General features: G+C 70.7%; 99 protein-coding genes, 6 pseudogenes and 1 riboswitch (2 of these 106 running past the window's edge). Of the genes and pseudogenes, 52 read left to right on the top strand and 53 right to left on the bottom strand.

Going from position 1 to position 112,275, the window contains the following annotated elements; all coding sequences use genetic code 11:
• On the bottom strand, positions 1 to 698 hold the 5' portion of the coding sequence (locus Sfulv_RS19985; protein WP_173315961.1) for an enoyl-CoA hydratase/isomerase family protein. Its footprint begins 121 nt before the window's first position; only the first 698 of its 819 coding nucleotides appear in the window; the start codon lies at positions 696 to 698; the stop codon falls past the left edge of the window.
• Positions 699 to 1,017: 319 nt separating this feature from the next.
• On the opposite strand from Sfulv_RS19985, the gene Sfulv_RS19980 reads away from it, so the two are divergent.
• Both Sfulv_RS19980 and Sfulv_RS30595 read left to right on the top strand, forming a co-directional pair.
• Complete coding sequence (locus tag Sfulv_RS19980; protein ID WP_256669015.1) at positions 1,018 to 1,815, top strand: sulfotransferase; 798 nt, start codon at positions 1,018 to 1,020, stop codon at positions 1,813 to 1,815.
• Entirely contained in the window at positions 1,815 to 2,057 is a 243-nt protein-coding gene (locus tag Sfulv_RS30595) for a hypothetical protein (RefSeq protein WP_256669014.1), read from the top strand. The genes Sfulv_RS19980 and Sfulv_RS30595 overlap by 1 nt, the downstream gene beginning before the upstream one ends.
• Positions 2,058 to 2,065: 8 nt before the next feature.
• Here Sfulv_RS30595 and Sfulv_RS19975 read toward each other — a convergent pair whose 3' ends face one another.
• From Sfulv_RS19975 to Sfulv_RS19965, 3 genes are all read right to left on the bottom strand, one after another.
• Entirely contained in the window at positions 2,066 to 2,605 is a 540-nt protein-coding gene (locus Sfulv_RS19975; RefSeq protein WP_173315960.1) for a DUF1697 domain-containing protein, read from the bottom strand.
• A gap of 148 nt (positions 2,606 to 2,753) precedes the next feature.
• A complete protein-coding gene (locus tag Sfulv_RS19970; RefSeq protein ID WP_173315959.1) occupies positions 2,754 to 3,128 on the bottom strand; it encodes a type II toxin-antitoxin system VapC family toxin in 375 nt (124 codons plus the stop codon).
• 264 nt (positions 3,129 to 3,392) lie between these two features.
• Positions 3,393 to 4,034: an ATP-binding protein gene (locus Sfulv_RS19965; protein ID WP_173315958.1), complete on the bottom strand. Its 642-nt coding sequence runs from the start codon at positions 4,032 to 4,034 to the stop codon at positions 3,393 to 3,395.
• A 188-nt stretch (positions 4,035 to 4,222) separates the two neighbouring features.
• Between Sfulv_RS19965 and Sfulv_RS19960 the strand changes: the two genes are divergently transcribed.
• From Sfulv_RS19960 to Sfulv_RS19935, 6 genes are all read left to right on the top strand, one after another.
• Entirely contained in the window at positions 4,223 to 5,095 is an 873-nt protein-coding gene (locus tag Sfulv_RS19960; RefSeq protein WP_173315957.1) for a helix-turn-helix domain-containing protein, read from the top strand.
• Positions 5,092 to 5,295 carry a DUF397 domain-containing protein gene (locus Sfulv_RS19955; RefSeq protein ID WP_218578054.1) on the top strand — a complete coding sequence of 68 codons (204 nt, stop codon included), beginning with the start codon at positions 5,092 to 5,094 and terminating at the stop codon, positions 5,293 to 5,295. Before Sfulv_RS19960 ends, Sfulv_RS19955 begins: the two co-directional genes overlap by 4 nt.
• A gap of 99 nt (positions 5,296 to 5,394) precedes the next feature.
• Positions 5,395 to 5,901 carry an SseB family protein gene (locus Sfulv_RS19950; RefSeq protein WP_173315956.1) on the top strand — a complete coding sequence of 169 codons (507 nt, stop codon included), beginning with the start codon at positions 5,395 to 5,397 and terminating at the stop codon, positions 5,899 to 5,901.
• Positions 5,898 to 6,545: a hypothetical protein gene (locus Sfulv_RS19945; RefSeq protein WP_173315955.1), complete on the top strand. Its 648-nt coding sequence runs from the start codon at positions 5,898 to 5,900 to the stop codon at positions 6,543 to 6,545. The genes Sfulv_RS19950 and Sfulv_RS19945 overlap by 4 nt, the downstream gene beginning before the upstream one ends.
• Positions 6,545 to 11,164 (top strand): putative T7SS-secreted protein, encoded by a 4,620-nt coding sequence (locus tag Sfulv_RS19940; protein ID WP_173315953.1) that lies wholly within the window; start codon positions 6,545 to 6,547, stop codon positions 11,162 to 11,164. The genes Sfulv_RS19945 and Sfulv_RS19940 overlap by 1 nt, the downstream gene beginning before the upstream one ends.
• A gap of 536 nt (positions 11,165 to 11,700) precedes the next feature.
• Entirely contained in the window at positions 11,701 to 12,096 is a 396-nt protein-coding gene (locus Sfulv_RS19935; protein WP_173315951.1) for an Imm7 family immunity protein, read from the top strand.
• A 1,175-nt stretch (positions 12,097 to 13,271) separates the two neighbouring features.
• On the opposite strand, the gene glyA is transcribed toward Sfulv_RS19935, so the two are convergent.
• Entirely contained in the window at positions 13,272 to 14,546 is a 1,275-nt protein-coding gene (gene glyA, locus Sfulv_RS19930) for a serine hydroxymethyltransferase (RefSeq protein ID WP_173315949.1), read from the bottom strand.
• A 474-nt stretch (positions 14,547 to 15,020) separates the two neighbouring features.
• Between glyA and Sfulv_RS19925 the strand changes: the two genes are divergently transcribed.
• From Sfulv_RS19925 to Sfulv_RS19885, 9 genes are all read left to right on the top strand, one after another.
• The gene (locus tag Sfulv_RS19925) at positions 15,021 to 16,550 is read left to right on the top strand and encodes a hypothetical protein (protein WP_173315947.1); all 1,530 of its coding nucleotides are present in this window, start codon (positions 15,021 to 15,023) and stop codon (positions 16,548 to 16,550) included.
• Positions 16,551 to 16,771: 221 nt separating this feature from the next.
• The gene (gene ku, locus Sfulv_RS19920) at positions 16,772 to 17,821 is read left to right on the top strand and encodes a non-homologous end joining protein Ku (protein WP_173315945.1); all 1,050 of its coding nucleotides are present in this window, start codon (positions 16,772 to 16,774) and stop codon (positions 17,819 to 17,821) included.
• Positions 17,822 to 17,952: 131 nt separating this feature from the next.
• Positions 17,953 to 18,843, top strand: coding sequence for a non-homologous end-joining DNA ligase (gene ligD / locus Sfulv_RS19915; RefSeq protein ID WP_173315943.1), 891 nt, complete (start codon positions 17,953 to 17,955; stop codon positions 18,841 to 18,843).
• 178 nt (positions 18,844 to 19,021) lie between these two features.
• Complete coding sequence (locus tag Sfulv_RS19910; RefSeq protein WP_173315941.1) at positions 19,022 to 21,136, top strand: HEAT repeat domain-containing protein; 2,115 nt, start codon at positions 19,022 to 19,024, stop codon at positions 21,134 to 21,136.
• Positions 21,133 to 21,456, top strand: a complete 324-nt coding sequence (locus tag Sfulv_RS19905) for a zinc ribbon domain-containing protein (RefSeq protein ID WP_173315939.1) — start codon at positions 21,133 to 21,135, stop codon at positions 21,454 to 21,456. The genes Sfulv_RS19910 and Sfulv_RS19905 overlap by 4 nt, the downstream gene beginning before the upstream one ends.
• Positions 21,457 to 21,726: 270 nt before the next feature.
• Positions 21,727 to 22,170, top strand: a complete 444-nt coding sequence (locus tag Sfulv_RS19900; RefSeq protein ID WP_173315937.1) for an SH3 domain-containing protein — start codon at positions 21,727 to 21,729, stop codon at positions 22,168 to 22,170.
• Positions 22,171 to 22,271: 101 nt separating this feature from the next.
• Entirely contained in the window at positions 22,272 to 23,645 is a 1,374-nt protein-coding gene (locus tag Sfulv_RS19895; protein ID WP_173315935.1) for an FtsW/RodA/SpoVE family cell cycle protein, read from the top strand.
• Positions 23,642 to 25,099: a peptidoglycan D,D-transpeptidase FtsI family protein gene (locus tag Sfulv_RS19890; RefSeq protein WP_173315934.1), complete on the top strand. Its 1,458-nt coding sequence runs from the start codon at positions 23,642 to 23,644 to the stop codon at positions 25,097 to 25,099. Before Sfulv_RS19895 ends, Sfulv_RS19890 begins: the two co-directional genes overlap by 4 nt.
• Positions 25,100 to 25,139: 40 nt before the next feature.
• Positions 25,140 to 26,333: an amidase family protein gene (locus Sfulv_RS19885; RefSeq protein ID WP_173315932.1), complete on the top strand. Its 1,194-nt coding sequence runs from the start codon at positions 25,140 to 25,142 to the stop codon at positions 26,331 to 26,333.
• On the opposite strand, the gene Sfulv_RS31240 is transcribed toward Sfulv_RS19885, so the two are convergent.
• The 3 genes from Sfulv_RS31240 to Sfulv_RS19875 form a co-directional block, all read right to left on the bottom strand.
• The gene (locus Sfulv_RS31240) at positions 26,334 to 26,501 is read right to left on the bottom strand and encodes a hypothetical protein (protein ID WP_305961378.1); all 168 of its coding nucleotides are present in this window, start codon (positions 26,499 to 26,501) and stop codon (positions 26,334 to 26,336) included.
• Positions 26,498 to 27,172 carry a hypothetical protein gene (locus tag Sfulv_RS19880; protein WP_305961377.1) on the bottom strand — a complete coding sequence of 225 codons (675 nt, stop codon included), beginning with the start codon at positions 27,170 to 27,172 and terminating at the stop codon, positions 26,498 to 26,500. Before Sfulv_RS19880 ends, Sfulv_RS31240 begins: the two co-directional genes overlap by 4 nt.
• Positions 27,173 to 27,310: 138 nt before the next feature.
• Positions 27,311 to 28,417, bottom strand: a complete 1,107-nt coding sequence (locus Sfulv_RS19875) for a ferritin-like domain-containing protein (RefSeq protein ID WP_173315930.1) — start codon at positions 28,415 to 28,417, stop codon at positions 27,311 to 27,313.
• Between the two features lie 182 nt (positions 28,418 to 28,599).
• Between Sfulv_RS19875 and Sfulv_RS19870 the strand changes: the two genes are divergently transcribed.
• The 5 genes and pseudogenes from Sfulv_RS19870 (at position 28,600) to Sfulv_RS19845 (ending at position 34,831) form a co-directional block, all read left to right on the top strand.
• Positions 28,600 to 29,535 carry an AurF N-oxygenase family protein gene (locus Sfulv_RS19870; RefSeq protein WP_173315928.1) on the top strand — a complete coding sequence of 312 codons (936 nt, stop codon included), beginning with the start codon at positions 28,600 to 28,602 and terminating at the stop codon, positions 29,533 to 29,535.
• Positions 29,536 to 29,596: 61 nt separating this feature from the next.
• Positions 29,597 to 30,361 (top strand): TetR/AcrR family transcriptional regulator, encoded by a 765-nt coding sequence (locus Sfulv_RS19865; RefSeq protein ID WP_173315926.1) that lies wholly within the window; start codon positions 29,597 to 29,599, stop codon positions 30,359 to 30,361.
• Positions 30,362 to 30,365: 4 nt separating this feature from the next.
• Positions 30,366 to 30,641: a DUF8847 domain-containing protein gene (locus tag Sfulv_RS19860; RefSeq protein WP_173315924.1), complete on the top strand. Its 276-nt coding sequence runs from the start codon at positions 30,366 to 30,368 to the stop codon at positions 30,639 to 30,641.
• A gap of 121 nt (positions 30,642 to 30,762) precedes the next feature.
• Positions 30,763 to 33,353 (top strand): annotated as a pseudogene (locus Sfulv_RS29805) (outer membrane protein assembly factor BamB family protein).
• 119 nt (positions 33,354 to 33,472) lie between these two features.
• A complete protein-coding gene (locus Sfulv_RS19845; protein ID WP_173315920.1) occupies positions 33,473 to 34,831 on the top strand; it encodes a C40 family peptidase in 1,359 nt (452 codons plus the stop codon).
• Here Sfulv_RS19845 and Sfulv_RS19840 read toward each other — a convergent pair.
• The 5 genes and pseudogenes from Sfulv_RS19840 to Sfulv_RS19820 form a co-directional block, all read right to left on the bottom strand.
• Complete coding sequence (locus Sfulv_RS19840) at positions 34,798 to 36,039, bottom strand: styrene monooxygenase/indole monooxygenase family protein (RefSeq protein ID WP_173315918.1); 1,242 nt, start codon at positions 36,037 to 36,039, stop codon at positions 34,798 to 34,800. The two genes, Sfulv_RS19845 and Sfulv_RS19840, sit on opposite strands and share 34 nt — an antisense overlap.
• 37 nt (positions 36,040 to 36,076) lie before the next feature.
• Complete coding sequence (locus Sfulv_RS19835) at positions 36,077 to 36,727, bottom strand: GTP-binding protein (protein ID WP_173315916.1); 651 nt, start codon at positions 36,725 to 36,727, stop codon at positions 36,077 to 36,079.
• On the bottom strand, positions 36,708 to 37,121 hold the full coding sequence (locus tag Sfulv_RS19830; protein WP_173315914.1) for a DUF742 domain-containing protein: 414 nt from the start codon (positions 37,119 to 37,121) through the stop codon (positions 36,708 to 36,710). Before Sfulv_RS19830 ends, Sfulv_RS19835 begins: the two co-directional genes overlap by 20 nt.
• Entirely contained in the window at positions 37,118 to 37,597 is a 480-nt protein-coding gene (locus Sfulv_RS19825; protein WP_173315911.1) for a roadblock/LC7 domain-containing protein, read from the bottom strand. Before Sfulv_RS19825 ends, Sfulv_RS19830 begins: the two co-directional genes overlap by 4 nt.
• A pseudogene (locus tag Sfulv_RS19820) lies at positions 37,594 to 40,466 on the bottom strand (nitrate- and nitrite sensing domain-containing protein). Before Sfulv_RS19820 ends, Sfulv_RS19825 begins: the two are co-directional and overlap by 4 nt.
• 364 nt (positions 40,467 to 40,830) lie before the next feature.
• On the opposite strand from Sfulv_RS19820, the gene Sfulv_RS19815 reads away from it, so the two are divergent.
• Positions 40,831 to 41,625: a protein phosphatase 2C domain-containing protein gene (locus Sfulv_RS19815; protein ID WP_173315909.1), complete on the top strand. Its 795-nt coding sequence runs from the start codon at positions 40,831 to 40,833 to the stop codon at positions 41,623 to 41,625.
• 59 nt (positions 41,626 to 41,684) lie between these two features.
• Here Sfulv_RS19815 and Sfulv_RS19810 read toward each other — a convergent pair whose 3' ends face one another.
• Both Sfulv_RS19810 and lon read right to left on the bottom strand, forming a co-directional pair.
• The gene (locus tag Sfulv_RS19810; RefSeq protein ID WP_173315907.1) at positions 41,685 to 42,182 is read right to left on the bottom strand and encodes a MarR family winged helix-turn-helix transcriptional regulator; all 498 of its coding nucleotides are present in this window, start codon (positions 42,180 to 42,182) and stop codon (positions 41,685 to 41,687) included.
• Between the two features lie 210 nt (positions 42,183 to 42,392).
• Entirely contained in the window at positions 42,393 to 44,816 is a 2,424-nt protein-coding gene (gene lon / locus Sfulv_RS19805; RefSeq protein WP_173315905.1) for an endopeptidase La, read from the bottom strand.
• A gap of 125 nt (positions 44,817 to 44,941) precedes the next feature.
• Here lon and Sfulv_RS19800 point away from each other — a divergent pair, with 125 nt between their 5' ends.
• From Sfulv_RS19800 to Sfulv_RS19775, 6 genes are all read left to right on the top strand, one after another.
• On the top strand, positions 44,942 to 45,532 hold the full coding sequence (locus tag Sfulv_RS19800; RefSeq protein WP_173315903.1) for an isochorismatase family protein: 591 nt from the start codon (positions 44,942 to 44,944) through the stop codon (positions 45,530 to 45,532).
• Between the two features lie 120 nt (positions 45,533 to 45,652).
• Positions 45,653 to 46,330, top strand: a complete 678-nt coding sequence (locus Sfulv_RS19795; RefSeq protein ID WP_173315901.1) for a spermidine synthase family protein — start codon at positions 45,653 to 45,655, stop codon at positions 46,328 to 46,330.
• Positions 46,331 to 46,560: 230 nt separating this feature from the next.
• Positions 46,561 to 47,298, top strand: coding sequence for a response regulator transcription factor (locus tag Sfulv_RS19790; RefSeq protein ID WP_173315899.1), 738 nt, complete (start codon positions 46,561 to 46,563; stop codon positions 47,296 to 47,298).
• On the top strand, positions 47,295 to 48,371 hold the full coding sequence (locus Sfulv_RS19785; RefSeq protein ID WP_173315897.1) for a HAMP domain-containing sensor histidine kinase: 1,077 nt from the start codon (positions 47,295 to 47,297) through the stop codon (positions 48,369 to 48,371). Before Sfulv_RS19790 ends, Sfulv_RS19785 begins: the two co-directional genes overlap by 4 nt.
• A gap of 258 nt (positions 48,372 to 48,629) precedes the next feature.
• Entirely contained in the window at positions 48,630 to 52,484 is a 3,855-nt protein-coding gene (locus tag Sfulv_RS19780) for a multifunctional oxoglutarate decarboxylase/oxoglutarate dehydrogenase thiamine pyrophosphate-binding subunit/dihydrolipoyllysine-residue succinyltransferase subunit (protein ID WP_173315895.1), read from the top strand.
• 235 nt (positions 52,485 to 52,719) lie between these two features.
• Positions 52,720 to 52,902, top strand: coding sequence for a DUF6104 family protein (locus tag Sfulv_RS19775; RefSeq protein ID WP_067035457.1), 183 nt, complete (start codon positions 52,720 to 52,722; stop codon positions 52,900 to 52,902).
• A 15-nt stretch (positions 52,903 to 52,917) separates the two neighbouring features.
• On the opposite strand, the gene Sfulv_RS19770 is transcribed toward Sfulv_RS19775, so the two are convergent.
• The 5 genes from Sfulv_RS19770 to Sfulv_RS19750 form a co-directional block, all read right to left on the bottom strand.
• Entirely contained in the window at positions 52,918 to 53,742 is an 825-nt protein-coding gene (locus Sfulv_RS19770) for a hypothetical protein (RefSeq protein ID WP_173315893.1), read from the bottom strand.
• A gap of 112 nt (positions 53,743 to 53,854) precedes the next feature.
• Positions 53,855 to 54,643: an ABC transporter permease gene (locus Sfulv_RS19765; RefSeq protein WP_173315891.1), complete on the bottom strand. Its 789-nt coding sequence runs from the start codon at positions 54,641 to 54,643 to the stop codon at positions 53,855 to 53,857.
• A complete protein-coding gene (locus Sfulv_RS19760) occupies positions 54,640 to 55,626 on the bottom strand; it encodes an ATP-binding cassette domain-containing protein (RefSeq protein WP_173315889.1) in 987 nt (328 codons plus the stop codon). Before Sfulv_RS19760 ends, Sfulv_RS19765 begins: the two co-directional genes overlap by 4 nt.
• A gap of 133 nt (positions 55,627 to 55,759) precedes the next feature.
• Positions 55,760 to 56,593, bottom strand: coding sequence for a DUF4097 family beta strand repeat-containing protein (locus Sfulv_RS19755; protein WP_173315887.1), 834 nt, complete (start codon positions 56,591 to 56,593; stop codon positions 55,760 to 55,762).
• A 98-nt stretch (positions 56,594 to 56,691) separates the two neighbouring features.
• Positions 56,692 to 57,225 carry a hypothetical protein gene (locus tag Sfulv_RS19750; protein WP_173315885.1) on the bottom strand — a complete coding sequence of 178 codons (534 nt, stop codon included), beginning with the start codon at positions 57,223 to 57,225 and terminating at the stop codon, positions 56,692 to 56,694.
• Between the two features lie 292 nt (positions 57,226 to 57,517).
• On the opposite strand from Sfulv_RS19750, the gene Sfulv_RS19745 reads away from it, so the two are divergent.
• Positions 57,518 to 58,375 (top strand): DUF4097 family beta strand repeat-containing protein, encoded by an 858-nt coding sequence (locus tag Sfulv_RS19745; RefSeq protein WP_173315884.1) that lies wholly within the window; start codon positions 57,518 to 57,520, stop codon positions 58,373 to 58,375.
• A gap of 1 nt (position 58,376) precedes the next feature.
• A complete protein-coding gene (locus Sfulv_RS19740) occupies positions 58,377 to 59,381 on the top strand; it encodes a PadR family transcriptional regulator (RefSeq protein WP_173315882.1) in 1,005 nt (334 codons plus the stop codon).
• A gap of 49 nt (positions 59,382 to 59,430) precedes the next feature.
• On the opposite strand, the gene Sfulv_RS19735 is transcribed toward Sfulv_RS19740, so the two are convergent.
• The 4 genes from Sfulv_RS19735 to Sfulv_RS19720 form a co-directional block, all read right to left on the bottom strand.
• Positions 59,431 to 60,006 (bottom strand): Clp protease N-terminal domain-containing protein, encoded by a 576-nt coding sequence (locus Sfulv_RS19735; protein WP_173315880.1) that lies wholly within the window; start codon positions 60,004 to 60,006, stop codon positions 59,431 to 59,433.
• On the bottom strand, positions 60,006 to 60,215 hold the full coding sequence (locus Sfulv_RS19730; RefSeq protein ID WP_173315878.1) for a helix-turn-helix domain-containing protein: 210 nt from the start codon (positions 60,213 to 60,215) through the stop codon (positions 60,006 to 60,008). Before Sfulv_RS19730 ends, Sfulv_RS19735 begins: the two co-directional genes overlap by 1 nt.
• Before the next feature lie 65 nt (positions 60,216 to 60,280).
• Positions 60,281 to 61,243 (bottom strand): zinc-binding dehydrogenase, encoded by a 963-nt coding sequence (locus Sfulv_RS19725; protein WP_173315876.1) that lies wholly within the window; start codon positions 61,241 to 61,243, stop codon positions 60,281 to 60,283.
• A 245-nt stretch (positions 61,244 to 61,488) separates the two neighbouring features.
• Complete coding sequence (locus Sfulv_RS19720; protein ID WP_173315874.1) at positions 61,489 to 62,748, bottom strand: NAD(P)-dependent malic enzyme; 1,260 nt, start codon at positions 62,746 to 62,748, stop codon at positions 61,489 to 61,491.
• Positions 62,749 to 63,271: 523 nt separating this feature from the next.
• Here Sfulv_RS19720 and Sfulv_RS19715 point away from each other — a divergent pair.
• Genes Sfulv_RS19715 through Sfulv_RS19705 form a run of 3 tightly spaced genes read left to right on the top strand, consistent with a single transcriptional unit; the run spans position 63,272 to position 65,965 of the window.
• Positions 63,272 to 64,228, top strand: coding sequence for an ABC transporter substrate-binding protein (locus Sfulv_RS19715; RefSeq protein WP_173315872.1), 957 nt, complete (start codon positions 63,272 to 63,274; stop codon positions 64,226 to 64,228).
• Between the two features lie 37 nt (positions 64,229 to 64,265).
• Entirely contained in the window at positions 64,266 to 65,207 is a 942-nt protein-coding gene (locus tag Sfulv_RS19710; protein ID WP_173318036.1) for an amino acid ABC transporter permease, read from the top strand.
• The gene (locus Sfulv_RS19705) at positions 65,204 to 65,965 is read left to right on the top strand and encodes an amino acid ABC transporter ATP-binding protein (protein ID WP_281385818.1); all 762 of its coding nucleotides are present in this window, start codon (positions 65,204 to 65,206) and stop codon (positions 65,963 to 65,965) included. Before Sfulv_RS19710 ends, Sfulv_RS19705 begins: the two co-directional genes overlap by 4 nt.
• A 245-nt stretch (positions 65,966 to 66,210) precedes the next feature.
• On the opposite strand, the gene Sfulv_RS19700 is transcribed toward Sfulv_RS19705, so the two are convergent.
• Positions 66,211 to 66,984, bottom strand: a complete 774-nt coding sequence (locus Sfulv_RS19700; protein ID WP_173315870.1) for a class I SAM-dependent methyltransferase — start codon at positions 66,982 to 66,984, stop codon at positions 66,211 to 66,213.
• A gap of 121 nt (positions 66,985 to 67,105) precedes the next feature.
• Here Sfulv_RS19700 and Sfulv_RS19695 point away from each other — a divergent pair, with 121 nt between their 5' ends.
• Positions 67,106 to 67,735, top strand: a complete 630-nt coding sequence (locus Sfulv_RS19695; RefSeq protein ID WP_173315868.1) for a CGNR zinc finger domain-containing protein — start codon at positions 67,106 to 67,108, stop codon at positions 67,733 to 67,735.
• Here the strand turns inward: Sfulv_RS19695 and sodX are convergent.
• Positions 67,639 to 68,076 (bottom strand): nickel-type superoxide dismutase maturation protease, encoded by a 438-nt coding sequence (gene sodX, locus Sfulv_RS19690; RefSeq protein WP_173315866.1) that lies wholly within the window; start codon positions 68,074 to 68,076, stop codon positions 67,639 to 67,641. The genes Sfulv_RS19695 and sodX overlap by 97 nt on opposite strands.
• 181 nt (positions 68,077 to 68,257) lie before the next feature.
• On the opposite strand from sodX, the gene sodN reads away from it, so the two are divergent.
• A complete protein-coding gene (sodN, locus tag Sfulv_RS19685) occupies positions 68,258 to 68,653 on the top strand; it encodes a superoxide dismutase, Ni (RefSeq protein WP_173315864.1) in 396 nt (131 codons plus the stop codon).
• 203 nt (positions 68,654 to 68,856) lie between these two features.
• Here sodN and Sfulv_RS19680 read toward each other — a convergent pair whose 3' ends face one another.
• The 5 genes and pseudogenes from Sfulv_RS19680 to Sfulv_RS19660 all read right to left on the bottom strand — a co-directional run bounded on the left by Sfulv_RS19680 (position 68,857) and on the right by Sfulv_RS19660 (position 73,097).
• Complete coding sequence (locus Sfulv_RS19680) at positions 68,857 to 69,279, bottom strand: hypothetical protein (RefSeq protein WP_173315862.1); 423 nt, start codon at positions 69,277 to 69,279, stop codon at positions 68,857 to 68,859.
• Positions 69,280 to 69,740: 461 nt separating this feature from the next.
• Positions 69,741 to 70,622 (bottom strand): SDR family oxidoreductase, encoded by an 882-nt coding sequence (locus Sfulv_RS19675; protein ID WP_173315860.1) that lies wholly within the window; start codon positions 70,620 to 70,622, stop codon positions 69,741 to 69,743.
• On the bottom strand, positions 70,619 to 70,972 hold the full coding sequence (locus Sfulv_RS19670; protein WP_173315858.1) for a DUF952 domain-containing protein: 354 nt from the start codon (positions 70,970 to 70,972) through the stop codon (positions 70,619 to 70,621). The genes Sfulv_RS19675 and Sfulv_RS19670 overlap by 4 nt, the downstream gene beginning before the upstream one ends.
• A 95-nt stretch (positions 70,973 to 71,067) precedes the next feature.
• A pseudogene (locus Sfulv_RS19665) lies at positions 71,068 to 72,056 on the bottom strand (NAD-dependent epimerase/dehydratase family protein).
• Between the two features lie 87 nt (positions 72,057 to 72,143).
• Positions 72,144 to 73,097 (bottom strand): LysR family transcriptional regulator, encoded by a 954-nt coding sequence (locus tag Sfulv_RS19660; protein WP_173315856.1) that lies wholly within the window; start codon positions 73,095 to 73,097, stop codon positions 72,144 to 72,146.
• Between the two features lie 300 nt (positions 73,098 to 73,397).
• Between Sfulv_RS19660 and snpA the strand changes: the two genes are divergently transcribed.
• Positions 73,398 to 74,075 (top strand): snapalysin, encoded by a 678-nt coding sequence (gene snpA, locus Sfulv_RS19655; RefSeq protein WP_173315854.1) that lies wholly within the window; start codon positions 73,398 to 73,400, stop codon positions 74,073 to 74,075.
• Positions 74,076 to 74,144: 69 nt separating this feature from the next.
• Here the strand turns inward: snpA and Sfulv_RS19650 are convergent, their stop codons facing one another.
• The 4 genes and pseudogenes from Sfulv_RS19650 to Sfulv_RS19635 form a co-directional block, all read right to left on the bottom strand.
• The gene (locus Sfulv_RS19650) at positions 74,145 to 74,813 is read right to left on the bottom strand and encodes a DUF6304 family protein (RefSeq protein WP_173315852.1); all 669 of its coding nucleotides are present in this window, start codon (positions 74,811 to 74,813) and stop codon (positions 74,145 to 74,147) included.
• 102 nt (positions 74,814 to 74,915) lie between these two features.
• A pseudogene (locus Sfulv_RS19645) lies at positions 74,916 to 75,510 on the bottom strand (GNAT family N-acetyltransferase).
• A gap of 79 nt (positions 75,511 to 75,589) precedes the next feature.
• A pseudogene (locus tag Sfulv_RS19640) lies at positions 75,590 to 76,631 on the bottom strand (family 2 encapsulin nanocompartment cargo protein polyprenyl transferase).
• Between the two features lie 139 nt (positions 76,632 to 76,770).
• Positions 76,771 to 78,177 carry a family 2B encapsulin nanocompartment shell protein gene (locus Sfulv_RS19635; RefSeq protein WP_173315850.1) on the bottom strand — a complete coding sequence of 469 codons (1,407 nt, stop codon included), beginning with the start codon at positions 78,175 to 78,177 and terminating at the stop codon, positions 76,771 to 76,773.
• Positions 78,178 to 78,429: 252 nt separating this feature from the next.
• Between Sfulv_RS19635 and Sfulv_RS19630 the strand changes: the two genes are divergently transcribed.
• Positions 78,430 to 79,020 carry an N-acetylmuramoyl-L-alanine amidase gene (locus Sfulv_RS19630; RefSeq protein ID WP_173315848.1) on the top strand — a complete coding sequence of 197 codons (591 nt, stop codon included), beginning with the start codon at positions 78,430 to 78,432 and terminating at the stop codon, positions 79,018 to 79,020.
• A gap of 22 nt (positions 79,021 to 79,042) precedes the next feature.
• Entirely contained in the window at positions 79,043 to 79,936 is an 894-nt protein-coding gene (locus tag Sfulv_RS19625; RefSeq protein ID WP_173315846.1) for a 1-aminocyclopropane-1-carboxylate deaminase/D-cysteine desulfhydrase, read from the top strand.
• A gap of 9 nt (positions 79,937 to 79,945) precedes the next feature.
• Here the strand turns inward: Sfulv_RS19625 and Sfulv_RS19620 are convergent, their stop codons facing one another.
• Positions 79,946 to 80,326: a MerR family transcriptional regulator gene (locus tag Sfulv_RS19620; protein WP_173315844.1), complete on the bottom strand. Its 381-nt coding sequence runs from the start codon at positions 80,324 to 80,326 to the stop codon at positions 79,946 to 79,948.
• A gap of 138 nt (positions 80,327 to 80,464) precedes the next feature.
• Between Sfulv_RS19620 and Sfulv_RS19615 the strand changes: the two genes are divergently transcribed.
• Entirely contained in the window at positions 80,465 to 81,265 is an 801-nt protein-coding gene (locus Sfulv_RS19615; protein ID WP_173315842.1) for an aminotransferase class IV family protein, read from the top strand.
• A 21-nt stretch (positions 81,266 to 81,286) separates the two neighbouring features.
• On the opposite strand, the gene Sfulv_RS19610 is transcribed toward Sfulv_RS19615, so the two are convergent.
• Positions 81,287 to 82,888: a Na+/H+ antiporter gene (locus tag Sfulv_RS19610; protein ID WP_173315840.1), complete on the bottom strand. Its 1,602-nt coding sequence runs from the start codon at positions 82,886 to 82,888 to the stop codon at positions 81,287 to 81,289.
• Between the two features lie 35 nt (positions 82,889 to 82,923).
• Between Sfulv_RS19610 and Sfulv_RS19605 the strand changes: the two genes are divergently transcribed.
• The 3 genes from Sfulv_RS19605 to Sfulv_RS19595 all read left to right on the top strand — a co-directional run bounded on the left by Sfulv_RS19605 (position 82,924) and on the right by Sfulv_RS19595 (position 84,777).
• Positions 82,924 to 83,184 carry a UBP-type zinc finger domain-containing protein gene (locus Sfulv_RS19605; RefSeq protein ID WP_173315838.1) on the top strand — a complete coding sequence of 87 codons (261 nt, stop codon included), beginning with the start codon at positions 82,924 to 82,926 and terminating at the stop codon, positions 83,182 to 83,184.
• A gap of 229 nt (positions 83,185 to 83,413) precedes the next feature.
• Positions 83,414 to 83,827 (top strand): ATP-binding protein, encoded by a 414-nt coding sequence (locus tag Sfulv_RS19600; RefSeq protein ID WP_173315837.1) that lies wholly within the window; start codon positions 83,414 to 83,416, stop codon positions 83,825 to 83,827.
• On the top strand, positions 83,824 to 84,777 hold the full coding sequence (locus Sfulv_RS19595) for an RNA polymerase sigma factor SigF (protein WP_371874689.1): 954 nt from the start codon (positions 83,824 to 83,826) through the stop codon (positions 84,775 to 84,777). The genes Sfulv_RS19600 and Sfulv_RS19595 overlap by 4 nt, the downstream gene beginning before the upstream one ends.
• A gap of 70 nt (positions 84,778 to 84,847) precedes the next feature.
• Here Sfulv_RS19595 and Sfulv_RS19590 read toward each other — a convergent pair whose 3' ends face one another.
• The gene (locus Sfulv_RS19590) at positions 84,848 to 85,225 is read right to left on the bottom strand and encodes a hypothetical protein (RefSeq protein ID WP_371874722.1); all 378 of its coding nucleotides are present in this window, start codon (positions 85,223 to 85,225) and stop codon (positions 84,848 to 84,850) included.
• 212 nt (positions 85,226 to 85,437) lie between these two features.
• Here Sfulv_RS19590 and Sfulv_RS19585 point away from each other — a divergent pair, with 212 nt between their 5' ends.
• Positions 85,438 to 86,406, top strand: coding sequence for a diacylglycerol/lipid kinase family protein (locus Sfulv_RS19585; protein WP_173315833.1), 969 nt, complete (start codon positions 85,438 to 85,440; stop codon positions 86,404 to 86,406).
• Positions 86,407 to 86,725: 319 nt separating this feature from the next.
• The gene (locus tag Sfulv_RS19580) at positions 86,726 to 86,983 is read left to right on the top strand and encodes a WhiB family transcriptional regulator (protein ID WP_003953983.1); all 258 of its coding nucleotides are present in this window, start codon (positions 86,726 to 86,728) and stop codon (positions 86,981 to 86,983) included.
• 176 nt (positions 86,984 to 87,159) lie between these two features.
• Here the strand turns inward: Sfulv_RS19580 and Sfulv_RS19575 are convergent, their stop codons facing one another.
• Together Sfulv_RS19575 and Sfulv_RS19570 are read right to left on the bottom strand one after the other, a co-directional pair.
• Positions 87,160 to 88,626: a sensor histidine kinase gene (locus Sfulv_RS19575; protein ID WP_173318030.1), complete on the bottom strand. Its 1,467-nt coding sequence runs from the start codon at positions 88,624 to 88,626 to the stop codon at positions 87,160 to 87,162.
• A gap of 357 nt (positions 88,627 to 88,983) precedes the next feature.
• Positions 88,984 to 90,066 (bottom strand): SIS domain-containing protein, encoded by a 1,083-nt coding sequence (locus tag Sfulv_RS19570; protein ID WP_173315831.1) that lies wholly within the window; start codon positions 90,064 to 90,066, stop codon positions 88,984 to 88,986.
• Positions 90,067 to 90,270: 204 nt separating this feature from the next.
• Here Sfulv_RS19570 and nagB point away from each other — a divergent pair, with 204 nt between their 5' ends.
• Positions 90,271 to 91,056 (top strand): glucosamine-6-phosphate deaminase, encoded by a 786-nt coding sequence (gene nagB, locus Sfulv_RS19565; RefSeq protein WP_173315829.1) that lies wholly within the window; start codon positions 90,271 to 90,273, stop codon positions 91,054 to 91,056.
• A gap of 207 nt (positions 91,057 to 91,263) precedes the next feature.
• Here the strand turns inward: nagB and Sfulv_RS19560 are convergent, their stop codons facing one another.
• From Sfulv_RS19560 to Sfulv_RS19545, 4 genes are all read right to left on the bottom strand, one after another.
• Positions 91,264 to 92,790: a glycoside hydrolase family 3 protein gene (locus Sfulv_RS19560; RefSeq protein ID WP_173315827.1), complete on the bottom strand. Its 1,527-nt coding sequence runs from the start codon at positions 92,788 to 92,790 to the stop codon at positions 91,264 to 91,266.
• A 6-nt stretch (positions 92,791 to 92,796) separates the two neighbouring features.
• Positions 92,797 to 93,669, bottom strand: coding sequence for a carbohydrate ABC transporter permease (locus Sfulv_RS19555; RefSeq protein WP_173315825.1), 873 nt, complete (start codon positions 93,667 to 93,669; stop codon positions 92,797 to 92,799).
• Entirely contained in the window at positions 93,666 to 94,676 is a 1,011-nt protein-coding gene (locus tag Sfulv_RS19550) for a carbohydrate ABC transporter permease (RefSeq protein WP_173315823.1), read from the bottom strand. Before Sfulv_RS19550 ends, Sfulv_RS19555 begins: the two co-directional genes overlap by 4 nt.
• Before the next feature lie 122 nt (positions 94,677 to 94,798).
• Positions 94,799 to 96,094 carry a sugar ABC transporter substrate-binding protein gene (locus Sfulv_RS19545; protein WP_173315821.1) on the bottom strand — a complete coding sequence of 432 codons (1,296 nt, stop codon included), beginning with the start codon at positions 96,092 to 96,094 and terminating at the stop codon, positions 94,799 to 94,801.
• A gap of 283 nt (positions 96,095 to 96,377) precedes the next feature.
• Here Sfulv_RS19545 and Sfulv_RS19540 point away from each other — a divergent pair, with 283 nt between their 5' ends.
• The 5 genes from Sfulv_RS19540 to Sfulv_RS19520 all read left to right on the top strand — a co-directional run bounded on the left by Sfulv_RS19540 (position 96,378) and on the right by Sfulv_RS19520 (position 103,134).
• The gene (locus Sfulv_RS19540) at positions 96,378 to 97,142 is read left to right on the top strand and encodes a GntR family transcriptional regulator (RefSeq protein ID WP_173318028.1); all 765 of its coding nucleotides are present in this window, start codon (positions 96,378 to 96,380) and stop codon (positions 97,140 to 97,142) included.
• A gap of 258 nt (positions 97,143 to 97,400) precedes the next feature.
• A complete protein-coding gene (locus tag Sfulv_RS19535) occupies positions 97,401 to 97,655 on the top strand; it encodes a DUF3311 domain-containing protein (RefSeq protein WP_173315819.1) in 255 nt (84 codons plus the stop codon).
• A complete protein-coding gene (gene mctP / locus Sfulv_RS19530) occupies positions 97,652 to 99,286 on the top strand; it encodes a monocarboxylate uptake permease MctP (protein WP_173315817.1) in 1,635 nt (544 codons plus the stop codon). Before Sfulv_RS19535 ends, mctP begins: the two co-directional genes overlap by 4 nt.
• 175 nt (positions 99,287 to 99,461) lie before the next feature.
• A riboswitch (cobalamin riboswitch) is annotated at positions 99,462 to 99,584 on the top strand.
• Between the two features lie 140 nt (positions 99,585 to 99,724).
• The gene (locus Sfulv_RS19525; RefSeq protein ID WP_173315815.1) at positions 99,725 to 102,118 is read left to right on the top strand and encodes a ribonucleoside-diphosphate reductase subunit alpha; all 2,394 of its coding nucleotides are present in this window, start codon (positions 99,725 to 99,727) and stop codon (positions 102,116 to 102,118) included.
• Positions 102,109 to 103,134: a ribonucleotide-diphosphate reductase subunit beta gene (locus Sfulv_RS19520; RefSeq protein WP_173315813.1), complete on the top strand. Its 1,026-nt coding sequence runs from the start codon at positions 102,109 to 102,111 to the stop codon at positions 103,132 to 103,134. The genes Sfulv_RS19525 and Sfulv_RS19520 overlap by 10 nt, the downstream gene beginning before the upstream one ends.
• Positions 103,135 to 103,363: 229 nt before the next feature.
• Here the strand turns inward: Sfulv_RS19520 and Sfulv_RS19515 are convergent, their stop codons facing one another.
• The 9 genes and pseudogenes from Sfulv_RS19515 to Sfulv_RS19475 form a co-directional block, all read right to left on the bottom strand.
• Positions 103,364 to 104,101 carry a D-Ala-D-Ala carboxypeptidase family metallohydrolase gene (locus Sfulv_RS19515; protein ID WP_173315811.1) on the bottom strand — a complete coding sequence of 246 codons (738 nt, stop codon included), beginning with the start codon at positions 104,099 to 104,101 and terminating at the stop codon, positions 103,364 to 103,366.
• Positions 104,102 to 104,260: 159 nt separating this feature from the next.
• Positions 104,261 to 104,899: a peptide deformylase gene (gene def, locus Sfulv_RS19510; RefSeq protein WP_173315809.1), complete on the bottom strand. Its 639-nt coding sequence runs from the start codon at positions 104,897 to 104,899 to the stop codon at positions 104,261 to 104,263.
• Between the two features lie 92 nt (positions 104,900 to 104,991).
• Positions 104,992 to 105,983: pseudogene (locus tag Sfulv_RS19505) on the bottom strand (tetratricopeptide repeat protein).
• Between the two features lie 92 nt (positions 105,984 to 106,075).
• Entirely contained in the window at positions 106,076 to 107,371 is a 1,296-nt protein-coding gene (locus Sfulv_RS19500; protein WP_371874688.1) for an HD-GYP domain-containing protein, read from the bottom strand.
• Positions 107,337 to 108,779, bottom strand: a complete 1,443-nt coding sequence (locus Sfulv_RS19495; RefSeq protein ID WP_173315805.1) for an HD-GYP domain-containing protein — start codon at positions 108,777 to 108,779, stop codon at positions 107,337 to 107,339. The genes Sfulv_RS19500 and Sfulv_RS19495 overlap by 35 nt, the downstream gene beginning before the upstream one ends.
• Before the next feature lie 174 nt (positions 108,780 to 108,953).
• On the bottom strand, positions 108,954 to 109,274 hold the full coding sequence (rsrA, locus tag Sfulv_RS19490) for a mycothiol system anti-sigma-R factor (RefSeq protein WP_173315804.1): 321 nt from the start codon (positions 109,272 to 109,274) through the stop codon (positions 108,954 to 108,956).
• The gene (locus Sfulv_RS19485; RefSeq protein WP_195826154.1) at positions 109,271 to 109,927 is read right to left on the bottom strand and encodes a sigma-70 family RNA polymerase sigma factor; all 657 of its coding nucleotides are present in this window, start codon (positions 109,925 to 109,927) and stop codon (positions 109,271 to 109,273) included. Before Sfulv_RS19485 ends, rsrA begins: the two co-directional genes overlap by 4 nt.
• Before the next feature lie 273 nt (positions 109,928 to 110,200).
• Positions 110,201 to 110,851, bottom strand: a complete 651-nt coding sequence (locus Sfulv_RS19480; protein ID WP_173315802.1) for an alpha/beta hydrolase family protein — start codon at positions 110,849 to 110,851, stop codon at positions 110,201 to 110,203.
• 17 nt (positions 110,852 to 110,868) lie between these two features.
• Positions 110,869 to 111,684 (bottom strand): SOS response-associated peptidase, encoded by an 816-nt coding sequence (locus Sfulv_RS19475; RefSeq protein ID WP_173315800.1) that lies wholly within the window; start codon positions 111,682 to 111,684, stop codon positions 110,869 to 110,871.
• Between the two features lie 53 nt (positions 111,685 to 111,737).
• On the opposite strand from Sfulv_RS19475, the gene Sfulv_RS19470 reads away from it, so the two are divergent.
• A protein-coding gene (locus Sfulv_RS19470) for a M50 family metallopeptidase (RefSeq protein WP_173315798.1) crosses the window boundary here: on the top strand, positions 111,738 to 112,275 show its 5' portion. 176 nt of this gene lie beyond the right edge of the window; only the first 538 of its 714 coding nucleotides appear in the window; the start codon lies at positions 111,738 to 111,740; its stop codon lies beyond the right edge, outside the window.

Raw genomic sequence — 112,275 nt, 5'->3', positions numbered from 1 at the left:
ACCCGCGGCCTGGTGCCCTGCACCGCCTCCGGGGTGTAGCGCGCCAGGGTGCGCGACAGCTCAAGCGCTCGGCCCAGCGTGTCCTCCACCGGCCGCACCTCGTGGAGCAGGCCGTCGGCGAGGGCCCGCTGGGCGGGCCACTCCTCGCAGGTGTAGAGCATGCGCTGCATGACGGTGGTGCCGACGGTGTACCGCAGCATGAAGCCGCCGAAGTTGCAGGCGATGCCCACCTTCAGCTCCGGCATCACGAGCCGGGCGTTCTCGCTGCCCACCCGGTAGTCGCAGCACAGGGCGATCTGGAGGCCGACCCCGATGGCGTAGCCGTCGATCGCGGCGACGACCGGCTTGGAGATCCCGGCGATCGTCGCGTACAGGTCGGTGATGTCGTCGATCCAGCCGTTCACCTCGTCGCCGCCGGTGAACATGGAGACCTCGTTGAAGTCGCCGCCGACGCCGAAGGAACGCCCGGGCCCGCCGTACAGCAGGACGCACCGCACCTTGTCGTCCGCGTCGATGTCCCGCATCAGCGCGGTGAGTTCCCGCATCCGGGCCCGGCTGAAGGGGTTCTGCTCATGCGCTCCCGAGAATTCCGCGAGGAGTACCCCGTCATCGTCCTTGGAACACGCTATGGACTCACCGGACTGGTGGGAAACGCTGGATTCGCTGGACTCGCTGGACTGTGGCGTCTGATTCACCATCGGACTCTTTCCCTCGGGTCGGCCCCTGTGGCCTGCGGTCACCGTCGAATGGCTGGATCACACCGCCGAAGAGCTCGTTGCGCCTCACCGGCCGATCTCGGCGATTCCGGCCAATTAGCCCTTGGCCGAATGCACGCCCATGGCGAATCGCAAGGAACACTAAGGACGGCGCCGAGGGCCAGTCAACGCCCAATTCGGTCAACCGTCACGAGTTCAGGGGAACTTCTTCGATAGAGCAAGCGAAGAGACCGGGGAGAGGATGTGGAATGACGATCTCCCTGCGCGCGTAACAGTCCCCGCCGACGGAAGGAGCGCGAAGGTGGCACCGCTCACCATCGTCCTGGGCACCGGCCGTTGCGGCTCCACCATGCTCTCGGACCTCGTGAACGAACACCGCGAGGTGCTCAGCCTCAGCGAGTTCTTCGCCTGTCTGGACCCCTGGGGGTTCTCGGCCGGAGAGCTCGACGGACCGGCGTTCTGGAACCTGCTCAGCGCACCGCGGCTGAAGCCGAACACGCTGATGCGCAAGGGCGTGACGGTCCCCGAGTACCGCTACCCGCTCGGCTCCGGCCGCTATGCCGCCGGAGACGTGCCCGCCCTGTCGGTGATGACACTGCCGCCGCTCACCGACGACCCGGACGCACTCCTGGACCGCATCCGGGACGAGGTGACCGGCTGGCCGGTGGCCCCGCTCCCCGGCCAGTACCTCCGCCTCTTCACCTGGTGGGCCTCGCTCCTGGGCCGGAAGGTCGTGATCGAGCGCTCGGGCGCCGCCCAGCGCTTCCTGCCCGATCTCCTCACGTACTTCCCCGAGGCCCGCTTCGTCCACATGTACCGGCACGGCCCCGACTGCGCGGTGTCGATGAGCCGCCACCCCATCTTCCGCCTGGCGGTGAAGATCAGGGAGATGCGCAAGATCCTGGGGTGGACCCGTACGCGGTCCACGACCCGGACCACGCCCGGCAGCTCCCCGACCACCTGCGCGCCTTCGCGCCGGACACCCTGGACGCGTCGGCGCTCGCCGGCGCCGGCCTCCCGCTGGAGCGGTTCGGGACGATGTGGTCGTACAGCACGGGAGCGGTCAAACACCTCGTCGGACTCCCCGAGGACCGGCTGATGCACATCTCCTACGACCGGATCGTGGCCGACCCGGTCCCGGAACTCACCCGCTTCGGCCGGTTCACCGGCATCCCGGAAGCGGAAGCCTGGGCGGCCCGGGTCGCGGACCGGGTGGACGCGGGCCGTACCGGAGCCTCCGCCGCGCTCTCCCCCGCGCAGACCGAGGAACTGCACCGCGCCTGCGAGCCCGGCATGCGCCGCCTGGCCGCGTTCGTGGGCGAACCGCCGCCGGCCGGCTGAGTCCGGCGTCAGCCCTTCTTCGCCGCGGCGAGGATCTTCCCCACGGTATGGAAGAACCGGACCGTCGCGTCCTTGCCGAGGACCCGCTCCTGGAAGCCCTTGGCGGCGGGCGCCCTGCCGCCGATCAGATGCCAGACGACGAACGCCTCGTACTCAGTGGTCCGGACGATCTCGATGTCCTTCTTCGGCGACATCAGCGGCAGCTCCAGTGCCGGATCGATCCGCTGGTTCGTGAACACGACACAGCACCGCAGGTCATCGGTGACCGCGACGTCCTTGAACGGGTCGAGCGCGAGGAGCGCCTCCACCTCGGGAACCGTACGCAGACAGACGGCCACCTCGAACCCGAGCGCCTCGCTCAGGCCCGTACGGATGGTCTCTCCCAGGACCGCCCGGTCGTCCTGGTCGGAGTCGAAGAAGACGTTGCCGCTCTGGATGTGACTGCGCACGGACGCGAAGCCCATCCCGGTGAACAGCCCGCGCAGATACTCCATCTTCACCGACCGGCCGGGCACGTTCAGGCCCCGCAGAAACGCGATGTATAGCACGCTCGACCCCTTGCCCACGTCCGAAAACCACCTGCCGCGAAGGTACCGCCGTGCGGCCCGCACGCCTCGCACCGGTTCGCGGAGTCTGCGTAGCGACATACGCTCCGCCCGCTCCGCGAGAGGGAGGCCGGCGAGCGTCTGACCACAGTCAGACCGGCATGACCTGTACGTCGTACCGCGGAATCCACTCGCTCCGCGTGACCAGCACCATCCCTTCGGCCTGCGCCTGAGCGATCAGCATCCGGTCGAAGGGATCGGTGTGCACCATCGGCAGCCTGCCGGCCCGCACCCCGTGCGCAGCGGTGACGGGCACGGCCGTGAACGGGATGTCTCGCACCTGCTCCGCGAGTTCGCCAGGGCCTTCACATGTCCCGAGGTACTGCCTGACCGTGATCTCCCACGCCGACACGGCACTGACGTACACACCCGGCTCGGTGTCCAGCAACTCCTTGACCTTCGGGGACAGTTCCCGCGAGTCGTCCAGCCACCACATGACGACCCGGGTGTCCAGCAGAAGTCTCATCAGCGCATCCCGAACGCTTCGGCGATGGTGGCGGGCGGTTCGTCGAAGTCCGCGGCGATGCGGATACGGCCCCGAAGCGAGCCGCGTCCGACTCGCAGCACCTTCGGGGTGACGGAGGTGGCGGTGGCGGTGGCACCATGGGTACGGGCTCACCGGCCCGGCTGACCACGATCGGTCGTCCATCGTTCATCAGCACCAAGGTGCCGGTGAAGCGTGGCCCGGCACTGCGTGTCCTGCGGCGGCGGAACCTCATCCACAGGGCCCTCATGACGCGGCCACCGTCCCCGGAGCCCGTACGGTCACCGGTTCCGCCGCATCGAGACGCAGCGCCGGACCGCCGTCGTCGAGGGCGATGATGACAGCGAGCCCTCCCGAGGCGTACCGCTCGCTCCGGACCTTTCGGACCATGTGCCAGGCGCCCCAGGCACGTACGCACTGGCCGGGGCGGACGGTGACGGCCGCGATCTCCAGGTAGGGAGGTGTGGGGTCGACGCCGGGGGCCAGCAGTTCCGCCCAGACGGTCTTGCCGATCCCGGCGGAGCGTTCGTCGACGCCCCAGCGGTGCGCCAGGGCCTCCACGATCAGGAGCCCGCGCCCGGTTGTGTCCAGCTCACCGACCCGCTGCACCTCTGACCGACCCGCCCCCGCGTCGCTCACTTCCAGACGCAGGCGGGCACCCTTCTCCCTGCAAATGATGCGTACGCCGACCATCCGGTCACCCGGGGCGGGTACCCGCAGGGCGTTGGTCACCAGCTCCGAGAGCACCAACTCGCCCGCCTCCGCCACCTCCTGTCCTACACGCCACTCGCCGAGCGTGGCCCGCAGCACCGCCCGAACTCGGGGAACGCTACTTCGGCAACGAGTCAGCCGGAGGCTGACTTCACGATGGTCGGAGTGCTCTGCCATGCCGCTCCCTGCTGGTCGGCGGCTGCCGGGTAAGTACCGGGCAGCCGCGTGCCGTTGGCATATCTCGTCTCACTCAGAGTGTCCGTACAATTCGTACTCGCGCAATGTTGAATGGGTCTTCACTGCGCAATTCATCCGTTCGTGCATCCTGGGCGCAGAAGGCGTGCGCGGCTGATAGGGAGTGACGTATGCCATCCGTGAAGCCATCCACCGTTCTGGGACGTCAGCTTGGGGACGAGCTACGTCGTTTCCGTGAGAGTGCAGGTCTGTCCACAGGTGAAGCAGCCGAAGTCCTCGACTGCACCAAGGGCAAGATCAGCCGCATCGAGAACGGTCACGTCCCCGTCCGTACACCGGACCTGGTCGCCCTGATACACGCGTACAACGTGGGGGACCCGGAAGCTCGTGAACGCCTGGCATCGCTTGCCCGTACAGCGAACCGCCGGCGCCGCGAGGGTTGGTGGCACCAATACGGGCCGGTCCTCGGTGACACGTACCGCGATTACATCGAGATGGAGACGATCTGCGACGGCATCAAGACGTTCCAGGTCCAGTTGATCCCCGGACTCCTCCAGACTCCGGAGTACGGAAGAGCAGTAACCGTCGCTTCCCGCGCTTGGCAGACGGCGGAGGAGATCGAACAGTTCGTGCAGGTGAGACTGGCCCGCCAGGAACGCCTGTCAGGTGATGACCCCTTGCAGCTCTGGGCGGTACTTGCCGAAGGAGTTCTCCACCAGCAGGTTGGAGGTCAGACGGTGATGCACGACCAGCTGGAGCACTTGGCCAACCTTGCCGAGCAGCCCAACATCACTGTCCAGGTACTGCCTTTCTCCCGTGGAGCGCACCCAGGTATGTTCGGGCCGTACCTGCTGCTGAGCTTTCCGCGGGTGTCGGCGCTCGATCTCGTACTGACTGAGACTCCGACCGGCAATATCTGGATGGAACGAGAGTCAGAGGTTGCTCATTACCGCGACCTCTTCGACGACGCTCGCACCTCGGCGTTGCCGCCAACGGAATCACTCGGCCTGATCCGACGCATCGCCAAGGAGCACAGACCATGACCCACGCCCGCCTCACTCCGCTGGACCTCGCGGGAGCCAAGTGGCGCACAAGCAGCCATAGCGGAGGGCAGGGAGAGTGCGTCGAGGTCACCGACAACCTCCCCCACCTCATCCCCGTCCGCGACAGCAAACGCCCCACCGGCCCGGCCATCGCCTTCGGCCACGACGCCTGGCGCACGTTCATCAGCCAGCTGGTCTGAGCCGCGCGCCCCGGCCCGGCGCGGGGCCCTCCACTCGACGACTGCCCGGCCACTTCGATGCGTTGCTTCTGAGAAGCGCACCGTGACAGCATTCGACGGGTGTTCGACAACGGGGATGACGTAGCGAAGCCCACCCGGCGTTCAAAGATCGCCGACCTGGCCGACTGGCCGGTGACCGAGGAACCACCGGCAGCACGTGAGGCGCCCGCGCCGGTCACTGCCGTGACGACGGCAGACGATCACCTGGCGGCGGCCCGGCATGAGCTCGCCGTGTTGTTGGGTGAGTTCCGGCGTACGGCGGTGCTGGTGCCGCTGGACGAGGCCGGTGATCTGTGGTCGGCCGACCAGGGTGGCGTTCGGTGGATCTGCGCGTTCTCGGACGAGGAGGCCCTGGCCCGTTTCGCGCGCGCCCGCGGGGATGCCGGGCGGGAGTGGACGTACCAGACCGTTCTGGGTGCGCGGTTGCTGGACGTGATGGTGCCGATGCTGCCGGGCCCGGCGGGAGTGGCGCTGGACGCGGGCAGTGAGGACGGCGGGATGTTGTTCCCGCCGGTGGCGGGCATCGTGCCGGATGCCGTCGCGGTGGAAACCGGGGGGACGCGGTGAGCGGGGAGACTCCCGACCTCGATGTGCCGCCGGAGGCGTTGGCGGCGATCGCGAAGGGGATCGATCTGGCCCACGCGGAGCTGAAGGAACTCGGCATGATCGGCCAGGCGTCGACGGGCCGGGGGTTCTCGGATCTCGCGATGTCGGGGCTGGAGCTGGGGCACGGCGGGCTGGCGTCGGAGTTCCGGACGTTCTGCGACCGCTGGGAGTGGGGTGTGCGGGCCCTGACGCAGAAGGGGAACGGCTTCGCGCTCGGGGTCGGACTGTCGGCGGGTTCCTTCGCGGAGCAGGAGCAGTACGTCAAGGACTCCTTCAAGGTCGGTGTGAACTCCCTGAACGGCAATCCGCACCTGTCCGAGGACGAGGTCAAGGCGATGAGCTGGGACACGATCAGCCGTCAGACCGCGTACGACAATCCGGACTACAGCGCGGAGTCGATGATCGAGGCCCACGGCGAGGTCCAGCAGAATTGGCGGAACACCGCCTACGACGTGGAGGACGCCACCCTCGACTCCATGGAACGCAGCGGACTGATCGATCCGCAGGTGCGGGCGGCGGCGGATGAACGGCTCAAGGAGCAGCTCGATCCGTCGCAGGAGACGATCGACCAGGCTGAGCAGCCGCGGTGGGGGGAGAGTCGCTGATGGTGGACTGGGGAAAGCTCGGCGGCGACCTTTACGACGGAGCCGGCGACCTGGTCGACAAGGGCAAGGCGCTTGTGGGCGAGGGCATCGACAAGGGCACCGATCTCGTCGGCTCCGGTCTGGAGAAGGTCGGTGCCGACTCGTTGGCGGACTCGGTCGAGGACTGGGGTGATGAGACCGCGTCCTCGCTGGGGGCGGAGGTCGGGGAACAGCAGCTCGGGCAGAGCGAGGATGCGAACGAGCTGATCCACGGCAGGCCGGAGAAGATCGCCGCGGCGGTGAAGAACCTGCGGGACTTCCAGAAGGCGTTCGATCTCGTGGGCGGCGGGATGAAGCGGCTCGACTCCGGTCACTGGAAGGGTGTCGCCGCCGAGACGTTCCGGGAGAAGTTCCAGACTCTCCCCACCGACTGGCTGCGGGCGGCCGACGCGTTCCAGGACGCGGCCGCGGCGCTGGAGACGTACGCGGGGGCGGTCACCGGCGCGCAGGCCAAGGCCCGGGAGGCGATCGCTCTCTACAAGGAGGGCAAGCAGGAGTACGAGAGGGCTGCTGCCGCGTTCAGGGAGAAGGCGGCAGCCTACAACGCGGTCCGCAACACCGATCATCCGCTTCCGCATCCGGGGGAGTTCTCCGATCCGGGCACGGTCAAGCGGCAGCACGCGCAGGAGATCCTGGAGGGTGCCCGGAGGGCGCGCAACGAGGCTGCCGAAGCGGCCAAGGGCGCGGTCACCGCCGCCATGGCGCACGCTCCGAAGGAACCGACCGGCCTGGACCGCGCCAAACAGGAACTTGTCGACTACGGCCTGGGCCAGGGCATCGAACTGGCCCACCTCGGTGGCGGTGTCATCAAGGGCACCGCGGGACTGGTGAACTTCGTCCGCTCGGTCAACCCGACCGACCCGTACAACCTGACGCACCCGGCCGAGTACTACAAGGGCGTCAACATGACGCTCGCCGGCCTCGTCTCCACCGCCGCCAACCCCGACCGCGCACTCAAGAACGCCTGGGACGCTGCCAAGGGCGACCCCTCCGAGTTCATCGGGCGACTCATCCCCGAGATCGTCGGCACCAAGGGCGCCGGTCTGCTCAGGGGCGGCCTGCGGGCCGGGATGAAGGACCTGGCCGACAGCCCTACGGGCAACAACCGCAACGGCCACGAGAAGAACCCCGACTCCAGCGCCAAGAAGTGCGGCGACGTCAAGTGCGCCGGAGACCCTGTGGACGTCGCGACCGGGCGCATGCTGCTCCCGCAGACCGACATCGTGCTGCCCGGGTCGCTGCCCCTGGTCTTCGAGCGGGTCTTCGACTCCTCCCACCGGGCAGGCCGCTGGTTCGGATCCGGCTGGTCGAGCACGGTCGACCAACGGCTGGAGATCGACGCGGAAGGCGTGGTGTTCAGCTGCGACGAAGGCAGCCTGCTCGCCTACCCCCACCCGGCGCCCGGCGTTCCCGTCATGCCCACGCACGGCCGGCGCTGGCCCCTGGACCGGGTGGACGACGGCTACACCGTCACCGACCCGGAATCCGGCCACGTCCGCCACTTCGTCGACCAACCCGACGGGGGGCTGGCACTGCTGGCCCAGATCGACGACCGCAACGGTCGCTGGATCACCTTCGAGTACGACGAGACGGGCGCTCCGACGTCGATCGTGCACCACGGCGGCTACCACCTGAAACTCACCACGAGCGAAGGCAGGGTCACCGCCCTGCACCTGGCGGGCGCCGCACCGGACGGCACCGATCAGGAGATCCTCCGCTACGGCTACACCGACGGCCACCTCACAGCGGTCACCAACTCCTCCGGCGAACCCCTGCGCTTCGACTGCGACGAACTGGGCCGCATCACCGCCTGGACGGACACCAACGGCAGCCGGTACGAGTACGTCTACGACGAACACGACCGCTGCGTCTACCAGACCGGCACCAACGGCCACCTCGAAGCCCGCTTCACCTGGGACGGCACCGACCCCGACACCGGCCTGCGCATGACGTCCATGACAGACGGCTTGGCCCACACCACCCGCTATGTGATCAACGACCGCTCCCAGGTCGTCGCCGAGATCGACGCACTCGGCGCCGTCACCCGCTACGAGCACGACCGCTACCACCGCCTGCTGTCGGTCACGGACCCACTCGGACACGTCAGCCGCTCCACGTACGACGAGCACGGCCGCCTCACCGCAGTGGTCCGCCCGGACGGACGGGAACTGACCGCCGACTACAACGACCTCGGCCTACCGGTGCGCGTCAAGCGAGCGGACGGGACGGTCACCCGCCAGACCTACGACGAGCGCGGCAACCGTACGTCGGTCAGTGACGCCTCCAGCGGGACAACGATCTACTCGTACGACGAGGCTGGAAACGTCGTATCCGTGACGGACGCACTCGGGCACCGCTCCGAGGCACGGTACGACAGAGCGGGTCTGCCCACCGTGACCACCGACCCGCTGGGCGCAACGACGCACTACGAACGGGATGCCTTCGGCCGGACGGTCACGGTGACCGATGCTCTCGGAGCAATAAGCGGATACCAATGGACAGTTGAAGGCCGGCTGGCTCGGCGTACAGGGCCGGATGGCAGCGAGGAATCTTGGACGCATGACGGCGAAGGCAATTGCCTGTCCCATACCGATGCCCTGGGTAGGGTCAGCCGGTTCGAGTACTCCGACTTCGACCTCCTTGCAGCACGCACGGGCACGGACGGGGCTCGCTACGAGTTCACCCACGACGCCAATCTGCGACTAATCGAGGTAAGCAACCCACATCGTCTGAAATGGAGCTATCAATACGATCCCAGTGGTCGTCTCACAGCGGAGACCGACTTCGACGGGCGCACACTTGCATACGGTCATGACGAGGCTGGACGCCTGGTCACTCGCACCAACGGGCTCGGCCAGGAGATCCGTTACGAGCGCAATGAAATCGGACAACTGCTGCGCAAACATTCGGACGGTGCGGTCACCACCTTCGAATACGATGTCTTCGACCAACTAGCCTGCGCTGTCGGCCCTCACGTAACCCTCACGCGCATGAACGACCGGCAGGGGAGGCTCAGGACCGAGACCGTAAACGGCCGCACACTGACTTACGGCTATGACACGTTGGGGCGACGGACCTCCCGAACAACCCCATCCGGCGTGACAAGCACCTTGGACTTCGACGCCGCCGGGCGGTGCAGCAGCCTTTCCAGTTCCGGACGAACCGTTGCGTTCACACGGAACGCCGTCGGGCAGGAGACTACCCGGCGCATCGGGCAGTCGATCAGCCTCACCCATGAATTCGACAGAGCCGGCCGTCTCGCCAGCGAGAACATATGGGCACAGGGGCAGAGCCTGAAGCGCCGTGCCTACACCTACCGCGCAGACGGTAACCTCATCGGAATCCACGACAGTGTTTCCGGAACCCGCCACTTCGAGCTGGACACCGTCGGCCGGGTAACAGCGGTCACCGGCACTCACTGGACCGAAACCTACGCTTACGACCAAGCGGGCAACCAGACACAGGCAGCGTGGCCTGTAGATCACCCCGGTCATGAAGCCACGGGCGAACGTACCTACACAGGCACACGGCTCAGCCGCGCCGGCCGCGTTCGTTACGAGCACGACGCGCAAGGCCGCATCGTCCTCCGTCAGAAGACCCACCTCTCCCGAGCCCCGGAAACCTGGCACTACACCTGGGACTCCGAGGACCGGCTCACTTCGGTCACCACTCCCGAGGGTGCGCACTGGCGTTATCTCTATGACCCTCTCGGTCGCCGAATAGCCAAGCAACGCCTGCAGGCACAAAGCGACACAGTGGTAGAGGAGACCGTCTTCGCCTGGGATGGAACCACTCTGTGCGAACAGATAACCTACGCCGATACTCTGGCAAACCCGGTTGCCCTCACTTGGGGCCATGACGGGCTCCGCCCCCTCACTCAGACGGAACGCATCCTCTCGGCCAACCCTGCACAAGAAACCGTCGACGAGCGATTCTTCGCCGTAGTCACTGACCTCATCGGCACCCCGACCGAGCTCATCGACGAGTCGGGCCGTCTTGCCTGGTATACCCGCAGCACCTTGTGGGGCACCACCACGTGGTCTGCCGACAGCATCGCGTACACACCACTTCGCTTTCCCGGCCAGTACTTCGATCCCGAAACCGGACTGCACTACAATTTTCACCGGCACTACGACCCGGAAACTGCCCGATATCTCTCTGTCGACCCTCTGGGTATCTCCCCGTCACCCAACTCGGGTACCTACGTGGAAAACCCCCTTACAAGCGCAGATCCTTTTGGACTTGCTCCTTGCCCTGAAGTCAACCCGAGAAAATTGGATTATCTGTTCAATAGGGACGTGAAGGCGGATCCTCACAACACTCCGAGGGCGATACAAAATGCCAATCAACTGAGGAGTATAGGTTTCCACGACACTCCGGCCTCTCGTCAATTCGTAACCAACCATTTGAAGGAGGCCACTGGAAATGGGTTTTCAGAACATTTCACCAACGAATGGGGTGACTTCGGTAAAACAAGATCCGTGCTATACGGTCCACATGGAATGCTCGGCGTAGAGAGTACATGGCAGATCATGCCCGACGGCGGATACAGACTGTCCACCGTAATATTCCGCAGTTAGGAATCCGGCAGCTGCAATTCCGAGCAGGCAATCGCACGCGAAATACAGGAGAAGTTCCTTGACGGCAGAATTTGTCTCACCTGACCCCAAGAAATCGTTAACGCACTGGGAGTCGAGCCAGAGATCACTGGAGAGACTCAAAGGACCGTGAACCTGGTCGATGTGACAGGCGAGGACCTGGCATTTTCGTACGATGCGGTCGGGCAGTCAGTAAATGTTCGCTGGTGCACACCTTCGGGCAAGGTCATGTTGCATCTTTTCAGAGAGGGAGCCACTCTCCTACGCGTCGACGAGGGAGATGACAAGACCCAACTCGTCGTGGACTTCAGAACGGGAGACACTGCAGGAGAGCTCAGGTTGCAAGTATTCCCAGAAGTTTCCATCTCGGAAACATCATTTTTCTCGTGATTCGCTTGCGAAACTCGACGCGGCAACCCCTTGCACCCAGGAGCCGGACGGGAGAAATGGGGGAAGCACACTTGGCGAAGCAATGAGGCATGTCCCTGTGATCGATGCGAAGCAATCGGTGTTAACTGATGTATGAATTTCACGGTTGGTTCGGAGTAGCTGAATCCAGCGAAGAATCAGATGCCGGAAGTCTTGACTCCGGCATTGTCGATCTGCGGGCGCGGATCGACGAAATCGAATGGGAGACCGGTGAAGTTTCCCTGAAACTTCACAATGGCGAGTTTTTCGTTCTTGCCAATGGACTCATGAACCGGCGCCGCGACGAAGCCGCGGACCTGGACAACCTTCTCCATTACATTGCGAGCCGTTTCCCCGGTTCGTGGGGGATCCTTTATGAGCGTTCTTCGGACATGGATGTACCGCCAGGACAAGGGGCATTCCGCGTTCGCGTTATGGCCAGGGGTGCAGTCAGTGTTCGCTTGGACCCATCCCTTTCCCCGGTCCGGCCAACCATCGAGGACTGAACTCGAGTGAGATGGCAGCATCGACTCCCCTCCCTCGGAGCATCAACAGCTAATCAACTATTCCTTGCAATATCACGTATGGGCAATGAAGGTATTCGTCCAGGTCAACAATGATCACGAGGAAAGTAAAGGATGGCTGGGCTTGGGAACGTGGGGAGTAACCAGCCTCGGCTGACGGCGCTCCCTCGACTGGAGACCGCTTGCCCCGCTTCTGACGGCCCCAGGGCGGACGGTCATCCACGGTCAGGCGTGTGTGTCAGTCCACCGCGCTCCTCACCTCGGCGCGGACCAAGGTGACCTGATGGGCGATAGACCCCAGCAGGTAGCGGAGACAACACCAGGTGGGCAGGTGAGCGAAGCATCGAGAAGAAAGTTGCTACTCACAAAAGAAGAAAGGGAAAGTAGTGAATCAGACAAGCCTTCCATAATGACATGTTCCTGCACTTGGTAGGCGCCAGAGAATCCTCGCCTGGGCAACCACCGAATTTGCCCGACTTACACGGTCAATCACTCCGCCTGACTGCAGGCTCAGCACCGAGTCGCTTCACGATCTAGCCATCTGGGTACGGTCGGTAGCCGAAGACCACGCATTCCCTAAAACCCTGATCGCTCATACAGGGTTGCAGAACTTTCCCTGGCTCAAGTTCCTTTGCCTTTCTCCAAACTGGCCGGCGATTCTGCTGGAGGTGATCGGGCGAGACCTGACGATCCTTTCGGAGAGCGGGGAAAGATGCTTGTGATCTTCGAAGACGAGCACGAATACATCGCCTTCGTTGCGTCACAGAAATAGCGCACGCGGTACGTGGCCCCGTGGCAAGTAGTACATCGAGCCCGCCAGCCCGCTCGATGTACTCGAGCGGGCCGAGACGATCCCGCCCCCAATCCCCTACGGGGCGGAGGCCGCCGCGTCTCCCCGCCGTGGACCCGCGCACCCTGTACGGCCTGAAGTTCCGCGCGGTGCTTCCACCGCGCCTGGCCGAGGCCACCCTCGCGGCCAGGCCGGTCGATCTCGGCGGTGCCGCCTCGGCGCTCCGGGAATGCGGGAATCCGGGAATCCGGGAATCCGGGAATCCGGGAATCCGGGAATCCGGGAATCCGGGAATCCGGGAATCCGGGAATCCGTCTGATTCTCAGTGCCGCGCCCGGAGCGCTGAGGCCGTCGCGCCATCCGCCGGTCAGGCCACCCGCAGGCCCGGCGCCGGATAGGCGTCCATCAGGGTCTTCACCTGGGCGCGGACCTTCGTGATCGTGGCCTCGTCGCCCGTGCGGGCCGCCTCGACCGTGAGGTCGATCCAGTGCGCGACGGCGCCCATCTCGGAGGCGCGGATGCCGCGTGAGGTCAAGGCAGGCGTGCCGATGCGGATACCGGACGGGTCGAAGGGCTTGCGGGGGTCGTACGGGACTGTGTTGTAGTTCACCACGATGCCCGCACGGTCGAGCGCCTTGGCCGCGAGCTTACCGGGGACGGCCTTGGCGGTGAGGTCGATCAGCAGGAGGTGGTTGTCCGTGCCTCCCGAGACCAGGTCGAAGCCTCGGGCCGCCAACCCCTCACCCAGAGCACGCGCGTTGGCGACCACCTGGTGGGCGTAGTCGCTGAAGCCGGGGTCTGCTGCTTCCTTCAAGGCGACCGCGATCGCCGCCGTTGTCTGGTTGTGCGGGCCGCCCTGGAGGCCGGGGAAGACCGCGCGGTCGATGGCGCGCGCGTGCTCCGCCCGGGACAGCAGCATCGCGCCGCGCGGGCCGCGCAGGGTCTTGTGGGTGGTGGTGGACACGACGTCCGCGTACGGCGCGGGCGAGGGGTGCGCGCCACCGGCGATCAGACCGGCGATGTGGGCGACGTCCGCGACGAGGACGGCTCCGCTCTCGCGGGCGATCTCGGCGAAGCCGGCGAAGTCGATCGTCCGGGGCACGGCGGTGCCGCCGCAGAAGATCACCTTGGGGCGCTCGGTGAGGGCCAGGTCCCGTACCTCGTCGAGGTCCACCCGGCCCGTGTCGCGGCGTACGCCGTACCCCACTCCGCGGAACCAGGTGCCTGTGGCGGAGACGCCCCAGCCGTGGGTCAGATGGCCGCCCATCGGGAGGGACATGCCCAGAACGGTGTCACCGGGCTTGAGGAACGCCAGGTAGACGGCGAGGTTGGCCGGTGAACCGGAGTACGGCTGCACGTTGGCGTGGTCCATGCGGAAGAGCGCCTTGGCGCGCTCGACGGCGAGGCTCTCCACCTGGTCGATGTTCTGCTGGCCCTCGTAGTAGCGCTTGCCCGGGTACCCCTCGGAGTACTTGTTCTGGAGCACCGTGCCGGACGCCTCCAGCACGGCGGCCGACACGTAGTTCTCACTGGGGATCAGGCGCAAGGTGTCCGCCTGGAGCTGTTCCTCGGCGGCCACCAGGGCGGCGATCTCCGGATCGGCGGAGGCCAGGGCGGGGTGGCGGGTGACGGGTGCGGTCATGGGCGTTCTCCCGGGTCGGTCGCATCGCTGCGGTGCGGACCCGGATGCCCAGGCGGACGGCTCTCCGGCGGTGACGCTCCCGGGCGGGCCCGGGGTGTGCCGCTCCCTCGTGGTCGATTCCACACAGGACCCCTGCCGGGGTACGCGCCAGTCGCGGCGTTGCGCACTCTACCGGCCGACGCGAACGGCGGGGCGGATATCCGGCCTGTGGACCGCCGATACGGGGCCGCCGGAACGTGTGTCGACCGAGTGATTCGGACGTGAGGAAAACGGGCAGCTACCGGGAGACTTGAGTGCGTTCGACGGTTGGGGGACCGTATGTCGGCGGGGGATCATCAGCACGACGGGCCCGAGCCGGGTCCCTGGCAGTCGTACGGCGGGCCGCCGGAACCGCCGACCGGACCTCCCTCGGTCGGGCCGCCGCAGCCACCGGCCGGTCCTCCCTCGGTCGGGCCGCCGCCCCCGGGCGCGGCAGTGCGTTCCGTGGCCGTCGCGTTGCTCAATCTCACGGGTCTCGGCCTCGGTTACGCGCTGATGCGGCGCTGGGCCAGGGCGGCTCTGTGCTGGGCGGCCACCGGTGGGCTGCTGCTGGCCGCGCTGCCCGCCGAAGCCGATGGGATGTCCACGGGGATCGTCGTCGCCTTCGTCGTCCTTCTGGCGCTCGCCGCCGCCGACGGGGCGTGGACCGCCCGGCGTACGGCCGTGGGCGGCTCATGGCGGCCGTTGGTGGCGGCCGGGCTGGGTGTGGTGTTGCTGGGGGTTCCGGCGTGCGCGGTGGTCGTGTACGGCTCCGAGCGGGACGAGGCGGTCGAGCAGATGCTGCTCGACCGGCTGGAGAAGGGGGACCGGGCCGTCGCCGCCGCGTCCGGGAAGCCGTTCCCGACAGCGCGGGCGGAGTACCGGTCCGCACTCGCCGTCTACCGCGAGCTCGGGGAGGAACACGCCGGTTCACGGGCCGGGAAACTGGTGCCCGCACGGCTGAAGGCGTACTACGAGGCGGTCTCGGCACCGTACCGGGCGAAGGACCACTGCCAGGCCGTCGAGCCGCTGACCTACCTGCGGACCGTGCCGGACTCGGTCGACCCGGGACTGCTCGGCCCGCTGGCCGGGTGGCCCGACGACCCGCTCGCCGAGTCGCTGTACGGGTGCGGGGTGTCCAGGCTCGGTGACGGGAGCGACGCGTCCGACGCGTCGGACGGCGGCGACCTGGGTGAGCTGCTGCGTACGCTGCCCGACTCCGCACCGGCCGGGAAGGTCGGCCAGGCGGTCACCGGGAAGATGGCGGAGCAGACCCGGGCGGTGCGCGGGGACGAACCCTGCGCGGCGACCGAGGTGTTACGGCGCATCGGCGCCACCGTGGCCGCGATGCCCGACGAGACCGTGTCCGCGCTGAGCGTGAAGGCCGACGCCGCCGTCAGGGACGGGGTCTACGCCTGCGGGGTGGACGAGTTCAGGGACAAGAAGTTCACCGAGGCGCGGGAGACGCTGACCGGCTTCGCCGACACCTACAGGAAGGACGGGCGCCGCGGGCACGCCCGGGACATCGCCATCGCCGCCGAGATAGCCGAGGACCGGCCGGCGGCGGGAAGGAAGCTGCCGCCCCGCAGGAAGCCGGGCGGCTCCCGGATGGAGCTCGTCATCAGCAACGACGCGCCGAGCGCGGTGGAGATCCTCTACACCGGACCGGTCTCAGGCACCGTCGAGCTCAAGGGGTGCGGAAGCTGCGAGCGCTACAGCCCGTCGACCGGGCCGGATCGCGCCTGCCGGGCGAGCGGCAGGAGCTACCCGAAGGCGACACTCCGGCTGCCCGCGGGTGACTACCACTTCCTGTACAAGCACGGCACCGGCGCGTCTGCGGACGTGGACAGCTACTCGTCGGGGTCGAAGGTCGAGCCCGGTTACACGTACACGAGTTGCACGTACGTCACGACCGAGCGCGACTCGTCCCCGGGGCTCGACCTGCCCTCCATACCTGGCCCGCTCAACCCGGCGGCGGCCGGCTGACGGGACGGCCGCGCGGACGGCCGGGTGGCGGCGGGGGCGGGGGCGGCCGGGTGGCGGCGGAGGCCGTGTCCGGCTTCCTCGCGGGTCCACTCGCCGCACCCGAACACCAGTCCCCGGTTGCCCGGCATGAAGGGGGATTTATGCCGGGACAGGAGGGTGGTCGTCGAGTGTCGCGGCTCCTGGCCTCGGCTTAGCCTGAAGGCCCAGGAGAGGAGAACCGCATGAGAGCGACCTGGAAGGGGGCCATTTCCTTCGGCCTGGTCACGATTCCGGTGCAGCTGTTCACCGCCACGGAGGAGCACGACATCCCGCTCCGCCAGGTACACGAGAAGGACGGCTCCCGAGTGCGCATGCGGCGCGTGTGCGAGGCCGAGGACACCGAGATCTCCTACCAGGAGATCACCAAGGGCTACGAAGCCCCGGACGGCAGCATGATCATGCTCTCGGACGAGGACCTCGCCGAGCTCCCCCTTCCCAGCAGGAAGCTCATCGACGTGCTGGCCTTCGTCGACGCGGAGACCATCGATCCGCTGATGTTCTCCAAGGCGTACTACGTCGGCACGTCCGACCGGGCAGCGGAGAAACCCTACGCACTGCTCAAAGAGGCCCTGACGGAATCCGGACAGATCGCGGTCACGAAGATCGCCATCCGGTCGAGGGAGTCGCTCGCCGTCCTGCGCGTGCACGAGGACACCCTCGTCCTCCACACCTGCCTGTGGCCCGACGAGGTCCGGCCCGCCGCCGGCGTCGCGCCGGAGGGAGACGTGCAGATCCGGCCGCAGGAGCTCCAGATGGCCAAATCCCTCATGGACATGCTCTCCCAGGACTTCGACCTGTCCGCGCTCCACGACGAGTACCAGGAAGCGCTCCAGCAGGTGATCGAGGCCAGGCTCCAGGGCGTCGAGCCCCCGCACGGAGCGGAGGCCGCTCCCACGGGAGGCAAGGTCATCGACCTCATGGCCGCTCTGGAGAACAGCGTCCGCGCGGCCAGGGAGTCACGTGGGGAGCAGGCCGGCGAAGACGAGGAGACGGACGCCGAGGTCCGGACGCTGCCCTCCCGCAAGAGCACCGCGAAGAAGGTCCCGGCGAAGAAGACGGCGTCGAAGAAGGCCACACCGGCCCGCAGGACCACGGGCGCCGCGGCAAAGAAGACCGCCGCGGCGCCGAAGGAGTCCGGCGGTGAGAAGACCTCCACCGCCGCGAAGGGCGCGCGCAAGAGCGCCGCGAAGAAGACGGCGGCCAAGAAGGCCACCAAGCGCGCCTCCGCCTGACCTGGCCGCCGCGCCCCTCACCGCCGGCCCACACGCCACATCCGGCCACGCCACAGCCGTCGTGCGCCGACGCCACCACCCGATCGGCTCCGCGACGCAGCCTCAGCCGCGTTTCGTGTGATTCTGGTCGTATGACGCCGATCACGGACGTGGAGGGGCGGCGGCTGACCCTCACCAACCTCGACAAGGTGCTGTATCCGGCCACCGGGACCACCAAGGGCGAAGTACTGCACTACTACGCGGCCACGGCCGCCGCACCGCTGCTCGCGCATCTGGACGACCGGCCCGTGTCCTTCCTGCGCTATCCGGACGGCCCCGAGGGGCAGCGGTTCTTCACCAAGAATCCGCCGCCCGGCACCCCCGACTGGGTGCGGACGGCCCGGGTGCAGCGCCACGAGGGGGAGAACTCGCGCCAGGTCGTCGTACAGGACCTGGCTTCCCTGGTGTGGGCGGCCAATCTGGTGGTGGAGTTCCACACCCCGCAGTGGCGGGCCGATGCCCCCCGGATGGCGGACCGGCTGGTCTTCGACCTGGACCCCGGGGCGCCCGCGACCGTCGTGGAGTGCTGCGCCGTGGGTCTCTGGCTGCGGGAACGGCTCGCGGCGGACGGGCTGAGCGCCTACGGCAAGACGTCCGGGTCCAAGGGCCTGCACCTCCTGGTGCCCCTGGAACCGGCCCCGTCCGACGAGGTGTCCGCGTATGCGAAGGGGCTGGCCCTGGAGGCCCAGAACGCCCTGCCCGAGCTGGTCGTGCACCGCATGACCCGGGCACTGCGCCCGGGAAAGGTGTTCGTCGACTTCAGCCAGAACGCCGCCGCCAAGACCACCGCCACCCCGTACACCCTGCGCGCCCGGGCCGAACCGACGGTCTCCGCACCCGTCACCTGGGAGGAGATCGAGGGCTGCGGGGCACCCGGCGAGCTGGTCTTCCTGGCGGGGGACATGGCCGCGCGGCTGGAACGGTACGGGGATCTGCTGGGTCCGCTCTTCGACGCGGATCTGGCCCGGCCGCTGCCGGGGTGACGGGCGTCCCTTGTCCCGGGGTCTCTGAAACGCCCTGATTACGTCACTGTGACTCTGCCAGGAAAGGCCACAAGTCGCGGGTGGATTGCCGGGGGCGTGGTGCACACTCTGCCCAGGCGCTGCTTGAGACCGCGGCGTCTTCCGTCGGGTGCAGGGGCGTTCGCGGGGAGGGGATGGCGTGTTCGCGGGGATCGACGAGGTCGAGTGGGCTTCGATGGAGCATGCCTACGGGCCGGCCGACGATGTGCCGGAGCTGCTGCGCGGCCTGGCGTCCGACGACCCGGCCGAGCGTGAGAGCGCCCTGGACGGCATGTACGGGGCCGTCCATCACCAGGGTGACGTGTACGGGTGCACGCTGGCGTGCATCCCCTTCCTCTTCGAGCTGGTGGTGGACCCCGGCATACAGGACCGGGGGTGCATCGTCGAGCTGCTGACCAGCATCGGCGGCATCGATCTGGACGAGGACGACGAGGACGAGATCGGCGGGGACGAGGGAGCCGCCAACTACGCGATGGCAGCCGCGGCCGTCTCGGCGAGTGCCGGGATCTTCTTCGAGCTGATCGCCGACGAGGACCCCGCCGTCCGGCTCGCCGCCCCACTGGCTCTGGCCACCCTGCACAGCCACCCGGTGCGGGTGCTGGACCTGCTGCGGGAGCGGCTGCCCGTGGAGCCCGACGACGAGGTGCGGATGGCCCTGGTCGAGGCGGCGGGCAGGGTGGCCCTGCGCCACCGCCCGCTCGCCGGCCGCGCGGCGGAGTGGCTGAGCCGGCTGTCGGCGCGGGAGTACGGGCCGGGGCTGCGCCTCGCGGCGCTCGCCCAGCTCGCGCGCTGCTCCCCCGACTCGCTCCCCCACGACATCGTGGCGGTCGTCGCCGGGCTGATGCGGGAGCTGCGGTCGGTCCCCCCGGCGCCCGAGCCGCCCGCGGACCCCGGACCGCTCCCGGGCGCAGACCCGGCAGCGCACACCGGCGCCCCGACACTGGTGGGCCAGTTGCGGGCCCTGTCAGCCGAGGAGTCCGCGGGCCGCAGCGCGCCCTGGTCGGCCGACCTGCTGCGGACGCTCCACGTCGGCCTGGACGACCGGGTCGCCGAGCGGACCGCGCTGCTGACCGACCAGCTGCGCAGCCCGGACCGGTGGCAGCGCGTCGACGCCGTGCGGATGAGCAGTGGGCTGATCACGGCCTGGCGCGGCTCGTACGAGGAGCTGGTCGCCCTGATCGGCGCCCAGCTCGCCGATCCGGAGCCGGGGCTGGTCGAAGCCGCCTCCCACGTACTGGAGGAACTGTTCGGCCTGGCGGCCCCCGCCGCCGACGCGCTGGCCGGGCGGATGGCGGCGGACCCCGGGGCCTGGGTGAGGCAGTGGGCGAGCGGGCCGCCGGGGCTCGGCTCCACCGTGAAGGCGCTGGCCCGACTGGGGGACGCCCGGGTGGTACCTGCCCTGGCGGCCGCCCTGGAACGGCCGGAGGTCCCGCACGACGTGGGCTTCGCCATCGGGCATCTCGGCGCCGCGGCGGCCCCGCTCGCCGGGGCCCTGCGGCGCAGGCTGGGTGAGGTCCGTCTCGACGAGAGCGCGTACGACCGGGCGAGTCCGCTGCTCGGCGGGGTGACCGCGCTGCGGGCTGGCGAGGCGGCGCCGGAGGTGCTGCGGCTGCTGCGGGGTGCGCCGGAGTACCGCGGTGAGTGGCTGCGTACGGCGGCGCTGCGGGCGCTCGGCTCGTTCGGACCGGCGGCGCGGGGCGCCGTCCCGGACCTGCGGGCGCTGCTGCGCCGTCCGGGGACCGCGACGGCGACGGCGGCGGCCGAGGCGCTGTGGGCGGTCGACGGGGACGCGGACACCGTGCTGCCGGTCCTGACCGAGGGGCTGTGGGCGGAGCAGGTGCACGACCGGCGGGCGGCGGCGAGCGCGCTGGGCGGGCTCGGCGAGCGGGCGGCCGGTGCCGCGCCGAAGCTGCGCGCGCTGCTGCGGCACGAGGAGCTGTGGCTGCGGGTGGACGCCGCGATCGCCCTCTGGGAGGTGACGGGGAGGGCCGGTGACGTGGTGCCCGTACTGCTTGCGGCCTGGGAGAAGAACCGTCACGTCAGAGTCCGGGTCGCGGAATGCCTGGCGCGGATGGGGGCCGCTGGTGCAGGGTCGGGGGTAACACGTGCGCTGAACGCCGAGCTCGCTTCGGTCCGCCGTCACAACGCGATGGACGGCGGGTACGGCGGTCACGACACACATGAGGACGAACAGCTCCTGGCGCTGTGCCGGCGGACGCTGCAGGGGAACGCGGGGAAGGGAACCACATCATGATCATCTTTGGTACGAAGGGATATCTGTACCAGCTCGCCATCCTGACGATGGTCTGCGGCTGGTGCGGCAACCCGGCGGCGCACACGCTGCGCAAGAAGGTCACGAAGTTCACGCTGTTCTTCGTTCCGCTGTTCCCCTTCTCCACCAGCTACGCGACGCAGTGCACGTTCTGCGGTGGCGAGCAGAAGATCCCGAAGGAGCAGGCCGAGCAGCTGCTCGCGCAGCACGCGGCGGGCCAGGACGGCCAGAGCTCCGGCCAGTCGCAGCAGCAGCCGGGGTACGCGCCTCCCGGCTCGGGCCAGAACCCCTACCAGCGCTGATCCGCACGCCCCCGCGCCACCCTCCGCGGGGTGGCGCGGAGGCGCACAGCACTCGGCCGGAGCAAGGGCGCCCGGCGAAGGAGCGGAGGCCACGGACGCCTCGGGAGCAGCACTGGCACACCCGGCCGTCCGCCGGAGGGACAACCCAGGCGTATGTGACGTAAAGCTACCGATTGCGGACAGTTCGGAGCGGACCTAGCGTGAGGCGTGCGAGCCACGGGCCGTACCCCACGGCCCCCTCGCCTCCCGTCCCTTCCTCTTGGAGGCAGCATGTCCGCTCAGTCCCGTCCCGGAATCCGCCGCATAGCTCTCTGCGTCGCCACGGGCACCCTCGCGGCCCTCTCGGCCGCCGCTCCGGCCCTCGCCGCCGGCCCGGCCGCACCGCCGGCCGCCGTGCGCGCCGACGCCCCGGAACCGGGGGCATCGGACCGCGACTCCGTCGACAAGGCGGAAGCCGCGGCCGAAGCGGCGAAGCGCGGCGACTACCGCGGGCGTGTGACCGCCAGGACTGGACTGCTGCTGCGCGACCGCCCCACCCGGAGCAGCCGCATCGTCGGCAAGGTCCCGTACGGCGCGGTGGTGCACATCTTCTGCAAGTCCCGCGGCGACAACGTCGACGGCAACAACCGCTGGTACCTCCTCACCGACGGCACCTGGGCCTGGGGCTCGGCCCGCTACATCGCCAACATCGGCACGGCCCCCCGCTGGTGCTGATCGCACGGCACCTCTGAGCGCGCCTGCCCCGATCGGTCACCCGGGGCAGGCGCGCTATGACATAAGGGAAATAAGGCCCACCTCTTGCTACGTTGCGTGGCATGACCGCAACGAGGGTGGACGCTCCCCCGCCCGAGCTACGCCTGCCCAAGCGGCGCGGGGTGGAGCTCTGTCTCCTCATCGGGGCCGTCCTCATCCCCGTCTGCGGATACGCCGCCGTGGGTCTCGCCAGGAACGGCGCCGTACCGCCCGACGTCGCCGGCTACGGCGGCGGACTGGGTCTGCTGGCCCTGCTCGCCCACCTCGCCGTCCGCTTCCGCGCCCCGTACGCCGATCCGCTGCTGCTCCCGATCGCCGTCCTGCTCAACGGCGTCGGCCTCGTGCTGATCTACCGGCTCGACCTGGAGACCCCCGAGGACCAGGCGGCACCCACCCAGCTGGTCTGGTCCACGCTCGGCGTCGCGCTCTTCATCGCCTTCGTCATCGCCCTCCGCGACCACCGGGTGCTCCAGAGGTACGCGTACCTCTCGGTCGCCACGGCCCTGGTGCTGATGACCGTGCCGATCTTCTTCCCGGCGGTGAACGGCGCCAGGATCTGGATCAGGGTGGGCGGTTTCTCGTTCCAGCCCGGCGAGTTCGCCAAGATCCTCCTCGCGGTCTTCTTCGCCGCGTACCTCGCCGCCAACCACAACGCCCTCGCCTACACCGGCCGCACGCTGTGGAAGCTCCAGCTCCCCACCGGCCGGGTCCTCGGGCCGATCGTGGCGATCTGGCTGCTCAGCGTCGGCGTCCTGGTCCTCGAACGCGACCTGGGGACCTCGCTCCTCTTCTTCGGGCTCTTCGTGATCATGCTGTACGTGGCGACCGGCCGGACCGGCTGGATCGCCGTCGGCATGGTGCTCGCGGCCGTGGGCGCGTTCGTCGTCGGCTCGTTCGAACCGCATGTGCACAGCCGGGTGGAGGACTGGCTCGACCCGTTCGCCTCGATCGACGCGGGGCAGGGACCGAGCCAGCTGGCCCAGTCCCTGTTCGCGTTCGCCGCGGGCGGCATGCTCGGGACCGGCCTCGGCCTCGGCCACTCCGTCCTCATCGGCTTCGCCGCCAAGTCCGACTTCATCCTGGCGACGGCAGGCGAGGAGCTCGGCCTGGCGGGGCTGACCGCCGTCTTCCTGCTCTACGCGCTGCTGGTGGCCCGCGGATACCGGGCGGGCCTCGCGCTGCGTGACCCGTTCGGCCGACTGCTCTCGATCGGTCTCGCCTCGATCCTCGCCCTTCAGGTCTTCGTGATCGCGGGTGGCGTGATGGGGCTGATCCCGCTGACCGGCATGGCCATGCCCTTCCTGGCGCAGGGCGGTTCCTCCGTCGTCACCAACTGGATCATCGTGGCGCTGCTGATCCGGGTCAGCGACGTGGCCCGCACCCCGCACCCCGATCCGACCGGAGCCGTCGCCCCGGTCATGGAGGACGAGTCGTGATCCCCTGCATCCGCCGGGCGGCCGCCTTCTGCCTGCTGCTGCTCGTGGCCCTGCTGGTCAACGCCGCCCGCGTCCAGCTCTTCGAGGCCGACGAACTCGACGACAACCCCGCCAACCGCCGCGCCACGCTGGCACGTTACGAGCAGCCGCGCGGGAACATCCTGGTCGGCGACGAGCCCGTCACCGGCTCCGAGGACACCGGCGAGCAACTGGCGTACGAACGCACCTACCCGCACGGTCCGCTCTACGCGCCGGTCACCGGGTACGCCTCGCAGACCTACGGCACCACCCTCATCGAGAACGCCGAGGACGACATCCTCTCCGGCACCGACCCGCTGCTCGCCCCGCTCCCCCTCTGGAACGAGTTCACCCGCGGCCGGCAGCCCGGCGGGGACGTCGTCACCACCGTCAAGGACTCGGCGCAGCGCGCCGCGTACGACGGGCTCGGCGGGCGCAGGGGCGCGGTGGCCGCCGTCGAACCGTCCACCGGCAGAATCCTGGCCCTGGTCTCCTCCCCCTCGTACGACCCCGGGCGGCTGTCCGGGACCGGCTCGGCCGTCACCGACGCCTGGGCCGGGCTGACCACGTCGAAGAGTCAGCCCATGCTCAACCGGGCCATCCGCCAGACGTACCCGCCGGGCTCCACCTTCAAGATCGTGACGGCTGCCGCCGCGCTGGACTCCGGCGTGGTGAGCGACCCGGACGAGCCCACGGACACCCCCTCGCCCTATGTGCTGCCCGGTACCTCGACCGTGCTGCCCAACGAGGCGAGCGGCTGCGGCAGGGCCTCGCTGGCCGAGGCGATCCGGGTCTCCTGCAACACGGTGATGGCCCACCTGGGGGTGGAGGTGGGCCTCGACGGGATGGTGGAGGCCGCCGGGAGGTTCGGCTTCAACGACAGCGGGCTGAAGATCCCCTCGGGGGTGGCGAAGAGCAACTTCGACACGGAGATGAGCGACGACCAGCTCGCCCAGTCCTCGATCGGGCAGTTCGACACCACGGCCACCCCGCTCCAGATGGCGATGGTCGCCTCGGCGGTGGCCAACGGCGGAGACCTCCGGTACCCGCACCTGGTGGACCGTACGACCACCCATGACGGGGACCCGGTCCAGCGGCAGGGCTCGCGCTCCTACCGGCAGGCGATGAACCCTGCGACGGCGCTCCGGCTCCAGCGGATGATGGTCGACGTGGTGGAGAACGGTACGGGGTCGAACGCCGCGATCGAGGGCGTCACCGTGGGCGGCAAGACCGGCACCGCGCAGCACGGCATCGACAACTCCGGTACGCCGTACGCCTGGTTCATCTCCTGGGCCCAGGAGAGGAACTCCGGCCGCCCCGCCGTCGCGGTGGCGGTGGTCGTGGAGGACGCCACCGCGAACCGGGCCGACATCAGCGGCGGTGGCAGCGCGGCCCCGATCGCGCGAGCCGTGATGCGGGCGGCGCTCGACGGCTGAACACCGCACGCACCGCGGGAAGTTGCGGGAGACTGACGACATGAGCGAGGAGCGGACGGGGGCACCCGGGCGGGCGGTGGCAGCCGTGGCGGCCGCCCTGGACCGGATCGACCGGCTCGACCCGCGGCTCGGCGCGTTCACCGAGGTGTGGCACGAGGAGGCCCTCGCCCGCGCACCCGCCGCCGCCCTGCTCCCCCTGGCGGGGCTGCCGTTCGCGGTGAAGGGGCGGTCCGGCATCCGCTCGTTCGCGGCCCGGCGGCTGATCGCCGCGGGCGCGGTCCCCGTAGGTGCCACCTCGGTGCCGGGGCCCGGCACGGCCTGGCAGACCTGGGGCCAGGGCGCGCACGGGCCTACGGTCAACCCCTGGCGCGCGGACCGCACTCCGGGCGGTTCGTCGGCCGGCTCGGCCGTGGCCGTCGCGGCGGGCCTGGTGGAGCTGGCCACCGGGAGCGACGGGGCGGGGTCCGTCCGCATCCCGGCGGCCTGGTGCGGGGTGTTCGGGCTGAAGACGACGAACGGGCTGCTCCCCTCCCCCGACCGTTCCGGGCTGGCGGCGGCCGGAGTGCTGGCCCGCTCGGCGGCGCTGGCGCAGACGTGTCTGCGCCATGTCCTCGACCGGTACGAGCCGTGGGAGGCGCGCCTGCCTGTCCTGGCCCTGTACAGCGAGGACCTCGGGTACGCCCGGGTGGACCCGGAGGTGGCGGCGGTGGTCCGGGGGGCGGTGGAGCGGCTGGCCGCCGCCGGAGTCGTACGGCTCGGCCCGGGCGACTGCCACCTGCTCGACCCGGCACAGGCGTGGCAGGAGGTCCGTGCGGGGGCACCCTCGCCCGGCGCCCTCGCCGTACGCGCCGAGAACGACCGCAGGCTGGACGCGCTCCTCGCCCGTACACCGCTGCTGCTCGCCCCGGTCACTCCCAACCGGCCGCACGGGCACGGGGGTCCGGGCGGCATCTACTCGACGGCGTCGACATGGGTGTTCAACCTGAGCGGGCACCCGGCGGCGAGTGTGCCCGCCGGTTTCACGGCGGACGGCTGCCCCGTGGGGCTGCAACTGGTGGCGGCGCGCGGGGCGGACGTCCCGCTGCTCGGAATCGCCCGCGCGGCCGAGGAGGCGCTGCCTACGAAGCGCCTCCTCCATCTGCGTGAACACGGGCCCACCGAAAGGGCGTTCACCCTGCGGACGCGCTTCCCGGCACCGGCCGCCACCGAGGCCGACGGAGCGGCTACGGGCTGATCAGCCGATCGGCTTGCGGATCTCGGAGCGGACCTTCGCCGTCTCCTCCGCGACCTTGTTCAGGTCGATCGAGTTGGCGTCCTTGACCACGTCCTCCGCCCTGACCACGGCGATCATGGCCGCCGTGTTGGGGTCGCCCCAGGCGCACATGGGGATGTTGTTCGTCATCCCGCCCTCCTTCGACTGCACGACCTGGCACTCGATCGTGACGTCGTAGCCCTTCGGCTTGAACTCCTTGGCGGCCACGACGACCTTCGAGCCCTCGGCCTCCGCCGCCCCCTCCATGATCTTGCCGCGCATGAAGCCGGGGCGGCGAGCCGCCCGTGCATGCCCGAGATCACGATGGCACTGGTGTCGGCGGTGTACTGCGCGACGATGGCCTGGGCGTCCCGGATGCTGGCGTCGGGCGTCTCCTCGATCTCCTTGCCCTCGGTCTCGGACATGTCCTGGGCGAGGGTGAACTCCTCGTCAAGAACCTTCTTGGCCACCACGAGTTCGTACTCGGCCTCGGGGAACGCCGCGTCCGTCCCCTCCCCGACGAGCTGGGCGACACCGAAGGCGATGCCGCCCGCGACCACCAGCGACCCGGCCACGATCCCGATGACCAGCCCGGTGCGCTTCTTGCGCGGCGGCGGCTGCGGCGGCCACCCGCCCATGGCGGGGTGCGTGCCGGGCGGGCCGGGTGTCCCGGGCTGCCCCCACGCCCCCTGCGGGCCCTGGGGCTGCTGCGGGTAGCCGTAGGGCTGCTGGGGCGGGCCGGGGGGCTGCTGCCCGTACGGGTTCTGCGGAGGCTGAGAAGGCCCGTACGGGCCCTGGGGCGGCTGAGGCGGCATGGTCATGCGCTCACGGTACGTGACCCGTACGAACGTTATTTCGACCAGGACCGTTTCGGTATCAGGTCGAGAGGTAACCGGAACGCCCGGGCGACGCACCGCGCCCCGCCCGGCGGTCCGGCGCGTCCGTCGGGCCGGGGCCGCTCAGTCCGCACGCCCCCGCGTGATCGCGTCCGCGACCTCCGCCACCCGCTCCCGCTCCTCCGCCGCGAAGCGGTCGCGGTCCAGTTGCTCGGCGATCTCCTCGTCCTGGGCCATCAGCAGATCGAGGCTGGAGTCACCGAGTTCGAACACCCCCATGTCGACGTACGCCTTCTGGAGCCGCTCGCCCCACAGACCGATGTCCTTGACGCACGGGACGATGCGGCTGAAGAGCAGCTTGCGGAAGAGCTGGAGGTACTCCGAGTGCTCGGAGAGCTCCTTGGCCTCCTGCTTGCCGATGCCGAAGTTCTCCAGCACCTCGACGCCGCTGAGCCGGTCCCGCATCAGGTAGCAGCCCTCGATGACGAACTCCTCGCGCTCCCGCCGCTCCGCGTCGCTCAGCTGCCGGTAGTAGTCGCGCAGCGCCATCCGCCCGAAGGCCACGTGCCGGGCCTCGTCCTGCATGACGTACGCGAGGATCTGCTTGGGCAGTGGCTCGGTCGTCGTGTCGCGGATCATGCCGAAGGCGGCCAGCGCCAGCCCTTCGATGAGGACCTGCATGCCGAGGTAGGGCATGTCCCAGCGGGAGTCTCGCAGGGTGTCGCCCAGCAGGCCCTTGAGATGGTCGTTGACCGGGTAGAGCATCCCGATCTTCTCGTGCAGGAACCGCGCGTATATCTCCGCGTGCCGGGCCTCGTCCATGGTCTGGGTCGCGGAGTAGAACTTCGCGTCCAGGTCGGGCACCGACTCCACGATGCGCGCCGCGCAGACCATCGCGCCCTGCTCACCGTGGAGGAACTGGCTGAACTGCCAGGATGTGTAGTGCTTGCGCAGCTCGCCGCGGTCGCGCTCGGTCATCTTCGCCCAGTGCCGTGTGCCGTGGAGCGTGAGGGCCTCGTCGGGCGTGCCGAGCGGGTCCGCGGGGTCGACCTCCAGGCTCCAGTCGATGCGCTTGTCGCCGTCCCACTGTTTGTCCTTGCCCTTCTGGTAGAGGGCGAGCAGACGCTCACGTCCGTCGTCGTAGTCCCAGCTGAAGCGGGCGGCCCCGGAGGCCGGTACCTGCCAGACCGGCTCGTCGGGGGCGGTGGTGTAGAGGTCATGTGTCGACACGGACGGCTCCTTCGCCTCATGCGGGTCACATCGTCAAGTTCCTTGTACGCCGGGCTCATTGGCAGGTTCACACGGTGGTAGACGCCGGGTCAACAAGTCGCGCGCAGGGGATTGACGAGCTTGCTGACAAGCAGTCTGATAAGAGGTGACCGTCGGTAACCCAGGTGTGAGGTGCCCCAGCCATGTCGACAGCGACCGAACGCGATGTGCAGTTGCTCCGTGACGCACTCGGACCCCTGCGGGACCGCGAGCAGATCGCCGAGCGCCTTCTCGAATCCTCGGCCAAGCACTCCTTCGACCCGGACACCGAGCTCGACTGGGCCTCGGCGATCGAGGAGGGCTGCTGGTTCTGGCCGCCCGAGCTGGTCTCCCTCTACGACACCCCGCTCTGGCGGAGGATGTCCGAGGAGCAGCGGATGGACCTGGCCAGGCACGAGGCCGCGTCGCTCGCCTCGCTCGGCATCTGGTTCGAGATCATCCTCATGCAGCTGCTCGTCCGGCACATCTACGACAAGCCGGTGACCAGCAACCACGTCCGTTACGCCCTCACCGAGATAGCCGACGAGTGCCGGCACTCGATGATGTTCGGGCGCATGATCACCTGGAGCGGCGCCCCCGAATACCCCGTACCGCGCGTCTACCACAACCTGGCGCGCATCCTGAAGACCGTCTCCACCACCCCCGGTTCCTTCGCCGCGACCCTCCTCGGGGAGGAGATCCTGGACTGGATGCAGCGGCTGACCTTCCCGGACGAGCGCGTCCAGACCCTGGTGCGCGGGGTGACCCGCATCCACGTGGTCGAGGAGGCACGGCACGTCCGGTACGCCCGGGAGGAGCTGCGCCGCCAGATGGTCACCGCGCCGCGCTGGGAGCGGGAGCTCACCCGGGTCAGCTGCGGGGAGGCGGCCCGCGTCTTCTCCGTCTGCTTCGTCAACCCGCGGGTGTACGAGCGCGTCGGCCTCGACCGCCGGGAAGCCGTCGCCCAGGTCAGGGCGAGCGGTCACCGCGCCGAGGTCATGCAGTCCGGGGCCAGGCGGCTGACGGACTTCCTCGACGACATCGGGGTGCTGAACGGAGTGGGACGCAGGCTGTGGAGGAGCTCGGGCCTGCTGGCCTGAGAGCCGCGTCCCGTGGCCGCGAACGGCGCGCCCGGGGCCGCACCCCCATAGGCTTCCCGGCATGACCTCCGCCGCCGGCGCCCCGACGCCCCCCGCCTACCGAAGGCTCGGTGTCGAGGTGCGCCGCGCGCAGATCATCGGCGCCGCCCTCGGCCTGTTCGCGCACCGGGCCCCCGACGAGGTCTCCCTCGACGAGGTGGCGGCGGTCGCGGGAGTCTCGCGTCCGCTCGTCTACCGGTACTTCCCCGGGGGCCGCCAGCAGTTGTACGAGGCGGCGCTCGGTTCGGCCGCCGCCGAGCTGACGCTCTGCTTCACGGAGCCCGCCGTGGGACCGCCCACCGAGCGGCTCTCGCGGGTCCTGGACCGGTATCTCGCCTTCGTCGACCAGCACGACGCCGGTTTCAGCGCCCTGCTCCAGGGCGGCAGCGTCGCCGACACCTCCCGTACGACCGCGATCGTCGACGGGGTGCGCCGGGCGGCGGCCGAGCAGATCCTGCTGCACCTGGGCCGGGGCGGCCCCGGCCGGCGGAGTGCGGGACCGAGGCTGCGGATGATGGTGCGCACCTGGATCGCGGCCGTCGAGGCCGCGTCACTCATCTGGCTGGACGAGGAGAAGCAGCCCCCGGCGGCCGGTCTGCGCGGCTGGCTCGTGGACCACCTCATCGCGCTGCTCGCGGCGACCGCGGCGAGCGACGCCGACACCGCGGCGGCGGTGGCCGAGCTGCTGCCGCTGGAAACGGCGGCGGGGCCGGCCGGACGGCTGGCTGATCTGGTGATCCCGATGATGGCCGGTGCCACCCGTCTGCTGCCCCCTGCGCCACACTGACCGGGTGAGAAGCGAGAACACCCTCTTCCGAGGCGGTCCCCTGGACGGCCGGGTCCTGCCCGTCCTGGTCGGCGCGACCGGCCATCCCCCCAAGTGGTACGAGGTGCCGGTGCCAGGCGCCGAGGGCCGGCCCGCCACCGTGCACGCCTACCGGCGGACCACGGCCGGCCACACCAGGCGGCTGGGGCTGCCGCGCGGCTGGGTGTACGAGTACGCCCCGGAGGGCCGCGAGCGGCAGACCCTCAAGTGGCCCTGGACCAGGCCCGGCAGCGGGCACTGAAGCACCGCTCCCCTTCGCGGCGCGTACCGGCGCGGGGCGGGTGCCCGGGCCGGGTGGCAGGTGCCTGACCCTCTAGGATCGACGCTCTGGTGCCGAGGCACGGTAACAAGGGGGGTGCGCCATGGAGGCGCTGCGTCAGGACGATCCACGTCACTTCGGCCCGTACACCGTGCTGGCGCGCTTGCGTGAGACGGCGAGCGCCGTGAGTTACGTGGTCAGGGACACCGGCACCGCCGAACTCGCCGTCGTCAGCGCGGCCCGGCCCGCTCTCGCCGCGGTGCCCGCCTTCCGGCGGCGCTTCCAGGCGGAGGCGCGCACCGCCGAGCGGCTGGCCGGCGGTTGGGTGCAGGCCCCGCTCGCCGCCCCTGACTCCGGTGAGCTGTGGACGGCATGGCCGTACATCCCCGCGCTGACGCTCGCTCAGGTCATCGGCATCGCGGGGCCGCTCCCCGAGCGTGCCGTGCGGATACTGGGCGCGGGCGTCGCGGAGACCCTGTCCCGGGTGCACGCCACCGGGGCGGTGCTCCAGGGGCTGGCCCCGGACACGGTGCTGCTCGCCGAGGACGGGCCCCGGCTCACCGCCTTCGGACCGCTGGGCGCGGCGGCGGCCGCCGAGGCGAGGCCGGGTGGCCAGCTCTCCGTACAGCTCGGCTATCTCACCCCTGAACAGATCGGGGGCGAGGAGGCGGGCCCGGCGTCCGACCTCTTCGTCCTGGGGCTGCTGCTGGCGTACGCGGCGACCGGCACGACCCCGCTCGCTGACGGCCCGCCCGACCGGGCCGCCGACCGGATCGCGCACGGAAACGCCGAACTGGACGCCGTACCCGACTCGTTGCGTGAGCTGATCGCCCGCTGCCTGAGCAAGGAGCCCGCCGAGCGCCCGTCCGCCGGCTCGGTCGCCGCCGAACTGGCGCTGGAGGGCGCGGCGGCCCTGGCCGGGGGCGACTGGCTGCCCGCGGCCCTGTCGGGCGCGGTGGCCGAGCAGGAGAGCCGGGTCCGCGCGCTGAAGCCGCCGTCGGACGAACCCCGGGACGCGGTGGCGGTACGGGAAGCGGTGGTCGTCCCAGCCGCCTCGCCCGTTTCGCCGGTCGCGCCGCCGGAGCAGTCGGCGAACGGCGGCGCCCTGGAGGACGGCGGCACCACCCGGTTCAAGGCCATCGGGACCAGGCCACCGCGCACCGACCCGCCGACCACCCAACTGGCGCTCCCCCGCGAACAGCCCGCGCTCCCGCCCGTCCCCGCCCCGCACCCCTCCCCGCAGGCCGCACCGCCGCAGAGCCCCGCGCCCTTCGCCCGGACCCCGCGGGCCCCTCTCCCCTTGCCCGCCCAGGCCCCCGCACCGGCCCAGGTTCCGGCCGCCGCCCAGGCAGGCCCTTCCGGTACCGGGCGCGACCGCAGGGCGCTCCTCACCGCCCTCGCCGCCGGGGCCGCCGGGCTGTTCGTGGGAGCGGGCGCCGTGCTCGCCCTCGGCTCCGACGACCCGCCGCCCCCGCCGACGACAAGCCCGCGCCGAAGCCCCGCCGCACCGTCCCCGGGCTGCCGCCCGAGCCCCGGTGGACGTACACCCATCCGGCGTCCGAGCCCGCGCCCCTGACCGCCTCGGTCTGGCGGGACGAGCTACTGGTCCTCAGCGGCGGGAACGGCGCCACCGGCATCGCCCTGCGTACCGGACGCAAGGTCTGGCAGCAGACGGAAGCCGCCGACGGGCAGGAGGTGACGGCCGCCGGTGACGACCTCTGCTTCGTCGCGGGCCCGGCCGCGTTCCTGTGGCTCTCCCCCACGGACGGCAAGGTCGTCCACCGCGTGGCGTACGCGACCGGCTTCGCCGGCGCGCCGGGTCTCACGGTCGGCCCGCTCACCGGCCGGTCCGGTTCCGTCGTCTGGTTCACGGGCTCCCACACCGTCACGGTGAAGGCCCCGAAGCCGAAGAAGGGCAAGAAGCCGGGCAAGGACACCCAGGCCGTCCGGGCCCACCTCTTCGCGTACGACATCGTCCGGCGCAGGGAACTCTGGCGCACTGCCCTGCCCGCCGGACGCGCGCCCGGCACCCCCGCCTACCGGCTCACCGCCGTGCGGGCCGCCGACCTCGTCGTACGCCAGACAGCCGCCACGCTCACTCCCGCCGACGTCAGAGCCGCGAAGGGCAGGGGCGTCTTCCGCTGCTTCGACCGGAAGACCGGAAAGGCGCTGTGGACCCGCCAGTTCGGCGCGGTCACTCCGGCCGGTGGGGCGGCGGGCGACGAGGAGGGGAGGCTGTACGGGGCGGTCGGCGACGACCTCCAGGCGTTCGAGACGGCCACCGGCAAGCCCCTGTGGCGGCTGAACGGCACCGAGGCGTCCGTCTTCGGGACCCCGGTCCCCTCAGGGGACCTGCTTCACGTCACCAACCGGAACCAGGAGGTCGGTGTCGTCGAGCGGGAGACCGGGCGGCTGCGCTGGCGGCGCTCGACCGAGGTGCCCCTCGGCGGCGACGCGCCCTCCCTCGCCCTGAGCGGCAGCGGCAGGACGCTGCTCGCGGCGGATTCCACCCAGGTCACCGCGTTCGCGGCGGCGGACGGGCGGCGGCTGTGGAAGTTTCAGGACATCGGGGTCCAGGACCCGGCGAAGGACCCCAAGGGCACCACGGCCCCGGCCGCGTACCAGGTCCGTACGTCGGGAGGGACCGCCGTCGTCCAGCGGGGCAGGGCGTTCTACGCCTTCCCGGTGGCCTGAGGGCCGCCACACCGCGCGGTGCTTGCATCCCCTGGCACCCCATGACCGGATGAAGAGGATTCGGTCATCAGTGGGGTAATCAGACCGCGGTTCCCCACTCCGTCATCGGAGGTGATGTCGTGCCCCGCAGAGTCCTGCGCGCGCTCTGCACCGCGGTGATCGCGGCGGTCGTCTCGGCCGCTCCCGCCACCGCCGAACCCGTCGACCCGGTCCCCGCTCCTTCGGCCGAGGCCGAGGAGACGGACGCGGCCGAGGCAGTGGACACGGCGGCGGACACGACAGGCGACACGACCGTGGACGCGGAGGACGCGTTCGCGGCGGGCGGCAGCGGGACCGAGAGCGTCGCCGGGCTGCTCAGGAAGCTCCAGGCGCTGTACCGCCAGGCCGAGGAGGCCGGGGAGACGTACAACGGCACCGCGGAGGAGCTCAGGAAGCGGACCGCCGAGGCGAAGAAGCTGGCGTCCCAGCTGGCCGAGGCCCGCATCGCGCTCGCCCGGGGCCGCGGTGACGCCGGGCGGCTGGCCCGCGAGCAGTACCAGGGCCGGTCGGACTTCTCCGCGTACATGCGGCTGCTGCTCACCCGCGACCCGGCGAGCGCCCTGGACCAGAGCCACGTCCTCCAGCGCGTGGCGGCGGGCCGGGCGGCCGCGGTGGACCGGCTCGCCGGGGCCGAGAAGAGCGCGGACCTCCTGGCGACCGCGGCCCGCAAGGCCCTTGACCAGCAGCAGAGGCTCGCCGCGAGGCAGCGGAAACAGCGCGACGTGGTGCGCTCCCGGCTCAAGGACATCGAGGCCGCGCTGGCCTCGCTCACCCCCGGACAGCTCACCGCCATCGCCCGGCTGGAGAAGGAGACCACGGACACGGCCCAGCGCGAACTGGTCGCGTCCGGGGCACTCAGCACGACGAGGCCACCGTCGCGGCAGGGGGCCGACGCCGTGCGCTACGCGGTCCGGCAGCTCGGCAAGCCGTACCTGTGGGGAGCCGAGGGGCCGGCGTCGTTCGACTGCTCCGGGCTCACCTCGCGGGCCTGGGAGACGGCCGGGCGGCCGGTTCCCCGCACCTCGCAGGAACAGTGGCGGCAGCTCCCGGAGGTGCCGATCGCCTCCCTGCGCCCCGGTGACCTGGTGGTGTACTTCCCGAAGGCGACCCATGTGGCGCTCTACATCGGCGACGGAATGGTGGTGCAGGCGCCCCGGCCGGGCTCCTCGGTGAAGGTCTCACCGCTCGCGTCCAACCCCCTGCTCGGCGCGGTGCGCCCGGACCCCGGCGCAGAGCCGCTGAGCACCTACACCCCTCCGGTGCTGCCCGAGGACGCGTCGGCGGGTGACGACACGGGGTACGGCTCCGACAGCGCCCCGGCCGAGGACAGCCCTCAGGGACACCGGGCTGGGCTGTCCCGCCGGGCCGTCCCTTCGTCCGGCCGGCGGGACAGCCCGGTGCCGGATCAGGCCGTGGAACCCGAGACCTCGGCGAGGTAGGCGTTCGTGCGGTCCGGCTCGAAGAAGAAGTTGTCGAAGTCGGCCGGATCGTCGAAGCCGTTGGCGAACCGGTCGGCGACCGGCTGGAGCTGACCGGCGGCACCGATCAGGTTCAGCACGTGCTCCGGCGGGACACCGAGCATCGCGTTGGTCCACTTCACGACGTGCTGCGCGGTGTCCCAGTAGCGGTCGAACGTGGACTGCATCCAGTCCGCGTCGAACTCCCGGTCACCGTGCTCGATGATCGACTCCAGGTAGGCGTGCGCGCACTTGGACGCCGAGTTGGAGCCCTGGCCGGTGATCGGGTCGTTGGCCACGACCACGTCCGCGACACCGAGGACCAGTCCACCCCCGGGCAGCCGGCCGACCGGCTTGCGGACGGTGGGCGCGTAACGGCCCGCCAGCGTGCCGTTGGCGTCCGTCAGCTCGACCTTGGTGGCACGGGCGTACTCCCAGGGAGTGAACCTCTCCATCAGCTCCAGCGTCTTGGCGAGGTGCTCGGAGGGGTCCTTGATGCCCTGGAAGACGTCGAGCGGTCCGCCCGGCACGCCCTCCCAGAACAGGATGTCGGCACGGCCGGAGGTGGTCAGGGTCGGCATGACGAACAGCTCGCCGACGCCCGGGACGAGGTTGCAGCGGACCGCGTCGAACTCGGGGTGCTCGGGGCGCGGACCCATGCCGTGCACATAGGCCACGGCCAGGGCGCGCTGCGGGGAGTCGAACGGCGAACGCGCCGCGTCCCGGCCGAACATGGAGACCAGCTCGCCCTTGCCGGCCGAGACCATCACCAGGTCGTAGGTGCGGGAGAAGTAGTCCAGGTCGGAGACGGCGGCGCCGTGGATGACGAGCTGGCCGCCGCGCTGGGCGAAGGTCTCCATCCAGCCGGCCATCTTCACGCGCTGGTCGACGGATTGCGCGTAGCCGTCCAGCTTGCCGACCCAGTCGACGGCCCGCGAGGAGTCCGGGGCGGCGACGGACACACCGAGGCCCTCGATACGCGGGGCCTGTGTCTCCCAGAAGTTGAGCTGGAGGTCACGCTCGTGCTGGAGCGCGGTGTGGAACATGCACTGCGTCGACATGACCCGGCCGGTCCGGATCTCGTCGGCCGTGCGGTTGGACATGAGGGTGACCTCGTACCCGCTCGACTGCAGTCCGAGTGCGAGCTGGAGCCCGGACTGGCCGGCTCCGACAATGAGTATCTTCCGCATCGCGGTTCTCCGTTACGTGTTCGTACGCGTTCGGCCATTACGCCGGGGTGGCATCAAGAGCGTGGCCCACCAGGGTCAGCAACGACTCGATGACCGTGATCCTGTTACGCGCGTCCATGATCACAACCGGCACGTGCGGGGGTACGGTCAGGGCCTCCCTGACGTCCTCCGCCTCGTAACCGGGCGTTCCCTCGAAGTGGTTGACCGCGACGATGTAGGGAATGCCGCAGCTCTCGAAGTAGTCGAGTGCGGGGAAGCAGTCGGCCAGCCGCCGGGTGTCCGCGAGCACGACCGCGCCGATCGCGCCGCGCACCAGGTCGTCCCACATGAACCAGAAGCGCTGCTGACCGGGGGTGCCGAACACGTACAGGACGAGGTCGTCGTCGAGCGTGACACGGCCGAAGTCCATCGCCACGGTCGTGGTGACCTTGTCGGGCGTGGCCGTGAGGTCGTCGGTCTCCTCGCTGGCCTGGGTCATCAGCGCCTCGGTCTCCAGCGGGGTGATCTCGGAGACCGAGCCCACGAAGGTCGTCTTGCCGACTCCGAAACCGCCCGCGACCACGATCTTCGTCGCGACGGGGGCGCGGGTGTGGTCCAGCTGCCAGGACTGGAGCGACTCCTCCGCTTGGTCGGCCGGGCCCGGCTGACGGGGGGCGAAAAGTGTCGGCTCAGAGACGGCGGAGTCCATCGAGCACCCTTTCGAGCAGTGCGCGGTCGGGCTGGCCGGTGCCGTGACCGGTTCCGTACACGCGGATCTTTCCCTGGTCGGCCAGGTCGCTGAGCAGCACGCGGACCACGCCGAGCGGCATCTTCAGCAGGGCCGAGATCTCCGCGACCGTACGCATGCGGCGGCAGATCTCGACGATGGCCTGGAGTTCGGGCATGACGCGCGAGGCGAGGTTGCCGTTGGTGAGCTCGCGGCGCTCGTCGGGTGCTTCGAGCGCGGCGACGAACGTCTCGACGAGCAGCACGTGGCCGAAGCGGGTGCGCCCCCCGGTGAGGGAGTACGGACGGACCCGCGCGGGCCGTTTGTCGGCGCCGCGGACCGGGAGCCTGCGGGCGGGTTCAGCAGCGGGCGTCACTGGGCGCTCTCCATCGATTTGCGCAGTTCACTGCGGAGTTCGGGGGTGAGTACGTGTCCGGCGCGGCCGACGAAGAGCGCCATGTGGTAGGCGACCACACTCATGTCACAGTCGGGGGTGGCGTGGACGCCGAGCAGTGAGCCGTCGCTGATGGACATGACGAAGACACTGCCCTCGTCCATCGCGACCATCGTCTGCTTGACGCCGCCGCCGTCCATCAGTTTGGCGGCCCCGGCGGTGAGCGAGCCGATGCCGGAGACGATGGTGGCCAGGTCGGCGCTGGAGCCCCGCGGGCCGGTCCGCCGGGCGGCCGCGGGGGCGGTCAGGCGGCCGGGGTCCGAGGAGAGCAGCATGAGCCCGTCGGACGAGACGACGGTGACCGAGTGGACCCCTGGCACCTCCTCCACCAGATTGCTCAGCAACCAGTGAAGATTCCGGGCCTCGGTGCTCAGCCCGAACGTGCTGGGCGCAGTCAACTGCGTGCCTCCTCGTCTGTGTCCCCCGTCTCCTCGGGTCGGCCACCGGTGCGGCCGCCCGGCCCGGTGTGGTCGGTGTGCGGGGCCGCGACGGCGATGCCGCGTCCCAGCGTGTCCTCGGCGATCTCCACCTCGACGTCCCGGCGGCCGTCCTTCGCGCCCTGGTGGAAGCCGCCGAGCCGGCGGCGCAGGGCGTCCTTGTCGAGGCTGCCCCTGCGTTCGGCGACGGGGGCGTCCGCGGATCTGAGGACCCTGGGGGTGCGCTTGGGCAGCCCCTTGTCGGTCACGATGCCCTCGTCCTCGCCGAGCGGCTGCCGGGGACTGGGGGCGGTCTCGGCGGGGGGTGCGGGCGGCCATGGCTCCGGGGCGGGCGCGGAGCCGTTGTCGGCGGCGCGTTCGTGCTGGTCGGGGCCGATGGCGTACGGGTCGGGGGCGCCCGGCGACGCCGGGAGCCTGACCTGCATGGTGGTCTCGGCCCCGGACCCGGCGGCGACCGGCCGGGGTCCGGGCGCGGCCGGCTCGACTGCGGGCTCCGCCACCGGCTCGGGGGCGGGTTCGGAAGCGGGTTCGGGAGCCGTCCGGGCAGTCGGTCCGGGGGCCGCTTCGGCTTCCCGGATCGTCTGCTCGGCCGCCTCGATCAGCGGATCGGCCGACGGCTGGCCCGCTCTGGGGGGCAGCGCGTTGGAGTTGGCCTCGGCGACCGAACCGGGAAGGTTGAGCGCGGGCGCGTCACCCGCCCGCTGGACGGGCGGCGGCGAGGCGGCGGGGGGCGCCTTCGGCAGCAGCGTCTGCGGCAGGACCACGACCGCCGTGACCCCGTTGCTCTTCTGCTCCTTCAGCTGCACACGTACGCCGTGGCGCGCGGCCAGCAGCGAGGTCACCTGGAGGCCGAGCCCGGCGCCGTCGGCACTCTGCTCGCCCGCCTCGAACGAGGCGGGGTCGGCCAGCCTGGCGTTGAGCTCACCCATCCGCACGGTCGACATGCCGATGCCCTCGTCCTGCACGGAGAGCATCACCTCGCCGGTCTCCAGCAGCCAGCCGGACAGCTCGACACGGGAGTCGGGGGCGAGAAGGAGGTCGCGTTCTCCAGGAGTTCGGCGACCAGGTGGCTGAGGTCGTCGGCGGCGAAGCCGGCGATCTGGGCGTGCGGCGGCAGTGCCTGGATCGTCACCCGCTCGTACCGCTCGATCTCGCTGACGGCCGCGCGCAGGACGTCGACCAGCGGGATCGGTCCCGTGTGGGCGTGACCGTGCTCGGCACCCGCGAGGACCAGCATGTTCTCGCTGTGGCGGCGCATGACGGTGGCCATGTGGTCGAGCTTGAAGAGCGTGCTGAGGCGCTCCGGGTCCTGCTCGCGCTCCTCCAGGCCCTCGATGACGCCGAGCTGGCGCTCGACGAGGCCGAGGGTGCGCAGGGAGAGGTTGACGAAGGTGTGGTGGACGGTGTTCTTCAGCCGCTCCAGCTGGTCGGCGAGGGCGGCCGCCCGGGCCTGGAGCTCGGCCCGCTGGACGGTGAGCGCCTCACGGCCCGCGATCAGCTTGCCGCGCTCGCCGCGAAGGGTCTCCACCTGCCCGCCCAGCGTGTGCCGCAGCCCGTCCAGCCTGCCGTGCAGCGCGTTGATGGACCGGACGACCTGGGCGAACTCGTCGTTGCGGCCCGTGTAGCGGATCGCCTCCGCCGTCTCGGGTTCCGCCGCGAGCCTGGCCGCACCGATCCGCAGGACGGCGAGCGGCTGGGTGAGCGTGCGGGCGACCGCGGTGGAGACGCCCACGGCGATCAGGAAGCAGCCGCCGAGGAGGGCGAGCCGCAGTTCGAGTGCGGTGACGTCGTCGTCACGGAGCCGCTCCAGCCGCTGGACCTGACTGGTGCCGAGCGCCGACTCGACGCCCCGCATCCGGTCGATGCGGGCGGTGAGCGAGGCGGCGACCTTCTCGCGGTCGGCCTGCTGGTCGGTGCCGGAGAGCTCGGGCCGGTCGGTGAGCCGGGAAAGGTACTTCTCGGCGCTGTTGACCTCGGGGCCGGTGACGGTCGAGGAGAGCTTGTCGCGGGCGACCGGGTTGGCGGCCTGGTCGAAGTCGGCGAGCGAGGCGAGCTCACGCACCCGCGCCTGCTGGGCCGCGGCGCTCAGCTCGTCCCGGTCGCGGTCGTCCTCGGCGGCGCCCTCCGCCCGTACCTCCACCGGCAGCCCCGTGAAGGGGTCGGTCTGGGTGAGGGTCTCGCCGCGCGGCACGGCGAGTGCGGCGAGGAGCAGGCCCCGGGTCGCCGACGCCTGCTCGACGGCGCCGCCGAGCGCGAGCGGTGCCCGGGTCGAGTCCGACGCGCGCGGCGGGGTCCTGTCCGCCAGTTCCTCGGCGATGCCGTGGAGCTTCGCGACGACCTCCGAGTACGCCCGGTGGGCCTCCAGGGCCGAGCCCTTGCCCGAGAGGGCGTCGCGGCGCAGCGAGGGAATGGTGGAGAGGTCTCTGCGCAGGCCCGCCGGGGCCTCGGCGCGGATCTCGTCGACCTGCTGGTCGACGCGGGCGGAGGTGGCCGCGGCGCCGTCCTCGGCGTCTTCGGCCGTCGTTTCCTGGCGGCCGGCCGCGATGTACGCGGTGACCTCGTCGCGCTCGTCGGCGAGCGAGTGGGCGAGCGTGACGGCCTGCTGGTTCAGCTCGGCGAGGGTGACCAGTCGCTGGGACTCTTTGAGGTCGGACGAGGCACCGAGTGCGGCGGGCGCACCCGCGGCGATGACCGTGATGCCGACGACGGCGACGCCCGCGACCAGCCGACTGCGTACCCGCACGGTCTTCTTGTCGGCGCCCGGCACCGGAGGGGTCGCCCCGGAACCGTCGCGCGTGCTGCCCTTGCTCCGAGGCCGCTTCTTCTGCACCGGTGCTCGCAATCTTGACTCGTCCACCCATGAAGCAGAGGTGACGTACGGTCACGCCGAAAAAGCGCCCCACCCCTGGTACGGCTTCTGACCATTCCAGTGCTTTTGAGAGGGGCGCACGCATCAACCGCTCCGCCACTCGAACGAGTGAACATCACTCCGGAGTTGGCGAACAAGTCTCCCCCGAAGCGCTGTCGGGCATGCGCGGGCCACCGGGTGGAAGTTCGGCCCCGGCTTTGGCAGGATGCCCGCCCGCACCCGCCACGGAGCGATTCCCTCCGCCTGTCGGCCGGGGCTGACCTGCTGATTCGGGCCAACGCCCGGTTCGTGCAGGGCCGGTGAAGACGTCGTGCAGACTGACGGTATGCGCATGGAACTCGCCAGCGAACCCGGCAGCGGTGAACGCCCCAACGAGGACTGGGTGTCCGCCGCGCTCCCGGCGTCCGGCCAGGGTGGGTCCCTGGTCCTGCTCGACGGGGTGACACCGCCGCGGGGTGACGTCGGTTGTGTGCACCCGGTCACCTGGTTCACCGCCAGGCTGGGCGGGGCGCTGGCCGAACTGTCCTGTTCGCGGCGGGATCTGGCCCTGACCGAGGTCCTCGCCGAGTCCATCCGGCGCACCGCGGACGCCCATCGCTTCCAGTGTGACCTTTCTCACGTGCGCACGCCTCAGGCGACTGTGGTGCTCACGCGCTGGGACGAACAGGAGATCGAGTACCTGGTGCTCTCCGACTCCGCGCTCCTCCTGGAGTCGCCGGACGGGACGGTACGGGCGGTCCTCGACGACCGGCTCGACCGGCTGCCGCCCGGCTCCCTCGCCTCGGAGGCGATCGCCGACGCCCGCGCCCGGAACAAGGAGAACGGCTTCTTCACCGCCGCCGCCGACCCCCATGTGGCCTCCCGTGCCGTGACCGGCCGGGTGCCACGCGCGGAGGTCAGGTCCCTGGCCGCGCTGACGGACGGGGCGAGCCGCTGGACGGAGAAGTTCCGGGAGGGGGACTGGGCGGCCGCCCTGGAGCTGCTGCGCAAGGTGGGGCCCCAGGGGCTGATCGACCGGGTGCGGGAGCTGGAGCGGGCGGACACGGACCGCAGGTATCTGCGCCGGAGCAAGACCCACGACGACGCGACAGCGGCCTTCGTGGAGTTCCCGGCCGTCTAGGGGCTGCTCCGGACCGCGCGCCCCGGGCGCACTCCGCCGCACTCGGCCGCGCGCGCCGGTCAGTCCCCGGCGCGCGCGTTCAGCTGGTGCAGCAGCCGGGCCAGTTCGGCGACCTCGGCACGGTCCCAGTCGGCGAGTTTGCGTACGTAGCGTTCGCGGCGGGCGTCGCGGACGCTGCGGAAGCGGGCGAGGCCCTCCTCCGTGAGGTGGACCAGCCAGGCACGGCCGTCGGCCGGGTCGGGCTCGCGGGCCACAAGGCCGTGCGTCTCCAGGGCGCGCAGCTGACGGCTCATGGTCGCCTTGCCCACGCCGATGTAGGCGGCGAGATCCGTGGCCCGCTGCCGGCCCGCCGACTCCAGCCGTACGAGCAGGCCGTAGGCCGCGGCTTCGAGCTGGGGGTGCACCTCGCGGGCCATCTCCCCGGAGTCGGCCCGCGCCCGGCGCAGGAAGACGGACAGCTCCCGTTCCAGAGCGAGGAACTCCTGGTCCCCACCGCTCCCGCCGCCCGTGCCGGGTTCACTCCCGCGTCCGCTCCCGTGCACGTCAGCACCCCTCATACGCTTCCCCGCCGATGAAAGTCTCCTCCGCCGCCGGTCATCGCCGCGGCCCGGCCAGTATTTCGCAGGCCGAGACCCCCGGCGGCTCCCCACCCCGCCCCGCCCGCCTGCCCTCGCGGCGCAGCGGAACGGCCCGCCCTCCCTCCGCGGGGAGAACGGGCCGTCCGTACCGGCCGTGCACGTCGTGCCACGCCCGTCACCGCGTGGCACTCACGCCGCGGCCGGGACCCTCTTCTCCCGCAGACCGGCCGAGGCCGGGGCGAGCGCGATCTCCAGCACCTGGCGGACGTCCGTCACGGGGTGGACCTCCAGACCGTCCAGGACCTCGGCCGGCACGTCGTCCAGGTCGGGCTCGTTGCGCTTGGGGATCACCACGGTGGTGATCCCGGCGCGGTGCGCGGCCAGCAGCTTCTGCTTCAGGCCGCCGATCGGCAGCACCCGTCCGGTCAGCGACACCTCACCGGTCATCGCCACGTCCGTACGGACCTGCCGGCCGGACAGCAGCGAGGCGAGCGCCGTCGTCATCGTGATCCCGGCGCTCGGACCGTCCTTGGGCACCGCGCCCGCCGGGAAGTGGATGTGCACCCCGCGGTCCTTCAGATCCGCGACCGGCAGCTCCAGCTCGGCGCCGTGGGACCGCAGGAAGCTCAGCGCGATCTGCGCCGACTCCTTCATCACGTCACCCAGCTGGCCGGTCAGGGTCAGCCCGGACGCCCCGGTCTCCGGGTCGGCCAGCGAAGCCTCCACGAACAGCACGTCACCGCCCGCCCCGGTCACCGCGAGCCCGGTGGCCACGCCCGGCACCGCGGTACGGCGCTCGGCCGGGTCCTGCGCGGACTCGGGCACGTGGTGCGGGCGCCCGATCAGGGCCCGCAGATCCTTCTCGGTGATGGTGAAGGGGAGCTCGCGGTCGCCCAGTTCGTGCTGGGCCGCGACCTTGCGGAGCAGCCGGGCCACGGCCCGCTCCAGATTGCGCACGCCGGCCTCGCGGGTGTACTCGCCGGCCAGCTTGCGCAGCGCGGACTCGTCGAGCGTGACCTCCTCCTCCTGGAGACCGGCCCGCTCCCGCTGGCGCGGGAGCAGGTGGTCGCGGGCGATGACGACCTTCTCGTCCTCGGTGTAGCCGTCCAGCCTGACCAGCTCCATGCGGTCGAGCAGGGCCTCCGGGATGGCGTCCAGCACATTGGCCGTGGCCAGGAAGACGACGTCGCTGAGGTCGAGTTCGACCTCCAGGTAGTGGTCGCGGAAGGTGTGGTTCTGCGCCGGGTCGAGCACTTCGAGGAGGGCTGCGGCGGGGTCGCCCCGGAAGTCGGAGCCGACCTTGTCGATCTCGTCGAGCAGGACGACCGGGTTCATGGAACCGGCCTCCTTGATGGCCCGGACGATCCGTCCTGGCAGCGCGCCGACGTACGTACGCCGGTGCCCCCTGATCTCCGCCTCGTCCCGGACACCGCCGAGCGCGACGCGGACGAACTTGCGTCCCATGGCGTGCGCGACGCTCTCGCCGAGCGACGTCTTGCCGACCCCTGGCGGGCCCACCAGGGCCAGCACCGCGCCGCCCCGCCGTCCGCCGACGACACCCAGTCCGCGGTCGGCACGCCGCTTGCGCACCGCCAGGTACTCGGTGATCCGCTCCTTCACGTCCTGGAGGCCCGCGTGCTCGGCGTCGAGAACGCGCTGGGCGCCGGGGATGTCGTACGCGTCCTCGGTGCGCTCGTTCCACGGCAGTTCGAGGACGGTGTCGAGCCACGTCCTGATCCAGGAACCCTCCGGGCTCTGGTCGGAGGCCCGCTCCAGCTTGTCGACCTCCTTGAGCGCGGCCTCACGGACGTGCGCGGGGAGGCCGGCGGCCTCGACGCGCGCCCGGTAGTCGCCGGACTCGTCCTCCGGATCGCCGTTGAGCTCGGAGAGCTCCTTGCGTACGGCGTCGAGCTGGCGCCGCAGCAGGAACTCGCGCTGCTGCTTGTCGACGCCCTCCTGGACGTCCTTGGCGATGGACTCGGCCACCTCCTGCTCGGCGAGGTGCTCACCGAGCCACTGGATGGCGAGTTTCAGCCGGGCGACCGCGTCGGCGGTCTCCAGCAGCCGCACCTTCTGGGCGGTGGTGAGGAAGGGGGAGTAGCCGGAGTTGTCGGCGAGGGCGGAGATGTCCTCGATCTGCTGCACCCGGTCCACGACCTGCCAGGCGCCGCGCTTCTTGAGCCAGCTGGTGGCGAGTGCCTTGTACTCCTTGGCCAGTTCCACCACGGCCCCGGGCAGGGGGTCGGGGACGAGGGCGTCGACCTTGGTCCCCTCCACCCACAGCGCTCCGCCGGGCCCGCTGGTCCCGGCGCCGATCCGCATCCGGTCACGGGCCCGGATGAGCGCACCCGGGTCCCCGTCCGAGAGCCGGCCGACCTGCTCGACGGTGCCGAGGACGCCGGTCCCCGTGTACGTCCCGTCGATACGCGGGACGAGCAGCACCTCGGGCTTGCCGCCACCGTCACGCGCGACGGCCTGCGCGGCCTCCACGGCGGCCCGCACCTCCGTGTCCGACAGGTCGAGCGGCACCACCATCCCGGGCAGCACCACCTCGTCGTCGAGCGGCAGCACAGGCAGATCGATCGGTGTGAACGCTTTGGACTCCGTAGCCATGATCTCCCCTTCGGCAGTCAAGTTGAGCTATGTGGACTCAATGCTCATGAGCGCAGGAATGTTCCCCGAGCCTTGTTCGCTCTCAGCGATCACCTTTCCGGGGCCCGCCTCGCGATGATGGCGCCATGACCACTTCCGGCGTTCCCCTCCAGGCCCTTCTCGTGGTGGACATCCAGTCCACCTCCGTCACCGGGGCGGGCGCGGTGCCCGGGGCGGCCCCGCTGCTCGACCGGACGGCCGGCCTGATCGGCCGGGCCCGCGAGAGCGGGGCGCTCGTCGTCCACATCCAGAACGACGGGCCCGCCGGAGCGGGCGACGAGCCCGGCACCCCCGGCTGGGAGCTCCACCTCCCCGTCGGCCCGGGCGAGCCCGTCGTCCGCAAGTCGAGGGACGACGGTTTCGAGGGGACCCCACTCGGCGGACTGCTGGACGGCCACGGGGTGCGAGGGCTCGTGGTGTGCGGCCTGATGTCCGAGATGTGCATCCAGGCCACGGTCCGGGGAGCCCTGGCGCGCGGCTTGCGGGTGGTCCTCCCGTACGACGCCCACGGGACGCACAACATTCCGGCGGCCCCCGGAATCAGCGAGGAGATACCCGCGGCGACGGCCTCGCGGGTCGCCGCCTGGGCCGTCGGCAACGAGGCCGAGGTCACGACGCGCGCCGCGGACGTCACGTTCGCACCCCTGGCGCGCGGCGCGCGGACGGATCAGGGCTGAGCGGCGCCGCGCTCCGACGCCCGTCACCCTCTGTCCCAATTCACTGGCCGGAGGCGGGCCCGGCGGGCGAGGATGGCGGGTCGAAGCGACCGCCGCCACCGGAGACCGGAGAGCCACGCCATGTCCGCCAGCACCGCCCCCGTCACGCTGGACCGCCGTGAGGGACCGTTCGGCGAAGTCGTCCTGCGCGAGCGCGGGACCGACTTCGAGATCATCGCCAACGGGTGCTTCCTCATGGACACCTCCGACGGACGGTCCGAGCGGCTGCTGGTCGACGCGGCACTGGCGGCGCTGCCCCGGGGGCGTACCGCCCCGGCCGTCCTCATCGGCGGTCTCGGCGTCGGTTTCTCGCTCGTCCGGGCCGCCGAGGAGGCGCGCTGGGGGCGGATCGTCGTCGTCGAGCGGGAGCAGGCGATCGTCGACTGGCACCGGCGGGGTCCGCTGGACCGGATCTCGGGTCCGGCGCTGGCCGATCCGCGCACCGAGATCGTGCACACGGATCTCCTCGCCCACCTCCGCACCGCCACGGAGCGTTACGACGCGCTCTGCCTGGACATCGACAACGGCCCGGAGTGGACCGTGACGGAGGACAACGGAACCCTGTATTCCGCCAGCGGCCTCGCGGCCTGCAAGGAGCGTCTCACCCCCGGCGGAGTCCTCGCCGTCTGGTCGGCGCAGCCCTCCTCCGTCTTCGAGGAGGCGTTGCGGAATGCCGGATTCAGCGCGGTACGCACGGAAGAAGTAGCCGTTGCCCGAGGTGTGCCGGACGTGGTCCACCTCGCGGTGCGGGCGAGCTGAGGCGCCGCCGGGCACCCTCACCCTCCGTACGCCCGGGCCAAGCGCCACAAGGCCGACGATCCGCCCCCGCCAGGCGGCACGAGCCGTCACGCGGGGAAACACCCTGCGTAGCCGTGGACGTGCCGCTGCCTTTACGCTGCTGAGCGGCACATGGGTTCTCCCACGACATCCACAAGCGAAGACCGTGCCTCCGGGGAATGGCCCTCGCGAGAACGGGCAGGGGCGGGGCGATGGAACAGACACACACCACCCACAGCGGCGTCGCGGCCACCCCGGGTGCGCAGCGCCGGGTTCTGGTGGTCGAGGACGACTCCACGATCGTGGACGCCATCGCCGCGAGACTCCGGGCCGAGGGCTTCCTCGTGCAGACCGCGCCGGACGGCCCCGCGGCCGTCGACGCGGCCGAGGCGTGGCAGCCCGACCTGATGGTGCTCGACATCATGCTCCCCGGCTTCGACGGGCTGGAGGTCTGCCGCCGCGTGCAGGCCCAGCGTCCCGTGCCGGTGCTGATGCTGACCGCACGCGACGACGAGACCGACATGCTGGTCGGGCTCGGTGTCGGCGCCGACGACTACATGACCAAGCCGTTCTCCATGCGGGAGCTGGCGGCCCGGGTGCACGTACTGCTGCGCCGGGTGGAGCGTGCGGCGCTGGCCGCCGTGACGCCGCGCAGCGGCATACTGCGCCTCGGCGAGCTGGAGATCGACCACGCGCAGCGCCGGGTCCGGGTGCGGGCGGACGACGTCCATCTCACCCCGACCGAGTTCGACCTGCTGGTCTGCCTGGCCAACACCCCGCGGGCGGTGCTCTCCCGTGAGCAGTTGCTGGCCGAGGTCTGGGACTGGGCGGACGCCTCGGGCACCCGTACCGTCGACAGCCACATCAAGGCCCTGCGCCGGAAGATCGGCGCCGAGCGCATCCGAACCGTCCACGGCGTCGGCTACGCACTGGAGACCCCCGCTCCATGAACGGCCCCGGCCGCCGGCTGAGACCCTTCTCCATCAAGGCCAAGCTGGGCACCCTCGTGGTGATCTCGGTGTTCATCACCACCGGCCTGCTGATCGTGGCACTGCGGACCAGGACCGAGTTCCGGTTCATCACGGTCTTCTCGGTGATCGCGACCCTGCTGATCACCCAGTTCGTGGCGCACGGCCTGACCGCGCCGCTGGACGAGATGAGAGCCGTGGCCCGGTCGATCTCGCACGGCGACTACACGACGCGGGTGAGCGGGGCCGGGCGCCGGGACGAGCTGGGCGACCTCGCGCAGACCATCAACCGCATGGCGGACGACCTGGAGGCGCAGGACCGGCACCGCAAGGAGCTGGTGGCCAATGTCTCCCATGAACTGCGCACTCCCATCGCGGCGCTGAGAGCCGTGCTGGAGAACGTCGTCGACGGCGTTTCGGCCGCCGACCCCGAGACGATGCGCACCGCGCTGCGGCAGACGGAGCGGCTGGGCCGGCTGGTGGAGACCCTGCTGGACCTCTCCCGGCTCGACAACGGGGTGGTGGCGCTGAAGGCCCGCCGCTTCGAGGTGTGGCCGTACCTCTCCGGAGTGCTGAAGGAGGCCGGCCTCGCGGCGTCGCGGCGCGGTCTCACCTCGGGTTCCGGCAACGCCTCCCGGCTCGACGTCCATCTGCACCTCGACGTGTCACCGCCCGAACTGACGGCGCACGCCGACGCCGAGCGGCTGCACCAGGTGGTCGCCAACCTCATCGACAACGCGGTCAAGCACAGCCCGCCGCACGGCCGGGTCACCGTGCTGGCCCGGCGCGGCGCGCATCCGGAGTCGCTGGAGCTGGAGGTCGTCGACGAGGGCCCCGGCATCCCGGAGGCCGAACGCCACCGGGTCTTCGAGCGGTTCAACCGCGGCCAGGTCCCCTCCCCCCACGGTCCCGGCAGCGACGGCGGTACGGGGCTGGGCCTGGCGATCGCACGCTGGGCCGTGGAGCTGCACGGCGGCCGCATCGGGGTGGCCGAATCAGCACGCGGCTGCCGGATACAGGTCACTCTTCCGGGAGCCAGGCAGCCGCGAGGTTGACATAGAGTTCGAACCGGAAGGGCACGTTCTGCGTGCCGTTCCCGGTGAGGTTACGGCCGAGTGGCCGAGACCGGGCTGTCGCGTACCCGAAGTGCGGCGGAACCCCGCTTGTTTCCCGCCATTTCCTGCGCCGAAACCCGGCTTCCGATGTGATGTACGCGACGAAGACAGGCCCGGCCTGCACGTAACGGCCAGGGAGGCGTAGCCTTGATTTCCGCTGTCCATCACCTTGTGAAGCGGAAGAGGGCGGTTGCCGCCGTGTCGTCTCAGTCCCCCAGTAACTCGAGCATCTCGACCGACCAACCGGAGCAGGGGAACAATCCTGCCGCCGCGTTCGGCCCCAATGAGTGGCTCGTCGACGAGATCTACCAGCAGTACCTACAGGACCCCAATTCGGTCGATCGCGCCTGGTGGGACTTTTTCGCCGACTACAAGCCGGGCGCGTCCGGCACGGCGGAAAAGCCCGACGCCGCAGCCGCGGTGACGCCGGCTCCGGCCGGGCCCGCACCGACCCAGACCACCACCGCTCCCCCGGCGGCGCCCGCGCAGACCCCGGCTCCGGCCGAGGAACCTGCCGCGGCACCCGCGGCTCCGGCTGAGGCACCTGCCGCCCCGGCGCAGCCCGCGGCCGCCGCTCCGGCTCCCGCCGCGCCCGCGCCCGCGCCCGCTGCCCCGGCAGCTCCGGCGAAGGCCGCGGCTGCTCCGGCACCGGCACCGGCGGCCGCTCCGGCGGCCGAAGCCCCGGCCGGCCCGGAGTACGTCACGCTGCGCGGCCCGTCGGCCGCCGTGGCGAAGAACATGAACGCCTCGCTGGAGCTGCCGACGGCCACGTCCGTCCGCGCCATCCCGGTGAAGCTGCTCTTCGACAACCGCATCGTCATCAACAACCATCTGAAGCGCGCCCGGGGCGGGAAGATCTCCTTCACCCACCTCATCGGGTACGCGATGGTGCAGGCCCTCAAGGCCATGCCGTCGATGAACTACTCCTTCGCGGTCAAGGACGGCAAGCCGACCCTGGTCAAGCCGGAGCACGTCAACCTTGGCCTGGCCATCGACCTGGTCAAGCCGAACGGCGACCGCCAGCTCGTCGTCGCGGCCATCAAGAAGGCCGAGACGCTCAACTTCTTCGAGTTCTGGCAGGCGTACGAGGACATCGTCCGCCGTGCCCGCGTCGGCAAGCTCGGCATGGACGACTTCACCGGGGTCACCGCCTCGCTGACCAACCCCGGCGGGATCGGCACCGTGCACTCGGTGCCCCGCCTGATGCCCGGACAGGGCGTCATCCTGGGCGTCGGCGCCATGGACTACCCGGCCGAGTTCCAGGGCACGTCCCAGGACACCCTGAACAAGCTGGGCATCTCCAAGGTCATGACGCTGACCTCGACGTACGACCACCGGGTCATCCAGGGCGCCGCCTCCGGCGAGTTCCTGCGCGTCCTGAGCCAGCTCCTGCTCGGCGAGAACGACTTCTACGACGAGATCTTCAAGGCGCTGCGCATCCCCTACGAGCCGGTCCGCTGGCTCAAGGACATCGACGCCTCGCACGACGACGACGTCACCAAGGCCGCCCGGGTCTTCGAGCTGATCCACTCCTACCGGGTCCGCGGCCACGTCATGGCCGACACCGACCCGCTGGAGTACCGCCAGCGCAAGCACCCCGACCTCGACATCACCGAGCACGGCCTCACCCTGTGGGACCTGGAGCGGGACTTCGCGGTCGGCGGTTTCGCCGGCAAGACGATGATGAAGCTCCGCGACATCCTCGGGGTCCTGCGCGAGTCGTACTGCCGCACCACCGGCATCGAGTTCATGCACATCCAGGAGCCCAAGGAGCGCAAGTGGCTCCAGGACCGGGTGGAGCGCCCGCGCCCGGCCCCGGAGCGCGAGGAGCAGCTGCGGATTTTGCGCCGCCTCAACGCCGCCGAGGCGTTCGAGACGTTCCTGCAGACCAAGTACGTCGGTCAGAAGCGGTTCTCGCTGGAGGGCGGCGAGTCCGTCATCCCGCTGCTCGACGCCGTCATCGACTCCGCCGCCGAGGCCCGCCTCGACGAGGTCGTCATCGGCATGGCCCACCGCGGCCGGCTGAACGTCCTGGCGAACATCGTCGGCAAGTCGTACGCGCAGATCTTCCGGGAGTTCGAGGGCAACCTCGACCCGCGGTCGATGCACGGCTCCGGCGACGTCAAGTACCACCTGGGCGCCGAGGGCACCTTCACCGGTCTGGACGGCGAGCAGATCAAGGTCTCGCTGGCCGCCAACCCCTCCCACCTGGAGGCGGTCGACCCGGTCCTGGAGGGCATCGCCCGCGCCAAGCAGGACATCATCAACAAGGGCGGCACGGACTTCACGGTCCTGCCCGTCGCGCTCCACGGCGACGCGGCCTTCGCGGGCCAGGGTGTCGTCGCCGAGACGCTCAACATGTCGCAGCTGCGCGGCTACCGCACCGGCGGCACGGTGCACGTGGTGATCAACAACCAGGTCGGCTTCACCGCCGCCCCGGAGTCCTCGCGCTCCTCGATGTACGCCACCGACGTGGCGCGCATGATCGAGGCGCCGATCATCCACGTCAACGGTGACGACCCGGAGGCCGTGGTCCGTGTCGCGCGGCTCGCCTTCGAGTACCGGCAGACGTTCAACAAGGACGTCGTGATCGACCTCATCTGCTACCGCCGCCGCGGTCACAACGAGGGCGACAACCCGGAGTTCACCAACCCGCAGATGTACACCCTGATCGACAAGAAGCGCTCGGTGCGCAAGCTCTACACCGAGTCCCTCATCGGCCGCGGCGACATCACCCTGGAAGAGGCCGAGCAGGCGCTCCAGGACTTCCAGGGCCAGCTGGAGAAGGTCTTCGCGGAGGTCCGCGAGGCCACTTCGGCGCCGTCCCAGCCGCACATCCCGCACGTCCAGGCCGAGTTCCCGGTCACCGTGAACACCGCGGTCTCCACCGAGGTCGTCAAGGCCATCGCGGAATCGCAGGTGAACATCCCCGACGAGATCACCGTGCACCCGCGCCTGATGCCGCAGATGCAGCGCCGCGCCGCGTCCGTGGAGAACGGCACGATCGACTGGGGCATGGGCGAGACCCTGGCGATCGGTTCGCTGCTGATGGAGGGCACCCCGGTCCGGCTCGCCGGCCAGGACACCCGCCGTGGCACCTTCGGCCAGCGCCACGCGGTGCTCGTCGACCAGAAGACCGGCGAGGACTACACCCCGCTGCTCTACCTGACCGAGGACCAGGCCCGCTACAACGTCTACGACTCGCTGCTCAGCGAGTACGCGGCGATGGGCTTCGAGTACGGCTACTCGCTGGCCCGCCCGGAGTCGCTGGTCATCTGGGAGGCCCAGTTCGGTGACTTCGTCAACGGCGCGCAGACCGTCGTGGACGAGTTCATCTCCTCGGCCGAGCAGAAGTGGGGCCAGACCTCCGGCGTCACGCTGCTGCTGCCGCACGGTTACGAGGGCCAGGGCCCGGACCACTCGTCCGCCCGCCCGGAGCGCTTCCTCCAGATGTGCGCGCAGGACAACATGACGGTGGCCATGCCCACGCTGCCGTCGAACTACTTCCACCTCCTGCGGTGGCAGGTGCACAACCCGCACCACAAGCCGCTGATCGTCTTCACCCCGAAGTCGATGCTCCGCCTCAAGGCGGCGGCCTCCAAGGTGGAGGAGTTCACCACCGGCGGCTTCCGCCCGGTCATCGGTGACGAGTCGGTCAAGCCCGAGAGCGTCCGCAAGGTCGTCTTCTGCACCGGCAAGCTCTACTACGACCTGGACGCCGAGCGCGAGAAGCGCGGGGACACCGAGACGGCGATCATCCGCCTGGAGCGCCTGTACCCGCTGCCGGGTGCCGAGATCCAGGCCGAGATCGCCAAGTACCCCAACGCGGAGAAGTACCTCTGGGCCCAGGAGGAGCCGGCCAACCAGGGTGCGTGGCCGTTCATCGCGCTCAACCTGATCGACCACCTGGACCTGGCCGTCGGTGCCGACGTCCCGCACGGTGAGCGTCTGCGCCGCATCTCGCGGCCGCACGGCTCCTCCCCGGCGGTCGGCTCGGCCAAGCGCCACCAGGCCGAGCAGGGACAGCTGCTCGCCGAGGTGTTCGAAGCCTGATCAGCCGCTGTACGCACCGGAGGGCCCGGTCCCGCGAGTCGATCGCGGGACCGGGCCCTCCGGCCTGCCGGGGGTGCGGGTGCCGGTCAGCTCATCCGGGGCTCCACGTCCCGGAACGGCCGGTTGCGGTAACGGGCCGACAGAGCGGTCCGGCCGAGGGCCTCGGCAGTCTCCTCCGGGCACGCCCTACTCTGGTGGAGACCATCACCGTTCTCATCCGGAGCGAGCGCAGCACATGTACTTCACCGATCGCGGCATCGAGGAACTGGAGAAGCGGCGGGGCGAGGAGGAGGTAACCTTCGAGTGGCTCGCCGAGCAGCTCCGTACGTTCGTCGACCTCAACCCCGACTTCGAGGTCCCGGTCGAGCGCCTCGCCACCTGGCTGGCCCGGCTGGACGACGAGGACGACGACGCCTGACCCCCACCGGCCGGCTCAGCCCTCCGCCTCGTCCCTGATCCGGTTGTAGGCGAGCCCCAGCGCCCCCTGCGCCACCAGTACGGCGCCCGCCACGAGCCAGCCGGCGCTGCGCCGCCCGGCCCCCGTGAGCAGGAGCGGGACGCCTAGGGCCAACTGGGCGGCGGCGATGGTACGGGCGCGGGGCCCGCGCACCCACGGACCGAGCCTCCCGCTCTCCACCGCGTCGAGCTCGACGCGTACGGCATCGCGCCAGCCCGCCCACTCGATCCGCTCCGCTTCGCGGTGGGCCCCGGCGGCGGCGCGCAGCCGGTCAGCGGGTTCGCAGGGGCCGACCCCCGGTGGGAGCGCGGCTCCGGTGCGGGCGAGGACGGCGAGGAGTCCGCGCAGCCGGGCTCCGGCGTCCGTTCCGGGGTCCGGGCGGGTCAGCGCCTCCAGCGCCTGGACGTCCAGGACGGGGTCGAGGCCGAGCCGGGCCGCGAAGGTGCGCATGGCCTCGTCCTCGCCGGCCGGGGTCCCGTCCGCCAGCCAGACGTACCCGACCGGGCGGCGGAATCCGGACGCGAGGGTGTACCCGGCCCGGTCGCCGTCCCACCACAGCGCGATGACCGGCCAGGTGGAACCGACCGCGAGTGCGGCGGCCCAGCCACCCGTCACCCGGTCGACGGGCTCCGCCCCGTGCGGTCCCCCGTCCCGCCAGGGCCTTCCCTCGGGTACGAGAGCGCTCCAGCCGTCTCCGGCGGGTGTCAGCACCATCGGCTCGCGCAGGAGATGCGCGGGCGGCCGTACGGACTCGGGGACGGCCCGGCACAGCAGCAGCGCTCCCACTGGTGTCGCGTTCATGTCTCATACGCTAGGGCAATTCGTCCGTCTATGGTCTGTTTCGGCGGCCGAATCACCCAGGCGACCGGGGCGGCCGCCACACGGCTGCCGCCCCGGTCACTTCGAGGTCCGGTCACTTCGGGTCGCGGTTGAACAATGCCGTCGACCACCGGTAGCCGAGCGCGGTGAGCCCGAGGCACCAGGCGACGGCGAGCCATCCGCTGTGGCCGATCTCGGTGCCCAGGAGCAGGCCGCGCAGGGTTTCGATGGCGGGGGTGAAGGGCTGGTACTCGGCGATCGGCTGGAACCAGCCCGGCATCGTGCCGACCGGGATGAAGGCGCTCGAAATGAGCGGCAGGAGGATGAGCGGCATGGCCATGTTGCTGGCCGCCTCCGCGTTCGGGCTGGCCATGCCCATCCCGACCGCGATCCAGGTCAGTGCCAGGGAGAAGAGGGTGAGCAGTCCCAACGCGGCCAGCCACTCCAGGGCGGTGGCGTCCGTGGAGCGGAAACCGATCGCCACGCCGACAGCACCCACGAGCAGCAGGCTCGCGAGCACCTTCAGGACGCTGCCCACGACGTGTCCGACGAGCACGGACGGGCGGTGGATCGCCATCGTGCGGAAGCGGGCGATGAGGCCCTCGCTCATGTCGGTGGAGACGGAGATCGCCGCCCCGATGACGGTGCTGCCGATGGTCATCATGAGGATGCCCGGGACGAGGTAGGCGATGTAGTCGGAACGGTCGGCGCCGCCGCTGATGCCCGCGCTCATCACGTCGCCGAAGACGTAGACGAAGAGCAGGAGCAGGATGACCGGGCTGAGCAGCAAATTCAGGGTGAGGGAGGGGTAGCGGCGGGCGTGCAGGAGGTTGCGGCGCAGCATGGTGTGCGAGTCGCGGACGGTGAGGGAGAGGGTGCTCATCGGGCTGTCTCCTTGGAGGCGGGGGCGTGGGTGCTGCTGGTGAGGGCGAAGAACACGTCGTCGAGGTCGGGGGTGTGGACGGTCAGTTCGTCGGCCTCGATGCCGGCGGAGTCCAGCCGGTCGAGGACGGAGCGCAGTTCGCGCTGGCTGCCGTCGCTCGGCATCCGCAGCGACAGCCCCTCGTCGTCCCGGGTGACCTCGTCCAGGGCGAGGGCGGCGGACCGGTAGGCGGCCGGGTCGTCGAAACGCAGCCGTACGTGCCCGCCGGGGACGAGCCGCTTGAGCTCCTCGGGGGTGCCCTGGGCGGCGATCCTGCCGTTGTGGAGGACCGCGACGCGGTCGGCGAGCTGGTCGGCCTCTTCCAGGTACTGGGTGGTGAGGAAGACGGTGACCCCGCCGGCGACCAGCGCGCGGATGATCTGCCACATGCTGTGGCGGCTGCGCGGGTCCAGGCCGGTGGTCGGTTCGTCCAGGAAGATGATCCGGGGGTCGCCGACCAGGGTCATGGCCAGGTCGAGGCGGCGCTTCATGCCGCCGGAGTAGGTGGACACGGGCTTCCTCGCGGCGTCCACCAGGTCGAAGCGGGCCAGGAGTTCGGCGGCGGTACGACGGCCCCGCGCGCGGGTGAGGTGGTGCAGGTCCGCCATGAGGAGCATGTTCTCCTCACCCGTGATCAGGCCGTCCACGGCCGAGAACTGCCCGGTGACCCCGATCGCCGCGCGGACCGCCTGCGGGTCCGCCGCCAGGTCGTGGCCTCCGACGCGCAGGTCACCCGCGTCGGCGCCGATGAGCGTGGAGAGGATCTTCACCACGGTGGTCTTGCCGGCACCGTTCGGACCGAGCAGGGCGAAGACGCTGCCCTCGGCGATGCTCAGATCGATGCCGTCGAGCACGGTCCTGCCGTCGTACGACTTGGTGAGGCCGGTGGCCGTGATCACGGGGGCGGCGGGGCCTGCGGAGGAAGCAAGAGTTGTTGTGCTCATGACAGATAGACCCTTCCGAGGGCTCTTGGTCGACGAACAGAGGACTGGGGGGGGCCGGCACGTTCGACGCCGGCACCGCGAGGTGCGAGACGCGAGCTGGGGACCTCGACGTCCTGGGCCGAGGTCCACGGCCTCAGGCGCGGTGGATCTCGATGTCGCCGGCCGCCGTGTGGGCGCGGACCTCGACGGTGTTCTCGGCCGCCCCGGGACCGTCGGAGGGGCCGAGCGAGTTGCGTACGGCACCGGCCCCCGTGTGCACGTCGAGCCAGGCGGCCGTGGCCTCGCGGATGCCGACACCGATGTTCCCGGCGGAGCTCCGCAGCGTCACCTTGCCGCGCACCACCTCGCCGATCCGGACGGAGCCGGAGGCGGACTTGGCCTCGACCGAGGCGTGGGCGAGACCGATCACGACCGAGCCGTTGGACGAGCCCACCCGCAGCTCACCGACGACCTCGTCGATCGCGGACTCGCCGTTGGAGTTCTTCACGGTGGCGGCGCCGCCGATCCGGCCGACCCGCACCTGGCCCGAGCCGCGGACCTCGGCATCGCCCGCCACGCTCCCCACCCAGATGTCGCCGTGACCGGTCTTGAGGTGGACGGTGGCCGCGCTCTCCACCCGGATGTCGCCCATCGACGTCTGGATGCGGCAGCCCGCGACCTCGCCCTCGACGGTGGCGTTCACCATCGGGGACGTGCACCGGATCTCGGACCCGGCGGGCAGTTCTACGGTGATGTCGAGCGAGGCGCTCTTACCGAACAGGGAGCGCTTGTTGGGCCCCGTGACCGTCAGCCGGCCGCCGGAGCAGCTGACCTTGGTCTGCTCCGCCGCCTGGACGTCCTTCTTGTCGTCGGTGGTCGGCCGCACCTCGACGACCGTGTCCGGACGCTTGCCCGCGGTGATCCGCAGGGAGCCCATCTCGAACTCGATGGTGGCGGTGATGGCTTCGGGAGTCTCGTAAGCAGGCATGGCTGTCCCGTCCTCGTGGCTAGGTGATGTTCCCGCCGGTCGGGCGGGGTGTGAGTGAAGTGGGTCCGGGGGGCGAGTGGGCCGGGCGGCGCGTACGGCTAGCGCACCCAGCCGGTGTAGCCCCGGTGTCCGGTGGAGTGGCTGTCCGCGTGACGGCGGGAGGGCTCGGCGGCGGGCTCGAAGGCGGCGGAGACCGCCCGCACCAGCCAGGCGTTGACCGACATGCTTTCCTTGCCGGCGGCGTCCTCGACCCTGGTCTTGAGGTGGGCCGGGAGCCGGAAGTTGATCCGGGCGGTGGCACCGTCGTCCCCGTCGGCCGGGGCGGCGGACGACGCGGGGGCCGGTACGGCGGTTCGCGCCGGCCCATCCTCCTCGTACGGCTCCGGCGCGGGCGGCGCCGTCACCACGAACTCCGGGTCGAGACCCCGCAGCCGCACGTCGACCGAGCCCGGCGCCAGCTCCCGCGTCACTTCGCCCATGGCGGTGGACAGTGCGTCGAGGAGGATCAGGCGGGTGGCGGACTCCAGTGGGGCGGTGAGCCGCTCGGCGAGGGCCCGGGCGTCATCGCCTCCGGCGTCCGCGGCGACGGCGAGCTCCCGCCGGAGATTGTCGATGTAAGGGGTGAGGTCCATGACGCCATCATGGCACATCTGAGGTGCCATTGCGAGCCATTCTGGCTCCGATTCGAAGTAACCCCTTCTGACCTGGAGCTTCTCGTTCGTATTGGCCCGTCATAACGCCCTGCTGACCACGGGATGGCCCCTGAAGTAGAAGTGATGGCGCCACTATAGCGCCATCAGGACGCCGCACCCTGACGTCACCCACCCGACCCACAGTGCCTTGACTTCCCATTTCCGCGATATATCGTGTTCCGACGAGACGCGATATGTTGCGTCACTCCCCGCCCAACGGAAGGTCTGATCCATGCCGGTGTCGACGTGGGCCATCGCCGAGCCTCGTAAGCTCACCTTCGACGAACCGGTGACGGCGCTGCACGTGCGCATCGTCAGCGGCGCCGTCAACGTGGTCGGTACGGAGGAACAGCGCGCCCGTCTGGAGGTCTCGGACGTCGAGGGTCCCCCGCTGATCGTGACGCAGCAGGACGGTGTTCTCACAGTCGCCTACGAGGATCTGCCCTGGAAGGGCTTCCTCAAGTGGCTCGACCCGAAGGACCGCGGGCGCCGGGCGGTCGTCTCCCTCGCCGTGCCGGCCGGTTCGTCCGTCGAGGTCGGTGTCGTGGACGCCGGAGCGGTCGTCTCCGGTATCCGGGGGCGTACGGAGGTGCGCGGCGTCACCGGAGACACCACCCTCGTCGGCCTCTCCGGCGGGGTGCACGGAGAGTCGGTCTCCGGCAGCCTGGAGGCGCAGGCCGTCACCGGCGACCTCCGCTTCCAGTCCGTGTCCGGCGACCTCACGGTGGTCGACGGTGCCGGGAGTTCCGTACGCGCCGAATCGGTCAGCGGGGACATGGTCCTGGACCTCGACCCGTCCGGAAAGCCCACCGACATCCGGCTCGCCACGGTCTCCGGCGAGATCGCGATCCGGCTGCCCCACCCCACCGACGCGAAGGTCGAGGCGAACACCGCGAGCGGAGCGGTCTCCAACGCCTTCGAGGATCTGCGGGTCAGCGGTATGTGGGGCGCCAAGAAGATCACCGGGACGCTGGGCGCGGGCACGGGAACCCTGCGCGCGACGACCGTGTCCGGCGCGATCGCCCTCCTGCGCCGCCCACCGGCCGAGGACGGCCCGTACGCATCCGAGCCGACCGGAAAGGTCCTCTGACATGGCCCCCGTATTCGCCCACGGCCGCCTGCGCCTCTACCTCCTCAAGCTGCTGGACGAGGCGCCCCGCCACGGCTACGAGGTGATCCGGCTGCTGGAGGAGCGCTTCCAGGGGCTGTACGCGCCCTCCGCCGGCACCGTCTATCCGCGTCTGGCCAAACTGGAGGCCGAGGGCCTGGTCACCCACGCCACGGAGGGCGGCCGCAAGGTCTACTCGATCACGGAGGCGGGACGCGGTGAACTGGCGGGCCGCAGCGGCGAGCTGGCCGATCTGGAGCTGGAGATCCGCGACTCGGTCGCCGAACTGGCGGCGGAGATCCGCGACGACGTACGCGGGGCGGCGGGCAGGCTGCGCAGCGACATGCGGGCGGCGGCCTCCGCGTCCCGTCACACGGCGGGCACCAGGGGCGGCGGGGAGCCCGGGCCCGCCGGCCTCGGGGATCTCGGGGATCTCGGCAACAGCGAGGCGTGGCGGCTGGCGAAGGAGGAGCTCCGCAAGGCCAGGCACGAGTGGAAGGAACAGGCCCGCCGGGCGAAGGACGAGTCGCGGCGTGCCCGTGAGGACGCCCAGCGGGCCCGCCGCCAGGCCGAGGAGGCCCACGAGAGGGCCAGCGAGCAGATGCAGAACGCCGCGCGCCAGGTGCAGGAGCACTTCGCGCGGGGCGACTGGCCCACGGGTGTACGGGAAGGGCTGGCGGAGATCACCGGCCAGCTGGGGAGCTTCGCCAGAACCGGCAACTGGTCCACCGCCACCACGCCGGACCCTACCGCCGCCCAGGCCGACCCCGAATGGGGCAAGGACACCGTGGGCTCGGGCGATCCGGCCCGCGACCTGGACCGGCTGCTGGACCGCTTCCGCGACGAGATCCGTGACGCGGCCCGGGACCGGGGCGTCACGGAGAACCAGGTGGCGGAGGCCCGCCGCCACCTGGCGACGGCGGCGACCCGTATCGGCACGCTGCTGCGCGGGCCGGCGGCGGACGACCCCACCGGCGAGCGGGACTGACGTACCCGGCCCGGCCCCGGCTTCCGGCGGCCGGGCCGGGTCCCGGGCGTCAGCCCGCCTTCGCGGACCCCTCTCCCCCGGCCCCGTACATCGCCCGGTCCACGGTCGCGTACGTCGCCCCGTGCTCGGCGAGTACGTCGGCGACCACGCCGGGGCGGGCCGTGAGCGCCAGCAGAAGGTGCTCCTCGCCGATGAAGCGGTCACCGCGGCCCAGCGCCACCCGCAGGGAGTTCTCCAGAACGCCCTTCGCGCCGCGGGTGAAGGGCCGGCCCGACGACCACCACCGCCTGCCCTTACGCTCGTCACCCGCCAGCGCGCCCTCACCGTGCGCGTCCTCCACCCGGGCCACGATCTCACCGACGTCGATCCCCATACCGGCCAGCGCTTCGGTGTCCGCCCTGGTCAGGCCGCCCCGCCGGCGGGCGGCGGCGAGTGACGCCTCCAGCGAGGCGCGGCGGCCGGTGAGACCGAGCGTCGCGGCGGCGAACGAGGCCCGGCTGCCCTCCTGGTCGAGCAGCGCCAGCAGGAGGTGCTCCTCGGTGACCGTATCGGCCCCGAGGCGTTCGGCATGCGTCACGGCGCCCGTCACGGTGGCCCGGGCCCCTCGGGTGAATCGCTCGAACATCAAAGCCTCCCGTGCTTCTTGTGGACGGCCTGCCGGCTCACGCCGAGCTCGGCCGCGATCTCCTGCCACGACCAGCCCTGCGCGCGGGCGCTTCTCACCTGTACCGCTTCCAGCTGCTCAAGCAGCCGCCGCAGCGCGGCGACGGCCCGCAGCCCGACACGCGGGTCGCGGTCGCCGGCACGCGCGGCAAGGTCCGTTGCTTCGGTCATGACGTCAACTTACATTGACAACCCTGAGGCGTCAACCATCGTTGACGGAGGCACGGGAGGGCCGGTCAGACCGTCAGTACGATCTTGCCGAACTGGTCACCCGAGGCCAGCCGTTCGAACCCCTCGCGGGCCCGGTCGAGCGGCAGTACCTCATCGATCACGGGCCGCACGCCGGTGGCCGCGCAGAACGACAGCAGGCTCTCCAGCTCCTCCTTCGAGCCCATCGTCGAGCCGACGACCTTCAGTTCCAGGAAGAAGATCCGGGTCAGCTCGGCATGGGAGGGCCGGTCGCCGCTGGTGGCGCCGGAGATGACCAGGGTCCCGCCGGGCCGCAGGGACTTCACCGAGTGCGACCAGGTCGCGGCGCCCACCGTCTCGATGACGGCGTCGACGCGCTGCGGGAGCCGCGCACCGGACTCGAACGCCTCGACGGCGCCGAGTTCGACGGCCCGCTCGCGCTTGGCCGCGTCCCGGCTGGTCGCGTAGACCCGTAGTCCCGCCGCCTTGCCGAGGACGATCGCCGCGGTGGCGACGCCACCGCCCGCGCCCTGCACGAGCACGGAGTCGCCAGGACGCACCCCTGCGTTGGTGAAGAGCATCCGGTACGCGGTGAGCCAGGCGGTCGGCAGGCAGGCGGCCTCCTCGAAGGAGAGCTCCGCGGGCTTGGCCAGGACGTTCCAGGACGGCACGGTGACCAGCTCGGCGAAGGTGCCCTGGTACCGCTCGGTGAGGATGGAGCGCGGCTCGTCGGCCCCGACTCCGTACCCGCTCTGACCGATGACGGAGTGCAGGACGACCTCGTTGCCGTCCTGGTCGATCCCGGCGGCGTCGCAGCCGAGGATCATCGGCAGCTTGTCCTCGGCGAGGCCGACGCCCCGCAGGGACCAGAGGTCGTGGTGGTTGAGGGAGGCGGCCCTGACCTTGACGGTGGTCCAGCCGGGACGCGCCCCGGGCGAGGGGCGTTCACCCAGCTCTAGTCCGTCGAGGGGCTGGTCGCGGTCGATGCGTGCGGCGTAGGCGGCGAACATGGCCCCGACGATAGGGCGGGGCGGGCGGCCGCGTAACCGGATACGCGTGTGACGCGCGCCGCGCCCGTGCACTCGGGCGGCCCGGGCGGGCGACCGGCCCGGCACGTCCCGCCCGGCGACCGGGGAGCCGGAGCCAGGGGGAGCACCGGGGTTCGGGAAGGGGCGGGGTGGGGCACAGGCCCGCGGCGGGCGACCCGCCCACCGCATCCCGGTCACACCCCGCCCTGCCCCGCGGGCGCGCTACCTCAGCGCCGCGCCACACCCTCGGCACGCGCGGCCGCGGCGACCGCCGCGGTCACCGCGGGCGCGACCCGCTCGTCGAACGGCGACGGAATCACGTAGTCCGCCGCGAGCTCGTCACCCACGACATCCGCCAGCGCGTTCGCCGCGGCGATCTTCATGCCCTCGGTGATCCGGGAGGCCCTGACCTGGAGCGCGCCCGCGAAGATGCCGGGGAAGGCCAGCACGTTGTTGATCTGGTTGGGGTAGTCCGAACGCCCGGTCGCCACGACGGCCGCGTACTTGTGCGCGATGTCGGGGTGGACCTCGGGGGTCGGGTTCGCCATCGCAAAGACGTACGCGCCGGGGGCCATCGAGGCGACGGCCGGCTCGGGCACCGTACCGCCGGAGACGCCGATGAAGAGGTCGGCGCCGGCCAGCGCCGTTTCCAGGGAGCCGGAGATGCCCGCCTTGTTGGTGATCTCGGCGAGCTCACGCTTGACGTCCGTCAGGTCCTCGCGGTCCCGGCTGACGATGCCCTTGCGGTCGGCGACCGAGATGTCACCGATGCCCGCCGCCAGCAGGAACTTGGCGATGGCCACTCCCGCGGCCCCCGCGCCGGAGATGACGCCGTGCAGATCGCCCAGGGTCCGGCCGGAGAGCCTGGCCGCGTTGCGCAGGGCCGCGAGCGTCACGACCGCGGTGCCGTGCTGGTCGTCGTGGAAGACCGGGATGTCCAGGCGCTCCTGGAGCTTGCGCTCGATCTCGAAGCAGCGGGGCGCGGAGATGTCCTCCAGGTTGATCCCGCCGAAGGACGGCGCGAGCCGCACCACGGTCTCCACGATCTCGTCCGCGTCCGTCGTGGCGAGCGCGATCGGGACCGCGTCGACGCCGCCGAACTGCTTGAACAGGATCGCCTTGCCCTCCATCACGGGGAGGGACGCCTCCGGGCCGATGTCCCCGAGGCCGAGGACGGCGGTACCGTCCGTCACGACCGCCACGACCTGGGACTTCCAGGTGTAGTCGTTGACGAGATCGGGATTCTCGGCGATGGCGCTGCACACCTTGGCCACGCCGGGCGTGTACGCGAGGGACAGGTCGTCCTTGTCGCGCACGGGGACGGTGGCCTGGATGGCCATCTTGCCGCCGCGGTGCAGGGCGAACGCCGGATCGAAGAACTCGTCCGGGGCGCCGGTCAGGCTGCCCGTACCGCTGCTGTCGTTGTCCGCACTGGCCGCACCGTGCGTCTTGCTGTCGCTGCGAGGATTGACGATCTCCGCTGCCATGGTATTGACCCCTTAAGTCTTCATCGTTTGAGGGTGGCCACTCCTGGTTGAGGAGGGGTGGGCTGGGACCGCGTACGTGCCCGGCGGGAAGCGGATGGCCCGCTCCGCCAGGGGAGGTACATACGCGCGGGCGCGCCGCACACGCGCCCTGAGCCCCGGATGAGGGGTGTAAACGTCTTTCTTACCGGATGAACCGCACCTCGGACGAGTCGGTATCGACCCGGTGACATGACTCATAGTCGAATATCGGGACAAGTCCACTCAGCGGTATAAACGTCGCCCAGCTACCGAGACACGCCGGAGATTCTCCGGTCGAAAGACGGAAATCCAACAGAAGGTCCGGTGCTGATGTACCGGCCCGTTGGGGTACGGGGGTGGCCCGTTATCCGATTTTGACATGGCGGGCACCCTGATTGGGCTAGTCCGAATGGCAAGATGCCTGAATCACACCGGGTGTCGATCTCCGACCGGACGTTCGCACCCAGCTGGCAGCTCACCCTCACCACCGCCGGAGGACTTCACCATGACCGCAAGCACCACTCGTCGCACGACCGCGAAGTCCCGGATTGCAGCGGTCGGCGCCATCGCGGTCGCCGGCACCATGCTGCTCACCGCGTGCGGCGACCAGACCGACAGCGGCACGAAGAGCTCCGAGACGTCCGCGACGAAGGACGCCCCGCTCGCCGATCTCCTCCCCAAGGACATCAAGGACAAGGGCGTCGTCAAGGTCGGTTCGGACATCGCGTACCCGCCGGTCGAGTTCAAGGACAAGTCCGGCAAGATCGTCGGTATCGACCCCGACCTCGGCGCCGCGCTCGGCAAGCAGCTCGGCGTGACGTTCCAGTTCGAGAACGGCACCTTCGACACGCTGATCACGGGTCTGCGCTCCAAGCGCTACGACCTCGCGATGTCGGCCATGACGGACACCAAGGACCGCCAGACCGGTGTCGACTCGGAGACCGGCAAGAAGGTCGGCGAGGGCGTCGACTTCGTCGACTACTTCACCGCCGGCGTCTCGATCTACACCAAGAAGGGCGACACCCAGTCCATCAGCACCTGGGCCGACCTCTGCGGCAAGAAGATCGCGGTCCAGCGCGGCACCGTCTCGCACGACCTCGCCAAGACCGAGACCAAGAAGTGCGAGGGCGGCAAGAAGATCGCCATCGAGGCGTTCGACACCGACCTGGAGGCCCAGACCCGGCTGCGCGGCGGTGGCGCCGACGCCGGTTCCTCCGACTTCCCGGTCGCCGCGTACGCGGTGAAGACCTCGGGCGGCGGCAAGGACTTCGAGATCGTCGGCGACCAGGTCGAGGCGGCCCCGTACGGCATCGCCGTCGCGAAGGGCAACGACAAGCTCACCAAGGCCGTCCAGGCGGCGCTCGACGCCATCATCAAGAACGGCGAGTACGGGAAGATCATCTCCAAGTGGGGCGTCGAGGCCGGCGCGGTCACCGAGGCCAAGATCAACGGCGGCTCCTGATCCGGACCGGCGCTGAAAGGCATCACCTGTGACTGACATGAAGAAGACGGGCACGGCCGACCAGCCGCCCACTCCCCCCACCCCGGCAGCCGGACCCGAGGCCATCAAGGCCATCCCGGTCCGCCACTACGGCCGCTACCTCTCCGCGGCGATCGCGCTCGGCGCCTTCGCGGCGATCGTCTACGCCTTCTCCCAGGGCAAGATCAACTGGGACGCGATCCCGGACTACTTCTTCGACGACCGCATCCTCAACGGTGTCGGGCAGACCTTGCTGCTCACCGTCCTGTCGATGGCGATCGGCGTGGTCGGCGGCATCCTGCTGGCCGTCATGCGCCTGTCGAAGAACCCGGTGACCTCGTCGATCGCCTGGTTCTACATCTGGTTCTTCCGCGGCACCCCGGTCCTGGTCCAGCTCTTCGTCTGGTTCAACCTGGGTCTGGTCTTCGAGTACATCAACCTCGGGCCGGTCTACAAGGACGAGTGGTCGTCCTTCATGACGCCGCTGCTGACCGCGCTGCTCGGCCTGGGTCTCAACGAGGCCGCGTACATGGCCGAGATCTGCCGCGCGGGTCTGCTCTCGGTCGACGAGGGCCAGACCGAGGCGTCGCAGGCGCTGGGCATGAGCCACAGCAAGACCCTGCGCCGCATCGTGGTCCCCCAGGCGATGCGCGTGATCGTGCCGCCGACGGGCAACGAAGTCATCAACATGCTCAAGACGACCTCGCTGGTCGCCGCCGTGCAGTTCTCCGAACTGTTCCGGTACGCACAGGACATCGGGCAGACGTCCGGCGCCCCGGTCGAGATGTACTTCCTGGCCGCGGCCTGGTACCTGATCATGACCTCGGTGCTGAGCGTCGGCCAGTACTACCTGGAGCGGTACTACGCACGGGGTTCGAGCCGGACCCTGCCGCCCACCCCGCTCCAGAAGATCCGGGCCAACGTCCTGTCCGTGGGCCGCCCGAAGGGAGGCATGGCATGACCGCCATGGTGAAGGCCGAGGGCGTACACAAGTCCTTCGGCGCCGCGCACATCCTCAAGGGCATCGACCTGGAGGTGGCCAAGGGCGAGGTGTTCTGCCTCATCGGTCCCTCCGGCTCGGGCAAGTCGACCTTCCTCCGGTGCATCAACCACCTGGAGCAGGTCAGCGCCGGCCGGCTGTACGTCGACGGCGAGCTCGTCGGCTACCGCCAGAAGGGCGACAAGCTCTACGAGCTCAAGGACAGCGAAGTCGCCCTGAAGCGCCGTGACATCGGCATGGTCTTCCAGCGCTTCAACCTGTTCCCCCACATGACGGCGATGGAGAACGTCATGGAGGCGCCGGTCCAGGTCAGGGGCGAGTCGAGGGCGGTGGCCCGGGAACGGGCGATCAGCCTGCTGGACCGGGTCGGCCTCTCGGACAAGGCGAAGAACTACCCCTCGCAGCTCTCCGGCGGACAGCAGCAGCGGGTGGCCATCGCCCGCGCCCTGGCCATGGAGCCGAAGCTGATGCTCTTCGACGAGCCGACGTCCGCGCTCGACCCGGAGCTGGTCGGTGACGTCCTGGACGTCATGCGCGGTCTCGCCGAGGACGGCATGACGATGATCGTCGTCACGCACGAGATGGGCTTCGCCCGCGAGGTCGGCGACGCGCTGGTCTTCATGGACGACGGCGTGGTGGTCGAGTCCGGCCACCCGCGCGACGTGCTGACGAACCCGCAGCACGACCGGACGAAGTCGTTCCTGTCCAAGGTGCTGTAGCGCGTAGGGCATGAGGGAGGGGCGGTACGGACGCACTGTCCGTACCGCCCCTCCCTGCGTCCGTGCCACGCGGCCGGCGCGGGGCGGCTCCTCGCCGCGCACCGCGCAGAAGTCCTGGGTTGGCCTCGCCGCCCATCCTGGCGGCGACGTACTCCTGGCCCAGGGTCCGCAGGGGACGGGGAAGGCGGGCGGCACGGACCGGAGTCCACGCCGCCAGCACCGGCTGCACCGCCCGCTATCCCGTCCTACTTGACCGCGAGCACCATGCTGTCCGATGGCGAGGCCCAGACCGTGCGCGCCTCGGCGAAACCCGCCCCGCGCAGGGTGCGGGCGTGCCACTCGGCGGACGGCATGTCGCCATCGGCGTGCTCACCGAAGATCTCGAACCGCTCGGCGGTCGGTGCGGCGAGGACCGGGTCCTTGGCGGCGAGCGCCCACCAGTCGGCCCAGTCGAGGACGCCCGCGGCCTTGGCACGGTCCATCCCGGCGTGCCGGTGGGCGCGCTCGGCCGCGTTGATACGCGGGGTGGAGGTGTCGATCATCCGGTCCGCGTTCATGAACAGCCCCCCGTCCCGCACGAGTTGGCCGACGCGCCCGTAGAGTGCGGCCAGCGGCTCGCTGTGCAGCCAGTGGAGCGCGGTGGCGGTCAGCACGGCATCGTACGAGTCGAAGGGAAGCCGCTCCGTCCAGGAGGGGTCCTTGAGGTCCGCGGTGACGAAGGTGACGCGGCCATCGCCCTCGAAGGTGCCGCGGGCGATCGCGAGGAGCGCGGGGTCGAGGTCGACGCCCGTGCTGGTCGCCTGCGGGAACCGCTTGAGGAGCCGGTCCGTGATACTTCCCGTACCGCACGCCAGGTCGAGCACGCGCGGTTCGGGTCCCACCACGGCCTCGACCATGTCCAGCATCACCCGGAACCGCTCCTCGCGGTCCGGCATGTACCACTCCTGCTGCCGGTCCCAGCTCGTCTGCCATGCCGCCCAGTCAGCATCCGTCACCGTGTCCGTCACCCGAACCTCCATCTCGTACCGCTCTTTCCTCGCACAGCCATTGACCCGACGAATCGTGTAACACCCAAGCCTGGCGACCACCCATTACACTGGTCGGCGTATCGACCTTAGACCGACGCCGTAAGGACTACAAGTGGAACTGGCCTATTACTCGGACTATGCCGTGCGCCTGGTCAACACCGAGGAGCCGGCCCGCAGCAAGGACGGCCTCACCTCGGTCGACGCCGTCCGTGAGCTCTTCGGCGCCAACGCCCAGGCCGCGCGACGGGCCACGGACGCGGACGTGACACGGTTCCGGTCGGTACGGGCGCGGCTGCGCGCGGTCTTCGAGGCGGCCGACGGCGGCGACGAGACCCTCGCGGTCGACCTGCTCAACTCCCTGCTGCTGGAGTTCCCGGTGAGCCCGCAGATCTCCGGCCACGACACCCGGGACGAGGACGGCAAGCCGGACTGGCACATGCACCTGGCCGACCACCCCTCGAACGCGACGGCCGGATACGCGGCGATCGCCGTGATGGGCCTGGCCTTCCACCTCACCTCGCACGGCGTGGACCGGCTCGGCCTGTGCGAGGCCGTGCCCTGCCGCAACGCCTACCTCGACACCTCGACCAACCGCTCACGCCGCTACTGCTCCGACCGCTGCGCGACCCGGGCCAACGTGGCCGCCTACCGGGCCCGCAAGCGCCTGGAGACCGAACGGTCGGCGGAGACGGGCCTCAGCGCGGACGCCGCCCAGCCCAGCACACCCAGCACCGACCTCTGATCCCTGCTCAGCGGGCGGTAGCGGGCCCGCACCCGGGCCAGTACCAGTTCCTCGGGCACCGCCCCGTAGTCCGTGCTGTCCCCGCCCGCGAACGTGTTGTCACCAAGCACCCACCAGCCGCCCCCGCGGCGCTCGGCGGCACGCTTCACGACCAGCAGGTCCTGCTGGAAGGGGTGCCGCAGGATCACCACGTCCCCCGGGCGCACGGGTGCCCCGCACTGCACCAGCAGCAGGTCCCCGTGGTACAGCGTGGGCACCATCGAGGGCCCCGTCACCTCCACCACCTGGAAGCGCCCCCGCCCCGCCCGTCCTCGCCCCGGCCCCTGTGTCAGCCCCGGCATCTCCCTGGCACCTCCCGGTCCGTCCTCCGGCACACGCCACCCGCGGCGTTCCGTACATTCGGCCACTGGTCCCATCCTCACCCTGGACTTTTGGCCTAAGCCCTAGGGGGCACCCGCAAAAAGCCGGGTCTCACGGAGTAATGTCCCACCTGAGAAGACGATCACGAGGAAGGACAGCTCCATGCTTTCCCGCCTGTTTGCCCCCAAGGTGAAGGTCAGCGCACACTGCGACCTGCCCTGCGGTGTGTACGACCCGGCCCAGGCCCGCATCGAGGCGGAGTCCGTCAAGGCCGTCCAGGAGAAGTACCAGGCCAACGAGGACGCGGACTTCCGCACGCGCGCCGTTCTGATCAAGGAACAGCGCGCCGAGCTCGCGAAGCACCACGTCTCGGTGCTCTGGAGCGACTACTTCAAGCCCCCGCACTTCGAGAAGTACCCCCAGCTGCACCAGCTGGTCAACGACACCCTGAAGGCGCTCTCCGCGGCCAAGGCGTCGAACGACCCGGCCACGGGCCAGAAGGCTCTGGACCTGATCGCCCAGATCGACGCCATCTTCTGGGAGACCAAGAAGGCTTGATCTACGGTTAGGCCGTCTGACCTGCGATATCGCTGGTCATGGCGGCTACCCGATCCGCACCCGGCCCGCAGGCCGCCGATCTCGGCGGTCATGGCGGGCCGGGTGCGGTCTTTTTGTCCCGGCTACGGATGCCCGTGGACCGTGGAGAGCCCTTCAGGCCCGTCGGCGCTGTACGGCTCGGCGCTGACGGGTCTGAAGGGGAGTCAGGGCGTGTAGCCCTTCACGTGCACCGCACTTCCGTAGGCATGCATGTCCGCTTCTTCCACGTGGAACCCCGCTGAGGCGAGGATGCACAGAAGGGCGTCCCGCATGCAGGTCTGGACGGTTTCGTAGTGGCGGATCACGTGGGGCAGATCCGAAGGATCAACTCCACTTTCCAGGAGGTCCGCAGCCGCAGTCGCCAGTTCCTCCTGGGTGTTCCACTCCACCAGCACACCGCCGGTGGCGAGGGAGTCCACATGGACATCCGCCCCCGGTCTGCCTCCGGGCTCCTCCCCGAGCTGCCCCCGGTACACCGGGATTCCCGCCTGGGCCAGCGCGCGACAGGCTTCAACGGCCAGTGCGTCGCGCTGGCCGATGACGTCCGGCGGGGCTTTCGGCGGCAGATCGAATCCTTGACCGCTCACGCGTCCCTCACTCCTCTTCCTGCTGCCGGACCACCCGCGCGACAACCGCTGGTCGATCGCCGGGGGTGGGCCGGGGAGACGGGTCCGGACGGCCACGGCACCCGCTCGGCCGGGCCAGGGGGGATGCTGCCCGCCCACGTGATGACGTGTGCGGGTACGCGCTGGAACAGCCGCGCGACGAGGCCGCGGTGCCGGTGGTGCCGACGCCGGACACCGTGTGGGCCGGGTCCCGGCGACGAGTTCCACGGCGGCGGCCCGAAGCCGCGGGCTCAGCCGCCCGCGAGCGGGTTGCCGCCGCCCCGTTGGATGTCCCCCGTGACCCGCTTCCTCCGCGGGCCGCGCACGAACCCCCCGCCGCATCTCGCCCGCCTCCTGACGGACGAACATCCGGACGAGCTCATGGAGCGTGGTCCCCGGCAGCGTCAGCACCCACACGGACGCCGGCAGCGCCCCGCACGGCCTCAGCTGCCCACCAGCAGGTGCCGGTAGCTCTCCGGGTTCTCGTCCAGGTAGGTGGCGAAGCTCTTGGCTCGGTGGCCGGTCAGGGTCGGTACGGCGTCCGAGACCGTCGCCATCTCCCCGGCCGCGATCGCCTCGTACGAGGTCACCCAGCCGGCCACCTCCCACTCCTCGGCCCCGTACGAGGCCCGCGAGGCGTACGCCTCCTCCGTGGTCTCGGGGACGTAACGGACGGGGCGGCCGGTGCGGCGGGCCAGTTCCTCCGCAGCCTCGGCCAGCGTGAACGCCTCCGGCCCGGTGAGGTCGTAGGTCACGCCGTCGTGCGCGGTGCCCTCGTCGAGCAGTACGGCCGCGGCGGCGTCCGCGATGTCCTCGTGCGCGACCGCCGCCACCCGGCCGTCACCGCCCGGCCCCCGCAGGACACCGTCCGCGCCGGTCATCGCGGGGAGCGCGGCGAGGTACCAGCTGTCGCGCAGGAAGGTGTGACGGACATCGGCCACCCGGATGTGCGCCTCGGTGTGCCAGTGGTCGCGCGCGAAGGTGAAGGTCGCGTCGGGGGCCGCGCCGAGGAACGACACGTACACGATCCTCTCGACGCCCACGGCCACCGCCGCGTCCAGGGCCGTGGTGTGCTCGCGCACCCGGTCGGCGCTCTCGTGCGCGGAGACGAGGAAGAGGGTGTGCGCGCCGTCGAGGGCGCGGCGCATCGCGTCGCCTTCGCCGTAGGCGGCGGGCGGGGCCGTGCCGGCACCGGGCAGTTCGGGCAGCCTGGACGGGTCGCGGCCAAGCAGCCGTACGGGAACGCCGGTCCTGGCGAGGCGCCGGGCGACCCGGCCGCCGACCGCGCCGCTCGCACCGGTCACCGCGATGAGGGGGCCGTTCATCGGAGGTCGTCGTCCTTCCGCTGCCAGGGGAGCACGTCCACGACCGCCTCCACCGGGATCGGCCCGTAGACGTGCGGGAACTCCTCGCCGCCGGGCGCCGCCACCTCGTACCGCACCGGCGCCGTGAGCCGGCCGGTGTCGATCACCAGGACCACCAGGTCCTGGTGATCGCCGCCCCCGTAGAGCGCCCTGGCCACGCCGGGGAGCTGGTGGGGCAGCGAACAGTGGATGAAGCCCTCCTCGCCAAGGGTCCGGCCCCGGGTGGACATCTCGTACGCCCCGGTGTCGCGGGCGGCCTCCCAGAGGGGGGCTTCGGTGAGGTGCAGCAGGTGCTGAGGCGGTGTGACCATCGGGCCACGCTAACGGCAGGGCCCGTCCACGCGGCGACGTGCCCTGCGCGCCGCGGCGAATGCCGCCCTGTCGGCCCCTGGCGGGGCCCGTCCGCTCAGCCCTCCAGGAGCTTCTCCTCAAGGCGCGGGTCGAGACCGATCCGGGGGCGGTCCGGCCGCTGCGGCGCGTCGCAGCCCCGCCCGGCGAGCCACGTCCAGGTGTCGGCGACCGTCTCGCCCACCGGCCGGCAGCGCAGTCCGGCGGCGTGTGCCCTGGTGACGTCGCCCTGGTGCAGGCTGTCGTACAGCTCCCCGGCGGGCAGCCAGACCGGCAGGTCGCTCCACGGTTCGACGCCCGCCGCGAGCAGTGTGGCCGGGTCGGTCCAGCGCAGCTCGGCATCGGAGCCGGTGACCCGTACGCAGGTGTCGAGCAGTTCTCCCATGGTGGTGTGGCCGGGGTGGCTGACGAGGTTGTACGGGCCGTGGAGGCCGTGCGCGGCGTCCAGCAGCCAGCTCGCGAGGTCGCGTGCGTCGATGTACTGCAGGCCGGCGTCCCGTGGCCCCGGTGCGATCACCGGGCCGCCGCGGGCGATCCGCCCCAGCCACCAGGGCAGCCGGCCGATGTTCTCCCCCGGGCCGATGATGAGACCCGCCCGGCCCAGCAGGACGCGGTCGTCGCCGAAGGCCCGGAGCGCGGCCAGTTCGCCGCCGCGCTTGGCCAGGGCGTACGAGACGTCCCCGCCCGCGTCGGGCGATGCGCCCTCCACCAGGGGGCCGTCCTCCGCCAGACCCGCCGGTGCGGGGTAGGCGTACACGGAACGGCTGGAGACGTACGTGTAGTGCCCCGCCCGTCCGGACAGCAGCCGGGCCGCGTCCCGGACGGCCGAGGGCGCACCGCTCCAGGTGTCGACGACCAGGTCCCAGCTCCCCCGGCGAGGGCCGCGAGGCCGCCATCGGCGGTGCGGTCGCCGGTCAGAGCGGTGACGCCGGGCGGCGGCGCGTGGTGCCCCCGGTGGAAGACGGTGACCTGCCAGCCTCGGGCCTGCGCGTCCTCGGTGACGGCGCGTCCGACGAATTCCGTACCACCCAGCATCAAGATCCTCATACGGCGACTGTGCGGGGCGGGCGGCGGGCTGGGAACGGTTCCTCGCTACGGGCAGAATCCGCGCCCGCGCCGGACCGCGGGCCCGCGTCAGGGCGTGCGGGCCAGCGGGCTGCGGTGGCGCACCAGCCACTGGTGGTACGGGGCCGCGCCGCGGGCCGCCTCGCGGTACGCGGCCTCCAGTTCCCCGTACACCACGACCGTGTCGGTCCCCGGCCGCGAGACCAGCAGCAGGCGTACGGCGAGCGGGTCGTCGCGCAGCGGGCGGATCGCCATGTCCTCGCGCGGCCCGGAGGTGGGCTGGCAGGGGGCCACCACCTCGCCGAGTACGACGAGGGAGGCCGCGGTGAGGTAGTCGCCGTGCAGGACGGGCGGATCGAGCCCGGCGGCATGGAGGACTCTGCGCACGCCGTCCCACTCGCCGTCCACACTGGGGTCGACCATCCACCGGTCGGTGGCCAGATCGCCGAGGTCCACCACGGGGCGGGCCGCTGCCGGATGGTCCCGGGACAGCGAGATGAACTGCGGCTCCCGGTCCAGGAGCACATGCCGGCGCAGACCGTCCGGGACGGCGAGCGGGGAGCCCTCCACCTCGTGCACGAAGGCGACGTCCAGGAGGCCCGCCCCGACGTCACGCAGCAGGGCGTGGGCCGAGACGTCGACCCGCAGCGAGATGTCGGTCCCGGGCAGTGCGACCCGCAGTCTGCGCAGCCAGCCGCCGATGACCCGGCTCGCGGTCGCGCCGATGCGCAGGAGCGGGCCGCCGTCCCTGGCGGCGTCGACCTCCGCCAGGGCCTCGCTGACGAGTGCGCTCATGCCGTCGACGAGGGGGCGGGCCCGGCTGAGGACGGACCGGCCGAGGAGGGTGGGCCGGCAGCCGGTGCGTTCCCGGCGGAAGAGTTCGGCCCCCAGGGCGTTCTCGATCCGCCGCAGCTGGGTCGTCAGCGAGGGCTGGCTGACGCCGAGCAGACGGGCCGCGCGGTGCAGGCTTCCCGTGTCGGCGATGGCGCACAGTGCCCTGAGGTGCCTCACCTCAAGCTCCATGCTGTGAGGGTAGGGCCGCCGTGCGCGCTCGCACCAGAGGTCACAACCCTGCCAAAGAGCTGCAATTCAGCGGCAGTTGGGACAGTCGCCCGGTGAAAGCCGCCTGGGTGCGGTGTACGGGTGATAGGGCGGCGCTATCGCCCGCTGACATCATCCGCGCCGGCCCCGCGCACCCGCACACTCTCTCCGTACCGCACCCGTACCGAGTCCGCACACCGGACGGTCCGGCCCTCCCGGCCGGCCTGAAGGCGTGTCGGGCGCAGATCCCGGACGGGCCCACCGGACCGCTAGGAGCCCCCCATGAGACACCTCCGCACCTCCTTCGTATCGGCCGCCGTCGGCCTCGGCCTCGGTCTCGTCGCCGCTCTCGGTACGACACAGGCGTCCGCCGCCGAACCGGCGCCCGCCGCCTCCCCCAGCGTCTCCTCGGCAGCACAGGGCTATACCGCGTACGCCGGATCGGGTGAGAACGCCGCCGCGAACCGGGCGTTCCACCAGGCCGTCATGGAGTCCGTCGCCGAGAAGCGGGCGGCCGACCCCAGCGCCGCGGCGGTCACGGTCGTCTACAGCGCCGCCAACGCGCCCACCTTCCGCAGCCAGATAGCGAGCAGCACCCGGATCTGGAACGGCTCGGTCACCAACGTCAGGCTCGTGGAGGGCTCGAACGCGGACTTCGCGTACTACGAGGGCAACGACTCCCGCGGGTCGTACGCGAGCACCGACGGAAACGGCCGCGGCTACATCTTCCTGGACTACCGGCAGAACCAGCTGTACAACTCGACGCGCGTCACCTCCCACGAGACCGGGCACGTGCTCGGTCTGCCCGACCGCTACAGCGGGCCGTGCAGCGAGCTGATGTCCGGCGGCGGCCCCGGCACGTCCTGCACCAACGCCTACCCGAACGCGGCGGAGCGCTCGCGGGTCAACACCCTCTGGCAGTACGGCTTCGCCGCCGCTCTGGCCCGCGCCACCTCCTGAGGGGTATCCGCGCGGCCACGACGTGCGGGGCCGCTCCCGGCCGGGAGCGGCCCCGCACGCGGCGGTGGGTCAGGCGTGTTCGAGGGGGAACGCGCCCCGGTGGCCGGTCCCCGCCCCCCGCGCCGGCCGTGGTTCGAACTCCCCGCAGCTCCAGATCTCCTGGACGAAACCGCTGCGGCGTTCCCACAGTTCGGCGACATCACTGCCGTCGGCGGCCGTCCGGTACGCGTCCTTGGCCCCACGGAAGCAGGCGAGCGCCCCGGAGAGCCCGCGGACCGGGACCGGGAAGTAGTCGGAGAACGCGCAGGCGATGCAGGTCTGCAGGCGGATGCCGGCCGGGAGGATGCGCTGAATGGTGGCCAGGGCCGCCGCGAAGTCGCCCGCCGCGCGCTCCGATTCGTACGAGGCGCCGTCCAGATGGAGTGCGAGCGCCAGGTCCGGGTCGGCGCGGCGCAGCGACAGCAGGCAGCTGAGCGTGGCCTTGCGGGCCGCGCCGGCGACGAGGACCGGCAGCGGGAGGTCCCACTCCAGCACGCAGTCGTCGAGTACGCCGTCCGCCAGGACGAACTGCGCGCCCTCCGGCGGCACACCGGCCACGGGGCCCAGGCCGTCGAAGCTCTCGCCCTCGAAGTCGACGTCTCTGATCCGGATACGGAGTTGCTGTCCGTCCGTGGTGAGAGCGACGGGGACGGAACCATGACGGTCCCGGTACCAGCCTGCCCACGACTCATCTGTCATGAGCAGGGACTGTAGCCCGTATCCGCACGTCCTTCGGTGGCACCCTGCGCTTCGTTCCCGGCCGCACCTGCCCGCGGTACGGCCGCCGCGGCCGTACCGTCCTCAGGACGACCGGGGTTCACGCCACATGGGCCACATCGAGGGCCCGTCCGGCAGATCGACCGTTCGGCCCATGAACGTGAACCCCAGCCGCTCGTAGAGTCCGCGGCTCCGCTCGTTGCTCGCCTCCAGATAGGCCGGGACGCCCTCACGGTCACACCGCTGGAGGACCTCGTCGATCAGTGCCGCCCCGAGCCCTTCCCCTTGGCGCTCGGGGGGCACCCCGATCATCAGCAGGTACTCGTGGGCGCGGTCGTGCGGGTGGACGGCGCCCGTCAGCCTCCCCACCAGTTCGGCCCGCTCGTTGCCCGGGTCCGCGGTCTCCCTCATCAGCGCGGGGGTGGGGTCCTCCTCCTCGGGCCCCCGCGGGCACGGGAAGCCACAGGGCTGTGGCCGTGCCGTCCTCCAGCAGGTCGATGCGGCCCTCGGCCAGCGCGACATCGACGAAGACGCCGAGGAACTTGCCGTGGACGGCGCGGCGGTGTGCCTCGTCCGGGAAGATCCAGCTGCTCACCGGGTCGTCGTGGAACGCCTCGTCCAGGATTCTCACGACCTGGTCCCGGTCCCGCTGGTCCGCCTGCCGTATGCGTACATCCATGCCCTGCTCCCGCTCCTCCACGCGACCTCAACCATCGTGCGGAATCCTAGGGTTGGCCGGGGTGGCGGTCCGCGGGAGGTCAGTGGTCGCGGCGGGTGACGAACTCGGCGAGGGCCAGCAGGTCCCGGCCGAGGCCAGATCGGGCACGGCCCGGGAGAGATGGTGGACGGCACGCGCCATCCGGTCGCCCGCGCAGACCTGCGCCCAGTCCCGCCCGCCCGCCCGGTCCACCGCGTCGGCGGCCCGGCTCACCTCGCCCGGCGTCGTCATGGGCCCTTTGTAGAGGGCGGCCAGCTCGGCGGCGGCCGGGGTGCCGGAGGTGAGCGCGGCCACCACCGGCAGTGACTTCTTGTGCGTGGCCAGGTCCGCGCCGACCGGTTTGCCCGTACGGGCCGTGTCCCCCAGATGCCGATCAGGTCGTCGATCAGCTGGAAGGCGAGGCCGGCCTCGCGGCCGAAGCCGTCCATGGCGTCGACCGACCGCTCGTCCGCGCCCGCGTAGAGGGCGCCGAGGGCGCAGGCGCAGCCGAGCAGGGCGCCCGTCTTGGCCATCGCCATGGTGAGGCACTCGTCCAGCGAGACGTCGTCCGGCCCGCGCTCCTCGAAGGCGCAGTCGGCCTGCTGGCCGGCGCAGAGCTCGATGACGCAGGTGGAGAGCCGCGCCGATGCCCTCGCCGCGGCCGGGTGCGGGTCCTCGGCGAGCAGCCGCTGGGCGAGGGCGAGCATGGCGTCACCCGTGATGACGGCGTCCGGGATGCCGAAGACCGCCCAGGCCGTGGGCCGGTGGCGGCGGGTGGCGTCCTCGTCGATCACGTCGTCGTGGAGCAGGGTGAAGTTGTGCGCCAGTTCCACGGCGACAGCGGCTCTCACCGCGCGCTCCGGGTCCCCTCCCGCCGCGCGGGCGGCGGCCAGGACGAGCGCGGGCCTGACGGCCTTGCCCGCCTGCCCCGATGCGGGGCTGCCGTCCGCGTTCTGCCAGCCGAAGTGGTACATCGCGACCCGTCGCATGCCTCCGGGCAGCGACTCGACGGCTGCGCGCAGCTGCGGATCGACGGCGCTCCGGGTGCGCTCCAGGAGGACATCGGCCTCATGGCCTTCCGTCGCGGCGTCCGTACTCGTCATGGTCACGGTCTCTCCTCTTGAGTCGCCCGTCGGGCTCCACCGGGGTGCCCGGCCGCCGCCGCGGCCGGGCACCCCGGCGCATGTGTGAGGTGTGGCGGGGTGGAGTGCCCGGACGCCCCCGTCCGGGCACTCCGCAGAGTCACCGCCAGCGGCTGACCTCGACGTTCTCCAGCACGCCGAGGGCGTCCGGTACCAGGATGGCGGCGGAGTAGTAGGCCGTCACCAGGTACGAGATGATCGCCTGCTCGTCGATGCCCATGAAGCGGACCGACAGGCTGGGCTCGATCTCGTCCGGGATGCCGCTCTGCTGGAGTCCGATGACGCCCTGGTCGGCCTCACCGGTCCTCATGCAGATGATCGACGTGGTGCGGGCGTCCGTCACGGGGATCTTGTTGCACGGGAAGATCGGCACCCCGCGCCAGGCGGGTACGTGATGCCCGCCGACCTCCACGCTCTCCGGCATCAGGCCGCGCCTGTTGCACTCGCGGCCGAAGGCGGCGATGGCCCGCGGGTGGGCGAGGAAGAGCTTGGAGCCGCGCCGGCGGGACAGCAGTTCGTCCATGTCGTCGGGGCTCGGTGTGCCGTCGTGCGGCTGGATGCGCTGGCCGTAGTCGCAGTTGCTGAGCAGTCCGAACTCGCGGTTGTTGACGAGCTCGTGCTCCTGGCGCTCGCGCAGCGCCTCGACCGTGAGCCGCAGCTGCTGCTCGGTCTGGTTCATCGGCTGGTTGTAGAGGTCGGCGACCCGGCTGTGGACCTTCAGCACGGTCTGGGCGACGCTCAGTTCGTACTCGCGCGGGGCGGACTCGTAGTCGACGAACGTGTGCGGGACGACGGGCTCCCCGACATGGCCGGCGGAGAGGTCGATCGCCGCCTCGCCGTAGTTGTTGGTGCGCTGGTGCGGGATGGAGAGCAGTCCCGCCAGGTGATCGCGGAGCGAGTCGGCGCGGGCCGCGAGGTTGAGCACGTCCGAGCGCCGCAGGGTGAGCAGGGTGCAGGCGGTGACCGCGCGGGCCGTGTACTCCCAGTGGGCGTCGCCGTCGATCAGGGAGTGGTCACCGAAATAGGCACCGTCCGCGAGGACTCCGAGCTCGGTCTCGTCGTCGTAGGGGCCGGAGCCGATCTTCTCCACCTTGCCGTGCGCGAGCAGGAAGACGCGGTCCGCCGCGTCCCCGGCCGCCGCGAGCACCTCCCCCGGCCCCGCGTCACGCTGTTCGCAGCGCCGTGCCAGCTCGGCCAGCACCTCCTCGTCGCCGAAGTCGCGCAGCGCGGGCAGCTCGCTGAGCTCGGCCGGGATCACCGCGACCCGGTCACCGGTCTGCACGAAGGTCACACGGCCGTCACCCACCGAGTAGCTCAGCCGGCGGTTCACCCTGTACGTACCGCCCTGTACCTGCACCCACGGCAGCATGCGCAGCAGCCACCGCGAGGTGATCGCCTGCATCTGCGGCGCGGACTTGGTGGTAGTCGCGAGGTTCCGCGCGGCCGCCGTGCCAAGACTCTGCTGCGGCGGGACCTGCGTGTCGCGAACCTCTTCACCAACGGACATCTGACGGTCCTCTCGATATGGGCTGACCTGTGCGAAAAAGCCTTTCAGCAAGGGCAGTCGGCGCGCCATTACACAAAAGAGTGCGACTAATCCGACTTCAGCGGGGCAGGCGCCTCGCCCGGCCGACGCGTGGCGGAGTGCGCGGGGTGTCCGGATCGGCTCGCACAGCGTCCGAACGGAGGGTCCGGGAGGGTGCCGTCCGGGTAGAAGCGGAGTAGCGCATTCCTCCCGCACGCACCAAAGGAGCCGGCCATGTCATCACCCATGTCCGCGAGCAGATTCCTCGACACCCTCAGGGACGAGGGACTCACCGTCGTCCAGGTCGGCGACTGGCGTACCCACAACCGCAACCACAGGGGCCCGTGGGGCCCGGTGCACGGCGTGATGGTCCACCACACCGTGACCAGGGGCACGGCCCGGACCGTCACGCTCTGCCGGGACGGCTACTCGAACCTCCCGGGTCCGCTCTGCCACGGTGTGATCGCCAAGGACGGCCGCGTCCACCTGGTCGGCTACGGCCGCACCAACCACGCCGGGTACGGCGACGACGAGGTCCTGCGCGCGGTGATCGCGGAGCGGCGCCTGCCCGCGGACAACGAGGCCAACACGGACGGGAACCGGCACTTCTACGGGTTCGAGTGCGAGAACCTCGGCGACGGCGAGGACCCGTGGCCCGACGTCCAGCTCGAAGCGATCGAGCGGGCGGCGGCCGCGGTCTGCCGCCATCACCGCTGGGGCGCCCCGTCCGTGATCGGCCACCGGGAGTGGCAGCCGGGCAAGGTCGACCCGCGCGGCTTCTCCATGACCTCCATGCGGGCCCGTATCCACGAGCGCCTCAAGTAACCCGCTGCGGGACACTGCGTACGTGCACCACGAACCCCCCGCGCCCCGGCTGCGGCCCACTCTCCCCTCGCCGCTCCAGCCGGCCGATGACGAGCGCTTCGCGCGCCGGGGCGTACGACTGCTGCTCAAGCGCGATGACCTGATCCACCCGGACCTGCCGGGCAACAAATGGCGCAAGCTCTCCCTGAACCTCGCCGCCGCCGGGGGCCGCGCCGTGCTGACCTTCGGAGGCGCCTACTCAAACCACCTGCGCGCCACGGCCGCCGCCGGCCGGCTGCTCGGCTTCCCCACCGTCGGCGTCGTGCGCGGCGACGAGCTGGCGCACCGGCCGCTCAACCCCTCGCTCGCGCGGTGCGCGGCCGACGGTATGCGGCTGCACTTCGTGGACCGGGCCACGTACCGCTCGAAGAGCGATCCAGACGTCCTGAGCGGGCTGCTGAGCCTCTTCGGGGAGTGCGAGGTCATCCCGGAGGGCGGCAGCAACGCGCTGGCCGCACAGGGCTGCACAGAGCTCGGGCGCGAACTGCGCGGCCGGGCCGACGTGGCAGCGGTCGCCTGCGGGACCGGCGGGACCCTCGCCGGCCTCGCCGCCGGTCTGGGCCCCGGGCAGCGCGCCCTGGGCGTGCCGGTCCTGCGCGGCGGCTTCCTCGGCGCCGCGGTGAGGGAGTTGCAGCGGGAGGCGTTCGGCGGCCCGGCGGGGCGGTGGTCGCTGGACGAGCGGTTCCACTTCGGCGGCTACGCCCGTACGCCCCCCGAACTGCACGCCTTCGCCGACGACTTCGAGGACCGGCACGGGCTGCCCGTCGAGCGGCTCTACGTGGCCAAGCTCCTGTACGCGCTGACCACGCTCACCGGGGAGGGCGCGTTCGCCCCGGGGACCCGCGTGGCGGCCGTCGTCACGGGAACGCCCCCCTAGGGGCGTTGCTCACCCGGGGCTGCCGGCAGGCCCGGCGGGCGACCGCGCCAGGTAGCCGGTGAGAGTGGTCCGGGTGCGCCGGAGACTCTCGATGTGCTCGTCCATGGCCGTCACCTCGCCCTGGAGGATGCCCCGCAGGTCGGCGCACCAGTCGAACTCCGGCGCCCCCCGCACCTCGCCCCGGACGCACGGCAGCACCGAGCGGATCACCTCCGTGGACAGGCCCGCCTCCAGCAGGGCCCGCACGCGCGACACGGTGACCACGGCGTCCTCGTCGTAGTCCCGGTAGCCGTTCGGCTCCCGCCGGGCGTCCAGGAGGCCCTGTGCCTCGTAGTACCGCAGCAGCCGCGCCTTGACCCCGGTACGCCGGGACAACTCCCCGATCAGCATCCTGCCCCGCCGTCCCTTCGCCCTCGCGTCTTGACCTTCGCACCGGTGTCAAGCCCTAGCGTCACCCCACCGAAAGACCACCACGCCCGGGAGCCCCCGGACACCGGCCGGTACTCGCTGATGCTGGAGTGATGCCCCATGCCCTTCGTCGTCCAACGCAACGGTGTGGCCGCGACCGCCGACGAGCTCGCGCCGCTCGCCTTCGCCGGTTACGCCCACTTCACCGCCGTACAGGTCAGGGACGGCCGGGTACGGGGCCTCGACCTTCACCTGGAGCGGCTGCGGTCCGCCTCCCTGGAGATGTTCGGGCGTGCGCTGCCCGACGACCGGGTCCGCTCCTACCTGCGGACGGCGCTGCGGGCCGGTCCCGCCGACGTCTCGCTGACGGCCGCGGTGTACTCCCCGGCGGGCGAGTTCACCGTGGCCGGACCGGAGGTGGAGCCCGGGATGCTGATCCGTACGGGACCCCCGGCCACCGGCCCCGGGGGTCCGCTGTCCCTGGCGGCGGTCGAGCACGAACGGGAGCTGCCGGGTGTGAAGCACGTCGGCGAGGTGGCCAAGACCTACCGCCTGCGCCAGGCCGTCGCGGAGGGCTTCGACGACGCCGCGTTCCTCGACCGGCGGGGGCGGCTGAGCGAGGCGACGATCTGGAATCTGGCCTTCTGGGACGGCGACAGCGTGGTGTGGCCCGTCGCCGCGATGCTGACGGGTACGACGATGGGCGTCGTCCGCCGCCGGCTGGACCACCTCGGTGTCCCCCAGCGCAGCGCTGAGATCTCCCTCGGCGACCTGCCCGCGCTGGCCGGAGCGGTCGTCATGAACTCCTGGTCCCCGGGCGTCCCGGTACGCCGCATCGGCCCGGCCGCCCTCCCGGAAGCCCCGCTCTTCGTCAGCCACCTGCACCGGGCCTTCGCCTCGGAGCCCGCCCTGCCGCTGTGAGGGCCGCGGCGGACGCGGACCCTACGCGTCGTCCGTCTCCCGGTAGGCCGCCGCCTCCTCCAGGTCGAGCCGGCGCAGCAGCGTCCGCAGCATCTCGTCGTCGATGCGCCGCTCGTCCCGCAGCCGGACGAAGACCTCGCGCTCGGCTGCGATCATCTCGCGTGCGAGCCGCCGGTAGGTGTCGTCCGCCGACTCCCCGGTGACCGGGTCGGCCGCGCCGAGCCGCTCCCAGACGGCGTTGCGGCGGCGCTCAAGGACCGCCCGCAGCCGGTCGGCGAGCGGCTCGGGCAGGCTGTTGTGCCGGTCGGCGAGCAGTTCCGTCAGACGTGCCTCGGCGGCCGCGGACGCCTGGCTCTGGGCCTGGGCCTCGGCCAGCGTGTCCGCGCGCGGGTCCCGCCCCGGGAGCTTCAGTACGCGTACCAGGAGCGGCAGGGTCAGCCCCTGGATCACCAGCGTGCCGATCACGGTCGTGAAGGTCAAAAAGAGCACCAGGTTGCGGGCGGGGAAGTCCTCCCCGTCGTCCATGGCCATCGGGATGGAGAAGGCGATGGCGAGGGAGACGACGCCCCGCATCCCCGCCCAGCCGACGATCAGGGGCGCGGTCCAGTCGGTCCCGGGTTCCCGCTCCCTGATGCGCCTGAAAAGCCATCGCGGCACATAGGTGGCCGGATAGACCCAGACGAACCGCACCACGACGACCGCGACGAAGACCGCGAACGCGTACCAGAGCGCCTCTCCCACGCCGTACGTTCCGAGGCCCTTCAGTACGAAGGGCAGTTGCAGCCCGATGAGGGCGAAGACCGCGGACTCCAGGACGAAGGCGACCATCTTCCAGACCGCGGCCTCCTGGAGCCGGGTGGCGAAGTCGACCTGCCAGGAGCGGTGTCCCAGGTACAGCGCGACGACGACGACCGCGAGCACCCCGGAGGCGTGCACCCGCTCCGCCGCCGCGTACGCCACGAAGGGGATCAGCAGGGACAGCGTGTTCTGCAGGAGCGCTTCCCTGAGGTGCGTGCGGAGCCAGTGCAGCGGCACCATGAGCAGGAGTCCGACAGCGACGCCGCCGACCGCGGCCAGCAGGAACTCACCGATCCCGGCGCCCCAGCTGACGCCCGCGCCGACGGCCGCCGCGAGGGCGACCTTGAAGGCGGTGATCGCGGTGGCGTCGTTCACCAGGGACTCGCCCTGCAGGATCGTCGTCACCCGGCCGGGCAGCCCCACCCTCCGCGCGATCGCGGCGGCCGTGACGGCGTCCGGCGGGGCGATCACCGCCCCGAGCACCAGGGCGGCGGTCAGCGGCAGGCCGGGAACCAGCAGATAGGCCAGCCATCCGACCGCGAGGGTCGCGAAGAGCACGTACCCGACCGACAGGAGGGCGATCGGCCGGACGTTGGCCCGCAGATCGAGGTACGAGCTGTCCACCGCCGCCGTGTGGAGCAGCGGCGGCAGGAGCAGCGGCAGCACGATGTGCGCGTCCAGGGTGTACGTCGGCACACCGGGCAGGTACGAGGCCAGCAGCCCCGCGGCGACCAGCAGCAGCGGGGCGGGCACGGGGGTCCTGCGCGCGGCCCCCGCCACCGCCGCACTGGCCGCGACCAGCGCCACCAGCGGCAAAGCATCCATCTCACGGTCCTCACATCCGTCGTAACCTGCACATCATGAGTGAGTGCCCGCATCTTCAGGAACTTCCGCACCCCGAACCCGCCGCGCTCAGTGAGACCTGCCTGGAGTGCCGGGCGGTCGGCAGCCACCCCGTGCAGCTGCGGCTCTGCCTCGTCTGCGGGCACGTCGGATGCTGCGACTCCTCGCCCCTGCGGCACGGAACGGCGCACTTCGAGACGACCGGCCACCCGGTGATGAGGAGCTTCGAGAAGGGCGAGAGCTGGCGCTGGTGCTTCAGGGACGGTTCGATCGTCTGACGTCTGGGTACGTCAAACCGGCGCCGGTTCTTCGTAATTGACCGCCGCAGACCCCTAGCCACTGTGCGTACTCATGTGCTTACCATGAGTGACGAGTATCAGGTGGGGCCTCGGCGACACGGCATCATGGATCGCGATAGCGTCGCCGCACCAGGAACCGACGACCGACCGCATGGCTCCGGGCCTCTTCCCGGAGCCTCGAAAGAGTTTGTGCCACTTGGAGGTGAGGGTGTCCCAGATCGCAGGCGAGCCCGGGAATCAGGACTTCGTAGAAGTCCGGCTGCCCGCTGCGGGTGCCTACCTGTCGGTGCTGCGAACGGCCACGGCCGGCCTCGCGGCGCGCTTGGACTTCACTCTCGACGAGATCGAGGATCTCCGCATCGCGGTCGACGAAGCCTGCGCGATCCTGCTCCAGCAGGCCGTGCCCGGCTCCGTCCTCAGCTGCGTGTTCCGGCTCATCGACGACTCGCTCGAGGTGACCGTGTCGGCGCCGACGACGGACGGCCGCGCGCCGGAGCGCGACACCTTCGCCTGGACGGTGCTCTCGGCACTGGCCGGGAAGGTCGACTCCACGGTCGCCGATGACCGTACGGTCACCATCAGCCTCTACAAGCAGCGCGGCGCGGGACCCGGGCCGGCGTGAGCGACGGGAACGGGGACGGACCTGTGCGGGACGAGACGATCCGCCCCGGGGTGGTGCCCGCGACAGGCATCCCGGAGCAGCAGGCCCGGCCGCACCCGGTGGACGGGTCGGACGGGACGCAAGGCCGTACGGCCGCGGTGGAGCAGTCGCAGGCAGAGCGGACGGTCCAGATGAGCGAGCACGGGCATCACGATCCACGCGACCGCAGTGCGGCGCGGGCACTCTTCATCGAGCTGCGGGAACTGCCCGACGGCTCGCCCGAGAAGGCGGAGCTGCGCAACCGGCTGGTGCGGATGCACCTGCCGCTCGTTGAGCACCTCGCCCGCCGGTTCCGCAACCGCGGCGAGCCGCTGGACGATCTGACCCAGGTCGCCACGATCGGTCTGATCAAGTCGGTCGACCGGTTCGACCCGGACCGGGGCGTGGAGTTCTCGACGTACGCGACCCCCACGGTCGTCGGGGAGATCAAACGCCACTTCCGTGACAAGGGCTGGGCCGTACGGGTGCCCCGGCGCCTCCAGGAGCTCCGGCTCTCGCTGACCACGGCCACCGCCGAGCTCTCCCAGCAGCACGGCCGCTCTCCTACCGTGCACGAGCTGGCGGAGCGGCTGGGCATCTCCGAGGAGGAGGTGCTGGAGGGGCTGGAATCGGCCAATGCCTACAGCACGCTGTCGCTGGACGTCCCGGACACGGACGACGAGTCCCCCGCCGTGGCGGACACCCTGGGCTCGGAGGACGAGGCGCTGGAGGGCGTCGAGTACCGCGAGTCGCTGAAACCGCTGCTGGAGGGCCTGCCGCCGCGTGAGAAGCGCATCCTGCTGCTGCGGTTCTTCGGGAACATGACCCAGTCGCAGATCGCCCAGGAGGTCGGCATCTCGCAGATGCACGTCTCGCGGCTGCTGGCCCGCACCCTCGCGCAGCTGCGCGAGCGGCTTCTCGTCGAGGAGTAGACCGTCCCGGGGCAGACCGTCCCGGAGCCGGCCGCATAGGAACAGGCCGTCCAGGAGCAGTGCCCGGGGCTCAGGCGTCGGGGGTCGTACGCGGCCCCCGGATGCCCAGCGCCTGAGTGGTCGTCGGGCTGAGCAGCAGTGCCAGGGCCGTGACGGCGACGGCCGCGAGGACGACACCCGCCGGGATGAGCGCGCCCTGCGCCCGCAGCAGCGTCCAGGCGACCGGCAGGGCCATCAGCTGGGTGACGAGCGCGGGCCCCCGGCTCCAGCCGCGCCGCAGCAGCAGCCCGCGAGCGGCGCACAGCGGGATCAGGCCGAGTGCGACGAGGGTCAGTCCGCCCATCTCCGCCTGCTGGGGGCTGTCGGGACGGCCGAGCAGCCCCATGACCACCATGTAGATCCCGCCTACGGCGAGCGCCGCCCCTTCGAGGGCGTTGAGTCCGGCCACGACGGCGATCCTGCCCGGCTTCTCCGGTCGGGCCGCCGACGGGGAAGAGGGCGTGTTCTCCTGAATGCTCACGCCATGCAGACTGGCATCTTTTTCGGGTGAAAGTGAAGCCGGGGTCCGGAGCGCCCCGCAGGTGCACGGCCCGTCACCGGGTGTGAGCACAGGGATGCCGGCCGTCCGGCCGGTGTCCCGCGGTAGGTAGTCTGGCCGACATGCGCGCACTCCTTGTGGTCAACCCAGCTGCCACGACTACCAGTGCGCGGACCCGTGACGTCCTGATCCACGCCCTGGCGAGCGAGATGAAGATCGAGGCGGTGACCACGCAGTACCGTGGCCACGCCCGGGACCTGGGCCGCCGGGCCGCCGACTCCGACGACATCGACCTGGTGGTCGCCCTGGGGGGCGACGGCACGGTCAACGAGGTCGTGAACGGGCTGCTGCACAAGGGGCCGGATGTGGACAACCTGCCGAGTCTGGCCGTGGTCCCCGGCGGTTCCACCAACGTCTTCGCCCGGGCCCTGGGGCTGCCCAACGACGCCGTGGAGGCCACCGGCGCCATTCTGGACGCCCTGGAGCAGCGCAGTGAGCGCACGGTGGGCCTGGGCCTGGCGGCCGGCACACCTGGCACGGAGGACGAGTGCGTACCGGAGCGCTGGTTCACTTTCTGTGCGGGTCTGGGGTTCGACGCCGGTGTGATCGGCCGAGTCGAACAGAAGCGCGAGCGCGGTAAACGTTCGACGCATGCGCTGTACGTGCGCCAGGTGGCCCGCCAGTTCCTGGACGAGCCCCACAGACGGCACGGCCAGATCACGCTTGAGGTGCCCGGCCAGGCCCCTGTCACCGACCTGGCGCTGGCCATAATCTGCAACACCGCCCCCTGGACCTACCTGGGGAACCGCCCGATGTACGCCTCGCCGAGGGCCTCCTTCGACACGGCCCTCGACGTCCTCGGCCTGAAGCGCCTCTCCACCGCGGCGGTCGCCCGTTACGCGACCCAGCTGCTCACTTCGAGCCCGGAGAAGGGCCCGCACGGCAAGCACGCGGTTTCACTTCATGACCTCACCGACTTCACCTTGCATTCAAAGGCTCCACTACCCTTCCAGATGGACGGCGACCACCTGGGACTGCGTACGAGCGTGACGTTCACAGGCGTACGCCGTGCACTGCGTGTGATTGTGTGAGTGGAAGCGCCCAAAGTCCTTTGACTCGAACGTTTGGGCTGGCCCCCACCCCATGGAAGTACGGCTGTGACCGAGTCGACACCGAGGAATCAAAAAAAACTTTCCAGAAGGGGTTGTATCCGCAGCCGAGGTTTGCGAATCTCTACATGGCGATCGGGACGGCCCGCAACACCGGCCTCCACTGAAAGCCAGAACCCCTCCTCACTGACAAGACCACAACCAGTTCATCTGGAAGTCGGCCCTGTGTCTGTGGAGGGATTCGTGAAAGCGTTCACATTCACAAGCCACGAGCTTGAAGTACCGAGGAGAGGTAGCAGCCATGGACTGGCGTCACAACGCCGTTTGTCGTGAGGAAGACCCGGAGCTGTTCTTCCCCATCGGCAACACCGGTCCTGCGCTGCTGCAGATCGAGGAAGCCAAGGCCGTCTGCCGTCGCTGCCCCGTCATGGAGCAGTGCCTGCAGTGGGCGCTCGAGTCCGGCCAGGACTCCGGCGTCTGGGGTGGCCTCAGCGAGGACGAGCGCCGCGCAATGAAGCGCCGTGCCGCTCGCAACCGGGCGCGCAACGCAAGCGCCTGACCGACGCCACCCGCTACGAGCCTCAGCCCGGCGGCGCGTACAGAGCGTACGCACAGCCCCGCCTTCGAGTCGCAGCGCGCAGTACCCCGTAGCGCATAGCAACGCACATGCCAAGCAGTGGGCCCGGACCGTCACCACGGTCCGGGCCCACTGCTGTGCGCCGCCCCGGCGTTCGGCTACTTGTCCGAGACCACCGGGATGTCCAGGATCACCTGGGTGCCGTGTTCCGGACCCGGGACCATGTCGAAGCTGCCGCCCAGCTCGCTCTCCACCAGGGTCCGCACGATCTGGAGGCCGAGATTGCCGGCCCGCTTCGGGTCGAAGCCCTCGGGCAGTCCGCGCCCGTCGTCCGACACGGTGATCAGCAGCCGGGCGTCGGACGGCGCTCCGCCGCGCACCGCCGAGACCTCGACCGTGCCGCGCTCCGCCACGGTGAAGGCGTGCTCCAGGGCGTTCTGCAGCACCTCGGTGAGGACCATCGAAAGCGGAGTGGCCACTTCCGCGTCCAGGATTCCGAAGCGTCCGGTGCGACGGCAGGTGACCTTGCCCGGGGAGATCTCCGCGACCATCGCGATGACCCGGTCCGCGATCTCGTCGAACTCGACCCGTTCGTCCAGGTTCTGAGACAGCGTCTCATGGACGATGGCGATCGAACCGACGCGCCGTACCGCCTCGTTGAGCGCCTCGCGGCCCTGCTCGGAATCCATCCGGCGGGACTGGAGGCGCAACAGGGCGGCCACCGTCTGGAGGTTGTTCTTCACCCGGTGGTGGATCTCCCGGATGGTGGCGTCCTTGGTGATCAACTCCCGCTCGCGGCGGCGCAGTTCGGTGACGTCCCGCAGGAGGACGAGCGACCCGATGCGGACGCCCTTGGGCTTGAGCGGGATGGCCCGCAGCTGGATGACGCCGCTGGCGCACTCGACCTCGAACTCGCGGGGTGCGTACCCGCTGGCCACCTTGACCAGGGCCTCGTCCACCGGCCCCCGGGACGGGGCGAGTTCGGCCGTCGTCGTGCCGAGGTGGTGGCCGACGAGATCGGAGGCGAGGCCGAGGCGGTGGTAGGCGGAGAGGCCGTTGGGGCTGGCGTACTGGACGATGCCGTCCGCGTCGAGCCTGATCAGCCCGTCACCGACCCGCGGCGACGCGTCCATGTCGACCTGCTGGCCCGGGAAGGGGAAGGAACCGGCGGCGATCATCTGGGCCAGGTCGGACGCGGACTGGAGGTAGGTGAGCTCCAGCCGGGACGGCGTACGGACGGTGAGGAGGTTGGTGTTGCGGGCGATCACCCCGAGGACGCGGCCCTCGCGGCGTACGGGGATCGACTCGACCCGTACGGGCACCTCCTCGCGCCACTCCGGGTCGCCCTCGCGCACGATCCGGCCCTCGTCCAGCGCGGCGTCCAGCAGGGGGCGCCGGCCGCGCGGCACCAGATGGCCGACCATGTCGTCCTGGTAGGAGGTGGGCCCGGTGTTGGGCCGCATCTGCGCGACGGACACATAACGGGTCCCGTCGCGGGTGGGGACCCACAGGACGAGGTCGGCGAAGGAGAGGTCGGAGAGCAGCTGCCACTCCGAGACCAGCAGATGGAGCCATTCGAGGTCGGTGTCGCTCAGGGCTGTGTGCTGGCGGACGAGGTCGTTCATGGAGGGCACGTGTGCGAGCGTACCCGTGGATACTCGGAGGTTCCGAACCGATCGGCCCTCGGCGACGTGAGGGAGGGCAGGCGGTTGGTTTCGCCGAATCGTGGTGCACACGGATGGACAGGGGCGATTGGTCTAGTCCACAATGCACGAGAAGACCTCCGTTCTCCCCGCACAGGAGAACGGATCGAGGCACCCGGCTCTCTCTGCCCTGACTGCGCCGGTGCCTCCTCGGCCGGGGGAACCGCACACCACCGGCCGGTCTCACTCCGGGCTGCGGTGCCGGACGGGCTGAGGGTCCCGTCCTGGCGCCGCGGCCCGCGGGTGTTCCCGGGGGCGTGGCTTCTTTGGCCCCGGCTGTCAGTGGGTTTCGGTGACCTTGGCCAGGGCGCGGGGCGCGTCCGGGTCCTGACCGCGGGCGATCGTCACCTCATAGGCCAGCATCTGGAGCGGCAGGATCTCCAGGATCGGCTGGAGTTCCTCCGGCACTCCCGCCGTCGGCAGCGCGAACCCCGCCGACGCCGCGTCCACCTGGACCTGGGGGCCGACCACGAAGAGGTCGGCGCCGCGGCCCCGCAGCCGGTCCAGGACCGGCTGGAGCGCGTCGCCGCCGCGGCCGTCCGGGACGACGGCGATCACCGGGGAGATGTTGTCGACCATGGCGAGGGGACCGTGCAGCAGGTCGGCGCCCGAGTAGGAGAGCGCCGGGATGTAACTCGTCTCCATCAGCTTCAGGGCGGCCTCCTTCGCGGTGGGGTAGCCGTACCCCCGCGAGGTGATGACCATGCGCTCGGCGAAGCGGTAGCGCGAGGCGAGTGACCTGACCTCGTCCCTCCGCGAGAGGATCTGCTCCGCCAGACCGGGCAGTGCCCCGGCGGCCGCCTCGCCGTCGCCCCCGGCCAGACCGTCCACGAAGAGGTGGAGCGCCAGCAGGGAAGCGGTGTACGTCTTGGTGGCCGGCAGGGCCTTCTCGGGGCCCGCGAGGATGTCGATGCTGTGTTCGGACACGGCGGCGAGCGAGGAGTCCGGGTTGTTCGTCACCGCGAGGGTGATCGCCCCGGCCGCACGGGCGGCCTTCGTGGAGGCGACCAGGTCGGGTGAGCCGCCCGACTGGCTGACGGTGATCATCAGAACGTCCGTGAGGTCCGGCCGGGCACCGTACGCCGTCGTGGTCGACATCGAGGCCAGACCGCAGGGCAGGCCGAGGCGGATCTCCAGCAGGTACTTGGCGTAGAGCGCCGCGTTGTCCGATGAGCCGCGGGCCGTCAGCAGGACGAACCGGGGCTTCTTCGCCGCGATCCCGGCGGCCACCTCACGGATACCGGGGGCGCCCCGCTGGAGGATGCGACGCAGCATGGCCGGCTGCTCGGCCATCTCGCCGGACATGATCCGGCCGGGCTGCTCGCCCTGGCCGTGCTGCACGGCCGAAGAGGTGGCGGACATGAGGTGCCTCCCGTGCGGTGGGTGCGTGCGGGCTCACACCCGCCGGCTCGGACAAGTCGACCACGGCCCGGCGGACGTCCGCCAGCGGGAGAACCGGGCCGGCCGGTGGCTGAGCGGTTCACCTCCGAGCTGCCCGGTTCTGCTAGATTGGAGGCTGATTGGTCTATACCACATGACTCCACCTTTCAGATCGGCAGGCACAGCGTGGAAGTTGTCATCGTCCCGGACGCCGCGGCAGGCGGCGAGCTCATCGCGGAGGCCATCGGCGCCCTGCTGAGCCGCAGGCCCGACGCCCTGCTCGGCGTTGCCACCGGCTCGACCCCGCTGCCCGTCTACCGGGCGCTGGCCGCCAAGGTGCGCTCCGGGGCCGTGGACGCCTCGCGCGCCCGCGTCTGCCAGCTCGACGAGTACGTCGGCCTGCCGCCCGGCCACCCCGAGTCGTACCGCTCGGTGGTGCTGCGTGAGGTCGTGGAGCCGCTGGGCCTCTCCGAGGCGTCCTTCATGGGCCCCGACGGCTCGGCCGAGGACGTCCAGGCGGCCTGCGAGGCGTACGACAGGGCCCTGGCCGAGGCGGGCGGCGTGGACCTCCAGCTGCTCGGCATCGGCACGGACGGCCACATCGGCTTCAACGAGCCGTGCTCCTCGCTGGCGTCCCGGACCCGCATCAAGACACTGACGGAGCGGACGCGGATCGACAACGCGCGTTTCTTCGACGACGACATCGACCAGGTGCCGCACCACGTGATCACGCAGGGCATCGGGACGATCCTGGAGTCGCGCCATCCGATCCTCCTCGCCACGGGTGAGGGCAAGGCCGAGGCGGTCGCCCAGACGGTGGAGGGGCCGGTCGCCTCGATCGTGCCGGCGTCGGCGCTGCAGCTGCATCCGCATGCCACGGTCGTGGTCGACGAGGCGGCGGCTTCCAAGCTGAAACTGGCGGACTACTTCCGGGCCACGTATGCGGCGAAGCCGGCGTGGCAGGGGCTTTAACCTCTTTTCGTACGAGGGCCGGGACACCGCGGGGGTGTCCCGGCCCTCGTGCGTGCGGCGCCTCCGTCGCGCGGCGAAGCGCTTTGTCCTCGACCGCCGGGCGGGCTCCGCAACGACCCGCCGGACGGCTCGGCGGGGCCCTTACATGGGCTCAGCCCCGGCCTGCCCTTGCGGGCGGGCGGGGGCTGAGGTCAGGGGGCGGGCGGATCAGGTGGTGGCGGTCAGGGCTTCCGCCGCTGCCACGCCGCACACCCGCGCCGCACCGTGCGTGGCGATGTGCAGAGCGCCTCTCGGTTCCGCCTGCGGGAGGCCCATCTCGACCACGATCGTGTCGGGACGCGCCGCGAGCAGGGCGTCGATCGCCTCCGCCATCCATCCGTGCCGGTGGACGTCACGGACGACCGCGACGATGCGGCGCTCCCCCGCCGCCCGCAGCGTGTCGGCGGCCGGAGCCGGGCTCTCGGCGTCGTACGTGCCGGTTCCGGTGCCGGGCAGGAGGCGGGCCAGTTCGGCCGCGACGCCCCACGGGGTCTCGTCACCGACCGCGATGTTCGCGACCGGGGTGAACGCGGCGACGTACGCCGGGCCCGTCAGCCGTGCGCCGGTGCCGGTGACCCGTACGGCACGGCGGGCCGCCACCAGGCCGATGTCGGCGCTGACTCCGGTGCCGGGCGCGGTCCCCTCCTGCACTGCCGCGCCCGGCTCCGAGACAGCCCCCCCGGTCCCCCGCGTCCAGGACGCGAGAGCCCGTACCCGGGCGGCGGCGTCCGCCAGCCGCTCCTCGGACAGGTCTCCGGCGCGTACCGCCGATACCAGGGCGTCACGCAGCCGCAGCACCGTGCCCTCGTCGACCAGCCCGCCGCCGACACAGATCGCGTCGGCGCCCGCGGCGATCGCGAGGACGGAGCCCCGCTCGATCCCGTACGTCGCGGAGATGGCCTGCATCTCCATGCCGTCGGTGACGATGAGGCCCTCGTACCCAAGTTCCTCGCGCAGCAGACCGGTGAGGATCTGCGGGCTCAGCGTCGCCGGGCGGTGCGGATCGAGTGCGGGAAGCAGGATATGCGCGCTCATCACCGATTTGGAACCCGCCGCGATGGCTGCCCGGAAAGGCACCAGTTCACGGGCGTGCAGAGTGTCCAGGGACACCTCGATGGCCGGCAGCGCGTGGTGGGAGTCGACCGCCGTGTCGCCGTGCCCGGGGAAGTGCTTGGTGCAGGCGGCGACGCCCGCGGCCTGGAGCCCCTCGACGTACGCGGCGGTGTGCCGGGCCACGAGGTGCGGGTCGGCGCCGAAGGACCGTACGCCGATGACCGGGTTGGCCGGGTTGGAGTTGACGTCCGCGGACGGCGCCCAGTTGAGGTTGACGCCGCATTCGGCGAGCCGGCGGCCGAGCTCCCGGGCGACGGCCCGGGTGAGCGCCACGTCGTCGACCGCGCCGAGGGCGAAGTTGCCCGGGAAGGAGGAGCCGTGACGGACCTCCAGCCGGGTGACGTCACCGCCCTCCTCGTCGATCGCGACGAGGACGTCCTCCCGCTCCGCGCGCAACTGGGCGGTCAGTGAGGCGAGTTGGCCGGGCGACTGGATGTTGCGTCCGAACAGCCCCACGGAGGTCAGCCCCTCGCCGACTCTGCGCAGCAGCCAGTCGGGGGCGGTCGTACCGGTGAATCCGGGCTGGAGCACCGCGAGCGCGTCGCGCGTGAGGGTGTCCGTGGTGGTTACGAGGGTGGTCATGGGGCCTTATCCCTTCACGGCGCCTGAGGTGAGACCCGTGGCCATCTTCCCCTGGATGATCATGAAGAAGATGACGACCGGAATGGAGATGAGCGTCGAGGCGGCCATCAGGGCGCCGTAGTCCGTACCGCGTTCCGTGGTGAAGGTCATCAGCCACACGTTGAGCGTGTACTTGGAGTTGTCGTTGATCAGGATGTACGCGAAGAGGTACTCGTTCCACGCGTTGACCAGCGCGAAGATCGACGCGGCGGCGAGTCCCGGTGCGAGCAGCGGGAAGATGACGCGGCGGAAGGCCCCCATCCGGGTGCATCCGTCCACCATCGCGGACTCCTCCAGCTCCACGGGGATGTTGATCACGAAGCCGCGGATCATGATCGTCGCGAAGGGCAGCGTGGAGACCAGGTAGACGACGATGAGTCCCCAGTACTCGTCGATACCGCCCATGGCGTTGAGCTGGAGGTAGATCGGGATCAGCATCGCGGTCGGGGGGAGCATCTGGACGAGGATCATCACCATCATCAGCGCCTTCCGCCCGAAGAAGCGGAAGCGTCCGATGGCGAGGGCCGCGAGCGTCGCGATGATCATGCCGCCGACCACCGCGGTGACGGAGACGATCAGGCTCGACTGGATCGCGGTGCCGAAGTTGTCCTGCTTCACCGCGCGGGCGAAGTTGTCGAAGGTGAGCGAGGAGGGCCAGAGCGTCTGGTCGTAGGACCGGATCTCGTGGTTGGGGCGCAGCGAACTGATGATCAGCCAGTAGACCGGGAAGGCCATGAGCGCTGCCGTCACCAGGGCCAGGATGTTGTAGCCGAGGCGGTTCCTCGTGCGGTCGGGCCGCAGGACCTGGGCAGGTGTGTTCGGGGCTGTGGAGGTGCTCATTCGACCTCTCCCGTCTTGATCAGCTGGCGCAGGTAGTACACGGCGACACCGGAGAGCATCAGGACGGTGATCAAGGCGATCGCACTGCCCTGGCTGAAGGAGGTGGACTCGAACGCCTTGGAGAAGGAGTAGAGGCCGAGGGTCTCGTACTCGGGTTCGGGCTTGTTGCCGCGCAACAGCCAGATCTGGCCGAAGACGTTGAAGTCCCAGATGACCGACAGGGTGGCGACCATGGTGAACACGGGCTTGATGACCGGCCAGGTCACGTAGCGGAAGACGCCGAACGCGGTGGCCCCGTCGAGGGAGGCCGCCTCCTCCAGTTCCTTGGGGACCTGGGTGAGTGCCGCGTACATCGTGATCACGACGAACGGGATGGCGCCCCAGACGACCAGCAGCGTGATGATGCCGAAGCCCTGCCAGGGGTCGAGGAACCAGTTGTGGCCGAGCCATTTCTCGTCGCCTGTGAGGTCGGCGAGGAGCGTGTTGATCAGGCCGTAGTCGGAGTCGGCCAGCCAGCGGAAGACCGAGGCGGCGACCATCAGCGGCATCGACCAGGCGGCGATCAGCGCGACGGTGAGGATGAGCCGTGCCCAGGTGGACAGGCGCAGCATCATCAGGGAGATCAGCAGGCCGATGCCCATGGTCAGCACCACGCAGACCGCCATGAAGACGATCGTGCGGCCGGTGACCTGCCAGAACTCGGGGTCGCCCAGGATGTTGGTGAACTGGTCGAAGCCGACCCACGGCGTCTCGCCGTTGCCCCACAGGGCCGCCCGGCCCATGTCCTGGAAGGACATGATCACGGTCTTGGCCAGCGGGTAGACGTATACCGCGGCGATCGCGAGGATCGCCGGCAGGATCAGGAAGTACGGAAGGAGTTCACCCTTCTTCCGCTGCCTCTTGGCGCGCGGGGCGTCCTTCACGGGGGACGAGGGCCCGGTCACTTCCGGACCACGTGGTACGGGTACCGGAGGCGGCCCGGCGGCCTTGGTGTCGGCGGCAGTCACGTGGCTGACCTTCCATCGGGATTCCGGGGGCTGCACCCGGAGATCACGGCATACGTCTAGGAAGAAAGCGGGGGCCCGGTGCGTGCCGGGCCCCCGCCTGGAGAGCCGGAGGCCCTGGGGTGCTACTTGTTGATCAGCGCGTTGATCTCGTCGTCGGCCTTCTTGGCCGCGTCGGCGACCGAGGTGCCCTTGAGGATCGCCAGGAGCATGTTCTCCAGGACCTCGTCCTTCTCGATGGACGTCCAGCCCGGCGCGATCGGCGTGAACCAGGCGTCCGGCACCGCGTTGGCGATGGCGGCCGTCTCGGGCTTGGCCTTGAGCGGCTCAAGCTGCTTCTCGTTGTTCGGGAGGATGTTCTTGGAGACCAGCACCTCCTGCGACTTCTCGCTGGTGAAGAGCGAGACCCACTCCTCGCCGAGGTCGGTCACCTTGGACTTCGCGGTCACCGCGAGGTCCGAGCCACCGATGAAGGACGGCAGCGCCTTGCCCTCGGGGCCCGGCATACCGGCCGTGGCGATCTTGCCCTCGAGCTTCGGGTTGCCGTTGTTGGCGCCGTCGGTGACCGAGCCGGACTCCCAGCCGTTGCCGTAGATCAGGGCCGCCTTCTCGTTGGCCATGACGTTGGCGTGGTCCTGCTCGTCCTTGGTGATGTCGGCCTTGTTGTACTTCTTCACCAGGTTGATGAAGTGCTCGATGCCCTTCTGGGACTCGGCGGAGGAGAGGTTGCCCTTCCACTCCTTCGCGCCCTCGTCGTACTCGGCGATGGAGCCGCCGTACGCCGCGACGTAGGACATCGCCGCGTACCAGTAACGGCCCGGCAGGTAGAGGGACGAGAAGCGCTTGTCCTTCTTGCCCTGCTCGGCCGAGACCTTGTCGAGGGCGGTGAGCATCTCGGCCTCGGTCTGCGGAAGGACATCGCTGCCCGTGCCGGCCTTGAACATGTCCTTGTTGTAGATCGCCACCCGCGCACCGGCGTAGTAAGGCACGCAGAACTGCTTGCCCTCGAAGGTGCAGGTGTCCTTCAGACCCTTGATCCAGGTATCCGAGTTGTCGTACTTCTTGGGGTCGATCTCGGCGAGTGCGCCGTTCAGGATGTACTGCATCGTCTCGGTGTTGCCGAGCTCGACGACATCCGGGAACTTGTCGCCGCCCAGGGCGGTGTCGAGCTTCTTGGCCTTGTCCGCCCACTGCTGGTACTGGACGTTGACCTTGACCTTCGGGTACTTCTTCTTGAACTGCGCGTTGACGTCCTTGACCAGTTCCGGCCAGGTGCTCTGCGCATCGACCATCAGCCAGACGGTCAGTTCCTCGGAGCGGTCCTTCGCGTCCTTGGATGCGTTTCCGCTGTCCCCACCACATGCCGCAATACCGGACATCATCGCCGCGACGCCGACCGCCGCTATGAGCTTGCGCTTCATGCACCCTCCTCAGGGATACCAGCAACCCCCCGCCCACCGCGGAAACGTACGACGAGTACTGCCTGTGGGGCTGGGACTTGGTCTTTAATGGTTTAGACCAGTACCGGGAGCTTGGCCTAGACCTTTAGGGGTGTCAAGGGTGTATAAGAAGTGCACTCGCGTCCGTTATCGGACCGACACCTGAGAGAGGGCGACGACCCGTGACCGGACCGTGCCACCATGTGAGCCGCTATAGACGGAGGAGCCGGTGACGGCAGCAACGCAGCAGTCGGGAAGGCGGGCCATGGGCGCCGACGGGGGCAGTACGGAGAACGAGACCGGTGGGGGTACGCGTACGGCACGCGTCCCGAAGTACTACCGGCTCAAGCGCCATCTGCTCGACATGACCGACACCTTGCCGCCCGGGACCCCGGTACCCCCTGAGCGGACCCTGGCCGCCGAGTTCGACACCTCGCGCACCACGGTGCGTCAGGCGCTCCAGGAGCTCGTCGTGGAGGGCCGGTTGGAGCGCATCCAGGGAAAGGGGACCTTCGTCGCCAAGCCGAAGGTCTCCCAGGCGCTCCAGCTGACCTCGTACACCGAGGACATGCGCGCGCAGGGGCTGGAACCCACGTCCCAGCTGCTGGACATCGGATACATCACGGCCGGCGACGCGCTCGCCGGCCTGCTCGACATCACCGCGGGCGGCAGGGTGCTGAGGATCGAGCGGCTGCGGCTCGCCAGCGGTGAGCCGATGGCGATCGAGACCACCCACCTTTCGGCCAAACGCTTTCCCGCGCTGCGCCGTTCGCTGGTGAAGTACACCTCGCTCTACACCGCGCTCGCCGAGGTGTACGACGTGCGCCTCGCGGAGGCCGAGGAGACGATCGAGACCTCGCTCGCCACCCCGCGCGAGGCCGGGCTGCTGGGTACGGACGTCGGCCTGCCGATGCTCATGCTGTCCCGGCACTCCATCGACGGAGACGGTGAACCTGTGGAGTGGGTGCGCTCGGTGTACCGCGGCGACCGCTACAAGTTCGTGGCCCGCCTCAAGCGGCCCACCGACTGAATACACCGCACCATCCGCCGCGGCCCCACCCTCCGTCGCGGTGGCACACGTACGGCCCCCGTGGAATCACCCCTCCACGGGGGCCGTTCCCATGTCCGGCGCCGAAAGGCGTGAACCGGACCACGACTTCGCGCGTGAGTCCCACCGAGACAACACCGTTGCACGACCGCAATACGGACAGGGGGTGACGTTGGACGGACCCCTCGCCTAGATTTCGTGCGCATTACACCAGGTGACAGCGAGGGGACGGAGCACCACATGCCCGAAAGTACCGCCGGAAAACGACCAACGATCACCCCCGTTCGGGTGATCATCGGCCTCTGCCTCATCGCGCCGTTCGTGGCGATGCTCTGGGTGAGCTCGTACGCGAAGGTGGAACCCACCTTTATCGGCATCCCGTTCTTCTACTGGTACCAGATGCTCTGGGTCGTCATCTCGACCGCGCTGACGATGGTCGCGTACACGTTGTGGCAGCGTGACCAGCGCGCCCGCAAGGGAGGTGCGTCAGCATGAAGGACGGCGTGAACGGCGTGGCACTCGCCGTCTTCATCTTCTTCTTCGTGGCCGTCACGGTCATCGGCTTCATGGCCGCCCGCTGGCGGAAGGCCGAGAACGAGAACAGTCTGGACGAATGGGGCCTGGGCGGCCGGTCGTTCGGCACCTGGGTCACCTGGTTCCTGCTCGGCGGCGACCTCTACACGGCGTACACCTTCGTCGCCGTCCCCGCCGCGATCTACGCGGCGGGAGCCGCCGGCTTCTTCGCCGTCCCCTACACGATCCTGGTGTACCCGCTGATCTTCACCTTCCTGCCGCGTCTGTGGTCGGTGTCGCACAAGCACGGATACGTCACCACCTCGGACTTCGTCCGGGGCCGCTTCGGCTCGAAGGGGCTGTCGCTGGCGGTCGCCGTCACCGGCATCCTCGCCACGATGCCCTACATCGCGCTCCAGCTCGTCGGCATCCAGGCGGTTCTGGACGTGATGGGCGTCGGCGGCGGCGAGACCACGCACTGGTTCATCAGGGACCTGCCGCTGCTGATCGCGTTCGCGGTGCTCGCCGCGTACACCTACTCCTCGGGGCTGCGGGCGCCCGCGCTGATCGCGTTCGTGAAGGACGGGCTGATCTACCTGGTGATCGCCGTGGCGATCATCTACATCCCGATCAAGCTGGGCGGCTTCGACGACATCTTCGCCAAGGCGGGCGAGGCGTTCGCGACGAAGAACGAGACCGCGGGCAAGCCCGTCGCGGGTCTCGTCCCGGGCGAGATGGGCCAGTGGGGCTACGCCACCCTGGCGCTCGGTTCCGCGCTCGCGCTCTTCATGTACCCGCACTCGATCACCGCGACGCTCTCCAGCCGCAGCCGTGACGTGATCCGCCGCAACACCACGATCCTGCCCCTGTACTCGCTGATGCTGGGCCTGCTCGCGCTGCTCGGCTTCATGGCGATCGCCGCCGGGGTCAAGGTGGACAACGGCCAGCTGGCCATCCCCCAGCTGTTCGAGAACATGTTCCCCGCCTGGTTCGCGGGCGTCGCCTTCGCCGCGATCGGCATCGGCGCGCTCGTCCCCGCGGCCATCATGTCCATCGCCGCGGCGAACCTCTTCACCCGCAACATCTACAAGGACTTCCTGAAGCCCGACGCGACCCCGGCGCAGGAGACCAAGGTCTCCAAGCTGGTCTCGCTCTTCGTGAAGGTCGGCGCGCTCGCCTTCGTACTCACCATGGACAAGACGGTCGCCATCAACTTCCAGCTGCTCGGCGGGATCTGGATACTCCAGACGATGCCCGCGCTGGTCGGCGGCCTCTTCACCCGGTGGTTCCACCGCTGGGCCCTGATCGCGGGCTGGGCGGTCGGCATGCTGTACGGGACGGTCGCCGCGTACGGCGTGGCGAGCCCGACGCAGAAGCACTTCGGCGGCTCCTCCAAGGAGATCCCCGGCATCGGCGAGATCGGTTACATCGGTCTCACCGCGTTCGTGCTGAACCTGGTGGTCGTGGTCGTGATGACCTTCGTCCTCAACGCGCTCAAGGCGCCGACCGGGATCGACGAGACCTCCCCGTCCGACTACACGGCGGACGCGGGCGACCCGGGCGTCAAGACCGTGCTCCCGCCCGCCACGGTCGGTGCGCCGGGCGGTCACTGACCCGCCGGCCGGACACCGTTCACGGGCCGCCGCGACTCCGCGGGAAGACGCGGCGGCCCCTCGCACGGACACCGCCTCGTCGGCGAGGCCGAGTCCTGGACGCCGACCGGCGCGGTGGACGACATCCACGCGACACAAGATGTGGGGGCTGCCTCGATGGGCAGCCCCCACATGTATGCTCGTGCTCGCTGTCGCCGCAGGGGAATCCGGTGCGAATCCGGAACTGTCCCGCAACGGTGTGATCGGTGTGCTTTCGCCCATCCGAAGTCCGAAGACCTGTCGGCAGCGCGCCCGGTTCGACCGGACCGGGCGCAGAGACGTCCGGGCCTCGCGGATGGGCCGGTGGACGCCGTACGCAGTGCTGCCGCCCCCGGCCCCGCGCTGCCCGGCTGCCCCCGTTCCCCGCCGGCCCGGAGCCGAGCGAGGGAGAGCGCCGCGGTGACCATCGCGCCAGCCGATCCGGTTTCAGCAGAAGAGAACGCCGGGACCACCCATGCCACGACGGACGCCCCCGGGACCGCCCTGCTGCGGACCCTCACCGACCTGACGGCGGATCTGCCCGACACCGACCCCGGCCGCGTCGCCGCCGCGGCGCTGCGCGGCCGCAACGCCGGGTCCGACGAGGCCGGGCTGCGCTCACTGGCCACCGAGGCCGCCGCGGGCCTGATCTCCGAGGACCCCTCCTACTCCCGGCTCGCCGCCCGCCTCCTCACCCGCACCATCGCGGACGAGGCGGCCGGGCAGGGCGCGCTCTCGTTCTCCGCCTCGGTCGCCGTGGGGCACCGCGAGGGTCTGATCGCGGACCGCACGGCCCGGTTCGTCCGCGTCCACGCCTCCCGGCTCGACGCCCTGGTCGGGGCCGCGCTCGTGGGCGGGGCCGACGACCGGTTCGGCTACTTCGGGCTGCGGACCCTCTACAGCCGCTACCTGCTGCGCCACCCGCTGACCCGCCAGGTGATCGAGACCCCGCAGCACTTCATGCTGCGCGTCGCCTCCGGTCTCGCGGAGGACGGCTCCCCGGACGCACTGGACGAGGTCGCCGCGCTGTACGGCCTGATGAGCCGCCTCGACTACCTGCCCTCCTCCCCCACGCTCTTCAACTCGGGCACGCGCCACCCCCAGATGTCCTCCTGCTATCTGCTGGACTCGCCGCTGGACGAGCTCGACTCGATCTACGACCGCTACCACCAGGTGGCCCGGCTCTCCAAGCACGCGGGTGGCATCGGCCTCTCGTACTCCCGTATCCGCGCCCGCGGTTCGCTGATCCGGGGCACCAACGGGCACTCCAACGGCATCGTGCCGTTCCTCAAGACGCTGGACGCCTCGGTCGCCGCCGTCAACCAGGGCGGCCGCCGCAAGGGCGCCGCCGCCGTCTACCTGGAGACCTGGCACGCGGACATCGAGGAGTTCCTCGAACTGCGCGACAACACGGGCGAGGACCAGCGGCGTACGCACAACCTCAACCTGGCCCACTGGATTCCGGACGAGTTCATGCGCCGCGTCGAGGCGGACGGCCGCTGGTCGCTGTTCTCGCCCGCCGACGTGCCCGAGCTGACCGACCTGTGGGGCGACGACTTCGACGCGGCCTACCGTGCCGCCGAGGCGGCCGGGCTGGCCCGCAGGACGATGCCGGCGCGCGACCTGTACGGCCGCATGATGCGTACGCTCGCGCAGACCGGTCAGGGCTGGATGACGTTCAAGGACGCCTCCAACCGCACGGCCAACCAGACCGCCGAGCCGGGCCGGGTGGTCCACTCGTCCAACCTGTGCACCGAGATCCTCGAAGTGACGGACGACGGCGAGACGGCCGTCTGCAACCTCGGTTCGGTCAACCTCGGTGCGTTCGTGGCCGGCGGGGACATCGACTGGGAGCGGCTGGACTCCACGGTCCGTACCGCCGTGACCTTCCTGGACCGGGTCGTCGACATCAACTTCTACCCGACCGAGCAGGCCGGCCGTTCCAACGCGCGCTGGCGTCCCGTGGGACTGGGCGCGATGGGCCTCCAGGACGTCTTCTTCCAGCTGCGGCTGCCGTTCGACTCCCCCGAGGCGCGGGCGCTGTCCACCAAGATCTCCGAGCGGATCATGCTCGCCACGTACGAGGCGTCCTGCGATCTCGCCGAGCGCTCCGGCCCGCTGCCCGCCTGGTCGCAGACCCGCACCGCCCGTGGCGTGCTGCACCCCGACCACTACACCACCGAGCTGCACTGGCCGGAGCGCTGGGACGCCCTGCGCGCCCGGGTCGCCACGACCGGTATGCGCAACTCCCTCCTCCTCGCCATCGCTCCGACGGCGACGATCGCCTCGATCGCCGGGGTCTACGAGTGCATCGAGCCCCAGGTCTCCAACCTCTTCAAGCGCGAGACGCTCAGCGGGGAGTTCCTCCAGGTCAACGCCTACCTGGTCGACGAACTGAAGGCGCTCGGTGTGTGGGACGCGCGGACCAGGGAGGCGCTGCGCGAGGCGAGCGGTTCCGTCCAGGGCTTCGCCTGGATTCCCGAGGAGGTGCGGGCGCTCTACCGCACGGCGTGGGAGATCCCGCAGCGCGCACTGATCGACATGGCGGCGGCCCGTACGCCGTTCCTCGACCAGAGCCAGTCGTTGAACCTGTTCCTGGAGACGCCGACGATCGGCAAGCTCTCCTCGATGTACGCGTACGCCTGGAAGCAGGGGCTCAAGACGACGTACTACCTGCGCTCGCGTCCGGCGACCCGGATCGCCCGCGCGGCGTCGGCCGCGCCCGCTCCCGTTCCCGTACAGGCGGCCGCCCCCGACGCGGACGCGCTCGCCTGTTCCCTCGAAAACCCCGAGTCCTGCGAGGCATGCCAGTGACGAGCTCCCCCGAGACCAGGAACCTGCTCGACCCGGGGTTCGAACTGACTCTGCGGCCCATGCGCTACCCGGACTTCTACGAGCGCTACCGCGACGCGATCAAGAACACCTGGACGGTGGAGGAGGTCGACCTCCATTCCGACGTGGCCGACCTCGCGAAGCTGTCGCCCGGCGAGCAGCACATGATCGGCCGGCTCGTCGCGTTCTTCGCGACGGGGGACTCGATCGTCTCCAACAACCTCGTGCTGACGCTGTACAAGCACATCAACTCGCCCGAGGCCCGGCTGTACCTGTCCCGGCAGCTCTTCGAGGAGGCCGTGCACGTCCAGTTCTATCTGACGCTGCTCGACACCTATCTGCCCGACCCGGACGACCGCGCGGCGGCGTTCGACGCGGTCGAGGAGATCCCCTCGATCCGCGAGAAGGCGCAGTTCTGCTTCCGGTGGATCAACGAGGTCGAGAAGCTCGACCGGCTGGAGACCAGGGCCGACCGGCGCCGCTTCCTGCTGAACCTGATCTGCTTCGCCGCGTGCATCGAGGGGCTGTTCTTCTACGGCGCGTTCGCGTACGTGTACTGGTTCCGCTCCCGTGGGCTCCTGCACGGCCTCGCCACCGGGACCAACTGGGTCTTCCGGGACGAGACCATGCACATGAACTTCGCGTTCGAGGTCGTGGACACGGTCCGCGAGGAGGAGCCGGACCTGTTCGACGACGCCCTCCAGGAGCAGGTCACCGACATGCTGAAGGAGGCCGTCGAGGCGGAACTCCAGTTCGGCCGCGACCTGTGCGGCGAGGGTCTGCCGGGGATGAACACCGAGTCGATGCGCCAGTACCTGGAGTGCGTGGCCGACCAGCGCCTCACCCGCCTCGGTTTCGCTCCGCTGTACGGCTCGGAGAACCCGTTCTCGTTCATGGAGCTCCAGGGTGTCCAGGAGCTGACGAACTTCTTCGAGCGCCGGCCGTCCGCGTACCAGGTGGCGGTGGAGGGCTCGGTCGGGTTCGACGACGACTTCTAGCCCCTGGCCCAGCAGCCGATGGAGGGGCGCCATCGGCGGGCGGCGGTTCCACCGCGGCGGCACCGCGCCACCAGTCCGTACGGGCGCCCGGCACCACCCCGCACGCCTGCCGCCGGACCTTCCGCGGCCCGGGCGCGATGCACGAGGTGGCCTGCGGCGCCGGGACGCGAAGCCGCCCCGCCCGGACTCTCCCCGGGCGGGGCGGCTGTGCGGACGGAGGACGCGCGGGTCAGATCCCGCAGCTCGACGCCGACCAGAAGTGGCTGGGCCCCTGGTTGACGTGGACGTGGTCGCCGTGACCGGCGTAACCCGGGCCGAGTATCCCGTTGAAGCCGTGGTAGCGGGCCTGCTTGGCGAGGGTGCACAGCGAGTGCGGTCCCGAGCCGAGGTCGACCGCGTCACCGTACAGATGGCGGCTGTTCGAGGCTCCCCCGACCGCCGAGTTGCAGGAGTAGGACCGGAACCCGCTGGTGACGCGGATGGAGACGTCACCGAGCGCGTGCCGCAGCGCCTCCAGCTTCCACATCGAGCTCAGGGCGTTGGCCTTGGCCGTACCGGCGGAGACCGCTCCGCCCGCCCAGGTGCTGTTGCAGTTGTTGAGCTCGTCGTACGTGAAGTGGATCGGGGTGCAGTCGTCGTCCTGGAGCGCGTACAGCTTGGACTGGGTGGCGGCGCCCGCGACGCCGTCCGCTGTGAGGCCGTGGGCGGACTGGAAGCGCTTGACCGCCGCGGTGGTGGCCGGGCCGTACGAGCCGTCGACGGCGAGCACGGAGTTGTATCCGGGGTATCCGGCCACCCGGATCTGGAGCTGGGTGACGTCGTTGCCTGTGGCGCCCTGCGAGAGGGTCCTGGTCCAGGTGAAGCAGCCGTCGGCCTGTGCGGGGCCTGCGGTGAGTACGGCCCCGCCGATGGCAAAAGTCATGGCCATGACAAAGCCGAGCAGAGCGTGTGCGGTCCGTCTGAGCATGGGGAGCTCCCTACCACGGTGAAGTGTTGGGGCTGAGACTGTCGGACGAGTCGACGCGCGTCAACTACGCCGTGGGAAAAGGCGGGTGACGCCCGGGGACGGGTACGGGGCCCTGCCACCGGACGCACCGGTGCCGGGGCCCCGCCCGGGCGCGGACCGTCAGTCGTTGGGGACGACCTCGTAACGCGGCGTGCCCTCGGCCATCTGCCGCAGCGCGTCCTTGCGGTCCCGCTTGGAGAGCCGGTCGATGTACAGGTAGCCGTACAGGTGGTCCGTCTCGTGCTGGAGGCAGCGCGCGAAGTAGCCGTTGCCCCGCACCCTGACCGGGTTGCCCCTGGCGTCCTGCCCGCGCACCACCGCGTAGTCGGGGCGGGCCAGCGCGGCGTACGCCGTCGGCACGGAGAGGCAGCCCTCGTTGGAGTCGTCCAGGACCCGCTCCCCCGGCGGCAGCTCCTCCAGGACCGGGTTGCAGATCGCGCCGACGTGCCGGGCCCCGTCGTCGTCCATGCAGTCGTAGACGAAGACCTTGAGGTCCACACCGATCTGGTTGGCGGCCAGGCCCACGCCCTCCGCCGTCCGCTGGCTGGCGAACATGTCGTCGATCAGCCGGGCAAGCTCGTCGTCGAACGCGGTGACGTCCTTGCACTCCTTGTGCAGCACCGGGTTGCCCACGACCGTGATCGGCCGCGAGGTACCGCGCTCGCGGTACGCCGCCTCACGCGCCTCGCAGTCCTCGGTGTCGATGAGGAATCCCTCGTCGTCGACACTGATCTGCTCGTCCGTCTCCTGCTGCGCCATGTCCGCCGTACGCCTTCCTGCAAACCTGGAACCCGAGAACCTCGGGATAACCGGCACCGGGATTCGGTGCCCGTACAGCCTACGGGCACCACTCAGCAGACTTCTTCGAGATCCCGCCACTCCCGGCTGTCCGGGCTGTCCGCGACCCAGCCGTCCAGCAGCCCGCGCACCAGCCCGCGGGCGCCGCGAGGCCGCATTCACGCTCCGGAACCCACAGGTCGCCGGCCGTGCGGTGGCCCAGCGGACCCGGATGGCCCGGCTCGCTGTGGTCGTGCGGATCGAGGTGCTCGCCGTCACCCTCGTCGCTCTCCATCCTGCTCTCCGAGCAGGTCCGGCAGAGCAGCCGTACGGACGAGGACCAGTCCTCGGCGGCGAACCCGGCGTCGGAGGCGAGCTGCTCCAGCGCGTCCCGGTCCGCCTCGGTCGCGGCCTCCAGGAGCACCACCCAGGTGGGTACGGGGGAGGGCGCCCACAGCTCGATCTCGTCGAAGACGGGGTACGAGGGCCCGGCGGCGGTGACCCGCTCACCGTGCGGCACCCCGTCGTGCAGGACGACCTCGCCCCAGCGCCGCCCCGAGGAGGGCAGCGGGATCGAGAGCACCTCCATCCGGGCCGGGTCCAGCCTGCGGCCCCAGACCACCTCGGACTCACCCTCGGGCGACAGCCGTACCGCGGCGCTGCCCAGCTCCATGCCGAGCGGCTCGCTGGTGGCCGCCGCGCCGTGCTGCCCGTCGCCCGGGACCTTGAGCCCGTATGCCTGCCAGGCCCTGCGCGCCAGCGGCCAGTCCTGGAGCGCGGTGGCCGCGATGCCGACGTTCCACCAGTCCGGCGCCCCGGACTCCCGGTCCAGGAGCGCGACGGCCCGCAGACCCGCGGCCCGCGCCTGCTCCCAGTCGTGCCTGAACTTGTGCAGCAGCGCCAGGTTGAACCAGGACTCGGAGAGCCAGGGTTCCAGGTCGACCGCACGCGTCAGCAGCGCCCCCGCGTCCTCGTACCGGCCGTCGCCGATCAGCGTGAACGCGCGGTCCGTGGCCTGCCGCCAAGAGGCGGAGGGCCGATGCCGTACCTTCCCGAAGATCCTCACGATTCCCGCCTGTCCCGACTGGACACCCTCGTCTTCCGCTCTACTTTCGCATCCAACCATGCCCGGCCGGACGCCCGCTCATTACCCATGGGTTACCCGGGCCGCAGCGCGGTCGGACCGCTCCGTGCCAGGACTCCGGCCAGCGCTTCCACGACCTCGGGCTGGTAGTCGTGACCGGTGCCCAGCCTGAGCTGTTCCAGAGCGCCGAGCGGCCCGATGACGCTTGCCCCGCACAGGTCGTCGTATGCGTTCACCGCCCGGACGATCCTGGCGGACAGCGGCTGTTCCCGGTAGGGGTCGGCCTGCCGCTCCACCACGACGGCCACCGCGGTGTCCACGCCCGTCTGGCGGACCACGGCCCCGCCGAGCAGCGCGATCCGGCGCTGCTCGGCGGCCGGCAGGGTGGCGGTGGCGCCCCCGGCCACCGGGTCCACCAGGGAGAGCTGACCGATGTCGTGCATCAGCGCCGCGTGCTCCAGGACGGTCAGCTCCCGCCCGGACAGGCCCAGCTCCCGGCCCACCGCGGTGGAGAGCTCGGCGACCCGGCGGGCGTGCCCGTGCGGGGTGTAGCCGGCGATCTCCGTGGCACGGGCCAGGGAGGCGATGGTCTGCCGGTAGGTCGTACGGACGGCGGCGTACCGGCGGTAGGACACCTGGGTGAGGAGCAGGGGGACGCACAGGACGGGCAGCGCCCAAAGCCCCGCGACCGCGACCCCGATCGCCATGACGGCCCCGGTCGCGCAGACCGCCGAGCCGATGCCGAGGAGGGCCCGCAGCTCGTCGCGGAGCAGCGGTCCGTAGGGATAGCGGGTGCGGGCCCGCAGCAGCAGGGCGGCGAGCACCGCGTCGCACAGCGCGGTGAGGGCCAGCAGCAGGAGCAGGAAGAGGGCGAAGTACGGGCCCTCGCCGAACCAGCGGGCGGACTGGCCGGAGTTGTGGAGCGGCTGGAAGCACACGGCGGCGAAGGCGACGCTGAGCATGCGGCGGGCCGCCAGGTCGGGGCCGGGTCCGTTGCCGCGTGCCACGTGGGGCACGGCGGCGAGGAGCTGCGCGGCGACGACGACGGCGATCACCTGGAAGACCCCGTGGGTGGTGGGCTCACCGGCGCTGGGGCCCAGGAGGGCGTACGCGAGGGCTCCGGCGGCGCCGAGGGGCGCGGGCTCCCGCTCACCCCGTGGGGCGCCCCAGCGCGCCAGCTCGCCGGTCGCCACGAGGGCGCCGAAGGCGAGGGCGTGGCCGGGGTCGGCGATGCCGTACCAGAGGGTGTGCGCGAACGCGGCGAGAGTGAGGACGAGCGCCGCCCCGTGGACGGCCGTCACGGCCCGGGGCACGCCCCACCGCCCCTCCCCCGTCTCATCCGGGACGCTCCGCCGACCTGCGCACCGCATCGGGCACGTCCGGGCCGCCGTCAGCCGCGTCGGGCCCGCCCGGCGGCGGGGCAGGAAACGGCGGCCGGACACCGCCGGCGCCGCCGTCCCTCGACCCCGGCACCGCCACCTCGTCCGCCGTGACGGCGGTCGTCGCGCCCGACCACCCGTGCCGCGCCAGCCCCCGCACCAGCGCCCCCACCATCTGCGGGTCGAACTGGCTGCCCGCGCACCGTTCGAGCTCGGCCAGGGCGGCCGGGACGGGCCGTCCCCGCCGGTAGGAGCGGGTGGAGGTCATCGCGTCGAAGGCGTCGGCGACGGCGACGACCCGGGCGAACTCGGGGATCTGCGGGCCACGGAGGCCGTACGGGTACCCGCTGCCGTCGAGCCGTTCGTGATGGTGCAGGATCGCCGACCGCGCCTCGTCCAGGAAGCCGATGCCCCGGACGATCTCGTGCCCGTACTCCGGATGCAGCTCGATGACCCGGCGCTCCTCCGGGGTCAGCGGGCCGTCCTTGCGCAGGACCCTGGTGGGGACGCCCAGCTTGCCGACGTCGTGCAGGATGCCCGCGAACCGGAGGGCTTCCAGCCGGCTCTCCTCCATGCCGAGCTCGCGGGCGATCAGGACGGACGCCCTGCCGACCCGCTCGCTGTGCCCCCGGGTGTACTTGTCCTTGATGTCGACGGCCTGCACGAGCGCCCTGATCGTCGCCCGGTGGGCCGCGTGCTCACGGTGGTACTGGGCGAAGACCCAGCAGGAGATGTACATCGGCAGCAGCACGAAGAGCGCCGAGACCGGCCCGTACGGGCTGCGCCACAGGACCGCCGTCATCAGCCCCGCGAGCGCGTGCACCACGTGCGGCCCCAGCGAGCGGGACAGCAGCCCGCGCCAGGCGTGCCGGGCGGACTGGCGCTCGGCCGCGACCAGGATGCAGCCGTCCAGCGCGGTCAGGACGAGGGAGAAGACGAGCGCGGCGGCGCAGGCGGGCAGCAGGAGGTAGGGGAAGTCCGGCACACCCCGCTCACCGCCGAGCGCCCCGGGCCCGCCGAGCAGCGCGTATGCGCACGAGGCCGCCCACACGGTGAGCGAGAGCTGTGCGGCCCGCCAGAGGCGGCGGGCCGCGAAGGGCGGCTGCTCAACCCGGCCGGCGAGCGCGCCCGCTACGGGGACCAGGGCGGCGGCGGCCGGGTGGAGCAGGAAAGCGGCGGCGAGCAGCAGCGGAAAGAACGCGCCGGGGCCGACCGGCACGGAACTGCCGAAGAAGGGGCAGCGGCCGGGAAGTTCACAGACCAGGTAGACCACGGCGAGCAGGCCGAGCGTGCCCCAGGGGGTGTCCGCACCGGGGGCCCACGCGGGCAGGGAGCACAGGACCGCGCACCCCACCGCCACCGCGACGCAGACGCGTGCCGCTCCCGCCGTGCTCCTCACCCGTACCGCCCGCCCGCCGCATGGTCGATGGAGGCGCCAGGCTAGCGAGTCGGAGGGGCGGCCGGACCTCGATGAGTCCGATTAGCACATTCGGGTGATGCGCCAGAGGTTCGGGTGGCACGCCGGAGGGCACGCCGTGGACGGCGTGCCCTCCGATACGGCGGTGGTGCGCGGCTACTCCGCCGCGGGGGCCGTCGTACCCGCCGCGTCCATCGACACGTCCTGTCCGGGGACCGCCTGGCCCGAGCGGATCAGGTCGATCCGGCCCATCACCTTCGAGCGCAGATCGGTCGGGACGTCGTCCTGACCGCAGCAGCGCTTCACCAGCTTCTTCACGGCCTGCTCCAGGCCGTACTTCTCCAGGCACGGGGTGCACTCCTCGAAGTGCACCTCGAACTTCGTGCAGTCGCCCTCGGGCATCTCACGGTCGAGGAACTCGTAGAGATGGTCGAGTACCTCCGAGCAATCAGTCTCGTGCGGCTCTCCGCAGCTCATGAGGCCGAGCCTTTCCGATCGTCCGACTCACCGGCACCGGCGGGGACGAGCCCGCGCTCACGGGCGTAGTCCTCCAGCATGCCGCGCAGTTGCCGCCTGCCACGGTGCAGCCGGGACATCACCGTACCGATGGGAGTCCCCATGATGTCCGCGATCTCCTTGTACGCAAAGCCCTCGACGTCCGCCAGGTAGACGGCGATACGGAACTCCTCGGGGATCGCCTGGAGCGCGGCCTTGACGTCCGAGTCCGGCAGATGGTCCAGAGCCTGGGACTCGGCGGAGCGCAGACCCGTCGACATGTGCGACTCGGCGCGCGCCAGCTGCCAGTCCTCGATCTCCTCGGCCGCACTGCGCTGGGGCTCGCGCTGCTTCTTGCGGTACGAGTTGATGAACGTGTTGGTGAGGATGCGGTACATCCACGCCTTGAGGTTCGTCCCCTCACGGAACTGGTGGAAGGAGCCGTACGCCTTGGCGTACGTCTCCTGGACCAGGTCCTCGGCATCGGCGGGGTTGCGCGTCATGCGCAGCGCGGCCGAGTACATCTGGTCGAGGAAACCGAGAGCGTCCCGCTCGAAACGCGCGTTGCGCTCGGCGGTCGTCTCCTCCGCGCGGCCGTCGTCGGTCCCTGTGTCGGTCCCAGTGACCGGACCCACCTCCTCCAACGATGTGGCGGAGCCGAAACCGGACCCGCTCGAATCGGAGAATAGTCGACCTTGCTTCGAGGCGGGCTGTCGGTCCGATCCGCTCAGTGCCCGCTCGGGAGCGGTCTTGGCCGCATGCAGCACCGTCCACTCCAGATCAGCGGTGTTCGAGCGGCGCGGGCAGATGGTCGAACCCATGCGACGGACTCCCTCTCCACAAACGACGTTGGTGTACCGACGTCCCGAACAACAGCGGCCCCCGGCGCATCATTCCCGGGGCGCCGCTCACACCAGGGAGGCCAGCCACCGGCCCGCCGCACCGGTGACGAGGGACATCACCTGAGCCTCGCTCAGGCCCGAGCGCTTCGGTACGGCGAAGCCGTGGTCCCCGTACTCCACCTCGGCGAGCTCGTACTCCCCGGGCGGGAACTCCCCGGGCCGCCCGAACGGGTCGTTGCCGCCCTGCACGACGAGGGTGGGCACGCCCGCGCCGAGCAGCTCGTCCGCCCGCGACTTCTCCGGCCTGCCCGGCGGGTGCAGGGGGAAGCTGAGCGCGAGGACGGCACGGGCACCGAGCCCGGACGCCGTACGACAGGCGACCCTGGCGCCCGCGCTGCGCCCGCCGGCGACGACCGGCAGCCCCGGTGCGGTCAGCGCGGGCCACAGCCCCCGCCATGCGGTGTCCAGAGTCTTCGGGGCAGGTGCGAGCTTCTTGCCGGCCACCCGCCAGGGCTGCTCCACCAGGGCGACGCCCACCCCGGCACGGGGCAGCGCGGCGGCGAGGGCCTTCAGGTCCCGGGCCTCGATGCCGCCTCCCGCGCCGTGGCCCAGTGCGAGCACCAGGCGGGGCTCCGGCGGGAGCGTCCAGGTGATCCGGGCGGGCCCGGCGTCCGTGTCGACCGTGTGCACTCTCTCCGCGCTACTCACAGGGGCCATCCAATCAAGCCGGGCGCTCAGAACAGCGTCGCCACCTCCGGGGCCGCCAGTTCCGCCAGCAGATGCGGCCCGTTGTTGCGGACGTTGCTGACCTCGGTGGCCACCGGATAGGCCCGCATCAGGCCGCCCGGCGGTGGGGTGAGCAGCGCCTTCAGCTCCTCGGCCTCGGTGCGTGAGGGATCGAGCCAGGCGTCCCAGCGGTCAGGCGTGAGCATCAGCGGCATCCGGGGGTGGATGTCGGCGAGCGCGGAGGGGCCCTCGGCCGGGGCGACCGCGAGCGGGGAGGTCTCCGCCTCGGTCGTGATCACGGAACACGTCGCCCACCACGCCCGGGGGTGGTCGTCGGGCAGGGTCCGGTCGCGCCAGAACTCGTACAGTCCGGCCATCGCGAAGACCGATCCGTCGGCGGGCGTCACGAAGTAGGGCTGCTTGCGGGGCCGTTTCCGCGCGCCCTTCTCCTCCAGTTGGCGCTCCTCGGCGCCCGTGACCCACTCGTAGTAGCCGTCGGCGGGCAGGATGCACCGGCGCGAGGTGAAGGGACGGCGGAAGGAGGGCTTCTCGTGCACCGTCTCGGCGCGGGCGTTGATCAGGCGGGCGGCGCCCTCCGGCGACTTCGCCCAGGAGGGCACGAGTCCCCACCTCAGCGCACGGAGCTGGCGAACCGGACGTTGATCATCCGCGTCCTTCACAGGACGTTCCAGTACGGCGTAGACCTCCTTGGTCGGCGCCACGTTCCAGTCGGGCTCCAGGGCCTCGGCCGGTTCCCACTTCTCGATTCCGAAGAGCCCGGTCAGATCCTCGGGCCGCCGGCTCGCCGCATACCTTCCGCACATAGGTGCCAGACTGCCACGACCTCCCGTCACGAACGCAAGGAGCCGCCCGGCCTATGGACAGCACCGATCTGGGCGATCTGTGGAACCGCGTCTTCGGCACCCAGCCGCTGCCCGAGCAGTGGCTGGTCGTCGTGACCGCCACGGTCGCGCTCGTCGCCGTCGTACCGAACGTCCTGTGGCGGCTCTCGCGGAACGCCATCACCATCGCGCACGAGGGCGGCCACGGGCTGGTCGCCCTGCTCACCGGGCGGCAGCTCGCCGGTATCCGGCTGCACTCCGACACCAGCGGCCTGACCGTGAGCCGCGGCAGACCGACCGGCATCGGCATGATCCTCACGGCCGTCGCCGGCTACACCGCCCCGCCGCTCCTCGGCCTCGGCGGGGCGTGGCTGCTGGTCAACGGCCGGATCACCCTGCTGCTGTGGCTGGCCACGGCACTGCTCGCGGTCATGCTGGTGATGATCCGCAACGTGTACGGGGCCCTGACGGTCATCCTCACGGGGGCGACCTTCCTGCTGGTGTCCTGGCTGGCCTCGCCCGCCTGGCAGTCACTCTTCGCGTACACCGCCGTCTGGTTCCTGCTGCTGGGGG

It is taken from the genome of Streptomyces fulvorobeus, assembly GCF_013167895.1.
GTDB lineage: Bacteria > Actinomycetota > Actinomycetes > Streptomycetales > Streptomycetaceae > Streptomyces > Streptomyces fulvorobeus.
The sequence above is the reverse complement of the archived record's forward strand: the minus strand, read 5'-3'. Positions and strand labels throughout refer to the sequence as shown.

Excerpts from the sequence above, each read along its gene's own strand:
- Sfulv_RS30595 (WP_256669014.1), top strand. The coding sequence starts at position 1,815 with ATGCACATCTCCTACGACCGGATCGTGGCCGACCCGGTCCCGGAACTC.
- Sfulv_RS19970 (WP_173315959.1), bottom strand. The coding sequence starts at position 3,128 with ATGAGACTTCTGCTGGACACCCGGGTCGTCATGTGGTGGCTGGACGAC.
- Sfulv_RS19965 (WP_173315958.1), bottom strand. The coding sequence starts at position 4,034 with ATGGCAGAGCACTCCGACCATCGTGAAGTCAGCCTCCGGCTGACTCGT.
- Sfulv_RS19960 (WP_173315957.1), top strand. The coding sequence starts at position 4,223 with ATGCCATCCGTGAAGCCATCCACCGTTCTGGGACGTCAGCTTGGGGAC.
- Sfulv_RS19955 (WP_218578054.1), top strand. The coding sequence starts at position 5,092 with ATGACCCACGCCCGCCTCACTCCGCTGGACCTCGCGGGAGCCAAGTGG.
- Sfulv_RS19940 (WP_173315953.1), top strand. The coding sequence starts at position 6,545 with ATGGTGGACTGGGGAAAGCTCGGCGGCGACCTTTACGACGGAGCCGGC.
- Sfulv_RS19935 (WP_173315951.1), top strand. The coding sequence starts at position 11,701 with ATGTATGAATTTCACGGTTGGTTCGGAGTAGCTGAATCCAGCGAAGAA.
- glyA (WP_173315949.1), bottom strand. The coding sequence starts at position 14,546 with ATGACCGCACCCGTCACCCGCCACCCCGCCCTGGCCTCCGCCGATCCG.
- ku (WP_173315945.1), top strand. The coding sequence starts at position 16,772 with ATGAGAGCGACCTGGAAGGGGGCCATTTCCTTCGGCCTGGTCACGATT.
- ligD (WP_173315943.1), top strand. The coding sequence starts at position 17,953 with ATGACGCCGATCACGGACGTGGAGGGGCGGCGGCTGACCCTCACCAAC.
- Sfulv_RS19905 (WP_173315939.1), top strand. The coding sequence starts at position 21,133 with ATGATCATCTTTGGTACGAAGGGATATCTGTACCAGCTCGCCATCCTG.
- Sfulv_RS19900 (WP_173315937.1), top strand. The coding sequence starts at position 21,727 with ATGTCCGCTCAGTCCCGTCCCGGAATCCGCCGCATAGCTCTCTGCGTC.
- Sfulv_RS19895 (WP_173315935.1), top strand. The coding sequence starts at position 22,272 with ATGACCGCAACGAGGGTGGACGCTCCCCCGCCCGAGCTACGCCTGCCC.
- Sfulv_RS19885 (WP_173315932.1), top strand. The coding sequence starts at position 25,140 with ATGAGCGAGGAGCGGACGGGGGCACCCGGGCGGGCGGTGGCAGCCGTG.
- Sfulv_RS31240 (WP_305961378.1), bottom strand. The coding sequence starts at position 26,501 with ATGACGAACAACATCCCCATGTGCGCCTGGGGCGACCCCAACACGGCG.
- Sfulv_RS19880 (WP_305961377.1), bottom strand. The coding sequence starts at position 27,172 with ATGACCATGCCGCCTCAGCCGCCCCAGGGCCCGTACGGGCCTTCTCAG.
- Sfulv_RS19870 (WP_173315928.1), top strand. The coding sequence starts at position 28,600 with ATGTCGACAGCGACCGAACGCGATGTGCAGTTGCTCCGTGACGCACTC.
- Sfulv_RS19865 (WP_173315926.1), top strand. The coding sequence starts at position 29,597 with ATGACCTCCGCCGCCGGCGCCCCGACGCCCCCCGCCTACCGAAGGCTC.
- Sfulv_RS19840 (WP_173315918.1), bottom strand. The coding sequence starts at position 36,039 with ATGCGGAAGATACTCATTGTCGGAGCCGGCCAGTCCGGGCTCCAGCTC.
- Sfulv_RS19835 (WP_173315916.1), bottom strand. The coding sequence starts at position 36,727 with ATGGACTCCGCCGTCTCTGAGCCGACACTTTTCGCCCCCCGTCAGCCG.
- Sfulv_RS19815 (WP_173315909.1), top strand. The coding sequence starts at position 40,831 with ATGCGCATGGAACTCGCCAGCGAACCCGGCAGCGGTGAACGCCCCAAC.
- Sfulv_RS19810 (WP_173315907.1), bottom strand. The coding sequence starts at position 42,182 with ATGAGGGGTGCTGACGTGCACGGGAGCGGACGCGGGAGTGAACCCGGC.
- lon (WP_173315905.1), bottom strand. The coding sequence starts at position 44,816 with ATGGCTACGGAGTCCAAAGCGTTCACACCGATCGATCTGCCTGTGCTG.
- Sfulv_RS19800 (WP_173315903.1), top strand. The coding sequence starts at position 44,942 with ATGACCACTTCCGGCGTTCCCCTCCAGGCCCTTCTCGTGGTGGACATC.
- Sfulv_RS19795 (WP_173315901.1), top strand. The coding sequence starts at position 45,653 with ATGTCCGCCAGCACCGCCCCCGTCACGCTGGACCGCCGTGAGGGACCG.
- Sfulv_RS19790 (WP_173315899.1), top strand. The coding sequence starts at position 46,561 with ATGGAACAGACACACACCACCCACAGCGGCGTCGCGGCCACCCCGGGT.
- Sfulv_RS19785 (WP_173315897.1), top strand. The coding sequence starts at position 47,295 with ATGAACGGCCCCGGCCGCCGGCTGAGACCCTTCTCCATCAAGGCCAAG.
- Sfulv_RS19775 (WP_067035457.1), top strand. The coding sequence starts at position 52,720 with ATGTACTTCACCGATCGCGGCATCGAGGAACTGGAGAAGCGGCGGGGC.
- Sfulv_RS19770 (WP_173315893.1), bottom strand. The coding sequence starts at position 53,742 with ATGAACGCGACACCAGTGGGAGCGCTGCTGCTGTGCCGGGCCGTCCCC.
- Sfulv_RS19765 (WP_173315891.1), bottom strand. The coding sequence starts at position 54,643 with ATGAGCACCCTCTCCCTCACCGTCCGCGACTCGCACACCATGCTGCGC.
- Sfulv_RS19760 (WP_173315889.1), bottom strand. The coding sequence starts at position 55,626 with ATGAGCACAACAACTCTTGCTTCCTCCGCAGGCCCCGCCGCCCCCGTG.
- Sfulv_RS19755 (WP_173315887.1), bottom strand. The coding sequence starts at position 56,593 with ATGCCTGCTTACGAGACTCCCGAAGCCATCACCGCCACCATCGAGTTC.
- Sfulv_RS19750 (WP_173315885.1), bottom strand. The coding sequence starts at position 57,225 with ATGGACCTCACCCCTTACATCGACAATCTCCGGCGGGAGCTCGCCGTC.
- Sfulv_RS19745 (WP_173315884.1), top strand. The coding sequence starts at position 57,518 with ATGCCGGTGTCGACGTGGGCCATCGCCGAGCCTCGTAAGCTCACCTTC.
- Sfulv_RS19740 (WP_173315882.1), top strand. The coding sequence starts at position 58,377 with ATGGCCCCCGTATTCGCCCACGGCCGCCTGCGCCTCTACCTCCTCAAG.
- Sfulv_RS19735 (WP_173315880.1), bottom strand. The coding sequence starts at position 60,006 with ATGTTCGAGCGATTCACCCGAGGGGCCCGGGCCACCGTGACGGGCGCC.
- Sfulv_RS19730 (WP_173315878.1), bottom strand. The coding sequence starts at position 60,215 with ATGACCGAAGCAACGGACCTTGCCGCGCGTGCCGGCGACCGCGACCCG.
- Sfulv_RS19725 (WP_173315876.1), bottom strand. The coding sequence starts at position 61,243 with ATGTTCGCCGCCTACGCCGCACGCATCGACCGCGACCAGCCCCTCGAC.
- Sfulv_RS19720 (WP_173315874.1), bottom strand. The coding sequence starts at position 62,748 with ATGGCAGCGGAGATCGTCAATCCTCGCAGCGACAGCAAGACGCACGGT.
- Sfulv_RS19715 (WP_173315872.1), top strand. The coding sequence starts at position 63,272 with ATGACCGCAAGCACCACTCGTCGCACGACCGCGAAGTCCCGGATTGCA.
- Sfulv_RS19710 (WP_173318036.1), top strand. The coding sequence starts at position 64,266 with ATGAAGAAGACGGGCACGGCCGACCAGCCGCCCACTCCCCCCACCCCG.
- Sfulv_RS19705 (WP_281385818.1), top strand. The coding sequence starts at position 65,204 with ATGACCGCCATGGTGAAGGCCGAGGGCGTACACAAGTCCTTCGGCGCC.
- Sfulv_RS19700 (WP_173315870.1), bottom strand. The coding sequence starts at position 66,984 with ATGGAGGTTCGGGTGACGGACACGGTGACGGATGCTGACTGGGCGGCA.
- sodX (WP_173315866.1), bottom strand. The coding sequence starts at position 68,076 with ATGCCGGGGCTGACACAGGGGCCGGGGCGAGGACGGGCGGGGCGGGGG.
- sodN (WP_173315864.1), top strand. The coding sequence starts at position 68,258 with ATGCTTTCCCGCCTGTTTGCCCCCAAGGTGAAGGTCAGCGCACACTGC.
- Sfulv_RS19675 (WP_173315860.1), bottom strand. The coding sequence starts at position 70,622 with ATGAACGGCCCCCTCATCGCGGTGACCGGTGCGAGCGGCGCGGTCGGC.
- Sfulv_RS19670 (WP_173315858.1), bottom strand. The coding sequence starts at position 70,972 with ATGGTCACACCGCCTCAGCACCTGCTGCACCTCACCGAAGCCCCCCTC.
- Sfulv_RS19660 (WP_173315856.1), bottom strand. The coding sequence starts at position 73,097 with ATGGAGCTTGAGGTGAGGCACCTCAGGGCACTGTGCGCCATCGCCGAC.
- snpA (WP_173315854.1), top strand. The coding sequence starts at position 73,398 with ATGAGACACCTCCGCACCTCCTTCGTATCGGCCGCCGTCGGCCTCGGC.
- Sfulv_RS19650 (WP_173315852.1), bottom strand. The coding sequence starts at position 74,813 with ATGACAGATGAGTCGTGGGCAGGCTGGTACCGGGACCGTCATGGTTCC.
- Sfulv_RS19635 (WP_173315850.1), bottom strand. The coding sequence starts at position 78,177 with ATGTCCGTTGGTGAAGAGGTTCGCGACACGCAGGTCCCGCCGCAGCAG.
- Sfulv_RS19630 (WP_173315848.1), top strand. The coding sequence starts at position 78,430 with ATGTCATCACCCATGTCCGCGAGCAGATTCCTCGACACCCTCAGGGAC.
- Sfulv_RS19620 (WP_173315844.1), bottom strand. The coding sequence starts at position 80,326 with ATGCTGATCGGGGAGTTGTCCCGGCGTACCGGGGTCAAGGCGCGGCTG.
- Sfulv_RS19615 (WP_173315842.1), top strand. The coding sequence starts at position 80,465 with ATGCCCTTCGTCGTCCAACGCAACGGTGTGGCCGCGACCGCCGACGAG.
- Sfulv_RS19610 (WP_173315840.1), bottom strand. The coding sequence starts at position 82,888 with ATGGATGCTTTGCCGCTGGTGGCGCTGGTCGCGGCCAGTGCGGCGGTG.
- Sfulv_RS19605 (WP_173315838.1), top strand. The coding sequence starts at position 82,924 with ATGAGTGAGTGCCCGCATCTTCAGGAACTTCCGCACCCCGAACCCGCC.
- Sfulv_RS19585 (WP_173315833.1), top strand. The coding sequence starts at position 85,438 with ATGCGCGCACTCCTTGTGGTCAACCCAGCTGCCACGACTACCAGTGCG.
- Sfulv_RS19580 (WP_003953983.1), top strand. The coding sequence starts at position 86,726 with ATGGACTGGCGTCACAACGCCGTTTGTCGTGAGGAAGACCCGGAGCTG.
- Sfulv_RS19575 (WP_173318030.1), bottom strand. The coding sequence starts at position 88,626 with ATGAACGACCTCGTCCGCCAGCACACAGCCCTGAGCGACACCGACCTC.
- Sfulv_RS19570 (WP_173315831.1), bottom strand. The coding sequence starts at position 90,066 with ATGTCCGCCACCTCTTCGGCCGTGCAGCACGGCCAGGGCGAGCAGCCC.
- Sfulv_RS19560 (WP_173315827.1), bottom strand. The coding sequence starts at position 92,790 with ATGACCACCCTCGTAACCACCACGGACACCCTCACGCGCGACGCGCTC.
- Sfulv_RS19555 (WP_173315825.1), bottom strand. The coding sequence starts at position 93,669 with ATGAGCACCTCCACAGCCCCGAACACACCTGCCCAGGTCCTGCGGCCC.
- Sfulv_RS19545 (WP_173315821.1), bottom strand. The coding sequence starts at position 96,094 with ATGAAGCGCAAGCTCATAGCGGCGGTCGGCGTCGCGGCGATGATGTCC.
- Sfulv_RS19540 (WP_173318028.1), top strand. The coding sequence starts at position 96,378 with ATGGGCGCCGACGGGGGCAGTACGGAGAACGAGACCGGTGGGGGTACG.
- Sfulv_RS19535 (WP_173315819.1), top strand. The coding sequence starts at position 97,401 with ATGCCCGAAAGTACCGCCGGAAAACGACCAACGATCACCCCCGTTCGG.
- mctP (WP_173315817.1), top strand. The coding sequence starts at position 97,652 with ATGAAGGACGGCGTGAACGGCGTGGCACTCGCCGTCTTCATCTTCTTC.
- Sfulv_RS19520 (WP_173315813.1), top strand. The coding sequence starts at position 102,109 with ATGCCAGTGACGAGCTCCCCCGAGACCAGGAACCTGCTCGACCCGGGG.
- Sfulv_RS19515 (WP_173315811.1), bottom strand. The coding sequence starts at position 104,101 with ATGCTCAGACGGACCGCACACGCTCTGCTCGGCTTTGTCATGGCCATG.
- def (WP_173315809.1), bottom strand. The coding sequence starts at position 104,899 with ATGGCGCAGCAGGAGACGGACGAGCAGATCAGTGTCGACGACGAGGGA.
- Sfulv_RS19500 (WP_371874688.1), bottom strand. The coding sequence starts at position 107,371 with ATGCGGTGCGCAGGTCGGCGGAGCGTCCCGGATGAGACGGGGGAGGGG.
- rsrA (WP_173315804.1), bottom strand. The coding sequence starts at position 109,274 with ATGAGCTGCGGAGAGCCGCACGAGACTGATTGCTCGGAGGTACTCGAC.
- Sfulv_RS19480 (WP_173315802.1), bottom strand. The coding sequence starts at position 110,851 with ATGGCCCCTGTGAGTAGCGCGGAGAGAGTGCACACGGTCGACACGGAC.
- Sfulv_RS19475 (WP_173315800.1), bottom strand. The coding sequence starts at position 111,684 with ATGTGCGGAAGGTATGCGGCGAGCCGGCGGCCCGAGGATCTGACCGGG.